The organism is Saccharopolyspora sp. NPDC045839 (assembly GCF_056431645.1).
Genome location: NZ_JBWKKH010000005.1, coordinates 82,677 through 196,155, shown reverse-complemented (window position 1 = coordinate 196,155; position 113,479 = coordinate 82,677). Strand labels below are relative to the sequence as shown.

103 protein-coding genes and 2 pseudogenes (1 of these 105 running past the window's edge) are annotated in these 113,479 nt (G+C 70.4%); 50 read left to right on the top strand and 55 right to left on the bottom strand.

Annotated features, from left to right (window positions below; translation table 11 throughout):
• From AC07EQ_RS09780 to AC07EQ_RS09765, 4 genes are all read left to right on the top strand, one after another.
• Positions 1–730: the end of a sensor histidine kinase gene (locus AC07EQ_RS09780; RefSeq protein ID WP_478387606.1), read on the top strand. It extends 1,784 nt beyond the left edge of the window; only the last 730 of its 2,514 coding nucleotides appear in the window; the start codon falls outside the window, past its left edge; the stop codon is at positions 728–730.
• A gap of 37 nt (positions 731–767) precedes the next feature.
• Positions 768–1,184: a roadblock/LC7 domain-containing protein gene (locus AC07EQ_RS09775; RefSeq protein WP_478387605.1), complete on the top strand. Its 417-nt coding sequence runs from the start codon at positions 768–770 to the stop codon at positions 1,182–1,184.
• Between the two features lie 2 nt (positions 1,185–1,186).
• Positions 1,187–1,546 carry a DUF742 domain-containing protein gene (locus tag AC07EQ_RS09770; protein ID WP_478387604.1) on the top strand — a complete coding sequence of 120 codons (360 nt, stop codon included), beginning with the start codon at positions 1,187–1,189 and terminating at the stop codon, positions 1,544–1,546.
• A gap of 79 nt (positions 1,547–1,625) precedes the next feature.
• Positions 1,626–2,174: a GTP-binding protein gene (locus AC07EQ_RS09765; protein ID WP_397527200.1), complete on the top strand. Its 549-nt coding sequence runs from the start codon at positions 1,626–1,628 to the stop codon at positions 2,172–2,174.
• Positions 2,175–2,236: 62 nt separating this feature from the next.
• Here AC07EQ_RS09765 and AC07EQ_RS09760 read toward each other — a convergent pair whose 3' ends face one another.
• From AC07EQ_RS09760 to AC07EQ_RS09750, 3 genes are all read right to left on the bottom strand, one after another.
• A complete protein-coding gene (locus tag AC07EQ_RS09760; protein ID WP_478387603.1) occupies positions 2,237–3,613 on the bottom strand; it encodes a tryptophanase in 1,377 nt (458 codons plus the stop codon).
• Positions 3,614–3,646: 33 nt separating this feature from the next.
• Positions 3,647–4,723, bottom strand: a complete 1,077-nt coding sequence (locus AC07EQ_RS09755) for a tryptophan dimethylallyltransferase family protein (protein ID WP_478387602.1) — start codon at positions 4,721–4,723, stop codon at positions 3,647–3,649.
• A 554-nt stretch (positions 4,724–5,277) separates the two neighbouring features.
• Entirely contained in the window at positions 5,278–5,859 is a 582-nt protein-coding gene (locus AC07EQ_RS09750; RefSeq protein WP_478387601.1) for a peroxidase-related enzyme, read from the bottom strand.
• Between the two features lie 150 nt (positions 5,860–6,009).
• On the opposite strand from AC07EQ_RS09750, the gene AC07EQ_RS09745 reads away from it, so the two are divergent.
• Positions 6,010–6,399 carry a hypothetical protein gene (locus AC07EQ_RS09745; RefSeq protein ID WP_478387600.1) on the top strand — a complete coding sequence of 130 codons (390 nt, stop codon included), beginning with the start codon at positions 6,010–6,012 and terminating at the stop codon, positions 6,397–6,399.
• A gap of 396 nt (positions 6,400–6,795) precedes the next feature.
• Here AC07EQ_RS09745 and AC07EQ_RS09740 read toward each other — a convergent pair whose 3' ends face one another.
• Complete coding sequence (locus AC07EQ_RS09740; protein WP_478387599.1) at positions 6,796–8,145, bottom strand: HNH endonuclease signature motif containing protein; 1,350 nt, start codon at positions 8,143–8,145, stop codon at positions 6,796–6,798.
• Between the two features lie 649 nt (positions 8,146–8,794).
• Entirely contained in the window at positions 8,795–9,655 is an 861-nt protein-coding gene (locus AC07EQ_RS09735; protein WP_478387598.1) for a MurR/RpiR family transcriptional regulator, read from the bottom strand.
• Between the two features lie 113 nt (positions 9,656–9,768).
• On the opposite strand from AC07EQ_RS09735, the gene AC07EQ_RS09730 reads away from it, so the two are divergent.
• From AC07EQ_RS09730 to AC07EQ_RS09720, 3 genes are all read left to right on the top strand, one after another.
• Entirely contained in the window at positions 9,769–11,187 is a 1,419-nt protein-coding gene (locus tag AC07EQ_RS09730) for an MFS transporter (RefSeq protein WP_478387597.1), read from the top strand.
• Positions 11,184–12,350, top strand: a complete 1,167-nt coding sequence (locus AC07EQ_RS09725; protein WP_478387596.1) for a metal-dependent hydrolase family protein — start codon at positions 11,184–11,186, stop codon at positions 12,348–12,350. The genes AC07EQ_RS09730 and AC07EQ_RS09725 overlap by 4 nt, the downstream gene beginning before the upstream one ends.
• Before the next feature lie 69 nt (positions 12,351–12,419).
• The gene (locus AC07EQ_RS09720; RefSeq protein WP_478387595.1) at positions 12,420–13,679 is read left to right on the top strand and encodes a GNAT family N-acetyltransferase; all 1,260 of its coding nucleotides are present in this window, start codon (positions 12,420–12,422) and stop codon (positions 13,677–13,679) included.
• A gap of 232 nt (positions 13,680–13,911) precedes the next feature.
• On the opposite strand, the gene idi is transcribed toward AC07EQ_RS09720, so the two are convergent.
• The 3 genes from idi to AC07EQ_RS09705 all read right to left on the bottom strand — a co-directional run bounded on the left by idi (position 13,912) and on the right by AC07EQ_RS09705 (position 16,426).
• Positions 13,912–14,490, bottom strand: a complete 579-nt coding sequence (gene idi / locus AC07EQ_RS09715; RefSeq protein WP_397526945.1) for an isopentenyl-diphosphate Delta-isomerase — start codon at positions 14,488–14,490, stop codon at positions 13,912–13,914.
• 93 nt (positions 14,491–14,583) lie between these two features.
• Positions 14,584–15,570 carry a zinc-binding dehydrogenase gene (locus tag AC07EQ_RS09710; RefSeq protein ID WP_478387594.1) on the bottom strand — a complete coding sequence of 329 codons (987 nt, stop codon included), beginning with the start codon at positions 15,568–15,570 and terminating at the stop codon, positions 14,584–14,586.
• A 103-nt stretch (positions 15,571–15,673) separates the two neighbouring features.
• Complete coding sequence (locus AC07EQ_RS09705) at positions 15,674–16,426, bottom strand: IclR family transcriptional regulator (protein ID WP_478387593.1); 753 nt, start codon at positions 16,424–16,426, stop codon at positions 15,674–15,676.
• Positions 16,427–16,628: 202 nt separating this feature from the next.
• On the opposite strand from AC07EQ_RS09705, the gene AC07EQ_RS09700 reads away from it, so the two are divergent.
• Positions 16,629–17,597, top strand: a complete 969-nt coding sequence (locus AC07EQ_RS09700) for a M28 family metallopeptidase (RefSeq protein WP_478387592.1) — start codon at positions 16,629–16,631, stop codon at positions 17,595–17,597.
• A 59-nt stretch (positions 17,598–17,656) separates the two neighbouring features.
• On the opposite strand, the gene eutH is transcribed toward AC07EQ_RS09700, so the two are convergent.
• From eutH to AC07EQ_RS09675, 5 genes are all read right to left on the bottom strand, one after another.
• Positions 17,657–18,862: an ethanolamine utilization protein EutH gene (gene eutH, locus AC07EQ_RS09695; protein ID WP_478387591.1), complete on the bottom strand. Its 1,206-nt coding sequence runs from the start codon at positions 18,860–18,862 to the stop codon at positions 17,657–17,659.
• Positions 18,863–18,880: 18 nt separating this feature from the next.
• A complete protein-coding gene (locus tag AC07EQ_RS09690) occupies positions 18,881–20,134 on the bottom strand; it encodes a D-arabinono-1,4-lactone oxidase (protein ID WP_478387590.1) in 1,254 nt (417 codons plus the stop codon).
• 166 nt (positions 20,135–20,300) lie between these two features.
• Complete coding sequence (locus AC07EQ_RS09685) at positions 20,301–21,590, bottom strand: M20/M25/M40 family metallo-hydrolase (protein ID WP_478387589.1); 1,290 nt, start codon at positions 21,588–21,590, stop codon at positions 20,301–20,303.
• Between the two features lie 136 nt (positions 21,591–21,726).
• The gene (locus AC07EQ_RS09680) at positions 21,727–23,067 is read right to left on the bottom strand and encodes a purine-cytosine permease family protein (RefSeq protein ID WP_478387588.1); all 1,341 of its coding nucleotides are present in this window, start codon (positions 23,065–23,067) and stop codon (positions 21,727–21,729) included.
• The gene (locus tag AC07EQ_RS09675) at positions 23,067–24,020 is read right to left on the bottom strand and encodes a DUF1177 domain-containing protein (RefSeq protein ID WP_478387587.1); all 954 of its coding nucleotides are present in this window, start codon (positions 24,018–24,020) and stop codon (positions 23,067–23,069) included. The genes AC07EQ_RS09680 and AC07EQ_RS09675 overlap by 1 nt, the downstream gene beginning before the upstream one ends.
• Before the next feature lie 282 nt (positions 24,021–24,302).
• Between AC07EQ_RS09675 and AC07EQ_RS09670 the strand changes: the two genes are divergently transcribed.
• From AC07EQ_RS09670 to AC07EQ_RS09635, 8 genes are all read left to right on the top strand, one after another.
• Positions 24,303–24,896: a helix-turn-helix domain-containing protein gene (locus tag AC07EQ_RS09670; RefSeq protein ID WP_478387586.1), complete on the top strand. Its 594-nt coding sequence runs from the start codon at positions 24,303–24,305 to the stop codon at positions 24,894–24,896.
• Positions 24,897–25,189: 293 nt separating this feature from the next.
• The gene (locus tag AC07EQ_RS09665) at positions 25,190–26,368 is read left to right on the top strand and encodes an NAD(P)/FAD-dependent oxidoreductase (RefSeq protein ID WP_478387585.1); all 1,179 of its coding nucleotides are present in this window, start codon (positions 25,190–25,192) and stop codon (positions 26,366–26,368) included.
• Between the two features lie 11 nt (positions 26,369–26,379).
• The gene (locus tag AC07EQ_RS09660; protein ID WP_478387735.1) at positions 26,380–26,694 is read left to right on the top strand and encodes a (2Fe-2S)-binding protein; all 315 of its coding nucleotides are present in this window, start codon (positions 26,380–26,382) and stop codon (positions 26,692–26,694) included.
• Positions 26,691–28,100: an FAD/NAD(P)-dependent oxidoreductase gene (locus AC07EQ_RS09655; RefSeq protein ID WP_478387584.1), complete on the top strand. Its 1,410-nt coding sequence runs from the start codon at positions 26,691–26,693 to the stop codon at positions 28,098–28,100. The genes AC07EQ_RS09660 and AC07EQ_RS09655 overlap by 4 nt, the downstream gene beginning before the upstream one ends.
• On the top strand, positions 28,097–29,017 hold the full coding sequence (locus AC07EQ_RS09650) for a dihydrodipicolinate synthase family protein (protein WP_358573420.1): 921 nt from the start codon (positions 28,097–28,099) through the stop codon (positions 29,015–29,017). Before AC07EQ_RS09655 ends, AC07EQ_RS09650 begins: the two co-directional genes overlap by 4 nt.
• A complete protein-coding gene (locus AC07EQ_RS09645) occupies positions 29,017–30,018 on the top strand; it encodes a proline racemase family protein (protein WP_478387583.1) in 1,002 nt (333 codons plus the stop codon). Before AC07EQ_RS09650 ends, AC07EQ_RS09645 begins: the two co-directional genes overlap by 1 nt.
• Positions 30,019–30,247: 229 nt before the next feature.
• Complete coding sequence (locus AC07EQ_RS09640) at positions 30,248–31,669, top strand: amino acid permease (RefSeq protein WP_478387582.1); 1,422 nt, start codon at positions 30,248–30,250, stop codon at positions 31,667–31,669.
• Between the two features lie 11 nt (positions 31,670–31,680).
• Entirely contained in the window at positions 31,681–32,223 is a 543-nt protein-coding gene (locus tag AC07EQ_RS09635) for a GNAT family N-acetyltransferase (protein ID WP_478387581.1), read from the top strand.
• 195 nt (positions 32,224–32,418) lie between these two features.
• Here the strand turns inward: AC07EQ_RS09635 and AC07EQ_RS09630 are convergent, their stop codons facing one another.
• Positions 32,419–33,243: a helix-turn-helix transcriptional regulator gene (locus AC07EQ_RS09630; protein ID WP_478387580.1), complete on the bottom strand. Its 825-nt coding sequence runs from the start codon at positions 33,241–33,243 to the stop codon at positions 32,419–32,421.
• 94 nt (positions 33,244–33,337) lie between these two features.
• On the opposite strand from AC07EQ_RS09630, the gene AC07EQ_RS09625 reads away from it, so the two are divergent.
• Complete coding sequence (locus tag AC07EQ_RS09625; protein WP_478387579.1) at positions 33,338–34,759, top strand: MFS transporter; 1,422 nt, start codon at positions 33,338–33,340, stop codon at positions 34,757–34,759.
• Positions 34,760–35,023: 264 nt separating this feature from the next.
• Positions 35,024–35,821 carry an SGNH/GDSL hydrolase family protein gene (locus tag AC07EQ_RS09620; RefSeq protein ID WP_478387578.1) on the top strand — a complete coding sequence of 266 codons (798 nt, stop codon included), beginning with the start codon at positions 35,024–35,026 and terminating at the stop codon, positions 35,819–35,821.
• A 62-nt stretch (positions 35,822–35,883) separates the two neighbouring features.
• On the opposite strand, the gene AC07EQ_RS09615 is transcribed toward AC07EQ_RS09620, so the two are convergent.
• Both AC07EQ_RS09615 and AC07EQ_RS09610 read right to left on the bottom strand, forming a co-directional pair.
• Positions 35,884–36,714, bottom strand: a complete 831-nt coding sequence (locus AC07EQ_RS09615; protein ID WP_478387577.1) for a right-handed parallel beta-helix repeat-containing protein — start codon at positions 36,712–36,714, stop codon at positions 35,884–35,886.
• 74 nt (positions 36,715–36,788) lie between these two features.
• Positions 36,789–37,514, bottom strand: a complete 726-nt coding sequence (locus tag AC07EQ_RS09610; protein WP_478387576.1) for a Mut7-C RNAse domain-containing protein — start codon at positions 37,512–37,514, stop codon at positions 36,789–36,791.
• A 188-nt stretch (positions 37,515–37,702) separates the two neighbouring features.
• Here AC07EQ_RS09610 and AC07EQ_RS09605 point away from each other — a divergent pair, with 188 nt between their 5' ends.
• Both AC07EQ_RS09605 and AC07EQ_RS09600 read left to right on the top strand, forming a co-directional pair.
• Positions 37,703–38,980 carry an amidohydrolase family protein gene (locus AC07EQ_RS09605; protein WP_478387734.1) on the top strand — a complete coding sequence of 426 codons (1,278 nt, stop codon included), beginning with the start codon at positions 37,703–37,705 and terminating at the stop codon, positions 38,978–38,980.
• Between the two features lie 79 nt (positions 38,981–39,059).
• Positions 39,060–39,437, top strand: a complete 378-nt coding sequence (locus AC07EQ_RS09600; RefSeq protein WP_478387575.1) for a VOC family protein — start codon at positions 39,060–39,062, stop codon at positions 39,435–39,437.
• On the opposite strand, the gene AC07EQ_RS09595 is transcribed toward AC07EQ_RS09600, so the two are convergent.
• Entirely contained in the window at positions 39,412–40,554 is a 1,143-nt protein-coding gene (locus AC07EQ_RS09595; RefSeq protein ID WP_478387574.1) for a cation:proton antiporter, read from the bottom strand. The genes AC07EQ_RS09600 and AC07EQ_RS09595 overlap by 26 nt on opposite strands.
• A 6-nt stretch (positions 40,555–40,560) precedes the next feature.
• Complete coding sequence (locus tag AC07EQ_RS09590) at positions 40,561–41,040, bottom strand: cation:proton antiporter regulatory subunit (protein ID WP_478387573.1); 480 nt, start codon at positions 41,038–41,040, stop codon at positions 40,561–40,563.
• Positions 41,041–41,793: 753 nt separating this feature from the next.
• Here AC07EQ_RS09590 and AC07EQ_RS09585 point away from each other — a divergent pair.
• From AC07EQ_RS09585 to AC07EQ_RS09560, 6 genes are all read left to right on the top strand, one after another.
• The gene (locus AC07EQ_RS09585) at positions 41,794–42,039 is read left to right on the top strand and encodes a biotin/lipoyl-containing protein (RefSeq protein ID WP_132492511.1); all 246 of its coding nucleotides are present in this window, start codon (positions 41,794–41,796) and stop codon (positions 42,037–42,039) included.
• Between the two features lie 66 nt (positions 42,040–42,105).
• Positions 42,106–43,173 carry a J domain-containing protein gene (locus tag AC07EQ_RS09580; protein ID WP_478387572.1) on the top strand — a complete coding sequence of 356 codons (1,068 nt, stop codon included), beginning with the start codon at positions 42,106–42,108 and terminating at the stop codon, positions 43,171–43,173.
• Between the two features lie 83 nt (positions 43,174–43,256).
• A complete protein-coding gene (locus AC07EQ_RS09575) occupies positions 43,257–44,852 on the top strand; it encodes an MFS transporter (protein WP_478387571.1) in 1,596 nt (531 codons plus the stop codon).
• A 90-nt stretch (positions 44,853–44,942) separates the two neighbouring features.
• Positions 44,943–45,344 carry a DoxX family protein gene (locus tag AC07EQ_RS09570; RefSeq protein ID WP_478387570.1) on the top strand — a complete coding sequence of 134 codons (402 nt, stop codon included), beginning with the start codon at positions 44,943–44,945 and terminating at the stop codon, positions 45,342–45,344.
• A 156-nt stretch (positions 45,345–45,500) separates the two neighbouring features.
• Positions 45,501–46,796 carry a NupC/NupG family nucleoside CNT transporter gene (locus AC07EQ_RS09565; protein WP_478387569.1) on the top strand — a complete coding sequence of 432 codons (1,296 nt, stop codon included), beginning with the start codon at positions 45,501–45,503 and terminating at the stop codon, positions 46,794–46,796.
• A 156-nt stretch (positions 46,797–46,952) separates the two neighbouring features.
• Positions 46,953–47,639, top strand: coding sequence for a dienelactone hydrolase family protein (locus tag AC07EQ_RS09560; protein ID WP_478387568.1), 687 nt, complete (start codon positions 46,953–46,955; stop codon positions 47,637–47,639).
• A 132-nt stretch (positions 47,640–47,771) separates the two neighbouring features.
• Here the strand turns inward: AC07EQ_RS09560 and AC07EQ_RS09555 are convergent, their stop codons facing one another.
• Positions 47,772–50,321: a tetratricopeptide repeat protein gene (locus AC07EQ_RS09555; RefSeq protein ID WP_478387567.1), complete on the bottom strand. Its 2,550-nt coding sequence runs from the start codon at positions 50,319–50,321 to the stop codon at positions 47,772–47,774.
• Positions 50,322–50,509: 188 nt separating this feature from the next.
• On the opposite strand from AC07EQ_RS09555, the gene AC07EQ_RS09550 reads away from it, so the two are divergent.
• On the top strand, positions 50,510–51,664 hold the full coding sequence (locus tag AC07EQ_RS09550; RefSeq protein ID WP_478387566.1) for a CaiB/BaiF CoA transferase family protein: 1,155 nt from the start codon (positions 50,510–50,512) through the stop codon (positions 51,662–51,664).
• Positions 51,665–51,902: 238 nt separating this feature from the next.
• On the opposite strand, the gene fabG is transcribed toward AC07EQ_RS09550, so the two are convergent.
• The 6 genes from fabG to AC07EQ_RS09520 form a co-directional block, all read right to left on the bottom strand.
• Entirely contained in the window at positions 51,903–52,637 is a 735-nt protein-coding gene (fabG, locus tag AC07EQ_RS09545) for a 3-oxoacyl-ACP reductase FabG (protein ID WP_478387565.1), read from the bottom strand.
• Between the two features lie 138 nt (positions 52,638–52,775).
• On the bottom strand, positions 52,776–53,924 hold the full coding sequence (locus AC07EQ_RS09540; RefSeq protein WP_478387564.1) for a thiolase: 1,149 nt from the start codon (positions 53,922–53,924) through the stop codon (positions 52,776–52,778).
• Positions 53,921–54,307: a Zn-ribbon domain-containing OB-fold protein gene (locus AC07EQ_RS09535; protein ID WP_478387563.1), complete on the bottom strand. Its 387-nt coding sequence runs from the start codon at positions 54,305–54,307 to the stop codon at positions 53,921–53,923. Before AC07EQ_RS09535 ends, AC07EQ_RS09540 begins: the two co-directional genes overlap by 4 nt.
• Before the next feature lie 340 nt (positions 54,308–54,647).
• Positions 54,648–56,780 carry an acetate--CoA ligase family protein gene (locus AC07EQ_RS09530; RefSeq protein WP_478387562.1) on the bottom strand — a complete coding sequence of 711 codons (2,133 nt, stop codon included), beginning with the start codon at positions 56,778–56,780 and terminating at the stop codon, positions 54,648–54,650.
• 121 nt (positions 56,781–56,901) lie between these two features.
• A complete protein-coding gene (locus tag AC07EQ_RS09525) occupies positions 56,902–58,047 on the bottom strand; it encodes an acyl-CoA dehydrogenase family protein (protein ID WP_478387561.1) in 1,146 nt (381 codons plus the stop codon).
• Positions 58,048–58,063: 16 nt separating this feature from the next.
• Complete coding sequence (locus AC07EQ_RS09520; protein ID WP_478387560.1) at positions 58,064–59,353, bottom strand: MFS transporter; 1,290 nt, start codon at positions 59,351–59,353, stop codon at positions 58,064–58,066.
• 276 nt (positions 59,354–59,629) lie between these two features.
• Here AC07EQ_RS09520 and AC07EQ_RS09515 point away from each other — a divergent pair, with 276 nt between their 5' ends.
• Together AC07EQ_RS09515 and AC07EQ_RS09510 are read left to right on the top strand one after the other, a co-directional pair.
• Positions 59,630–60,517, top strand: coding sequence for a LysR substrate-binding domain-containing protein (locus AC07EQ_RS09515; protein ID WP_478387559.1), 888 nt, complete (start codon positions 59,630–59,632; stop codon positions 60,515–60,517).
• Between the two features lie 288 nt (positions 60,518–60,805).
• On the top strand, positions 60,806–62,128 hold the full coding sequence (locus tag AC07EQ_RS09510) for an MFS transporter (RefSeq protein WP_478387558.1): 1,323 nt from the start codon (positions 60,806–60,808) through the stop codon (positions 62,126–62,128).
• Between the two features lie 58 nt (positions 62,129–62,186).
• Here the strand turns inward: AC07EQ_RS09510 and AC07EQ_RS09505 are convergent, their stop codons facing one another.
• The 8 genes from AC07EQ_RS09505 to AC07EQ_RS09470 form a co-directional block, all read right to left on the bottom strand.
• Positions 62,187–62,831, bottom strand: a complete 645-nt coding sequence (locus tag AC07EQ_RS09505) for a dihydrofolate reductase family protein (RefSeq protein WP_478387557.1) — start codon at positions 62,829–62,831, stop codon at positions 62,187–62,189.
• A gap of 121 nt (positions 62,832–62,952) precedes the next feature.
• A complete protein-coding gene (locus tag AC07EQ_RS09500; RefSeq protein WP_478387556.1) occupies positions 62,953–65,262 on the bottom strand; it encodes an ATP-binding cassette domain-containing protein in 2,310 nt (769 codons plus the stop codon).
• Positions 65,263–65,459: 197 nt separating this feature from the next.
• Complete coding sequence (locus AC07EQ_RS09495; protein WP_478387555.1) at positions 65,460–66,269, bottom strand: ABC transporter ATP-binding protein; 810 nt, start codon at positions 66,267–66,269, stop codon at positions 65,460–65,462.
• Positions 66,266–67,054: an ABC transporter ATP-binding protein gene (locus tag AC07EQ_RS09490; protein WP_478387554.1), complete on the bottom strand. Its 789-nt coding sequence runs from the start codon at positions 67,052–67,054 to the stop codon at positions 66,266–66,268. The genes AC07EQ_RS09495 and AC07EQ_RS09490 overlap by 4 nt, the downstream gene beginning before the upstream one ends.
• On the bottom strand, positions 67,051–67,914 hold the full coding sequence (locus tag AC07EQ_RS09485; RefSeq protein WP_478387553.1) for an ABC transporter permease: 864 nt from the start codon (positions 67,912–67,914) through the stop codon (positions 67,051–67,053). The genes AC07EQ_RS09490 and AC07EQ_RS09485 overlap by 4 nt, the downstream gene beginning before the upstream one ends.
• Positions 67,911–68,885, bottom strand: coding sequence for an ABC transporter permease (locus AC07EQ_RS09480; protein WP_478387552.1), 975 nt, complete (start codon positions 68,883–68,885; stop codon positions 67,911–67,913). Before AC07EQ_RS09480 ends, AC07EQ_RS09485 begins: the two co-directional genes overlap by 4 nt.
• Positions 68,882–70,477, bottom strand: coding sequence for an ABC transporter substrate-binding protein (locus AC07EQ_RS09475; protein WP_478387551.1), 1,596 nt, complete (start codon positions 70,475–70,477; stop codon positions 68,882–68,884). Before AC07EQ_RS09475 ends, AC07EQ_RS09480 begins: the two co-directional genes overlap by 4 nt.
• Positions 70,477–71,607 carry a C45 family autoproteolytic acyltransferase/hydolase gene (locus AC07EQ_RS09470; RefSeq protein ID WP_478387550.1) on the bottom strand — a complete coding sequence of 377 codons (1,131 nt, stop codon included), beginning with the start codon at positions 71,605–71,607 and terminating at the stop codon, positions 70,477–70,479. Before AC07EQ_RS09470 ends, AC07EQ_RS09475 begins: the two co-directional genes overlap by 1 nt.
• A 79-nt stretch (positions 71,608–71,686) precedes the next feature.
• Here AC07EQ_RS09470 and AC07EQ_RS09465 point away from each other — a divergent pair, with 79 nt between their 5' ends.
• Positions 71,687–72,589, top strand: coding sequence for a MurR/RpiR family transcriptional regulator (locus AC07EQ_RS09465; protein ID WP_478387549.1), 903 nt, complete (start codon positions 71,687–71,689; stop codon positions 72,587–72,589).
• Positions 72,590–72,701: 112 nt separating this feature from the next.
• Here AC07EQ_RS09465 and AC07EQ_RS09460 read toward each other — a convergent pair whose 3' ends face one another.
• Both AC07EQ_RS09460 and AC07EQ_RS09455 read right to left on the bottom strand, forming a co-directional pair.
• Complete coding sequence (locus AC07EQ_RS09460) at positions 72,702–73,976, bottom strand: MFS transporter (protein ID WP_478387548.1); 1,275 nt, start codon at positions 73,974–73,976, stop codon at positions 72,702–72,704.
• A gap of 105 nt (positions 73,977–74,081) precedes the next feature.
• The gene (locus tag AC07EQ_RS09455; RefSeq protein WP_478387547.1) at positions 74,082–75,461 is read right to left on the bottom strand and encodes a M20 family metallopeptidase; all 1,380 of its coding nucleotides are present in this window, start codon (positions 75,459–75,461) and stop codon (positions 74,082–74,084) included.
• 170 nt (positions 75,462–75,631) lie between these two features.
• On the opposite strand from AC07EQ_RS09455, the gene AC07EQ_RS09450 reads away from it, so the two are divergent.
• Complete coding sequence (locus AC07EQ_RS09450; protein ID WP_478387546.1) at positions 75,632–76,780, top strand: FAD-dependent monooxygenase; 1,149 nt, start codon at positions 75,632–75,634, stop codon at positions 76,778–76,780.
• Positions 76,781–76,873: 93 nt separating this feature from the next.
• Here the strand turns inward: AC07EQ_RS09450 and AC07EQ_RS09445 are convergent, their stop codons facing one another.
• Complete coding sequence (locus tag AC07EQ_RS09445; protein WP_478387545.1) at positions 76,874–77,296, bottom strand: AMP-binding enzyme; 423 nt, start codon at positions 77,294–77,296, stop codon at positions 76,874–76,876.
• 34 nt (positions 77,297–77,330) lie between these two features.
• Complete coding sequence (locus tag AC07EQ_RS09440) at positions 77,331–78,410, bottom strand: RNA-guided endonuclease InsQ/TnpB family protein (RefSeq protein ID WP_478387544.1); 1,080 nt, start codon at positions 78,408–78,410, stop codon at positions 77,331–77,333.
• 35 nt (positions 78,411–78,445) lie between these two features.
• Between AC07EQ_RS09440 and AC07EQ_RS09435 the strand changes: the two genes are divergently transcribed.
• The 4 genes from AC07EQ_RS09435 (at position 78,446) to AC07EQ_RS09420 (ending at position 81,717) form a co-directional block, all read left to right on the top strand.
• Complete coding sequence (locus AC07EQ_RS09435; RefSeq protein ID WP_478387543.1) at positions 78,446–78,808, top strand: LysR substrate-binding domain-containing protein; 363 nt, start codon at positions 78,446–78,448, stop codon at positions 78,806–78,808.
• A 242-nt stretch (positions 78,809–79,050) separates the two neighbouring features.
• Positions 79,051–80,316, top strand: coding sequence for an MFS transporter (locus tag AC07EQ_RS09430; RefSeq protein ID WP_478387542.1), 1,266 nt, complete (start codon positions 79,051–79,053; stop codon positions 80,314–80,316).
• 4 nt (positions 80,317–80,320) lie between these two features.
• Complete coding sequence (locus AC07EQ_RS09425; RefSeq protein WP_478387541.1) at positions 80,321–81,274, top strand: ribonucleotide-diphosphate reductase subunit beta; 954 nt, start codon at positions 80,321–80,323, stop codon at positions 81,272–81,274.
• A 2-nt stretch (positions 81,275–81,276) separates the two neighbouring features.
• Complete coding sequence (locus AC07EQ_RS09420) at positions 81,277–81,717, top strand: hypothetical protein (RefSeq protein WP_478387540.1); 441 nt, start codon at positions 81,277–81,279, stop codon at positions 81,715–81,717.
• A gap of 18 nt (positions 81,718–81,735) precedes the next feature.
• Here AC07EQ_RS09420 and AC07EQ_RS09415 read toward each other — a convergent pair whose 3' ends face one another.
• The gene (locus AC07EQ_RS09415) at positions 81,736–82,482 is read right to left on the bottom strand and encodes a helix-turn-helix domain-containing protein (protein ID WP_478387539.1); all 747 of its coding nucleotides are present in this window, start codon (positions 82,480–82,482) and stop codon (positions 81,736–81,738) included.
• A 228-nt stretch (positions 82,483–82,710) separates the two neighbouring features.
• Here AC07EQ_RS09415 and AC07EQ_RS09410 point away from each other — a divergent pair, with 228 nt between their 5' ends.
• The gene (locus AC07EQ_RS09410) at positions 82,711–83,364 is read left to right on the top strand and encodes a DUF3159 domain-containing protein (RefSeq protein ID WP_478387538.1); all 654 of its coding nucleotides are present in this window, start codon (positions 82,711–82,713) and stop codon (positions 83,362–83,364) included.
• A gap of 91 nt (positions 83,365–83,455) precedes the next feature.
• Here the strand turns inward: AC07EQ_RS09410 and AC07EQ_RS09405 are convergent, their stop codons facing one another.
• The 3 genes from AC07EQ_RS09405 to AC07EQ_RS09395 all read right to left on the bottom strand — a co-directional run bounded on the left by AC07EQ_RS09405 (position 83,456) and on the right by AC07EQ_RS09395 (position 86,661).
• Positions 83,456–84,361: a GlxA family transcriptional regulator gene (locus AC07EQ_RS09405; protein ID WP_478387537.1), complete on the bottom strand. Its 906-nt coding sequence runs from the start codon at positions 84,359–84,361 to the stop codon at positions 83,456–83,458.
• Positions 84,362–84,524: 163 nt separating this feature from the next.
• Complete coding sequence (locus AC07EQ_RS09400; RefSeq protein ID WP_478387536.1) at positions 84,525–85,109, bottom strand: cysteine hydrolase family protein; 585 nt, start codon at positions 85,107–85,109, stop codon at positions 84,525–84,527.
• A gap of 70 nt (positions 85,110–85,179) precedes the next feature.
• Complete coding sequence (locus AC07EQ_RS09395) at positions 85,180–86,661, bottom strand: MFS transporter (RefSeq protein WP_478387535.1); 1,482 nt, start codon at positions 86,659–86,661, stop codon at positions 85,180–85,182.
• Positions 86,662–86,818: 157 nt separating this feature from the next.
• Between AC07EQ_RS09395 and AC07EQ_RS09390 the strand changes: the two genes are divergently transcribed.
• Together AC07EQ_RS09390 and AC07EQ_RS09385 are read left to right on the top strand one after the other, a co-directional pair.
• A complete protein-coding gene (locus AC07EQ_RS09390) occupies positions 86,819–87,736 on the top strand; it encodes an SDR family oxidoreductase (RefSeq protein WP_478387534.1) in 918 nt (305 codons plus the stop codon).
• A pseudogene (locus AC07EQ_RS09385) lies at positions 87,733–88,341 on the top strand (PHP-associated domain-containing protein); the annotation flags it as partial. The gene AC07EQ_RS09390 and the pseudogene AC07EQ_RS09385, both read left to right, overlap by 4 nt.
• 84 nt (positions 88,342–88,425) lie before the next feature.
• Here AC07EQ_RS09385 and AC07EQ_RS09380 read toward each other — a convergent pair.
• The 5 genes from AC07EQ_RS09380 to AC07EQ_RS09360 all read right to left on the bottom strand — a co-directional run bounded on the left by AC07EQ_RS09380 (position 88,426) and on the right by AC07EQ_RS09360 (position 91,757).
• Positions 88,426–88,809, bottom strand: a complete 384-nt coding sequence (locus AC07EQ_RS09380) for an Imm1 family immunity protein (RefSeq protein WP_478387733.1) — start codon at positions 88,807–88,809, stop codon at positions 88,426–88,428.
• Positions 88,810–88,937: 128 nt separating this feature from the next.
• On the bottom strand, positions 88,938–89,363 hold the full coding sequence (locus AC07EQ_RS09375) for an Imm1 family immunity protein (RefSeq protein ID WP_478387533.1): 426 nt from the start codon (positions 89,361–89,363) through the stop codon (positions 88,938–88,940).
• A 23-nt stretch (positions 89,364–89,386) separates the two neighbouring features.
• Positions 89,387–90,142, bottom strand: coding sequence for a DddA-like double-stranded DNA deaminase toxin (locus AC07EQ_RS09370; RefSeq protein ID WP_478387532.1), 756 nt, complete (start codon positions 90,140–90,142; stop codon positions 89,387–89,389).
• Between the two features lie 179 nt (positions 90,143–90,321).
• Positions 90,322–91,131, bottom strand: a complete 810-nt coding sequence (locus AC07EQ_RS09365) for an acyl-CoA thioesterase domain-containing protein (RefSeq protein WP_478387531.1) — start codon at positions 91,129–91,131, stop codon at positions 90,322–90,324.
• Positions 91,131–91,757: a TetR/AcrR family transcriptional regulator gene (locus AC07EQ_RS09360; protein ID WP_478387530.1), complete on the bottom strand. Its 627-nt coding sequence runs from the start codon at positions 91,755–91,757 to the stop codon at positions 91,131–91,133. The genes AC07EQ_RS09365 and AC07EQ_RS09360 overlap by 1 nt, the downstream gene beginning before the upstream one ends.
• A 268-nt stretch (positions 91,758–92,025) precedes the next feature.
• On the opposite strand from AC07EQ_RS09360, the gene AC07EQ_RS09355 reads away from it, so the two are divergent.
• From AC07EQ_RS09355 to AC07EQ_RS09335, 5 genes are all read left to right on the top strand, one after another.
• On the top strand, positions 92,026–93,198 hold the full coding sequence (locus AC07EQ_RS09355) for an acyl-CoA dehydrogenase family protein (protein ID WP_478387529.1): 1,173 nt from the start codon (positions 92,026–92,028) through the stop codon (positions 93,196–93,198).
• Positions 93,195–94,340: an acetyl-CoA acetyltransferase gene (locus AC07EQ_RS09350; protein WP_478387528.1), complete on the top strand. Its 1,146-nt coding sequence runs from the start codon at positions 93,195–93,197 to the stop codon at positions 94,338–94,340. The genes AC07EQ_RS09355 and AC07EQ_RS09350 overlap by 4 nt, the downstream gene beginning before the upstream one ends.
• Positions 94,341–94,343: 3 nt before the next feature.
• Positions 94,344–94,781, top strand: coding sequence for a Zn-ribbon domain-containing OB-fold protein (locus AC07EQ_RS09345; RefSeq protein ID WP_478387527.1), 438 nt, complete (start codon positions 94,344–94,346; stop codon positions 94,779–94,781).
• Complete coding sequence (locus tag AC07EQ_RS09340; RefSeq protein WP_478387526.1) at positions 94,778–96,862, top strand: acetate--CoA ligase family protein; 2,085 nt, start codon at positions 94,778–94,780, stop codon at positions 96,860–96,862. The genes AC07EQ_RS09345 and AC07EQ_RS09340 overlap by 4 nt, the downstream gene beginning before the upstream one ends.
• Before the next feature lie 135 nt (positions 96,863–96,997).
• Complete coding sequence (locus tag AC07EQ_RS09335; protein WP_478387525.1) at positions 96,998–98,569, top strand: alkaline phosphatase D family protein; 1,572 nt, start codon at positions 96,998–97,000, stop codon at positions 98,567–98,569.
• Positions 98,570–98,933: 364 nt separating this feature from the next.
• Here AC07EQ_RS09335 and AC07EQ_RS09330 read toward each other — a convergent pair whose 3' ends face one another.
• Positions 98,934–99,422, bottom strand: a complete 489-nt coding sequence (locus tag AC07EQ_RS09330; protein WP_478387524.1) for a SixA phosphatase family protein — start codon at positions 99,420–99,422, stop codon at positions 98,934–98,936.
• A 162-nt stretch (positions 99,423–99,584) separates the two neighbouring features.
• Here AC07EQ_RS09330 and AC07EQ_RS09325 point away from each other — a divergent pair, with 162 nt between their 5' ends.
• Positions 99,585–101,261, top strand: a complete 1,677-nt coding sequence (locus AC07EQ_RS09325) for an acyl-CoA dehydrogenase family protein (protein ID WP_478387523.1) — start codon at positions 99,585–99,587, stop codon at positions 101,259–101,261.
• Here the strand turns inward: AC07EQ_RS09325 and AC07EQ_RS09320 are convergent.
• The 4 genes and pseudogenes from AC07EQ_RS09320 to AC07EQ_RS09305 form a co-directional block, all read right to left on the bottom strand.
• A complete protein-coding gene (locus tag AC07EQ_RS09320; protein ID WP_478387522.1) occupies positions 101,252–103,195 on the bottom strand; it encodes a P-loop NTPase fold protein in 1,944 nt (647 codons plus the stop codon). The two genes, AC07EQ_RS09325 and AC07EQ_RS09320, sit on opposite strands and share 10 nt — an antisense overlap.
• 69 nt (positions 103,196–103,264) lie before the next feature.
• Positions 103,265–103,798, bottom strand: a complete 534-nt coding sequence (locus AC07EQ_RS09315) for a GNAT family N-acetyltransferase (RefSeq protein ID WP_478387521.1) — start codon at positions 103,796–103,798, stop codon at positions 103,265–103,267.
• Positions 103,795–104,262 carry a GNAT family N-acetyltransferase gene (locus AC07EQ_RS09310; protein WP_478387520.1) on the bottom strand — a complete coding sequence of 156 codons (468 nt, stop codon included), beginning with the start codon at positions 104,260–104,262 and terminating at the stop codon, positions 103,795–103,797. The genes AC07EQ_RS09315 and AC07EQ_RS09310 overlap by 4 nt, the downstream gene beginning before the upstream one ends.
• A 95-nt stretch (positions 104,263–104,357) precedes the next feature.
• A pseudogene (locus tag AC07EQ_RS09305) lies at positions 104,358–104,570 on the bottom strand (transposase); the annotation flags it as partial.
• Positions 104,571–104,921: 351 nt separating this feature from the next.
• Here AC07EQ_RS09305 and AC07EQ_RS09300 point away from each other — a divergent pair.
• Positions 104,922–105,176 carry a zinc ribbon domain-containing protein gene (locus tag AC07EQ_RS09300; RefSeq protein WP_478387732.1) on the top strand — a complete coding sequence of 85 codons (255 nt, stop codon included), beginning with the start codon at positions 104,922–104,924 and terminating at the stop codon, positions 105,174–105,176.
• 70 nt (positions 105,177–105,246) lie between these two features.
• On the opposite strand, the gene AC07EQ_RS09295 is transcribed toward AC07EQ_RS09300, so the two are convergent.
• Complete coding sequence (locus AC07EQ_RS09295; RefSeq protein ID WP_478387731.1) at positions 105,247–105,738, bottom strand: GNAT family N-acetyltransferase; 492 nt, start codon at positions 105,736–105,738, stop codon at positions 105,247–105,249.
• A 124-nt stretch (positions 105,739–105,862) separates the two neighbouring features.
• Between AC07EQ_RS09295 and AC07EQ_RS09290 the strand changes: the two genes are divergently transcribed.
• Positions 105,863–106,627, top strand: coding sequence for an SDR family NAD(P)-dependent oxidoreductase (locus AC07EQ_RS09290; protein ID WP_478387519.1), 765 nt, complete (start codon positions 105,863–105,865; stop codon positions 106,625–106,627).
• Between the two features lie 49 nt (positions 106,628–106,676).
• On the opposite strand, the gene AC07EQ_RS09285 is transcribed toward AC07EQ_RS09290, so the two are convergent.
• Positions 106,677–108,077: an Nramp family divalent metal transporter gene (locus tag AC07EQ_RS09285; RefSeq protein WP_478387518.1), complete on the bottom strand. Its 1,401-nt coding sequence runs from the start codon at positions 108,075–108,077 to the stop codon at positions 106,677–106,679.
• Positions 108,078–108,246: 169 nt separating this feature from the next.
• Here AC07EQ_RS09285 and AC07EQ_RS09280 point away from each other — a divergent pair, with 169 nt between their 5' ends.
• The gene (locus AC07EQ_RS09280; protein ID WP_478387517.1) at positions 108,247–108,684 is read left to right on the top strand and encodes a DUF4383 domain-containing protein; all 438 of its coding nucleotides are present in this window, start codon (positions 108,247–108,249) and stop codon (positions 108,682–108,684) included.
• Positions 108,685–108,923: 239 nt separating this feature from the next.
• Complete coding sequence (locus AC07EQ_RS09275) at positions 108,924–111,287, top strand: xanthine dehydrogenase family protein molybdopterin-binding subunit (protein WP_478387516.1); 2,364 nt, start codon at positions 108,924–108,926, stop codon at positions 111,285–111,287.
• Positions 111,288–111,402: 115 nt separating this feature from the next.
• Here AC07EQ_RS09275 and AC07EQ_RS09270 read toward each other — a convergent pair whose 3' ends face one another.
• Together AC07EQ_RS09270 and AC07EQ_RS09265 are read right to left on the bottom strand one after the other, a co-directional pair.
• On the bottom strand, positions 111,403–111,879 hold the full coding sequence (locus AC07EQ_RS09270; protein ID WP_478387515.1) for a hypothetical protein: 477 nt from the start codon (positions 111,877–111,879) through the stop codon (positions 111,403–111,405).
• Positions 111,880–111,915: 36 nt separating this feature from the next.
• Positions 111,916–112,443, bottom strand: a complete 528-nt coding sequence (locus AC07EQ_RS09265; RefSeq protein WP_478387514.1) for a CGNR zinc finger domain-containing protein — start codon at positions 112,441–112,443, stop codon at positions 111,916–111,918.
• Positions 112,444–112,521: 78 nt separating this feature from the next.
• Here AC07EQ_RS09265 and AC07EQ_RS09260 point away from each other — a divergent pair, with 78 nt between their 5' ends.
• Positions 112,522–113,340 (top strand): alpha/beta fold hydrolase, encoded by an 819-nt coding sequence (locus tag AC07EQ_RS09260; protein WP_478387513.1) that lies wholly within the window; start codon positions 112,522–112,524, stop codon positions 113,338–113,340.
• Positions 113,341–113,479 lie beyond the last annotated feature (139 nt).

The following is a 113,479-nucleotide window of genomic DNA, read 5'->3' as shown; positions in this document are numbered from 1 at the left end:
CTCGATGATGTCCGAGCCGCCGGAGTTCGACCGGCTGGTGCTGGAGAACAACAAGGCCGAGCAGCTGGGCCTGTTCACCGCCGCGCGACTGGCGCACCGCCGCGAGATCGCCGTGGAGTTCGGCATCTCGGCCTACGGCGGAACCCGCGCCACGGTGCTGTTCCCGGACCGCATCCTGGAGGCCGACACGGCGGTCACCACCAGCAACGGCGGCGGCGCCTTCCCGCCGCCCAGCAACGGTGGGAACGCCGCGCTGAACGGCAACGGGAGTGGTGTCGGTCACATCAACAGTGGCGGCAAACACCAACTCGCCGAACCGGCAGTGGTGCCGCGACCGCGGGAGTTGAGCTGGAATGGTGTCATGACCGACCAGCCCACCCAAGCGCCCTCGGCACCGGAGCCGAAACCGGCTGAAACCACTTACGAGTGGCCCGCGTCGGAGCCGATCCCGCAAGCGAACCCAGCCACGACGCAGTTCGAGCCCCTGCCGCCGGAGCCGGCTGCGGCTCCGGCTCCGGCTCCGGCCCCGATGCCTTCGTCGGAACGGCGGCGGGCCGCGGGCGGTCGTCCGCCGCTGCCCAAGCGCGTGCCGCAGACCCACCTCGCGGATGGGCTGCGGGAGGACCCGGACCAGGAGGAGCAGGCCATCGTCGCCTCTCCGAGCAAGCTGGCGGGCTTCCGGCGGGCGTTCCGAGGCGGCTTCGGCGACACGCCCGACGACCGCTCGTGAGCAGACCAGACAAAAAGCAAGTGTGTGTGAGGTGGGCATGACCGAAACAGCTTCGAAACTGAGTTGGTTGCTGGACGACTTCGTGCAGGGCGTGCACGGCGCGGACCACGCCGTGGTGTTGTCCAACGACGGCTTGGTGATCGCCAAGTCGGCTGGGCTGGGCCGCGACTCCGCCGACAAGCTGGCGGCCGCGTCGTCGAGCATGCGCAGCATCGGCAAGGGCGTCAGCAAGGACTTCGGCCGCGGTGTGGTGGCGCAGACGCACGTCGAGATGGAGCGCGGCTTCCTGTTCATCTCCGCCGCCGGCAACGGCGCCTGCCTGGCCGTGCTCAGCGCGTCCGAGGCGGACATCGAGCTGGTGGCCTACGAGATGGGCCGGCTGATCACCCGGGTCGGCACCTTCTTGTCGGCCGCTCCGCGGGAACTTCGCGGCGTGGCGGCGGAAAGGTTCTGACCGTGGACGAGGCGTGGTATGACGATGAAGCGGGCCCGATAGTCCGCCCGTACACGATCACGCGCGGTCGCACCCCCGGCAAGCACACGCGGCTCGACACGGCGACGCAGGTGATCACCGCCGAGCCGCGTCCGGAGGCACCGAGGCTGGAGCTGACCCCCGAGCACCGGCTGATCCTGGACACGTGCATGCGTCCGGTTTCGCTGGCGGAGCTGAGCGTCATGCTGACCCAGCCGTTGGGCGTGGTCCGGGTCCTGTGCAGCGACCTGCTCGACCATGGCGCCGTCTTCGTGCGCTCGCCTCGTACAGAAGTCAGCCGAGACATCTTGGAGCAGGTTTACCGTGGGCTTTGCAGACTCTAGATTGGCCGGAGGCCGGTCACCCCAGGACAGAGACGGCGGCTCGTCGTCCGACCGCGGCGGCGAGTCCAACGCGGCGCCGATTCCCGTGAAGCTGGTCGTCGCGGGCGGTTTCGGGGTGGGGAAGACGACCCTCGTCGGTGCGGTGAGCGAGATTCCGCCGCTGACCACCGAAGAAGAGATGACCGTCGCCAGCGAAGGCGTCGACGACCTCACCGGCGTCGAGCGCAAGGAGACCACCACGGTCGCGCTGGACTTCGGGCGCATCACCATCTCGGAAGAGATCGTGCTGTACCTGTTCGGCGCGCCGGGCCAGAACCGGTTCTGGCCACTGTGGAACGACCTGGCGCTCGGTGCGGTCGGCGCCGTCGTGCTGGTCGACACCCGGAAGCTGGAAGAGGCGTTCGCCTCGGTGGACTTCTTCGAGCGGCGCGGCATCCCGTTCGTGGTGGCGGTCAACATCTTCGACGACGCGTACCACTACGAGCCGGAGGAGGTGCGCGAGGCGCTGGTCATCCCGCCGGAGGTGCCCATCGTGATCTGCGACGCCCGGGACCGCGAGCTCGCGAAGAACACGCTGATCACGCTGGTGCGCCACGCGATCGACCGGGCGCCGGCGGACGTCGGCTGAGGTGTGCGGTGAAAGAAGGGGCGTGGCCGGGATCTTCCCGGCCACGCCCCTTTTTCGGTGCCTCAGACCGCGATCGGTTCGGTGCGGCAGCGGAAGTGCCGCAGCACCTGCGGCGCGTGGCTGATCCGGTAGCCCGGCACCCGCTCGGGGTTCTTGGCGATCCCGGCGAGGATTTCGGCCACGTACTCCAGGTGGCTGTGGTCGTAGACGCGGCGCGGCAGCGCCAGCCGGACGAGTTCGAACGGTGCCGGGGTGACCAGCTCGTTGTTCGCGTCCAGCTCGCCGAGGTACAGCGAACCCAGCTCGGCGGCGCGGATCCCGCCCTCCCGGTACAGCGCGCAGGCCAGCGAGTGGCCGGGGAAGTGGCGCGGCTGCAGGTGCGGCAGCAGGCGGCCCGCGTTGAGGTAGATGCCGTGCAGGCCCGACGGGCGCACCGTGTCCACCCCGGCTTCGCGCGCGCGGTCGGCCAGGAACGCGGCCTCCCGCTCGCGGTCGGCGAGGTAGTGCGGGTCCAGCACCTCGCGCAGGCCCTGGGCGAGCTGCTCCAGGGTGTGGCCGGTGAGGCCGCCGTAGGTGCGGAAGCCCTCGGTGGCGATGATGTCGACCTCGCAGCGGTCGGCCAGGTCGGTGTCGTGCAGACCGATGAACGCGCCTTCCGGCGACAGGCCGTCCTTCTTGAGGCTCGCCACCGCGCCGTCGGCGAGCTCGAACGCGCGCCGCGCCACGGCCCGCGGGCTCCACTGCTCGTAGCCGGGCTCCCGCTGGGTGACCAGCCAGGCGTTCTCGGCGAAGCGGGCGGCGTCCAGGATCAGCGGCACGCCGTGCGCGCGGGCGACCGCGCTGATCGCCTCCAGGTTGGCCATCGACACCGGCTGCCCGCCGCCGCCGTTGTTGGTGATGGTGACCAGGATCTGCCCGACGCGGTGGCCGTCCGGTCCGGCGAGGACGTTGCGCACCGCCTCGACGTCGATGTTGCCCTTGAACGGCAGGTCGGCGTCGAGGTCCTGCGCCTCCGGGCAGGGCAGGTCCCAGGCCGCGGCGCCCAGCCGTTCCACGTTGGCCCGGGTGGTGTCGAAGTGGGTGTTGCTGAGGCTGATCCTGCCGGGGCCGAGCAGCGCGGTGAACAGCACCCGCTCGGCGGCCCGGCCCTGGTGCACCGGCAGCACGTGCCGGTACGGCACGATGTCGCGCACCGATTCGCGGAACCGGTAGTACGACTCCGCACCCGCGTACCGCTCGTCCGCCCGCTGCGCCCAGGCCTGCTGGTCGACCGACACCGCGCCGGTGCCGGAGTCGGACAGCAGGTCGATGCTGACCCGGTCGGCCCGGATGTTGAACGGGTTGTGCCCGGCGCGGTCCAGTTCCTGGATCCGCTGTTCCCGAGTGGTGATCGGGATCGGCCGCACGACGGCGGCGACGAATGGGCGGAGGTGCGGCATGTTGGCGTTGCTCCTAAGTGGATTCGGAGTGGGTTACCGGTCCCGCCGGGGCGTCCCGCCGTACGCCTCGGAGGAGACGTACACGGTGGTCCCGGTGCGGTTCGGGCTCAGCCGGAGCGACACGTGCGCGAGCAGGCCCGCGTTGTCCTCCAGCCGCCGATCCGTGACCGCATCGATCACCTCGTCGACCACGGCCGGGTCGATGCGGTGCATGCGGAGATGTTGTTGCACCCGTTCCCGCGCGACGGCGTCGTTGGGCACGTAGTCGCGGATCGGCAGGTAGAGGCTGTAGTTGCTGGGCTTCTCGTGGTCCCCTTCGACGAAGGAGTAGCTGGAGATCAGCGGTCGGCCGGCGAAGACCTCGGTGCCGGGGGCGAGCACCGAGCACAGGGCGCGCGCCAGCCCCGGGTCGATGCAGGGCACGGCGGAGGCGGCGAACTCGGCATCGGCGGGCCGCGCGGCGTGCTGGCTGATGTAGAGCTTCACCCGCGACTGCGGGCTGTGGTCGAGGTCGACGGCGAAGAACGTCAGGCGGTCGAGCTCGCCGCGCCGCAGCGCGTACTTGCTGATCGTCGAGTAGGCCTCGGGCAGCCCGAGGCGGGCGAACGCCTCCTCCACCAGGTGCGGGGCCGACTCCGCGCCGCACACACCGGGGTTGAAGTACACCTTGAACTTCGGCGCGCCGTCGGGGGTGAAGATCAGCGAGAACCACCAGGAGAACTTGCCCTGCGGGGAGGCGCTGGAGAAGAGGTCCTGCACGGAGCGCAGCCGGTCCAGGGACAGGTCGTACCGGACGGCCAGGGAGTCGATCAGGTCGCGGGCGGCCTGCAGGTTCGCGGCGGGGCCGGGGGCGGCGGGGAGGGTCTCGGCGAGGATCCGGAGGTGCCGCGAGCCGTTGTCCTCGAACTGGACGGAGAACTCGACGGGGGTGCCGTCGTCGGCCACATCGGACGGCCACAGGGGAGGCTGGGACAGAGGTCTGGACCGGGTGGCGGAGAGAACGTCCCCGAGTAAGCGCACGGGATCGGTCTCGTCGATGCCCACTATGCGACAGAGGTTCTGCAACTGGTTTCCGGCTACTTCACCCAGCGTGGCATCGACAGCGCGCATTGGAACCCCGATCCGTGCGATTTCGTCATGCGACAAGTTTCGGATTCAAGTGACGGCCGGTCACGATAATACGCCGCTTCCAGGCTCGCCACCCCTCGCAGGGTGATCTTTCGCATCTCCCAATCCACCTGGCGGAACTCGAAGCGAATACGTAGCGTTACGGCAGCTTGCGGACACATCTCCGAGATCAACTTGTAATGAAACCAAGGTTCACTAGGCAGATTGAAACTGCTAAGGACTTCAATTGGAACTACCGTTAATCACGGCCGGTAACTATTCCGAAGTTCATCTCGGCTTGACCGTTCTGGAAGGCCGTGTTCACGCCCGATTGGTTGGCCGAGTCAACAATGAATTTGTTGTAATGTCGACAATCTCGACAATTGCAATCCGGAATCCTGGTCGACGCGGCCGAGTCGAACGTCGGCGGACCGCGAGTCGCGAACGGCTTGGAGGTCGTCCGCGGCTGCTCGCCGGGATGCCCGCGGAGGATCGGCGACAGCTGGATTGGCTGCTGCGCGACCTGCTGGCCCGGATGGGGCGGGACTGGGGCGAGCTCACTTCTCCCGGGGCACGCGACCCATCAGGAAGAACTCGTCGTTCGGGCGCAGCGCCATCAGGTGCGCCAGCCGGTTGGACATGGCGAAGAACGCGGTGATCGCGCCGATGTCCCAGATCTCGTCGTCGGACAATCCCGCGGCGCGGGCCGCAGCCAGCTCGCGCTCGCCGAAGCGCGCCGATTCCTGCGCGACGGACAGGGCGAGGTCGACGATCGCTCGCTGCCGGTCGCTCAGCGCCGCTCCCCACGGGTTCGCGGCCACCAGGTCCGCGAGCTGGTCGTCCTTCGCCCGCACCCGGAGGATCGCGCCGTGCGCAACGACGCAGTAGGTGCAGTGGTTGGCCGCCGAGGTGGCCACCACGACGAGTTCTCGCTCGGCCTTCGACAGGCTGGAGTCGCGTTCCATCAGCGCGTCGTGGTAGTCGCAGAACGCGCGAAGCTCGGCGGGCCGGTGGCCGAGCGCGAGGAACACGTTGGGCACGAACCCGGACTTCTCCGCGATGGCGCCGATCCGGTCCCGGAGGTCCTCGGGGAGGTCTGCCAACCGAACCGACCCGAACCTGCTGATCTCTTTGCCCATGCAGGCACGGTATTACTGCGGCGGCGAGCAGTCGATGGCGTCGGGGCTGATGCCGGACGGGCTCCGGTAGACTTCCCCGGCCAGGGGCGAAGAGTGGAAGCGAGAGTCTTGATGGCACGTGATGGGGACCGCGGCGGTTCTTCGGGGGTCATGAGCCGGATCGATCGGTTCGTCTGGATCCCCGTGGTGCCGATGCTGGTCCTGGCGCTGGTGACGACGCTCATCGGAGTGCCGCTGCTGGGTTTGATGCTGCTGATCGGCGCACTGGTGCTGGTGGGCTTCGACCTGTGGGTGAACAGCCGCCGCAAGTCCTACCGCCCGCGCCGCGAGCCGGAACCGCCCCGCCGCCGCGAGCCCGCCCGGGAGCCTGCTCGCAGGCCGGCGCGTCAGGCCCCGCCCCAGCGTGTGGCAGCCCCGCGCGGAGGCACGGCCCGAAACAGCGCAACGCGTGTCGCCAACCAACCGCGACGCAACCCGGCGGGTCAGGGGTCCAGGCAGCCGCAGCGCCCCGCGGGTGGCCGTCCCGGCCCGCGCCGCTGACCGCCACCCACCCAGCCGCATCGGGGGCGCGGGCGAGCAATGCCCAAGCTCCTGAACATCGGCAGTACGACGGTGCTGCTCGAGGCTCGCAATACAGGTCCCGGACGGTCGTAGAGATCCTCGTTCTATTGCGGTGACGAATGACCGGCCGTTGATCAAGGAGAAGAACACGAGCGACAAGATCGTCACGACAACCAGTGTCGGCCGATCCTGCCTGCAAGAGCGCGACGGTTCGGATTGATCACGACGCCGTTCTGATCCTCTCGCCACTATGTTCGAATTACGGAGCGTTAACGACTGTTGGACGGCCCGTTGTTATTCTCGGCGTCATTGGCTCGAGTGGCGCTCTAGTAAACCTCAAGTGGCACCCGGAACGATCTGAACTGCATTTGGGCGTCATGGTTCGCCCGCCGGGTCCCGTGGTGTGGGGATGAGGTCCCGGAGGTGTTCGCGGTGTTGGGCGGGCAGTGCTTTGCCGCCTGGTCTGGGTGTTCGTTTGGGGTCCACTGTGGGTGGTGGGATGAACTCGGGCCGTCCGTCGCGCATGGTGATGTCCCAGCGTTGGTTGTGGAGGGTGCGGTGGTGGTGTGCGCAGAGCATGACCATGTTGGTGAGGTCGGTGGCGCCGCTGTCGACCCAGTGCTGGACGTGGTGTGCTTCCGGGGTTCCCGGTGGGCGGTCGCACCCTGGGAAGGCGCATGCGCCGTCGCGGCGGAGTAGTGCGGTGCGGATGTGGGTGGGTGCGGTGCGTTTCGTCCTGCCGACGTCGAGTGGGAGGCTGTCGCCGTCGAGGATGATGGGCAGGATTTCGGCGTCGCAGGCGATGCGGCGTGCGTTCTGGGCGGTGATGGCGCGTTCGGTGTTGAGGGTGCCGGGCATGCCGTCCTCGCCGATGACCTCCAAGCCCCGCTTCAAGTCCTCGAAGTCGATAGCGATGGTCATCTGCGGCCGCTGCCCACCGGTACGAGGCATTCCATCATGGTCCAGCGCCAAGTCCAGCAGTGCGGCGAAGCCGTCGGCGTTCCGCTGCCCCACAGTCCGGGGATCTTTCTCTCCATCAACCTCGGGGTGGGGTGCGGCGAGGGGCTCGATCAACGCGGTGAACTTCGCCCCGGTCTCCCGGTCCAGTTTCGCTTTGATGACAATCATCCCGTCTCGGGTGGTCGCGTAGTGCAGTTCGCGTGCGTCGTGCTGGGTTTCTTCGTCGCGGTAGGCGCCGTCTTGGTCGAGGAGGTAGCGGATGCGTTCGGCGAGTTTCTCCAGTTCCCTCGGCGGCATCGTCCGCGCATACCCGGCGAGCGTTGATTCGACTTCGGTGACCTGGTGGCAGCGGGCGTAGTCGGGTAGGCGCCGGATTCCGTTGACGATGACACGCGCGTGGTCGAGCCCGATCGCACCCTCAGCCAGTGCTTGAGCCGTGGTGGGCAGGTCGGGTGGCATTGTTTCGCCGTGGAAGGTTTGCCGGTCTTCGACGTTGCGGGCGACTGTGACGCGGGTTTTCGCGTCGCGTGGGTCGATGTTGAGCAGCCCCTGCAGCCAGACTTGCAGTGATCGGGCGGTGGTGTCGGTGTGGATGGCGCGGTGGTCGGCTTCGGCGATGTATTGCAGTTGTTCCCACAGCAGTACCCGCATCTCGGTTTCGAGTTCTTGGATACGGGTGGCGAGTTCGGCATCGGTGCACGACACCGCCAACTGTGGAGGCATGGCCTGCACAGTCGTGTCCTGGGTGTTCAGTAGCGGTGTCATGCCTCCATTCTCCTGATTCGAACCTGTGTTCGCACTGTTTTTATGGTCGCTTGATCAGGTGAAACATCCGGTCGAAGGCGGCGAAAATCGAGTCGTGTCAAGGGAAACGGTCACGACACGCCGAAGGCGACCCGCATCCACCACCAAACCCACGCCACCATTAGTCATGCACACCCGTGCCTGGCGACCAGGGCTGATTTCCCACGAAATCGCGCCATCCCCACGCAACCCGACCCCTGCGACGGATCAACCCGAAACCGAACCCCACCAGCCCCGGCTGACCCGAAAACGGCCACCCCGCAACGCAAGCCGGCAACGAGCCGGCCCAATCCGGGCCATCCCCGCGATACAAAGCCGCTCTGGTGCTGCGGGTCGGATGTCAAGCCTGAAACCCCGAAGGGGCGGCCGCGAGGCCGGGCTTGACCTCCGGCCCGCAGCACCCACAATCCACCCATCGCGGGGATGGCCCCAAAACACACCAAACCCCTAAAAGCCCCAACCCCAAGCAACACCCCAGCAAAACACCAAAACCCGCCCCACGAAAACCAACCAACACCCCACAAGCCCGAAACCACATCTCAACCCGCCCCCAGAACCCAAAAATCCAGAACCCAAAAACCCAGAACGAGATCAACACTCGTTCTTGCGCTCACTGCCTCGATTCTTCGGCGAACAGCCGCAGCCCGCGCCAGACGGTGTCGACCCGCTGGGCGGCTTCCCGGCTGCCTTCGGGGTCTCCGGCGGCCAGTTCCGCCACCAGCGCGTAGGCGACGCTGGTGGCCGCGGTCATGGACTGGAGGTTCGCGATTCCTTCGGTCGGGATGACGAGCACGTGGTCGGCGGCGTTCGCGGCGGGGGACTGGACGGTGTCGGTGATGACGCACGTCGTGGTCCCGGCGGTGCGCGCCAGCTTGATCGCGTCGACGGTTTCGCGGTAGTGCTGCCAGAAGCTCCACGCCACGAGGCAGTCCTGACCGTCGAGGGAGGCGAGGGCGTTCGCGAGGTGGGGTCCGCCGCGGTCCTCGTGGGCGATGGGCAGGCCGCGGCTGGCCGCCAGCATCGCGAACGCGGCCGCGGCTACGCCGTGGGTTCCGGAGGCGACGACCAGTGTTCGCCGCGCTTCGCGGATGGCCGCGACGACGGCGCGGGCCGCGGCGTAGTCGAAGGAGTGCTCCAGGGACCTGAGGTTCTCGGCGTCGCGGGCGAACACCGACGCCAGCATGCTCCCGTCGCCGGGCGAGGCCGGCTGTTCGTAGCGGTGCGCGAGGTAGACGCCGCGCAGATCCGCCTGGAGTTGTGGCCATCCGGGGTAGCCGAGGGCCTGCGCGAAGCGGACGACCGTGGCGCCGTTGACCTCGGCCCGGTCGGCGACTTCGGCGGCGGTGGCGTAGGAGCAGTACGTCGGCTGCGTGGTGAGCACGTCGCGGACTCGCGCCGCCTTGGGGCCCAGGCGCGTTTCCGAGATCAGCTCGTCGAGCCACTGCGCGACGTTGGCACCTTCACCGGTCATGGCCCCATTCTGCCCTGATGCACAAGATCATGCATTGAGCCTTGTTTGCACAGAAGCGTGCGGCTATGGTTCCAACGCATCGAGGTCCGGTGGGGGCCTCCGGAGGAGGTGCCATGTCGACCAACTCCCCGGCGGGTCCTGCGCTGCTGGCCCGTCTCGAAAGACTTCCGGTCTCCCGGCCGCACTTCCGGCTGATGCTCATGGGCGGCCTGGGCATCGCCTTCGACGGCATGGACGGCTCGCTGGTGTCCTACGTGCTCCCGGCCGTCACCCCGCTCTGGGGGCTCGCGCCGTGGCAGACCGGGCTGCTCGGCAGTTCGCTGCTGATCGGGATCATGATCGGCGCGCTGTCGGCCGGGCTGGCCGGCGACGCGATCGGCCGGCGGCGGATCATGATGTACGCGCTCGCCGTGTACTGCGTCGCCACCGTCGCGGCGGCCTTCGCCCCGGACTGGGGTTTCTTCTTCGTCGCCAGGCTGATCGCGGGGATCGGGGTCGGGGCCGAGGCCGCCATCATCCCGGCGTTCATGTCGGAGTTCGTGCCCGGCCGGATCCGCGGCCTGTTCGTCGGCTCGATCGCCGGGTTCTTCTCGCTCGGCTACATCGCGGCGGCGCTCCTGGGCACCTTCTTCGTCCCGGCGTTCCCGGACGGCTGGCGGGTGGCGCAGCTGGTCACCGCCGCGCCGCTGCTGATGCTGCTGTGGTGGCGCCGCGCGCTGCCCGAATCGCCGCGCTGGCTCATCGACCAGGGGCGCCTGGACGAGGCCGAAACCGTTGTCGCACAGCTGGAGGAGCGGGTCGAGCGGGCCACCGGGAAACCGCTGCCGCCGGTGGAGGAGCAGACCGCACCGGAGCCGGTGCGGGCTGCGGAGCAGAGCGGCACGGGGTCGCGCATCGCCGGGCTGTGGCTGAGCGGGATGGCGCGGCGCACGGCCGTGCTGTGGCTGCTGTGGATCAGCCTCACGTTCGCCTACTACGGGTTCTTCACCTGGATCCCGTCGCTGCTGGTGCAGCAGGGCATGACGATGTCGAAGAGCTTCACCTACTCCCTGCTGATCACCATCGCCCAGGTGCCGGGCTACTACTCGGCCGCGTACCTGAGCGAGCGGCTGGATCGCAAGCGCACCATCGCCGGCTACCTCATCGGTGGTGCGATCGCCGCCTTCCTGCTGTCGCAGGGCAGCGCCGACGCCCAGGTGCTGATCTTCGGCGCGCTGCTGTCGTTCTTCATGAACGGCACCTACGCGGCGCTGTACGCCTACACACCCGAGGTGTACCCGACGCGCATGCGGGCGACCGGTACCGGCGCGGCGTCGGCGTTCGGCCGCATCGGCGGCATCGTCGCGCCGATCATCATCGGCGTGCTCTACGCGTCGATCGGGTTCGGCGGCGTCTTCACGATGGTGACCGCCGCGCTCGTGGCCGGCGCACTGGGCGTGCTGGTGTTCGGCGTCAGCACCAGCGGCCGAACGTTGGAGGAATTGACCGGGACCGCCGCGCGCGGCCCACAGCAGAAGGAGATTCAGGCGTGACCTCGCGAATCGTGTTCCGCAACGCGACGGTGCTGGACCCCCGCGCCGGCGAGTTGCTGCCGGACCGGTCGGTGGTGGTCGCCGACGGCCGGATCGTCGAGGTCACCGACGAGCCGGTGCGCGCGGCGGAGGAGATCGACGTGCGCGGGCGGGTGCTCATGCCGGGCCTGATCGACTCGCACGTCCACGCCACCCAGGCGAGCGCGGACTTCGCCGAGCTGAAGTCGTGGTCGCCGTACTACGCCGCGGCGCGGGTGGGCCAGGTGCTGGACCAGATGCTGATGCGCGGCTTCACCACGGTCCGCGACATGGGAGGCGCCGATCACGGCGTGGCCCGCGCCGTGGCGGAGGGCCTGTTCCGCGGGCCGCGCGTGCTGTTCGGCGGCCCGATCATCGCGCCTACCGGCGGCCACGGCCTGACCCGGATCTGCGACGGCGAGATCGAGCTGCGGCGGGCGATCCGCGAGCAGATGGCGCTCGGCGCGCACCACATCAAGCTGACCGTCAGCGGCGGTGTGGTGTCGTCGATGCGGATCGACGCCCTCGGCTATTCCGAGCCGGAGATCCGGGCGGCGGTCGACGAGGCGAACCTGGCGCACCGCTACGTGGCCGGGCACGCCTACACGGCCGAGGCGGTGAACCGCGCGCTGCGCTGCGGCGTGCGCACCATCGAGCACGGCAACCTGATGGACGAGTCGAGCGTCGAGCTTTTCCAGCAGCACCAAGCGTTCTACGTGCCGACGCTGGCCACCTACCACGCACTGACGCGCGACGATGCGCCGCGCGCGCTGCCGGCGGAGAACAGGCGGAAGCTGCACGACGTGATCGACGCGGGGCTGCACGCGCTGGAGCTGGCCGACCGGGCCGGGCTGAAGATCGGGTACGGCACCGATCTGCACGGCGAGCTGCACGCCTACCAGCTCGCCGAGTTCAGCCTGCGCGCCCAGGTGCAGCGGCCGGTGGAGATCGTCCGCGCGGCCACGATCACCGGCGCCGAGATCGCCGGGATGGTCGGCGAGATCGGCGAGATCGTGCCGGGCGCCTTCGCCGACCTGCTGGTCGTCGACGGCAACCCGCTGGAGGACATCGGCGTGCTCACCGACCCCGAGCGCCGCCTCTCGTTGATCATGCGCGACGGGGTGCTGGTGCGCGACGAGATGTGACATCGGTCCGTTAACCGCGCCGTCATCCCAGGTCAAGCTCCTGCAATACGGCGGGGGAAGCATGGTGGCATGACTTCCCGGCAGCATCGCGGGGACTGGACCCGCGAACTCATCGAGCTGGCCGCGCTGTTCCTGGCGGCGGGGGCGGCGAACCTGTTCGCGACCGGGGCGCAGGGCCGCGGGCCGCTGGCGCTGCTGTCCATCGGCGCCGTCCTGCTGGTGGCTGCCGCCGGGCGGTGGTGGTGGCGCCGGCGGCAGGTGCCCGCCGTGCCCGAGGTGCGGGTTCCGGAGATCGTGAGCGTGCAGCAGACGCTGTGGCGGCTGCGCGCGTCGGTGACCGATACGCCGGGCCGGCTGGCGCACCTGGCCGGTGGCCTGGCCGCGCTCGGCGCGGACATCCGGACCATGCAGGTCCACCCCGTCGCCGGCGGGGTGGTCGACGAGGTGCTGCTGCACGTGCCGTCGCGGGTGAGCGGCCGGGAACTGGTCGCCGCGGTCGAGGCCGCCGGTGGCCGGGACGTGACCGCGGTGCGGGCGGACGTGCGCGAGCTCGACGACGTGCCGACGCGGACCGCGAACCTGGCGATCGATCTGGTCAACGGCCGCACCGACCTGGTCCGGGCGCTGCGCGCGCTGCTCGGGCAGGTGACGGTCCGGTGGCAGGAGGAGGCCGGTTCGCCGGCCGGCGGCGAGATGCGCCTGGCGGATCCGGGCGGCGGGGTCCTGGTGCTGGAGCGGCCCGGCGGGGCGTTCACCCCGGCGGAGTTCGCGCGGGCGCGGGCGATGGTCGAGCTGGCCGCGAGCTGCCGGGCGCGGGTGCGGCCGGTGCCGGACGTCGCGCGCGCCGCGAGCGGGGCGGAGCTGACGATCCGGCCGGCGGACCGGTCGGACGTGGAACTGGTTTCGGGGTTCCACGAGAGGTGTTCCAGCGCGGCCCGCTACCGGCGCTACTTCAGCCCCGGGCCGGGGCAGGGGGAGCGCGGGCTGCTGCGCCTGCTGACCCCGGCGCTGGGCCGGTCGCTGCTCGCGCTGGCGCCGGGCGGCGAGGTGATCGGCATGGGAAACCTGATGTACGACGGCGATTCCGGCGAGCTGGCGCTGCTGGTCCGGGACGACTGGCAGCGGCAGGGCGTCGGCACGGCGCTGGCGCGGAAGCTGGTCGAGCAGGCCGGGGAACTCGGGATCGGCACGCTCACCGCGCAGACCCACGTCGACAACACCGCGATCGCGCGAACGCTGCGGGGCGCCGGCCTGAAGCTGATCGGCGCGCCGGAACCGGGGGAGTGGAGCTGGTCGCGGGAGCTGCGGCCGAAGGCGGCGGCCACCTGACCGCAGCTCCCGCGCGCGTCGTTGCGGGCGTACGGCCAGTAGTCGCCCTTGGGGTTGATCAGCACCACGGCGCCGGTGGCGAACCGGGGGTGCGCCGCGGCGACCTCGTCGATCCGCGCCTGCGTCGCGCGGCGTCGGGCCCGCGACACCAGGTTGAACACGGACCTACCCCCTCTCCGGTCAGGTTAGCTTCGGCTTACTCGACCGGAGAGGGGTAGGTCCGCAATGCGGGTCAGCTCACGTGGGCGGCGGGCGGTAGGCCCGCCGGCGAACCCTTGGGCCACCGGGCCGGTTCCGGTCCCAGCTCGGTCAGCTGGCGGACCTGCAGCGAGCACCACGGCGACACCTCGGACTCACCGGCGAGCACCGCGGAGCTGAACTCCGCCCAGTCCACCCAGCGGGTTTCGGCGACCTCGTCCGGGTTCGGCTCCGGCGTGCTGCCGGTGAAGGCGACGAACACCGGGCACTTCTCGTTCTCCACCACGCCGTTGGGCATCGTGGCGCGGTACTGGAAGCCGGGCAGCACGAGCTCCAGGCCGTGCACGGTGAGCCCGAGCTCTTCGCCGAGCCGCCGGGTGATCGCCGCCTTCATGTCCTCCGCGGGTGCGGGGTGGCCGCAGCAGGTGTTGGTCCACACGCTCGGGAAGGTGCGCTTGTGGTGCGCCCGCTGCGTCAGCAGGAACTCGCCGCGATCGTTGAACACGTAGCAGGAGAAGGCCAGGTGCAGCGGTGTCTGTCGGTGGTGGACGATCGCCTTGTCCTCGACCCCGATCGCGTTGCCGGATTCGTCGAGCAGAACCACCTGTTCCACGGTCCTACCTCCTGGGTGCATGTTGATCTGACCGGATGCGCCCCAGATCCGCACCTTACGGCGAACCGGTTGGTTTCCGCCATACGATCTTGATCACGGGTGGGGTCGCAGCACCACCTTGCCGTAGGTTTCGCGGTTCTCCAACGCGGCATGCGCCTTCGCCGCGTCGGCCAGCGCGAACGGCGTGCCGACCAGCGGCCGCAGGCTGCCCTCGGCGAGCGCGGCCAGCGCCTCGTCCTCCAGCGCCCGCATGCCGCCGGGCACCTTCAGCAGGTTCGGGCCGAGGGCCACGTTCGCGGCCACCGAGCGGGCGATCAGGTCGTCGGAGGTGAACCGGTGCTCGCCGAATTCCCTGCCGTACATCGTGATCCGGCCGCCGACGCCGAGCAGGTCGAAGGCCGCCCGGCCGTACTCGCCGCCGGCGCCGTCGAGCACGAGGCTGACCTCGCGCCCGTCGAGCGCGTGGCGCACCGTCTCCGGCCAGTCCGGCGCGGTGTAGTCGACGGCGACGTCGGCGCCCAGCTCCCGCACCTTGGCGACCTTCGCCGGCCCGCCGGCCGCGCCCACCACCGTCGCGCCGATGTTGCGGGCGTGCTGCACCGCCAGCGCGCCGATGCCCCCGGCGGCCGAGGTGACCAGCACGACGTCGTCGGCGGTCGGCCGCGCGATGCGCAGGATGGACATCGTGGTCCGGCCGGTGCCGATCATCGCGACCGCGGCGTCGAAGCCGACGTCGCCGGGCAGCACCTGCAGCGCCTCGACGTCGCGGACCGCGAGCTCGGCGTAGCCGCCGCTGGCCATGCCGAGGTGGGCGACGACGCGCCGACCCAGCCACTCCGCGTCGACCCCCGCGCCGAGCGCGTCGACGACCCCGGCGACCTCGCGGCCCGGCGTCATCGGCAGCTCGTACCGCGCGAACGGTCCGTGCGGCATGCCCTGCCGGATCGCGGTGTCGATGACGTGCACGCCGGCGGCGGCGACCGCGATTCGCACCTGCCCGGGACCGGGGATCGGGTCGGGCACCTCCTCGTAGCGGAGGACCTCTGCGGGGCCGAACTCGTACTGCCGAATCGCGTGCATTCCTTCTCCCTGCGCCGTTTTCCGGGTTGCGCCCGCAACGCTAGGAGTTCGAGCAAGGTCGAGGTCAATGCCCCGGCGCGGGAATTGTGATCGCGGCCTCCGGTCAGCGGAGCCGGTAGGTGATCTCCTGCACCGCCGTGCGCACCGCGGCGGCCATCTCGTCGAGCCGGTCGGCCACCCGCGTCGTCGGCCCGGCGATCGACACCGCGGCGGTGCCGGCGTCGGCGCGGTGCGACAGCACCGGTCCGGCCACCGCGGACACGTCCGGCACCGTCTCGCCCCGGTTGTAGGCGACGCCGTCGGCGGCGATGTCCGCGAGCTCGCGCTCGACCCGGGCCCGCTCGTCCGGATCGGGGAAGTGTTCGCGCAGGTACGCCTCGCGGGAGGCGCGGTCGAGGTTCGCGAGCAGGCACTTGCCGATGCTGGTCGGGTAGAGCGGGCGCCGTTTGCGCAGCGGCGCCGAATAGCGGATGAGCTGGGTGGACTCGATGGACTCCAGGTACACCACCGAGTCACCCACGAGCGTGCCGATCATGACGGTCTCGTCGAACTCCGCGCGCAGCTTCTGCATCGCCGGCCGCGCCGCGTCCACCAGCGGCGTGCCCGCGGTCGGCAGCAGCGCACCGACCGCCGGTCCCAGCAGGTAGGCGCCGCCCTGCTCCTGCAGGTACCCGGTCGCCACCAGGCCCTTCACCAGGCCGTGCACCGAGGTCTTCGGCGCGTCCAGTGCCCCGGCGAGCACGCTCAGCCGCACCCCGTGCGGGTCGGCGGCCACGGTCTCCAGGATGGTGGTCACCCGGCTGACGGTGCGGTGCTCCTTGGCCGGGCCGCGCACCCGGCCGCCTGACTCGCCCACGGCGCCCCCTCGGCTCGGCCTGCGCCTGAAGGATAGCCAGCCCGGCGGCCGGACCGAAGCCACGCCGCTCACGAGCCGTCGGGCAAAGCCGGGAAAAACGAGTTCCGGACACCGGCGGCGAGTTCACGTCAAACCGCCCACCGCGTCGCGTCGCGTCGTTACGTTCCGCTACGGCGAAGATCGACCGACGGAAGGGCGCAGCATGCCGAAACGACCACTTCTGGCGACCGCGGCGGCACTGGCCGTGGCGTCCGCTCTGGTGTTGCCGGCCACGGCGGCCAGCGCACCGCTGACCGGCGTCACCGCCGTCCAGGACCACCTGCAGGAGCTGCAGAAGATCGCCGAGGCCAACGGCGGCAACCGGGCGGCGGGCCAGCCCGGCTACAAGGCCTCGCTCGACTACGTCAAGGCCCAGCTGGACGCAGCCGGATTCGCCACCACGATCCAGGAATTCGACGCCATCGGCGGCACGACGTACAACCTGCTCGCCGAAACCCCCGGCGGCGACGCCAACAGCGTGGTGATGTTCGGCGCCCACCTGGACAGCGTCAGCAGGGGCGCGGGGATCAACGACAACGGCACCGGCTCGGCCGCGATCCTGCAGGCCGCCCTGGACTACGCGGGCAGCGGCGCGACGCCGAAGAACAAGCTGCGCTTCGCGTTCTGGGGCGCCGAGGAGCAGGGTCTGGTCGGCTCGTCGCACTACGTGCAGAGCCTGTCCGACGCGGAGCGCGGCCAGATCGTCGCGTACCTGAACTTCGACATGGTCGGCTCGCCGAACGCCGGCTACTTCACCTACGACGGCGACGACTCCGACGGCGAGGGCGCCGGCCCCGGCCCGGCGGGCTCGGCGGAGATCGAGAAGCTGCTCAACGACGCGCTCGCGACGTCCGGGGTGGAAACCGAGGGCACGGACTTCGACGGTCGCTCCGACTACGGCCCGTTCATCGAGGTCGGCATCCCGGCGGGCGGCACCTTCACCGGCGCCGAGGGCACGAAGACGCCGGAGCAGGCGCAGAAGTGGGGCGGCCAGGCCGGCGAGGCCTACGACTCCTGCTACCACCAGTCCTGCGACACGGTCGACAACGTCGACCAGCAGGCCCTGGACCGCAACTTCCAGGCGATCTCGACGGCGGTCAAGACCTACGCCGAGCAGTTCCCCCAGCCGTAACCGGCGATACCCCGAAGCGAAGAGCACCTCCGGCCCCACACCGGAGGTGCTCTTCGCTTTCAACCGGCCACCGGCTCGGATTCCGCCGCCCGGATCGCCGGCAGGGCGATCAGGTGGGCCAGCAGGATCGCCAGCACCCCGCCCGCCAGCTTGCCCGCCAGGAGCGGGAGGATCAGGTTCGGCTGGAAGTTCGCCGTGAACGCCAGGTGGTCGCCGACCAGGAAGGCCGCGCACACCGCGTAGGCGATGCACAGCACCTTGTCCTTGGGCGGCATGTGCCCGATCAGGCGGAACAGCGCCAGCACGTTCGCCGACGCCGCGAGCAGGCCCGCGGTTCCTTCCGGGCTCATCCCGATCCGGCGGCCCAGCGCGCCCAGCGGGCGGGTCAAACCCTTGCGCAGCACGTAGACCATCGGGAACGCGCCGGCCAGCATGATCCCGATGTTGCCCGCCACCTCCAGCGCCCGGTACTGGTCGTCGGCGTCGGCGATGATGGGGTCGAAGCCCCAGGTGCCCAGCACCGCCGAGAACAGGCCGGTGAAGTGCTCGATGATCGACAGCGCCAGCACGATCTTGAGCGCCGCGTCCAGGAAGCGGCCGAACCAGATGAACAGCCGGATCATCGCCGCCGGCCAGAATCGCAGGGCCAGCGCCAGCACGACCACGAACACCACCAGCGGCAACAGGTTCAGCAGCATCGCCGAGGTGTCCAAACCGGACAGTGCAGCGTCCGACGGCGCGTCGGCGGAGACCTCGCCGCGCACCGTCGTGCCGGTGGCCAGCAGGATCGAGGTGCTGATCAGGACGCCGACCGGCACCGTGAGGATGCCCGACATGACGCCCAGCGCCAGGAAGCGGTGGTCCCGGCGGTCCAGGACCGCCAGCCCCACCGGGATGGTGAAGATGATCGTCGCCCCGGCCAGGTAGCCGACGATCGCCGCCATGATCCAGCCGCCGGTGGAGCCCGCGGTGGCCTGCGCGAGCTGGTAGCCGCCCATGTCCACCGCGATGAGGCTCGTCGCCGCGATCGCCGGGTCCGCGCCGATCGCGCCGAACAGCGGGCCCGCCGCCGACTCGACGAACGCGGACAGGTAGGGGATCGCGGCCATGATCCCCGCCACCGGGATGAAGATCTGCCCGATGGCGTGCAGGCCCTCCTTGAACTCCCGGCCCATCCCGGTGTCGGCGTCGCGGATCGCCGCCACCGCCCCGATCGCGACGAAGGCCATCATCAGGTAGATGATCGAGTTGCCCACGAGTTCCATCCCGGACCTCCTCGCGGCTCAGGCCAGTAGCGGGCGCAGGTGGTCGTTGAGGAAGGTGCCGTCCGGGTCGAATTCGCGGCGCACGTCCAGGAACGTGCCGAACTCGTCGAACAGCTCGCCCATCCGGTCGCGGGTCATGAAGTGCAACTTCCCCCAGTGCGGCCGGGCGCGGAACTCGCGCAGCCGCTCGTCGACCGCGCGCAGGAACGGCCAGTAGTCGGTGCCGGGGGCGCCGGAGACGGAGATGACGGTCGTCGCGCGCCGGTGGTTCGGCGAGAGGTACGCCTCGTCGGCGGCGGTCCACCGGACCTCGATGGGGTAGCGCTGGTCGGGGTGCTCGGTGCGCATCAGCTCGCGGATCGCCGAGACGGCTTCGAGCCCGTGCCCGGCCGGGACCATGTACTCCATCTCGTGGAACGGCGTGTCGAACCCGCCCGGGTAGATCCGGTAGGCGCGGTCCACGCGGTGGCCCTCGGTGGTGACGATCCCGGCGGGCTCGTCGACCTCGGCCTCGTCGTAGAGCTTCACGTAGCAGTGGTCGGCCATCGGCTGATCCGGCGGGGCGGGCAGCTGGTAGAGGTCGGCGGATTCGTCGGCGGGGCACCAGAAGAACGAGAAGTGGCGGTGCCCGGCGATCAGCTCGTCCCACGACTCGACGATCTGCTGCCACGGCCGGTAGCTGATCTCCTCGGTCAGGTGGTAGGCGGCGGAGACGGCCAGCTCGACCTCCAGCATCACGCCGAGCGAGCCGATGGCCACCTGCGCGGCCCGCAGCCGCCGGGCGTCGCCCTCGTCGATCTCGACGACCTCGCCGCGGCCGTCGACCAGCCGGACTCGCCGCAGCGCGGCGGAGAAGCTCGGCAGGTCGATGCCGGAGCCGTGCGTGCCGGTGGCGATCGCCCCGGCGATGACCTGCTTGTCGATGTCGCCCTGGTTGGTCAGCGACAGCCCGGCTTCCCACAGCGGCGCGCCGAAGTCGCCGACGGTGGTCCCGGCCAGCGCCGTGGCCCGCAGCCGGTCCGGGTCGGTCGCGGTCACCCCGGTCAGCCGCGTCAGGTCGAGCAGCATGCCGCCGGTGGGCACCACCGGGGTGAAGGAGTGCCCGGAGCCGGCGACCCGGACGTTCAGTCCCAGGTCGATCGCGTGCCGGACGGCGGCGACCACTTCGGCCTCGTCGCGGGGGCGGGCGAAAACCGCCGCGGTGCAGGTCTGGTTGCCGCCCCAGTTGGTCCAGATCCGGTCGGTGTCGCTGCCGGGCGGTGCAGAGCTCATGCGGTGCCTCCTGCCTTGTTGACCATCACGTGCTCGTTGCGCGGGTGGTGAAGCGGGAAGACGGCGGCGAGAGCTGGCTGCCGCTGGACCAGTGCAGGTTACGGCGGGTGGATCGTGAGTGGCAATGACCGTTATGGGCGATCATCGCCACTCACGGCCACCCGGATCAGCAGGTGTGCAGGAGGCGTTGCATCACCCGGGTGGAGAAGCGCAGCGACTCCAGCGGGATTCGTTCGTCCACCCCGTGGAACATCCGCGAGTACGGCAGTTCCGGCGGTACCCGGAGGGCCTTGAAGCCGAACCCGTTGATGCCGATCGTGGCGAACGCCTTGTTGTCGGTGCCGCCCGCGTTGCAGTACGGCGCCGGGTGGCCGTCGGGGTCCTCCGCCCGGATCGCCGCGCACATCGCGTCGACCAGGGTGCCGGCGAACTCCGTTTGCATCGCCACGTCGTGGTGGATGAACTCGCGGCGCACCGACGGCAGCAGCAGGGAGTCGATGGTGTCCAGCAGCTCCTGCTCGTGGCCGGGCAGGAACCGCCCGTCCACCGCGGCGGTGGCCCGGCCCGGGATGACGTTGGTCTGGTAGCCGCCCTCGATCATGGTGGGATTCGCCGAGTTGCGCAGGATCACGTCGACCAGGTCGGCCACCGGGCCCATCTTCGTCACGCTACCGTCCACATCGGATGGATCGAAGTCCGTGCCGAGGAGTTCGGCGGCCCGCTCCAGCAGCACCCGCACCGGCTCGATCAGGCGCACCGGGAACCGGTGCCTGCCGATGCGGGCCAGCGACTCCGCCAGGTCGGTGACGGCGTTCTCGTCGTTCGGCGAGGAGCCGTGCCCGGCCCGGCCGGTGGCGATCAGCCGCAGCCATGCCTGGCCGCGCTGGGCGTTCTCGATCGGGTACAGCCGCTGGCCGTTGCCCAGGTCGAACGACACGCCGCCGCCCTCGGTGATCGCCTCGGTGACGCCGTCGAACAGCTCCGGCCGGTTGCGCACCAGCCAGTGCGAGCCGAACTTGCCGCCGTCCTCCTCGTCGGCGAGGAAGCCGAACACGATGTCCCGCGGCGGTTTCCGGCCGGTGCGGCCGAATTCCCGGGCCACCGCGAGGATCACCGCGTCGAAGTCCTTCATGTCGATCGCACCGCGGCCCCACAGGCAGCCGTCGTGGATCTCGCCGCCGAACGGGTCGAAGGTCCACTCGCTCGCATCCGCCGGCACCACGTCGAGGTGGCCGTGCATCAGCAGCGCGCCCCGCGACGGGTCCTCGCCCTCGACGCGGGCGATCACGCTGGCCCGCCCCGGCGCGCTCTCGACCAATGTGGACTCGATGCCGGCCTCGGCCAGCTTCGCCGCGACGTACTCGGCCGCCGCGCGCTCGTTGCTGGTCGGGTTGGAGGTGTCGATGCGGATCAGGTCCCGGCAGAGGTCGACGACCTCGTCCTCGGGCACGCTCATGACCGTTCCGCCTCTCCGCGATTCACAGTGGTGGTTGCGTCCGGCTCGATCTCGCGTTTCGTGGTTTCTTGTGGCTGGTTTGCGTCACGGTCCCCTGGGGTGCGGTTGAGGACGACTGGGGTTGACACAGGGCTACTCATGACTTGCGTCCTTCCAGCGTCGAGGTCCCCACCGGGCGCACCAGCCCGGCGAAGGCGAGCACCGTGTAGAGCAGGAATCCGGTCAGCAGCGAGTTGAGCGCCGGGATGCCCGCGTCGACGAAGTAGCCGACGCCGAAGCCGGCCGCCCACACCACCAACGTCGCGGGCACCCAGGTGGCCACCTTGTCGGGCAGCGTGCCGGTCGGCCGGGTGCGGTCGAGCTCGCCGCGCATCCGGCGGGCCACCCAGTACTCGGCGACGATGATGCCGCCGATCGGCGGGATCGCCACGCCGAGGATCTTCAGGAATTCCGTGAAGTGGTCCAGGAAACCCATCGCGGACAGCACGGTGCCGAGCACGCCGATCACGAGCGTCACCGTCGCGCGGTGCAGGCGCTTGCCGAAGACCGTGTCCGCGAAGTTCACCACGCCCAGCGAGGAGGCGTAGAGGTTCCAATCGTTGATCTTCGCGGTGGACAGGATCACGATGACCAGCCCGGCGAACCCGGACGTGGACAGCACGATCGAGGTGACGTCCTTGCTGCCGACCAGCTGGCCGAGCAGCACGCCCGTCATGCCGACGATGTACTCGCTGAGGATCATCGAGCACGAGCTCTGCAGCAGGACGTGCCAGCCCTTGCGGTTGTAGCGGGTCATGTCGGGGGCCACGACCGCGCCGGACATGAACCCGCCCGCCACGATGGTCGCCGCCGCCGGGATGGACAGCGCCGCCGCGGTCGGCTCCTTGGCGATCAGGTCGCCGATGGAGTGCTGCGAGAGCGTGCTGATCACGCTCCAGGCCACCAGCGCGAAGAACAACGGCACGGCGATCTTGGCCAGCCACATCATGTACTTGAACCCGTAGATCACCAGCGCGGTCAGCACCGCGCCGGAGATCGCGCACCACAGCCAGATCGGGCCGCCGACCAGCGACTGCATGCTCTTGCCGAAGATGCCGTTCTGCACGCCGAACCAGCCGACCATGCTGATCGCGATGACGAGGCTGACCAGCGCCGAGCCGTTGCGGCCGAACCCGGCGAAGCGGGTGAGCATGGTCATCGCCAGGCCCTCGCGCTGACCGGCCAGGCCGACCAGGAAGATCACGATCTCCAGCAGCACCGCGCCGAGGGTGAACGCCCAGAAGGCGTCCCAGAACCCCATCGCGATGCCCAGCGAGGCACCGAGCACGAACTGGGAGAGCGAGCCGGACTGCCCGAGCCACTGCAGCAGCATCGACCCGAACCCGTAGCGCGCGTCCTGGGGGACGCGGCGCAGCGAGTAGTCGTCGTTGCCGATCTGCTTGCCCGGCGCGGCCTCGGCGGACTGCGCCGTGCCCATCATTCCTCCTCGGCGGGCAGGTCGCCCATGGTCTGCAGGTGGGCGAGGGAGCCGTAGCGGGCGACGAGGTGGTCGAACTCCGCCTGGTCGTGGAAGGCCAGCCGGCCCGCGCCGAACTCCTTGGAGACCTCGACGGCGTAGCGCGCGGCCGCCGCGATGTCGGTCTCGTGGCTGGCGCCGGTGGCGCAGCCGGGCACGGCGGTGGCGGCCACGATCGCCAGGCCCACCACCGGCGCGGCGGTCGCGGTGGCCGGCTGCAGGATCGAGTTGATGTGGTAGACGCCGTTGCCGTAGGGCGTGATGTCCTGCGTGGTCACCGGGTAGGTCACCAGCGGTTCGCCGGTCACGGTCTCCAGCAGGGTGCCCAGCCGGTCCGACACCCGCAGCACCCAGCCCTGCTTGACCGTCGGCGACAGCGCCAGGCCCTTGTGGTTGATGATCCGGTTGCCCTTGGTGGTGTCGATGGACAGCACCGCGTCCATGTCGTCGCTGACCTCGTGGGCGTTCATGGTCGCGATCCCCACCGGGGAGTCCATGAACGGCACCGGCTCGTGCGGCCGGGTCGGCGCGTCCGGGCACACGTGGGTGCTGATCAGGACGTCGCCCGGGAGCACGTCGCCGCGGGCACGCATCGACAGCAGCTTCGCCGCGGTCGCGATGGCCGCGGCGGCGCCGTCGCCGTCGGAGACGAACCCGGTCACCTCCGGGCGGGCGCCGATCCCGCCGAGCCGCCCCACGACGCCCAGCGTCGGGGCGTCGCCGCCGGCCGCCTTGCCCCGCGTGCCGGGGATGCGGACCTGCACGAAGTCGGTCGTGCCCTGGTGGCCTTGAACGGTGGTGCTGGTGGCCGGCCCGGACTCGCCGGCCACCTCGTCGAGATGGGCGACCACGCGGGCGCCGGTGACCGACGGATCGTCGAGGAGATCCACCACATCCAGGACGTGTTTGAGCATCTGGGCCCCTTGGAACTCGGCACCGCGAACCGGGTGCGGGCCGCGAACGCCCGGGCAGGACGGGGGAGCTGCCCGGTCTCGCGGCCTGGTAGTTGGAAGGGCGTTCGCCGGAGTTGTTGTCGGGGCACCTCCGGCGACCGCCGTGCCGATTACGGTGCGCTTGCGGCGAACCGTCGGCAAGGAAATCCCGCTATTCGCAAAACCGGACGTCGCGCGGCCCGGTGGCGGCCGGGTACCGGTGGTTAAGCTGCGGGCACGTTCCGGGTCTTGGGGAGGTGCTTGATGGCGCAGGTGGAGGCCGTCCGGGTGCTGGCGGCCAATCTGCGGGCGCTGCGGGCCGAGCAGGCGCTGTCGCTGTCCGAGGTGGCGCGGCGGTCCGGGATCGCCAAGGGCACGCTGTCGCAGCTGGAGTCCGGCGTCGGCAACCCCACCATCCAGACGGTGTTCAGTTTGTCGAACGCTTTGCAGGTGCCGGTGTCGACCTTGCTGACCGAGCAAACCGAGCCGGACGTGGTGCTGGTGCGGTCCGCGGGGCTGGAGGTGCTCAGCAGCAACGCCGTCGACCTGCGGATGCTGCGCCGGCTCGACCTGACGTCGGCGGTGGTGGAGGTCTACGACCAGCGCGTGCGGCCCGGCGAGGTGCAGCGTTCGGACGGGCATCCCGGGCGGGAACACGTCGTTGTCACGGAAGGAAAACTGCGCGTCGGACCGGCCGACGCGCCCTACGAGCTGGGGCCGGGGGACTACGTGTGCTTCCCGGCGCAGCTGCCGCACACCTACGAGACCGTCGGCGGGCCGGTGACCTCGGTGCTGCTGCTGGAGTACCCCAGCGACGCCGACAGCCCGATGCTCCGCCACCACCCAGGTCTCGGCTAGGCGCGTGGGGCCGCAATTTCAATGGAAATCGAAGGTCCGATTTCCATTGAAATTGCGGGAGTTGTCCACAGGCACCGGCGTGTCGTGGTCCGGCACGCCGGAGGTCCGCAGTTTCAATTGAAACTGCGGAACCCTTCGACCCCTGCGGAACCCTTCGAGCCCCTTCCGGCCGGCCCCCTGCGGGACCCTTCGGACCTTGGGTAGTTCGGGGTTGGTGGGGGTCGGGGGTTGACCTGGGTCACATCGGGGTTTAGCGTCGGCATCGTTCATTTTAGTGAACGTTGGTGGTGGCTATGGGGCAGTTTCCCGACATCGTGGTGGTCGGCGCCGGGATCGTCGGCGCGGCCTGCGCCGAGGCGCTGAGCGCGGCCGGGCACGTCGTCGAGGTGCTGGACCGCGGCGCGCCCGCGGCGGGCACGACGGCGTCCGGCGAAGGCAACGTGCTGGTCTCCGACAAGCCGCCGGGCGCGGAGCTCCGGCTCGCCCAGGCCAGCCGGAGGCGGTGGCCGGAGCTGGTGCGCAGCCTGAGCGAGGAGCTCGGCGCGGACTTCGAGTGGGAGCCCAAGGGTGGCGTGGTTGCCGCGACCACTGTGGACGGAGCGGAGGCGCTGACGTCGTTCGCCGCGCAGCAGCGCGACGCGGGCGTGGACGCGCGGGTTCTGCCGCCCGGCGCGGTTTTCGATCTCGAACCGCACCTCACGCGGGACACGGTGCTCGCGGTGCACTACCCCGAGGACGCCCAGGTGCAGCCAGTCCTCGCGGCATCGGCGCTCCTCGCGGCCGTGCGCCGGCGAGGCGGAACCCTCCGATCGGGAACCGCCGCCACCGGGGTGGTGCGTGGCCGGGACGGCCGGGTGACCGGGGTGCGTGCGGGCGGCAGCGTTTTGCCTTGTGGGGCAGTGGTGAACGCGTGTGGCCCGTGGTCCGGTGAGTTCGCGCGGCTGGCCGGCGCGCCGATCACGGTGCTGCCCCGCCGCGGCATGGTCCTGGTCACCGCGCCGGTGCCGCCGGGGACCGTGCGGCACAAGGTCTACGACGCCGACTACGTCGGCGCGGTGGAAAGCGGCGACGCCGAGCTGCAGACTTCGACGGTGGTGGAGAGCACCCGGGCCGGAACCGTGCTGATCGGGTCGAGCCGGGAGCGCATCGGTTTCGACGACACCGTCCGGACTCGCGTGCTGCGCGAGATCGCGGGCAAGGCCGCCGCGCTGTTCCCGGTGCTGGGACGGGTTCCGGTGATGCGCGCCTACGGCGGCTTCCGGCCGTACGCGCCGGACCACCTGCCGGTGATCGGCGCCGATCCCCGGGTTCCGGGCCTGTGGCACGCGACCGGGCACGAGGGCGCCGGCGTCGGGCTGGCCGCCGCGACCGGGCAGCTGCTCGCGGAGTTGTTCGGCGGGCGGCCGCCGCACGTCGACCCGGAGCCGTTCCGCGTGGACCGGCCCGGGCTGATCGAGGAGGTGCGCGCGTGACGGGCCCGTTCCTGACCCCGGACCGGCGGGATCCGGCGCAGCCGAGGTACTCCGGCGAATTCGCCGTCGAGGTGGACGGGGCGCGCGTCGCCGCGCGTGCCGGGCAGACGGTCGCCGCCGTGCTGATGGCGACCGGCCGCACATCCTGGCGCAGTACCAGGGAGAACGGGCGGCCGCGCGGGCTGTTCTGCGGCATCGGCGCGTGCTTCGACTGCCTGCTGGTCGTGAACGACGTGCCGGATGTGCGGGCGTGTCAACGCGTTGTCGAGCCCGGCGACGTCATCCGCACCCAGCACGGGGCCGAACTGCCGGGAGGCGAGGCATGAGCGTCGTGGTCGTCGGCGGCGGGCCCGCAGGCATGAACGCCGCGGTGCAAGCCGCGCGGGCCGGTGCCGAGGTGGTGCTGGTCGACTCCGCCGAGCGGCTCGGCGGGCAGTTCCACCGCCAGCTGCCGGAGCAGTTCGCGGCACGACGACCGGAACGCATCCAGCACGGCGGGCGGTCGTTCCAGGCGCTCCAGGACGAGGTCCTGGCGAACCCGCGGATCCGGTATCTGCCGCGCAGCACGGTGTGGTCGCTCGAACCGGACCGGCGGATCAACATCCAAAGCGGCCCCGCCGATGCTCCGGGCCGGCGGCTGACGGCACTGCGCGCCGATGCGCTGGTGCTGGCCACCGGGGCGCACGACCGGGTTCTCCCGTTCCCGGGCTGGGACCTGCCCGGGGTGTTCAGCGCCGGGGCCGCGCAGGCGATGGCGAAGGGGCAGCGGATCGCGGTCGGGCACCGCGTGCTCGTCGCCGGGACGGGACCGTTCCTGCTGCCGGTGGCGGAGTCGCTGCTCGACGTGGGAGCCGAGGTCGTCGGCGTGCTGGAGGCCGGGAACCCGGCCGCGTGGCTGCGGCAGCCGGCGGCGGCCGCCGGGCAGCTCGGCAAGCTCCGGGAGCTCGCGGCCTACGCAACCCGCTTCGCCGGGCGCGTGCCGTACCGGACCCGCACTGCGGTCATCGCGGCGCACGGCGACGACCGCGTGCAGGAGGTCGTGACGTCCAAAGTGGATGCCGACTGGCGGCCGATTCCCGGTACCCAGCGCCGGTTCGAGGTGGATGCCGTGTGCGTCGGGCACGGCTTCGTGCCGCAGCTGGAGCTGGCGTTGGCCGCGCGCTGCCGGATCGTCGACGGGTTCGTCGAGGTCGATGCGGCGCAGCGGACGTCCGCGCCGGGGGTGTTCGCGGCCGGTGAAGCGACCGGCATCGGCGGTGCCGACCTCGCCGCCGCCGAAGGCGTCGTCGCCGGTCTCGCCGCGGCCGTGCACGTCGGCGCCGCCGGCTGGGTCCAGGTGGAAACCCAAGCACGCCGAGCACTCATGAAAGTCCGGAATGGACGGAAGTTCGCCCGGGCGCTCGCCGGGGCCCATCCGATCGGATCGGCGTGGTCCGAGTGGCTGGAGCCCGACACGCTCGTGTGCCGGTGCGAAGAAGTCCCGTACCGCGAACTGGAAGCGGCCGTGCAGCAGCGCGCCGCGCACAGCGCCCGCTCGCTGAAGCTGCTCTGCCGGGTCGGTCTCGGCCCCTGTCAGGGCCGGATCTGCGGGCAGAACGCGACCGACCTCGCCGCGCGGCTGCTCGGCGGACCGCTTCCGGACCCGGAAACCCCCGCTCGGCGGCCGATCGCAGCGCCGATCCGGCTCGCCGACCTGGCCGGCATCCCAACCCCTGACGAGGAGGAGAAGTGACTTCCAGCAACGATCTCGGTGGTGTCGTCGTCGCGACCGCCCTGCCCTATGCCGAAGACGCGTCGGCCCCGGCCGGCCTGCGGGTCGACTACGACCGCTACGCCGAGCACTGCCGCTGGGTGGTCGACAACGGCTGCCACGGCGTCGGCCCCAACGGCTCCCTCGGCGAGTACTCGTCGCTGACCCACGAGGAGCGGCGCAAGGTCGCCCAGACCGCGATCGCGACCGTCGGCGACCGGGCGACTGTCATCGTCGGCGTGCACGCGCCGAGCGCGCACGAGGCGAGGTACTGGGCGGAGCTCGCCGCCGAGGACGGCGCGGACGGGCTGCTGTGCCTGCCGCCGACGATCTACCGCGCCAACAAGGGCGAACTCCTGCACCACTTCGAGCAGGTCGCGGCCGTCGGCCTGCCCGTGATGGTCTACAACAACCCGATCGACACCAAGGTCGACCTGACCCCCGACGTGGTTCGCGAGATCGCCGGGATCGACAACATCGCGGCGATCAAGGAGTTCTCCGGCGACGTCCGCCGGGTGCTGGAGATCCGCGAGCAGGCGCCCGGGCTGAACGTGGTGTCCGGCGCCGACGACGTGGTGCTGGAATCGCTGCTGATGGGCGCGGGCGGCTGGTTCGCCGGGTTCCCGAACGTCTTCCCGGCCGAATCGGTGCGGCTCTACGAGCTGGCGCGGGCGGGCAAGGTCGAGGAGGCCCGGGCGCTGTACGAGCCGCTGGTGGCCGCGTTCCGGTGGGACTCGCGCACCGAGTTCGTGCAGGCCATCAAGCGCGGCATGGAGATCGTCGGCCGCTTCGGCGGCCCCTGCCGCCCGCCGCGCGGCCCGCTGCCCGAGGCCATGCTCGCGCAGGTCGACGCCGACATGGAGCGCGCCGTGAAGTACTTGCAGAGCAAGGAGAAATGATGCGGTCGCGCCGTTACTTCAGCGCCGTCGACTCGCACACCGAGGGCATGCCGACGCGGGTGATCACCGGCGGCGTCGGCGTCGTCCCGGGCGAGACGATGGCCGACAAGCGCCGGTACTTCGTCGACAACCTCGACCACATCCGGCAGTTGCTGGTGAACGAGCCGCGCGGGCACTCGGCGATGAGCGGCGCGATCCTGCAGCCGCCGACCCGCGCGGACGCCGACTGGGGCGTCATCTACATCGAGGTCTCCGGCTGCCTGCCGATGTGCGGGCACGGCACCATCGGCGTCGCCACGGTGCTGGTGGAGACCGGCATGGTCGAGGTGGTCGAGCCGGTCACCACGGTCCGGCTGGACACCCCGGCCGGGCTGGTGGTGGCCGAGGTGGCGGTCCGCGACGGGCAGGCGGAGTCGGTGACCATCCGCAACGTGCCGTCGTTCGCCGTGGAGCTGGACGCGTCGGTGCAGGTGCCGGGGATCGGCGAGGTGCGCTACGACCTGGCCTTCGGCGGCAACCTCTACGCGATCACCCCGCTGGCCGACCTCGGAATTCCCTTCGACAAGGCCGAGAAGGACCGGATGCTGGGCGCCGGACTGGCGATCATGGCGGCCATCAACGAGCAACGCCGCCCGCAGCACCCGCTCGACGCGAACATCGCAGGCTGCAAGCACGTCTACCTCGAAGCGCCCGGCAGCGACGCCGAGCACTCCCGGCACGCGATGGCGATCCACCCCGGCTGGTTCGACAGATCTCCTTGCGGCACCGGCACTTCCGCGCGCATGGCGCAACTCCACGCGCGCGGGAAGCTGGCACTGGACACCGATTTCGTCAACGAATCCCTGATCGGCACCCGGTTCGTCGGGCGGCTCGTGGACACCGCGCTGGTCGGCGACCGACCGGCGGTGGTGCCGACGATCACCGGCCGGGCCTGGATCACCGGCATGGCCCAGTACCTGCTGGACCCGACCGACCCGTTCCCGACCGGCTTCACGTTGTAATTCCGCGCGACCGCGCCGGGAGGATTCCAATTTTAGGCAAAATCGGGATCCTCCCCGACGCAACGCGGTAGACGGTTGCCCGGCGCGGAGAGTTCCCAATTTTAGGCAAAATCGGTTTCACCTGGTCAATCCCGCGTGAGCTCGCAGGTGGCGCGCGGCGGTGGAGTGTGTCCAGTTTTAGGCAAAATTGGAACCGCTCCGGCGCGCCCTCGTTCCCGGAGGTGCCCCAATGATCGATGCGAACGGCCGCGGCGTGCTGCGGCGCAAACCGGTGGACGACATCGACGATCCGCCGCAGGGCGCCGGCCTGAAACGGGTGATGGGCACCTGGCAGCTGACCGCGCTGAGCCTCGGCGGCCTGGTCGGCGCCGGGGTGTTCTCCCTCAGCGGCGTGGTCGCCAACGAGCTCGCCGGGCCCGGGGTGCTGCTGTCGTTCCTGATCGCGGTCCTCGCCAGCGCGGCCGCGGCGCTGTGCTACGCGGAATTCACCAGCATGATCCCGAAAGCGGGCTCGGCCTACACCTACGCCTACGCGGTGCTCGGCGAGCTGGCCGGCTGGCTGATCGGCTGGGACCTGCTGCTGGAGTACACCGCGATCGTCGCGGTCGTCGCCATCGGGGTCTCCGGCTACCTGTCCTACCTGGTCGGCCAGCTCGGGCTGGACCTGCCCGCCTGGATGCTGGGCGCGCCCGGCACCGGCGACGGCCACGTCGTCGACCTGTTCGCGATGCTGCTGTGCCTGCTGCTGGCGTGGCTGCTCAACCGCGGCGCGAAGTCCTCGGCGCGGGTCGAGACCGCGCTGGTGGTGATGAAGATCGTGCTGGTCCTGGTCGTCGTGGTGGCCGGTGCGTTCCACATCAACGCGGGCAACTACACGCCGTTCCTGCCCTACGGGCTCGGCGGCGCGATCACCGGTGCGGCCACGGCCTTCTTCGCCGTCTACGGCTACGACGCGATGAGCGCGGCGGCGGAGGAATCGGCCGACGCCCGGCGGGCGATGCCGCGCGCGATCATCTACTCGCTGGGCACCGCCACCGTGATCTACGTGCTGGTGTGCGTGGTGCTGCTCGGAATGCAGCATTACAGCGAGATCGACGTCCGCAGCCCGTTCTCCGGCGCGTTGGCGGCGGTCGGCCTGCCGGGGCTCGCGCTGATCGTCGCGGTCGGCGCGGTGTTCGGCATCGTGACCTCGATGTTCGCGAACATGCTCGCGGTGACGCGGGTGTGGTTCGCGATGAGCCGCGACGGGCTGCTGCCCGCCTGGTTCGCCAAGACCCACGAGGTGCGCAAGGTGCCGCACCGGGTCACCTGGGTGGTCGGGGTGGTGTCGGCGCTGATCGCGGGCCTGCTGCCGATCCGGGAGGCGGCCGAGCTGACCAACATCGGCATCCTGGTGGCGTTCATCGTCGTCGCGGTGTCGGTGGTGGTGCTGCGCCGCCAACGCCCCGAACTGGAGCGGGGTTTCCGCTGCCCGTGGGTGCCGGTGGTGCCGGGGATCGGCGTGGTGTTCTCGCTGTGGCTGATCAGCCAGCTCGACTGGGTCACCTGGGCGCGCTTCGTCGGCTGGATGGCCGTCGGGCTGCTGGTCTACGCGTTCTACGGCTACCGGCGGTCGGCGCTGGCGGACAAATCGGTCGCGGGAATGCGCTGACCGCTGCCAGGATGGGTGGTATGACCGAAGTGCGTACCGCGCATACCGCCGACCTCGACGAAGCGACGCTCAAGGCCGCCCGGGCGCTGCTCTGGGACGTGTTCGAAGACGACATGACGGAGCACGACTGGGAGCACTGCCTGGGCGGCATCCACGCCCTGGTCTGGGAAGGCGACGAGCTGATCGGCCATGCGGCGGTGATCCAGCGGCGCCTCCTGCACGACGGCCGGGCTCTGCGCGCGGGCTACGTCGAGGGCGTCGCGGTGCGAGCGGACCGGCGACGCCGGGGCATCGCGGCAGCGATGATGGCGGAGCTGGAGGGCGTGATCCGCCGCGCCTACGACCTCGGAGCGCTGGGAGCCAGCGACGAAGGAGCGGCGCTGTACGAGGCGCGCGGTTGGCAGCGCTGGCAAGGCCCGACTTTCGCCCTGGCGCCAACGGGAATCCAGCGCACGGCGGACGAGGACGGCTTCATCTTCGTCTTCCCGGCGGAAGCCCCGCTGGACCTGACCGGAGACCTCACCTGCGACTGGCGCGACGGCGACGCCTGGTAGCGGCTCCAGTCCTCGTGGGTGTTCGTTCCGGTTCTTACCGGAGCGAACACCCACGAGGCTGCGGGGCCCGGTAGCCTGGTCCGCGTCTGGACGTCGACGTCGCTGCCTTCCTGCGGGCTGTCAAGGATGGGCGTTTCGAGCTGTGAGTGGGTGGGTCTCGTGAGTGTTGAAACCGGTTCTTACCGGTCTTAGCACTCACGCCCCCGTTCGGGGCTCTTCGATGAGCTGGGGCAGCTTTTCCGCCGTGGTCTGGTCGGCGGGCATGCAGGCGAAGAGCTTGGTGCCAGTGGTGTCCATTGTGGAGAGCTTGGCGTAGTCGAAGGTCAGCCTGCCGACCCTCGGGTGGTCGAAGACCCTGCGGTTGGAGCTGAACTCCGCGATGTCCTGATCCGCCCACCACTCGTCGAATTCCGGGCTGGTCCGTCGCAATTCCGCGATCAGCGCCTCGATGTCCGGCTCGCCGAGGCGGGACGCGACGTCCGCGCGGTACTGCGCGAGCAGGTTGCGGGCCTGGCCCGGCCAGTCGGCCAGCAGGGCGCGGATGCGCGGTTCGGTGAACACCAGGCGGATCAGGTTCCGGTCCGCCGGTTCGCCGATCAACGCCGCCTCGGCGCGGTTCCAGGCCACCAGGTCCCAGTTCGCGTCCAGCAGGTACGCCGGGTTGGGGTCGAGAGCGTCCACCATGCGCTGCAACGCGGCGGGAAGGCCTGAGTCTTCCGCGACCGAATCCGGCGGCGCGGCGTCGGCCAGCGCGAACAGGTGCCGCCGCTCGGCAGGGGACAGCCGCAATTCCCGCGCCAGGCTCTCCAGGACTTGGCGGCTCACCGAGATGTCCCTGGCCTGCTCCAGCCACGTGTACCAGGTGACGCTGACGCCGGAGAGCTGCGCGATCTCCTCGCGGCGCAGGCCCGGCGCCCTTCGTCGCGGTCCGGCCGGGAGGCCGACCTCGGTCGGGGTGAGCCGATCCCGGCGGGAGCGGAGGAAATCCGCGAGGGCGCGGCGGCGCAGCTGGGGCAACATCGATCTTCGTTCCGGGCCGAGAAGTCCTGGTAGTGGCGATACCAGCATAATCGCCCGCTACCCGGCCGCGGCCGCGGCTGACGACGCTGGCGGCATGGCACAGACAGATTCCTCCGGCTTCGCCCCTTCGTCGCCGCCGGGCGAGCCGTGGCGAGCGCTGTCGATCCTGCTGGTCGGGGTGTTCATGGCCGTTCTGGACACGTTCATCGTGCTCGTCGCCGCCCCGGCGATCCAGGCGGACCTCGGCGCGACCGGCGCGGAACTGCAGCTGGTCTTCGCCGGGTACCAGCTCACCTACGCCGTCGCCCTGATCACCTGCGCGAGGCTCGGCGATCTCCTCGGCCGCAAGCCGATGTTCCTGGGCGGGATGCTCCTGTTCACGCTGTCCTCCGCGGCCTGCGCCGCCGCGCCGGACGCCGGCCTGCTGATCGCCGCTCGGTTCGTCCAAGGGCTCGCCGCGGCGGCGATGTTCCCGCAGGTGCTCGCGATGATCCACGTCGTGGTGCCCGAGGCGCAGCGGCCCAAGGCTTTCAGCGTGCTCGGGGCGGTCATCGGCATGTCGGGGATCGTCGGGCAGCTGCTCGGCGGCGTCCTGGTGGGCGCGAACCTCTTCGGCAGTTCGTGGCGGCCGATCTTCTGGGTCAACGTGCCCATCGGCCTGATCACCATAGGGCTCGCCTTGGCGTTCGTGCCGCGGTCGCGGCCCGCCGAGGCCCGCCGCCTCGACCTGCCGGGCGCAGCGGTGCTGACCGTCGCATTGTGCCTGCTGGTGGTGCCGCTGATCGTGGGGCGCGAGGCGGGTTGGCCGCTGTGGACGTGGTTCAGCCTGTTCGGCAGCGTGCTCGCGTTCGGAGTTTTCGGTTTCGTCGAAAGGCAGATCGCGCAGGACGGTGGCACCCCGCTGATCCGGCTGCGGATGTTCCGGCAGCGCCCCTTCGCCGTCGGCATGGCGCTCGTGCTGCTCGCCTACGCCGGCATCAACTCCTTCTTCCTCGTGCTGTCGCTCACCGCGCAGGACGGCCTGGGCATGAACGCGCTGGAAGCCGGTCTGATCTACCTGCCGTTCGCCGCCGCGTTCTTCGCCGCCAGCGTCCTCGGCGGCCGCCTGTCCGCGAAAGGCAAGAACGTGCTGCTGACCGGGGCGGTTCTCGGCGGCTGCGGATACGCCTGCACGATCGCCGTGGTCGTGCTCCTCGGTGACGGCCTGACCGGCTGGTGGCTGGCCCCGCCGCTGATCCTCGTCGGCGCGGGCAACGGCCTGTTCGTTCCGCCGCTGCTCAACGCCGTGCTCTCGCGGATTCCGCACGCGGAAGCGGGCATGGCCTCGGGCGTCCTCTCCACCGGGCAGCAGGTCGGCGGCGCGCTCGGCGTCGCCGTTCTCGGGGCCGTCTACTACGGAGCCCTCGGCGCACCGGCCGGTTCCTACGGGCACGCCTTCGTCCTCGCCGTCGTGGTCAACCTGGTCCTGGCCATCGCGATCTCGTTGCTGCTGCCCGGCCTTTCGAAGCGGGCCTGACCAACGCAGCGGTGAAGGCGCTATCGAGGTGCCTTCACCGCGTGTACCTGCGCTGTTCGGGCGAACGCTGCCGACACTGCTCGGCTCAACGGGAACGGGTCCACTGTGGTGTCCGGTGGGCCCGGGAATCACCCGTACAGCGGCTGTCGCGAGCGGGCGTTCTGTGCCGTTTCGGCTGCTACTGGCGGGTACTCGCCAATTTCTTCGATGTGCTGCGGAATTCTCCTTGAATGGTGGCGATTTCGAACTCCGATCGGAGGAAGAATGCGTCACTTACGGCACATCATCGGTGCTGCTGCCGCCGTGGCGGCGGCGAGCACCGTGCTGGCCACCCCGGCGTTCGCCGCGCCCGCCGCCGAGAACTACGCGGCGCTGGGCGACTCCTACGCCTCCGGGGTCGGCACCCGCGAGTACACCGACGACAGCGGGGACTGCCTGCGCAGCCCCAAGGCCTACGCGCAGCTGTGGGCCGACTCGCACGACGTCTCGAACTTCGCGTTCGAGGCATGTTCGGGCGCGGTCACCGATGACGTCAACGCCAACCAGCTCGACCAGCTCAGCGCGGACACCACGCTGGTCACCATCTCCATCGGCGGCAACGACATCGGCTTCAGCAGCGTCATCCAGGACTGCCTGCTCGGCGACGACAACGGCTGCGACTCGGCGGTCAGCAAGGGGGAGGAGCGGGCCCGCAACGAGCTGCCCGCCAAGCTCGACGCCACCTACGCCAACATCAGCGAGGCCGCCCCGAACGCCAAGGTCGTGGTGCTCGGCTACCCGCGCCTCACCGAGCAGGGTGACTGCGGCATCCCGTTCTTCTCCGACGCCAAGCGGCAGCGGATCAACGACGGTGCCGACGTGCTGGCCGAGGTGATCTCCGCCCGGGCCGACGCGGCCGGGTTCACCTTCGCCGACACCCGTGACGCATTCGCCGGACACGGCGTGTGCTCCTCCGACGAGTGGATCAACGGCCCGAGCAACCCGCTGGTGGAGTCCTTCCACCCGGACATCGACGGCCACGCCAAGGCGTACCTCCCGGTGCTCGACGCCGTCACCGGCTGACGGCCCCGCTCCTGGATGGGTGGCGATTCGCGCGGAATCGCCACCCATTTTCGCGCGTGGGTTCACTTCCGGAAGTGGCGCGCCGTCAAGCGGAGCCGCCCCTGCCACAGGCCCTCTCGCAGAACCCCGGGCGCTGCGGTGTTCTCCACCAGGTAGGACGCCAGAACGCCGCTGGCCCGCTCTCCCCAGACGATGCCGAATCCGTCCAAGTCGTGCACCCAGCACTCGTCGATCGAGACCTGGTTGGAGCGGACTTCGATTCCGGAACCCGAGCAATGCGCGATCTCGCACTGCTCGACGGACACGTTGAAAGCGCCGTCGAGGTGGATTCCCCGGCCACCTGCCTGCGCGATGGTGCAGAGGCGAAACTTCGCACTCGCGCCCTTGCGCACGGTGATCGCATCCTCGGTGACGTCCCGGATCGAGCAGTCCTCCACCTCGACAGCGGGGCGCTCCCGGACGAACTCATCCCCGGTGATCAGGAGCCCGTTGCGCGAGTCCGAGATATCGGTGCCGCGGATGGTCGCCTCGGCGGCGTGGCGGACCACCACCCCGGTGCCGGTCTCTGCCGATGCGGAGCAGTCGAGGATTCGCGCCCTGCCGCCGGAGATTTCGATGGCCGGCTTCCCGGCCGAGCGCACCGCCAGTCCGTGGAGCTCCACTGTGGAATCCTCCGCCGATATCCCGGCGTCTTTGCGTTGGGGATCGGCGATCGTGACGGTGCCGGGTTCGAGCGCGGCGAGGGTGACGTGCCGCCGCCGGATGGTGATCGACTCCTGGTAGTCGCCGGGGGCGATGGAGATGACCGCATCCCGTCCGGCGGCCGCCAGGGCTTCGCGGATGGTCGGGAACGCGCCGCGACCTTCGGGCGCTACCTGGAGTTTCCGGGGCATGGATCCTCACTGCTCGGGACGGCAGACCTGGCCGGCACAAACTAGCGCGAGCGGTACGTCCGCGAAACGCGTTTTCATGCGCCGGTCCCGGGATGCGCGAGGCGTGCCGCCCGGATGATCGCGTTGATCCGCCGGGCGTGCGCGCCCCGCCAGTACACCTGGCCGCAGTCGCCGCAGCGCGCGTATTCGTCGTAGTGGCGGCGGGTTCCCGATTCGATCTCCGCCAGAACATCCTTTTTGGACACTGCGATCAGCGGGCCGTTGCACGACGTGCAGCGGGTCCACGGCGCGAGCGGCGGCGCGAACCGGCTGATGACGTCCGCCAGCTGCCGCGCGGGATCGGCCCCACGCACGTAAGCGCCCGCCCACAGCGCCCGGCGGCGCAGGATGCCCCGGTCCTGGGTCAGCAGCACCCGCCGCTCTCGTTCGGCCTGCGCGATCAGTTCGTCGTCGGCGGAATCGTTGCGGTAGGCGGTGTCCACGCCGAGCAGCCGCAGCCGCCGCGCCAGCTTGCCCAGGTGCACGTCCAGCACGAACCGCGCCGCAACGGGCTGCGGACGCTCGACCGGACCGATCTCGATCGTCGCGCCAGGCCGCGGCTGGCGCGACGGACCTGCGGAAATGCCGTCGACCAGCAGCGACCCCACCTCGGTGAGCGGCACCCCGACGGATTCGGCGAGGTGCCCCAGCGTGGCGGTGCCGTCGTAGCGCAGCTGGAACTGCTCGACCCGGCGCCGCGGAGCGGCGAAGAACCACAGATCCGGGTCGATGCGCACCAGCACCGTCGCCTCCGGCGTCACCGCCCCATTGTCCCTTGCCTCCGAACGGCGGCATGTCAGCGTGTGGTCGAGCCGCTACGGTGATCATCCCGGCCGGTGTCGAGGGAGCCCCCGCGAAAGCTCCCGAGGGTGCTTGGCGCCCGCCGACGGTTGGGGTCGAATTGGCAGGCTTCGCTGCTCAGAACACGCAGGTATCCCGGCGCGCCGTGATGGTCGGCGCCCTGGTCGCGACCGGTGCCGCCGCATGCACCGGCGGGTCCGCCACGGGTTCGGCGGGTGGGCGCTTGTTGTTGCGCGGCACCACTTTGCCCGACGGCCGCCGCGCCGACGTGCTGCTGGACCAGGGCAAGATCGCCGCGATCGGCGGGGACGCCGGGGGAGCGGACGAGCTCGACCTCGCCGGTTACCTGCTGCTGCCGTCCGGGGTGGAAACGCACGCGCACCTGGACAAGGCGTTCCTGGGGCGGCGGGTGCCGAACCCGGCCGGCGACCTGGCCGGGGCGATCGAGGTCATGTCGGCGATCGCGCCCACGATGACCGACGAAGACGTGCGGGAGCGGGCGAGCCGGGGCATCGAACTGGCCGTTCGGCACGGCTACACCGCGATCCGCACGCACGTGGACGTCAACGCGAGAAACGGCACGCGCCCGCTGAAGGTGCTGCTGGACCTGCGGCAGCAGTACGCCGACATCGTCGACCTCCAGGTGGTGGCGTTCGTCGGCCCGGTCTCCGGCACGGCTGGTGCCCGGGCCCGCGCGCTGCTGGACGAGGGCCTTCGGCTGGGTGCCGACGTGGTGGGCGGCCTGCCCTACGCCGACCCCGACCCGGCCCAGGCGGTGCGCGAATACCTCGCCGCCGCAAAGGAATACGGTCGGCTGGTCGACCTGCACACCGACGAGACCACCGATGCGAGCGTGCTCTCGCTGCGGGAGCTGATCGCCGAGACCGCCCGCGCAGGCATGGGCGGCAAGGTCGCCGCCTCGCACTGCGTCAGCCTCGGCCGACAGGACCCGGAGACCGCGAACCTGGTCGCGAAGGACGCGGCGGCCGCGGGCGTCGCGGTGATCACGCTGCCGCAGACCAACCTGTACCTGCAGGGGCGCGAGGGAGGTGTCCTCGTGCCGCGCGGACTGACGGCCATCGACGCACTGCGCCGCGCGGGCGCCGTGCTGGCCGGCGGGGGCGACAACTGGCGGGATCCGTTCAACGCCGTGGGCCGGGCGGATCCGTTCGAGATCGCCTCGCTGCTGGTCGCCGCGGGTCACCTGGACACCGCGGCCGCCTACGCGGCGGTGTCCGACCAGGCCAGGACGGTGCTGAACCTGCCGCCGGTGGGCCTGCGCCCGGGCGACCCGGCGGAGCTCCTCGCGATCCGCGCGGCGGACCTGGACGAGGCGGTGGCGGGCGCGACCGAGGACCGCGCGGTCTTCCACCGCGGCCGCCTCGTCGCCCGGACCCAGGTGACCACGGCGCTGCACCGCGCGTGATCGGCACCGATGAGTTCCCGCCTCGCGGGCGGTCTACCCCTGCGGAAACCGTGTTCACCCGACGAGGAAGGCACCCGCCGTGACGATCCAGCCGATCATCAACACGCCCGACCTGGACCGGCTGCTGAACTTCTACACAACGCTGTTCGGCGCGGTGGAGAAGTTCCGCATCCCGGACGACGGGCCGACGTTCTTCATCGGCCTGCAGGTCGGCGACGCCGAGCTCGGCCTGGTCACCGGCCGCGACGCCGAGGCGGGCACGACGGGGCGGGTGCTGCTGAGCTTCGACGTGGAGAACGTCGACGCCCTCCTCGACCAGGTGGAGGAGCTCGGCGGCCGGGTCCAGGGCCCGCCGAACGACATGCCGTGGGGCCAGCGAGTCGCCCACGTCTTCGACCCCGACGGCAACGCCGTGAACCTCACGCAGCCGGTCACACCTGGCGGAGGGGTGGGCTGAACCACCAGGTGAGCAGCGGGCCCGCGATCGCCAGCACCAGCACGTAGCCCGTGGCCAGGGCGCCGATGCTGTCGCCCTGGATCGCCACCAGGCTGGCGATGATGATCGAGAACTCGCCGCGCACGATCAGCACGCTGCCCGCGCGCAGCCGGCCCTTCCGCCCCGCCCCGGCGCGGGCCGCCGCGAACCAGCCGGTGCCGATCTTGGTCAGCGCCGTCACCACGGCCAGCGCGAGCGCCACCGGCAGCAGCGGAACCAGCGTCGCCGGGGACACGGAAATGCCGATCGCCAGGAAGAACGCCGCGGCGAACAGGTCCCGCAGCGGCGCGACAAGCGCCCGCACCCTTTCGGCCAGCGGGCCGGTCAACGCCAGCCCCACCAGGAACGCGCCGACCGCCGCCGACGCCCCGGCCAGCTCCGCGATCGCGGCCACCACCAGCGACAACCCGACGATCCGCAGCAGCAGCTGCTCGGTGTCGCCGTCCTCGACCAGGTGGCCGACGCGATGCCCCCAGCGCCGCGATGCCCCCAGCGCCAGCAGCAGCACGCCCACCGCCACCGACACGCTCGCCAGGCCGTGCAGCACCGTGCCGCCGGTGGCCAGCACCGCCAGGATCGGCAGGTACACGGCCATCGCGAAGTCCTCCAGCAGCAGGATCGACAGCACCGCCGGCGTCTCCCGGTTGCCCAGCCGGTGCAGGTCGTCCAGCAGCCGGGACACGATCGTCGACGACGACACCCAGGTGATCCCGGCGAGCGCCACGATCCCGGTCGCGTCCAGCCCGAGCAGCCAGCCGGCCAGTGCGCCCGGCGCCGCGTTGACCACCATGTCCAGCAGCCCGGACGGGACGTGCCGGCGCAGCGTCACGGTGAACTCCTCGATGGAGAACTCCAGGCCGAGCGTGAGCAGCAGGAGCACCACGCCGATCGACGCGCCGATCTCCACGAAGTCGCGGGCGGCGGGCAGCGGCGCGATGCCGCCCTCGCCCACCGCCAGCCCCACCAGCAGGTACAGCGGGATGGGGGACACCCCGAAGCGCCGGGTGACCGTGCCGACCGCGCCGAGCACGATCAGGACGATCCCCAGTTCCAGCAGCAGCGCGATCGAGGTGTGCACGGCAGCTCACCCCGCCAGGATGCGTTCCACCCCGGTGATGCCCTGCTGCGTGCCGATCACCACGAGGATGTCCCCGGCCTGCAGGCCCTGGCCGGGTGCTGGCGAGGCGATGACGTCCTCGCCGCGCACGATCGCCACGATCGACGCGCCGGTGCGGGTACGGGCGCGGGTCTCGCCGAGGGTGCGGCCGTCGAACGGCGAGCCGGCGGTCACCTCGACCTGACCGGCGTTGAGCCCCGGCACCTCGCGCGTCAGGTCGGCGAACCGCTCGGCGATGCGCGGGGCGCCGAGGATCTCGGTGACCGCGTCGGCCTCCTCCTCGCTGAGCCGGAACAGCAGCCGGACCTCGTCGGGATCGTCGCCGGGGTAGGCGACGAACTCGAAGTCGCCGCGCCGTCGAGCCACCACGCCGATGCGCTGGCCGGCGGTGGTGGTGAACTCGTACCGCAGCCCGACCCCGGGGAGCAGAACTTCGGTGACGTCCATGCGCCAATCATCGCGCCGCCCCGCCGCACCCGCTGGTCGTCACACGGCGCCCGGATCGCGGTGCGGCGCGGCGGAGTCCACTGTGGAGCAGTTCGCGCGGGGCACGCGCTGCGGACCGCTCGCGCGGCCGTGGCCTCGCTGCAGACGACCGCCGAAGAGGCGGAATGATGAGGTTCCGCGCGCTGATCCCCCTCACCGGCGGCAGCCGAACCAAGATCGAGTCGCTGCCGACCGGGGGCGTCGACCTGATCCCGGACCGCAATTTCCATTGAAATCGAAGGTTCGACTTCCATTGAAATTGCGGACCCCTGGAGGCGGTGGCCTGCCCCGCTTCGGCGGCACCAGCTGAAACCTGCTCGCGTGTGCCGCACGCGTCGGGTGTGCGGAATGTGGCGCGTGAGGAGCGCTGGGTCACCTTTCGCCCCGCGCAGCCGGGAACATCGGTTAAAGTGGCAGCGGCATCGGTGGGCCCCAGCGCCCGCCGGCGAACGACCTGGCGGTGCCGGGTGGGTCGCCGGAGCATCCCCGCTCCACGGCCCGGCGCCCCGGAGTACGTACCGCAGAACTAGCCGTGCCGGTCCAAGGCGCCACCTCAGGCCGCACGGCTGTCCCGGGTGGTCAAAAGGGAGGGACGGCGCCAGCCGTCTCGGCCGCCCGCGTGGAAGAGCCCGCTGACCGGGAGGTCAGCGGGTTTTTTCGCTTCCCGGGCCGCGCGACTGGCGACCCGGCCGGGGAAGGCGCACGGTACCGGGTATGTCCACTGTCAAGGCACAGCAGTCCGGCGTGTTCTTCCGGCGCCCGGCCCCGGAAGCCGACCCGTACGTGCGCGAGGGCGGCCACGTCGACCCCGGTCAGACCATCGCGGTGATCGAAGCGGTGAAGACCTTCAACCCCGTCAAGTCGGCCGCCGCCGGGACCGTGACCCGGTTCCTGCTCGCCGACGGCACCGAAGTCGCCCAGGGGCAGGAAATCGCCGAACTCGCCGACGAGAACACCTGACGCGGGTGATCTTGAATTCCGCGCAAGCCCTATCATGACCGCGCAGTGGTGGGAGGCGGGAGGGCCGTGCGCGGGGTCGACTATTACGAGCTGCTGGGCGTGAACCGCGACGCGACGGCAGCCGAGATCAAGTCCGCCTACCGGTCGCTGGCACGCAGCATGCACCCCGATGTCGGCGGCACCGCGGGAACCTTCCGGTTGCTGCAGGAAGCCTACGAGACGCTCAACGATCCGGTGCGCCGCGCCGACTACGACCGCGTCGACGAGCCCGCGCCCCGGCCGCAGCGGCGCCGGCGGCGGGATTTCGGCGAAGACCCGGACTACGTGCCCAAGGTCCCGCGGCTGCGCCTGGACGACATCCCGTGGTGGGACACCGTCGACCCGGGCACCCGGGTCCGCTACCTGCCGGTCACCGGCCCGGAGCGGGCGCCGACGCTGGCGCTGGTCGGCGGCTGGTCGATGCTGCTGCTGGCCGGGCTCGCCATCGAGCTGACCGCGATGCTGCTGGCCGCCTGGCTGTCCCTGCTGGTGGCCTCCGGCGTGGTGATCGTGCTGCTGCTGCGGAGGCACATCCGGGCCCACCGGATCGACCGGTCGTTCGTCTCCGAGTTCGGCGGCAGCCGGATCTTCGGCCTGCCCGACGCGCAGCACGAGCGCGCGCAGCAGCTGACCGCCGAGCTGTGCGCGAAGTACCTGACCCGGCTGCCGGGCGTGCGCGTGTTCCACGGCCTGGCCTGGCCCGACTCGGTGTTCGAGGACGTGCACCACGCGGTGCTGTGCGGGCGCCGGCTGGTACTCGTGGAGTCCAAGAGCTGGCTGCCCGGCCACTACACGGCCGACGAGGACGGCGCGTTGTGGCGCAACGGCCACCTCTTCCGCGGCGGCGCGACCCGGCTGCCGGAAGGCGTCGAGGCCTTCGCCGAGCTGCTGCCCGACGTCGAGGTGCGCGGCGTGGTCCTGATCTACCCGAGCCGCGCCGGTGACGTCACGACCGTCGAGCAGGACGGCGATCCGGTGTCGCCGATGACCCCGGCGCAGTTCGTGCGGGAGATCGGGCGATGGCTCGCGCAGGATCCGGCGAGCGTGGACCGCGATGCGTTCACCACCGTGCTGGAGCAGGTCGTCGCCGACTGATCCGGCGCGAACTCCCTTGCGGCCCTTGATCATTCGAACGAGGCCGCGCTGCCGCGCCGTCGTCCTCCGCAGATGATGGCCGTATGCAGGCGAGGCGGGGGACCGGCGGCGGGACGGTGCTGGGAACTCTGGCGGTCGGGCAGTTCCTGATGACGCTGGACACCTCGGTCATGAACGTGTCCATCGCGACGGTCGCCGAGGACGTCGGCACGACGGTGAGCGGCATCCAGGCCGCCATCACGCTCTACGCCCTGGTGATGGCGATGTTCATGATCACCGGCGGCAAGATCGGCACTCTGATCGGCCGACGCCGCGCGTTCACCGTCGGCTGCGTGATCTACGGCTGCGGCTCCCTGACCACTTCGCTCGCCCCCGGGCTGGGAGTGCTGATCCTCGGTTGGTCCTTGCTGGAAGGGCTGGGCGCCGCGCTCATCATGCCGGCGATCGTCGCGCTCGTGGCCGCGAACTTCCAGCAGGCCCAGCGGCCGCGGGCGTACGGGCTCGTGGCGTCCGCCGGCGCGATAGCCGTCGCCGTGGGGCCGCTCGTCGGTGGCCTCGTGACCACGTACTTCTCGTGGCGGTGGGTCTTCGCGGGTGAGGTCGTGATCGTGGTCGTGATCGTCCTTCTCGCACGCCGCGTAGCGGACGCGCCGCCGCACCGCCGCCCGGATTTCGATCTCGTCGGCACCGCGCTGTCGGCCGTGGGTCTCGGGCTGGTCGTCTACGCGGTGCTGCGTTCGGGCAGCTGGGGATGGGTGGCGCCCAAGCCGGGCGCACCGGCTCTGCTGGGCGTCTCCGCCACCATCTGGCTGATCTTCGCCGGCGGGATCGTGCTCCAGGTGTTCCTCGCGTGGGAGCGCAGGCGCGTGGCACACGGCCTCGAGCCGCTCGTCGACCCCGCGATGCTGCGCAATCGGCAGCTCGGCGGGGGACTGACGATCTTCTTCTTCCAGTTCCTCTTGCAGGCCGGATTGTTCTTCATCGTGCCCCTGTTCCTGTCCGTTTCCCTCGGACTCACCGCCCTGCAGACCGGCGTGCGCCTGCTGCCGCTGTCCATCACCCTGCTCCTCGCCGCGGTCGGCATCCCGAAGGTGTGGCCGGATGCATCACCGCGTCGCGTGGTGCAGTGGGGTCTGGTCGCCCTCTTCGGCGGGCTGGTGGCATTGCTGGCGGCACTCGAGCTCGGTGCGGGCCCCGAAGTCACGACCGTGCCCATGCTCCTGGCCGGGCTCGGCATCGGCGCGCTGGCCTCGCAATTGGGCAGCGTGACCGTCTCCGCGGTCCCGGACGAACGGACCGGCGAGGTCGGTGGTCTCCAGAACACCGCCACGAACCTCGGCGTGTCGGTCGGCACCGCGCTGGCCGGTTCGGTGCTCATCGCTGCCCTGACCACATCGTTCCTGCAGGGCATCAGCCAGGACCCGAGCGTGCCGCCCCAGGTGACCTCCCAAGCCGAGGTCGAGCTCGTCAGCGGTGCTCCCTTCCTGTCCGACGCCGCCCTGGAACAGGCCCTCGCCGCGACCGGATTGCCGTCGGCTACCGCTTCCGCGATCGTGCAGGAGAACGCCGCCGCGCGGCTGCAGGCTCTGCGTGCCGCCGACGCAGTGCTCGCGCTCATCGCTGGGTTCGCGCTCTTCTTCACGCGGCTCATCCCGAACGAACAACCGGGGCGCTCCTGAGCCGGGTCCGGCACCGATGAGTTCTCGTCGCGCCCCCGGTCTACGGGAGTAGCGAACACTTCCATCCGGTGCGGAGAGGGTGTGCCAGTCATGACGATCGGTTCGAATGCGGCGGTTTCCCAGCGGCGGGGCGCGAACGTGGCGCTCTGGGTGCTCCAGATCCTCCTGGCGGCGTTCTTCGTGTTCGCCTCGGCCCCGAAGCTCCTCGGCGAGCCGACGGCGGTGCAGATGTTCGACCTGATCGGGCTCGGGCAGTGGTTCCGGTACCTGACCGGCGGTCTCGAACTGCTGGGCGCCATCGGCCTGCTCGTGCCCCGGCTGGCCGGGCTGGCGGCGCTCGGCCTCGCCGGTGTCATGGTCGGCGCGACGATCACCCAGGTGTTCGTGCTCGACGGGCCGGTCGCCGCGCTCATGCCGTTCGCCCTGGTGCTGCTGTTCCTGGTGATCGCCTGGGGACGCCGCCGAACGATTCCGCTGCTCGCCGACCGCTGACCGGCCGGCCGGCCGTGACGGTCCGTGATCGGCCGGTTGCGCGCCCGGCCCGGAGCGGCCGCCCGCCTCGTCGATCGAATTCGCGGGAAGCGAGAATCCCCGCGTTCGAGTACTCCGCCGCGGATACCCGCGGCGGCACCGGGAGGGGCGGTTCAAGTGCAGGTCTTGTGGGGAATCGGCGGCATGCTGGTGGTGCTGCTGCTCGCGTTCGCGTTGTCGACCGACCGGCGCGCGATCAACCCCCGCACCGTGATCGGTGCGCTGCTGATCCAGATCGCCTTCGCGGTGATCGTGCTGCGCTGGGACCTGGGCAAGCAGGTGCTCAGCGCCGCCGCCGACGGCGTCCAGAAGGTGATCGGCTCCTCGACCGAGGGCATCGAGTTCATGGTCGGGCCGATCCTGCCGTCGCAGGGCACCGTCGTCGCCTTCCAGGTGCTGCCGATCATCATCTTCATCTCGGCGCTGACCGCGGTGCTCTACCACCTGAACGTCCTGCAGTGGGTGGTGCGGATCATCGGCGGCGGCCTGCAGAAGGTGCTGGGCACCACCCGGCCGGAGTCGCTGAACTCGACCGCGAACATCTTCCTCGGCCTGACCGAGGCGCCGCTGACCATCCGGCCGTACCTGAAGAGCATGAGCCGATCGGAGTTCTTCGCGGTGATGGTCGGCGGGCTGGCCACCGTGGCGGGGACCGTGATGGTCGGCTACGCGCTGCTCGGCGCGAAGCTGGAGAACCTGATCGCGGCGAGCTTCATGGCGGCGCCCGCCGGTCTGCTGATGGCGAAGATCGTCATGCCCGCGGCGAAGGAGCAGCCTGCCCCTGCCGGGGCCGGTTCGGCCGAGTCCGCCCCGGTCGAGGCCGGTTCCGGCGAGGACGAAGGCCAGCCGGAGGCGGCCGTCGCGACGAAGACCGCCGTGGAGGCCGAGGCGGAGGAGAAGCCGCGCAACATCATCGATGCCGCCGCCGGCGGCGCCGCCGACGGCCTCAAGCTGGCGCTGAACGTCGGCGCGATGCTGTTCGCGTTCGTCTCGCTGATCGCGCTGGTCAACCTGATCGTGGGCGGCGTCGGCGGGCTGTTCGGGCTGCCCGACCTCACGCTCCAGCAGATCCTCGGCTACGTGTTCTCGCCGTTGATGTGGGTGATCGGCGTGCCGTGGCACGAGGCGGTCGCCGCCGGCGGGTTCGTCGGCGAGAAGCTGGTGATCAACGAGTTCGTCGCGTTCGCCGACTTCGGCCCGCAGATCGGGCAGTTCAGCGAGAAGAGCGCCACCATCATCACCTTCGCGCTGACCGGGTTCGCCAACTTCGGTTCGCTGGCGATCCTGCTGGGCGGCCTGGGCAGCCTGGTTCCCAGCCGCCGCGGCTGGATCGCGAAGGACGGTGTCCGGGCGATCATGGCGGCGACCCTGGCGAACCTGCTCAGCGCCACCATCGCGGGCGTCCTCGTCTGACCCCGTCGCGGATCACCGGGCCGGGCCTTGGCAGGTGCCGCCGGTCCTCGGTACGTTGTCGATCTTCGCCCGGCGGCGCGGTGTGACCGTGTGCGATCAGCCCGGCCGGGCGCGACGATGGGCCGATCGGGGTCGGCCGGATGAAGGAGTACCAGCGTGACGAATCCGCACCAGAACGTCAGTTTCGCCAGCAACGGGCGCACGGCGCACGGTTACCTGGCGACACCGTCCGGTTCGGGCCCCGGCGTGGTGGTGATCCAGGAGTGGTGGGGGCTCACCGACCACGTCGCCGACATCGCGAACCGGCTGGCGGCCGAGGGATTCGTCGCGCTGGCCCCGGATCTCTACGGCGGGCACACCACGCACGACTCGCAGGAGGCGGCGCGGCTGATGCAGGAGCTGCCCGTCGACCAGGCGGCGCGGGATCTCTCCGGCGCGGTCGACTACCTGCTGGCGCACGACTCGGTGACGGGTTCGGCGGTCGGGGCGGTCGGGTTCTGCATGGGCGGCAAGTTCGCGATCGTGCTCGCCGCCCAGCAGGGCGACCGGGTCGGCGCGGTGGTGCCGTTCTACGGCCTGCCGTCGGTGACGGACACGGACTTCGCGGGACTGACGGCGCCGATGCTGTGCCACTTCGGCGAATACGACCGAACCATCAGCATGGACGCGGTCGCGGAACTGCGCGACAAGATCCAGCAGCAGTCCGAAGTCCGCCCGCAGATCCACGTCTACCCGGCGGGCCACGCGTTCTTCAACGACCAGAACCCGGCGGCGTACCACGAAGATTCGGCCCGAACGGCCTGGCCGAGAACTCTCGACTTCCTCCGCCGCCACCTCACCTGACGGGCTCACGCGGACCCGATCGAGCGAACGGCCTGTTCGCCTCGTCTATCGAGGCGAACGGGCCGTTGACCGCAACCCGCAGCTCCGTCATCGCCCGACGGCCCTGAATGCGGGAATCGGGCACTTGCGATCTCAGGCGTCGTCGGCGGTCGAGCCGTCGGTGTTCAGGCCGTGCCGCAGCAGGCGCGGGGCATCGGGGACGGCCGCTTGCTGGGCCAGCACCACCAGCTGTTGGGAGCTGTGGCGGTCGCCTCTTGCGGCACGGTCCCGGAGCTCGGTGAGCTTGCCGCGACCGGCGAGCAGGCGGGCGAGCTTCTGCGCTGTCACGTCTCCTGAAATGGTGGTGTTGCGGAGGAGCTTCATCGCTTCGCGATCGTTGCCGCCGTCGAGCAGCAGGCGGATCAGCTCGTAGCGTGCGGTGCCGTTGCCCGTATCGGCGAGCCGGCGCAGCAGGTCGAGGTTGCCGTTGCGGGCGAAGTGCTCGGGCAGCCAGTTCCGCGCCCACGGCTCACCTTCGCGCAGCAGTTCCCGGGTTTCCTGCCACCGCCCCAGGCTCGCCAACTGGTCCGCGAGCAGAGCTTTGGCCGTCGACGCGTTGAACCTCGTGGGTCCGTGGTCGGTGGCGAGCAACCGCTGCACGTGGGCGATCGCCGATTCGGTACCGCGGCTCTCAGCGATCGCGGCGACGAGTTTCCGGAATGCCTCGTCGTCGAGGAAGACGTGCGACGCGGTGCTCAGCTCGATGGCCTGGTCGAGGAGATCTCGCTCGACCAGGAGGCTCACCAGCCGGCTCGCCGCGTGCGGCGGCACGCGGAACAGGACCGGATCTTCCATCAGTTCAAGGGCTTCTGCCGTCCGGCCTCGCGCGAATTCCAGCTCCACCAGCAGCCACTCCGCTTCGGTGGAGCCTGCAGCCGCGAGTCGGCGCAACTGGTCCGCCTTCTCCGCCTTCGCGAACTGCCTGGCGAGCCAGCCCTTCGTCCAGCCGTAGTCGGCATGCTCGAGCTGCAGTGCCCGCTCCCAGCGGCCGTCGGACGCGAGCAGATCCGCCAACTGCGCTATCAGGGGATCGGTATTCGCGAAGCGACCTTGATTTGCAGCGAACTCGTGTGCGACTTGCTGTTCGAGGATCGCGATCGCGTCGTCGACCCGGCCGAGGTCGGCGAGCACGCGGGCCAAGAACCGGTATGCCCAGGCGGAAGTCGACCGAGCATCGACGAGTCCCTGCAAGAAGGAGGCGGCATCTGCCTTGCGTCCTTGTTCGAGCAGCGCTTCGACCGTCGTCTGGTGCCGGTTCGGCCGGAACGGCGTGCTGTCTTCCGGGAGATCTCGACCGATCTCGGGCATGAGTTCGACGGCGTCGTTGACGCGGCCGTGTTCCGCCAGGAGATCGACGATCCACTCCCGCGCCGAGGGGGACGCGCTGTTCCAGTACCGGCGGTAGAGAGGTCGGCCGTAGCGGTACAGCAGGCGTTCGTATGCACTCGTCGTGAGGCGTTCCAGGTCCTCCTGCTCCGTCGTGTGGGCCAGCAGGGCTTGCCAGAGCGAGTCCGGGACCAGCGCCGCTCGGCGCACGGCCTGGCCGTGCTGCTTGATGTAGTCGTGGAGCTCGTAGCCGTCCGCCGCGCCGGTGCCCGCTTGGCGACGCCTGGGGATGAGTGCCGTGACGCCGTGCAGGCTTTCTTCCGCGGCGCACCGGATTCCGCGTTCGAACCAATCCGCGGGCGCATCGATGCGATCTTGCTCGTCGAGGTAGCCGGGAGCGGCTTCGGCGAGGAGGGTGCGGGACAACAGGCTGCGGTGGCCGAGGTGCTGGGCGTCGATCACGGCCGTGACGATGGCCGCCGCGTAGCGGTCCTCCGCCGTGTCCGGGTGCTCGTGGCGGTCGACCAGCGCGGGGCCGCCCGCGAGGGTTTGGATGACCTGGCGGGCCTTGCCCGCCGAACTGACCGCCAGCGAGAGCCTGGGATCGACCGAACCGCTGCTGCGCAGGGCTTCCAGATCTTCGTCGCCGAACCTCTCCGCCACCCGTATTCGCCGCACCGAGTGCAGCAGCAGGGACCGGGCGTGCGGGTTTTCGTTCGTCGTGGCGTCCACCAGGTCCGACCAGTACTGCGGCCACAGCGTCCCCAGGACGATGACGGGGCCGGGGATCGACCCGTCCAGCAGGGTCAGCAGCCACGCAGTGGCTTCTGCGCCGCCGGGGCCGGTCAGGAAGTTCTGAGTTTCGTTGAGCCACAACACGGATCGGGGTTCGACCTGCCCGCCGAGCAACCGGTCGACCAGTTTGCCGGCGGTGCGCGGATGGTGAAGTTCCCAGCTCCGGAGCACCGCGTGGCCGGTGATCGCTTCGTAGAGCGCGCGGGTCTTCCCGGTGGAGGATCCGCCGGTCAGCACCACCATCCGGCTGCGGCCGGGTTCGCGGAGCTCGGCGTCGAGTTCGTCGTCATGGGCGCGGCGCAGGTAGCTCGGAAGTTCTGACAACGCCTCTTCAGCCGACGGCGCCTCGATGGCTCGGTGGACGTCCAGGTCGAACGGGACCCACTCGGTGACCGGTCTCGGCGGCCGGCCGGGTCGCGTGCTGTGCGGTGCGTGGAAGTGCACCTCGCCGTTGACCGTGCCCGCTTGCAGGAGATGGGTGAACTCGCCCGTGGCCTCGTTGCGCGCGATCTCGTCCGGCATGGGCCCATTGTCGCCACTCGGGCGCGGTTGTCCGGGATTCTCGTCGAAACCGGTACGTCACCGGGCCGGCTGGTGCATATGTACGGCCATTGTTCTCGCGTGTCGTGGTCTTGGGCATTGACAACATTTGGTCGGGCGGGGCAATGTTGGCGAGCAATTGGCCGTACAAATACTCGCCTGGAGGGTCGATGCTTCCGCTGGAAGGCGTGACCGTGGTGTCGCTGGAGCAGGCCGTCGCCGCCCCGTTCGCGACCCGGCAACTGGCCGACCTGGGCGCCCGGGTGATCAAGGTCGAGCGCCCGACGGGCGACTTCGCCCGCGGCTACGACGCCTCGGTGAAGGGCCTGGCCAGCCACTTCGTCTGGCTCAACCGGAACAAGGAGAGCATCGCGCTCGACCTGAAGGAACTGGCCGACCGGCTGATCATGGACAAGCTCCTGGCGACCGCGGACGTGTTCGTGCAGAACCTCGCGCCCGGTGCGGCGGCGCGGCTCGGGCTCGGGGCGGCCGAGCTGACGGCGAAGCATCCGCGGCTGATCGTCTGCGACCTCTCCGGCTACGGCAGCTCCGGTCCCTACCGCGACAAGAAGGCCTACGACCTGCTGATCCAGTGCGAGACGGGGCTCGTTTCCATCACCGGCAGCGAGGCCGAACCGGCCAAGACGGGGATCTCCACGGCGGACATCGCCGGCGGCATGTACGCCTACAGCGGCGTGCTCACCGCGCTGTACGAGCGCGAACGCACCGGGAAGGGAACGGCGTTCGAGGTCTCGCTGTTCGACGCGCTGGGCGAGTGGATGGGTTTTCCGTACTACTACGCGGCATACGGCGGCACCGCGCCGAAGCGGGCCGGCGCGCGGCACGCGGCCATCGCGCCGTACGGCCCGTTCGCGGCCGGTGACGGGGCGCAGGTGTTCCTCGGCGTGCAGAACGAGCGGGAGTGGGTGAAGTTCTGCGAGCAGGTGCTCGACCGGCCGGAACTGGCCGCCGATCCCCGGTTCGACGCCAACCCCAAGCGCGTCGAGAACGTCGCCGAGCTGAAGGCGGTCATCGAGGCCGTGTTCGCGAAGCTGAGCAGCGCGGACATCGAAGCCCGCCTGGAGGAGGTCGGCATCGCCAACGCGCGGATGCGCACGATGGCGGAGTTCGCCGACCACCCGCAGCTGGCCGCCCGCGACCGGTGGCGCGAGGTCGACTCGCCCGCCGGGCCGCTGCGCACCCTGCTGCCGCCGGTGACCGTCGCGGGCCGGGAGCCGCGCATGGATCCGATCCCCGAGGTCGGCCAGCACACCAGCGCGATCCTCGCCGAACTCGCCGACGTCGACGAAGCGCCCCGCGACTGACCCGCGACTACTCCGCCGCGTCCGGCAGTTCGCCCATCGTGGCGCACAGCTGGTCGAGGAAGCTCTCGAACTGTTCCAGCTGCTCCGCTGGGTACTGCGCGACCAGGGCGTTGAAGCGCTCGCTGAAGGGGCCGAAGAACTCGCGCGCGGGCTCCTCGATTCGCGGCCGCGCTGCGCGGCTGAGCAGCGAAAGGCGCCGCCTCGCGCAGGAGGCGGCGCCTTTCGTCGGTGTGCGGCGTCAGATGTGGCGGCCGCCGGTGATCTCCAGGACGCAGCCGGTCATGTACGACGACATGTCGGAGGCCAGGAACAGCACCACGTCGGCGACCTCTTCCGGCTCGCCCGCGCGCTGCATCGGGATCTCCTTGAGCTTGGCGTTCCACACGTCCTCGCGCAACGCCGCCGTCATGTCGGTGCGGATCAGGCCCGGCTGGACCGCGTTGACCCGCACGCCCAGGTGCGCGACCTCCTTGGCGGCGGCCTTGGTCAGACCGACGATGCCCGCTTTGGCGGCGCTGTAGTTGGTCTGGCCGATCATGCCGACCTTGCCGGAGATCGACGAGATGTTCACGATCGAGCCGCTGCCCTGCTCGCGCATGACCGCGGCCGCGGCGCGGGTGCCCAGCCAGGCGCCCTTGACGTGCACGTCGAGGACCGCCTCGAAGTCGTCGAGGGTCATCTTGCGCATGGTCGCGTCGCGGGTGATGCCGGCGTTGTTCACCATGACGTCCAGCGAGCCGAACTCGCCGGTGGCCGCCTCGATCGCCGCCCGCACGGCGTCCGGGTCGGTGACGTCGCAGGCCACGCCGAGCGCGGTGCCCTTGCCGCCGAGCTTGTCCGCGGATTCCTGGGCGTGGTCGGCGTTGATGTCGGCGAGCACGACCTTCGCGCCCCGGGCGACGAAGTTCTCCGCGATGGCGAACCCGATGCCCTTGGCGCCGCCGGTGATGACGGCCACCTTGTCCTGCAACATCTGCAAATCCTCCTAATGCTGTCCCATACCGGTGGGGCACGTCCGGGCGTCCCCCCGATACGCCCGGACGTGCCGTGCACCCGCACAGTTTCAATTGAAACTGCGGGAAGTCCCGGACCGTCTACTGTGGCCGGTTGTTCACAGGGTGTGTTCGGTGCCGAAGATCGCCGTGACCTGGCTGGAGAGCACGCCGCCGTTGCCGTGGGCCAGCGCGACGTCGGCGCCTTCGATCTGCCGGGCTCCGCATCCGCCGCGCAGCTGCCGCACCGCCTCGATGATGGTGAAGATGCCGTACATGCCGGGGTGGCAGTACGACAGCCCGCCGCCGTTGGTGTTCACCGGCAGCTTTCCGCCCGGCGCGATCCGGCCCTCGGCGACGAACGCGCCGCCTTCGCCCTTCTCGCAGAACCCGAGGTCTTCCAGGAACAGGACCGGGTTGATGGTGAACGCGTCGTAGAGCTCGACCACGTCGACGTCCTGCGGGGACAGCCCGGCCATCGCGAAGGCGCGGCCGCCCGATTCGGCGGCCGCGGTGACCGTCAGGTCGGGCATCGCCGAGATGCTGCGGTGCGAGGTCGCCTCGCCCGCGCCGAGCAGGAACACCGGCTTGCCGGGCAGCTGCCGGGCGCGTTCGGCGCTGGTGAGCACCACCGCGCCGCCGCCGTCGGTGACCAGGCAGCAGTCCAGCTTGGTCAGCGGGTCGCTGATCATCCGCGCGGCCAGCACGTCCTCGCGGGTCAGCGGGTCGCGGGCGAACGCCACCGGGTTCAGCTGCGCCCACTGCCGCGCCGCGACCGCCACGTCCGCCAGCTGCTCGCGGGTGGTGCCGTACTGGTGCATGTGCCGCGCCGTCGCCATCGCGTACATGCTGATGGGGTGCCGCGCGCGGTACGGCGCCTCGAACGGGTTCGCCTTCGACGGCGACACCAACCGGCCGCCATCGGAACGCTGGGTGCTGCCGTACACGATCAGCGCGGTCGAGATCACCCCGGCGTTGATCGCCGCCGCGGCGTGCAGCAGGTGCGAGACGAACGAGCTGCCGCCGATCGTCGACCCGTCGACGTACTTCGGCCGGATGCCGAGGTATTCGGCGGTGTCCATGCCCGACATCGGGTAGTAGGACGACGCGGTGAACAGTCCGTCCACTTCGGACTTCTGGATGCCCGCGTCGGCCAGCGCCCGCACTGTCGCCTGCCCGACCAGGTCCAGCGGGGTCAGGCCCGGCGCGACCTGGCCGAGGTCCGACTCGGCAACGCCGACGACCGCCGTGGTGCCGCGCAACGTCATGACAGCAACTCCTTCCGGAACACCGCGACCGGCGCCCCGTCCTGCTCGACCGTGGTGAACCCGACGCGGGTGCCGATGACGACCTGATCGGCGTCGACGTCGTCGACGCGCGACATCATCCGGAAGCCCTCGTCGAGGTCGATCAACGAGACGTTGTGCATCCCCTCCCGCCCGCGCACCGCGGTCGTCGAGTAGACGGTCCCGAGGCCGTTGCTGCGCTGCCAGCCCAGGTCATCGCTGCCGCACGCCGGGCACAGCACGCGCGGCTGGAACACCGCCGCCGCGCACTTGCGGCAGCGCTGGAACCGCAGCTCACCGGCCGTCAGGCCGTCGCGGAACACCGCCTCGGGCGCCGCCCCGGCCGGGGGCGTCACTTCACTCATCTCCATACCTTCCTTGGTTCTCCGCGCCGTTCCGGTCCGCAATTTCCATTGAAATCAGAGGTTCGATTTCCATTGAGCCTTTTTCATCCTGGTCGGTCCGCAGCCGCGGGTCGCAACGCCGCACGTAGATGGGTGTCGCATGCGCCGCAGGCGCATAGCCCACCTACGACGCTTGCACCGCCGCGGGTTCTCAGCGTTCGCCTGGCGAGGACGGCCCCTCCGCCGTGTATTGGCATACATCAGGAGGGGCACCCACAGTCCAGGCGGACGCTGAGGTTCCGCCACCCGCACCGCCACCCAAAACGAGGTTGGAAAAACCTCATTGAAATTGCGGCACCACTCACGCCTCGGGTCGGGTCAGCACCGCCAGGCAGTCCACCGCGACGACGCCCTTGCCCACCTGGTCCAGCAGCAGCGGGTTCACGTCGAGCTCCGCGATGTCATCCGCCAGGTCGTGGGCCAGCCAGGACACCCGGGCGACCACGTCCGCCGCGGCGTCGAGGTCCCGCGCGGGTTTGCCGCGGACCTCGCCGAAGAGGCGGCTGCCGCGCAGGGAGGTCAGCAGGCGCTTCGACGCGGCGGCGTCCAGGGGGGCCACGCCGATCTGGCTGTCGGCGAGGACCTCCACCAGCACGCCGCCGAACCCGACGACCACCACCGGCCCGAACGCCGGGTCGCGCTTGATGCCCACGATGAGCTCGGTGTCGCCGCCGGCCATCCGCTGCACCAGCAGCCGCGCCGCCGGATCGCCGGCCTCCCGCGCGATGTCCAGCAGTTCCGCGGCGGCGGTGCGGATCGTCGCGTCACCGGTCAGGCCCAGCCGCACCCCGCCGATGTCGGACTTGTGCCCGATGTGGTCGGACAGCAACTTGACCGCCACTGGACCGCCCAGGTCCCGCGCGGCGGCCACCGCCGCGTCCGGGTCATCGGCCGGGAACGCCCCCGAGCACGGCACGCCGTAGGCGGCGATCAGCCGGCTCGACTCGTACTCGTTGAGCTGGGCTCGGCACTGCCGCCGGGCGTCCCGGAGGATCCCGCGGACCACCTGGTCGTCGATGTCGGCCGGGCGCTCGGCCGCCGGCAGCGGCGGCCGCAGGCTGAAGTCGGCCAGCTTCCCCAGCGCCGCCGCCGCCCGGCCGGGGTCGGTGAAGCACGGGATGCCCAGGTCCTGCAGCCGCCGGCGCGGCCGCCCGCTGCCGCCGGTCCACACCACCACCAGCGGCCGGTCGGTGGAGCGGTAGGCCTGCTCGATCGCGTCGATCAGCGGCCCGGACGCGTTGTCGGAGTTGCCCAGCAGCACCGCGATCATGTCGGTGCCGGGGTGTTCGACGGTGATCTCCAGGGCGCGGCGCAGCATGCCCGGGTCGCTGATCAGCGTGGCGGTCAGGTCGACCGGGTTGCGCGGCGAACCGAACGGCGGGATGACCTCGGCCATCCGCCGCTGCCACGCCTCGTCCCACGGCTGCACCTGGAGGCCGTTGCTGCTGGCCTGGTCTGCCATCAGCACCCCGGCGCCGCCGGAGAGCGACAGCGTGCTCAGCCGCCTGCCGCGGGTGCGCCTGCCGTCGGCGAACACCAGGCCGGCGTCCAGCAGCTGTTCCATCCCGTCCAGCCGGACGATGCCGTGCTGGCGGGTCGCGCCGTCGAACACGGCGTCCTCGCCGGCCAGCGACGCGGTGTGCGACTGCGCGGCGCGCGCACCGGCCTCCGAGCGGCCGACCTTCACCGCCAGGATCGGCTTGTCCAGCTCGTGCGCCCGGCGGGCCACCTGCAGCAGCTCGCTGCCGTGGTGCACGCCTTCGAGGTAGGCCATCAGCACCTTGGTCTCGTCGGTCTCCACCAGCCCGCCGAGCACCTCGGCCACCGACAGGTCGGCCTCGTTGCCGGTGTTCAGGAAGTGCGAGATGCCCAGCCCGGCGGCCTGCGCCGCGCTGAAGATGAAGGTGCCGAACGCGCCGCTCTGGCTGACGAAGGACACCGGGCCCTCCCGCAGCTCGCCGCCGTCGTCCATCGCCGAGGTGAACGTGGGCAGCGCGCGGTCCCGCAGGCTGAACATGCCCAGGCAGTTCGGGCCCAGCACGCGGATGCCGGTCTCGGCGATGACGTCCTGCAGCTGCTGCTGCAGCGCCTCGCCGCGCCCGCCGACTTCCGCGAAGCCGGAGGCGCCGACGATGGCCGCCGGGATGCCGCGCTTGGCGCAGTCCCGCACCCCGTCGACGACCTTGTCGGCGGGCAGCATCACCATCGCCAGGTCGATGTCGCCGTCGATGTCGTCGAGGCTGCGGAAGGCCGGCAGGCCCTGCACCTCGGAGCGCCGCGCGTTGATCGGCAGCAACCGGCCGGTGTAGCCGAACCGCTTCATCAGCTCGATGGGCCGGCCGGACAACTTGATCGGGTTGTCCGAGGCGCCCAGGATGGCGATCGATCGGGGATGCAGCAGTCGCTGGATGGCCGTGTTGTCGACGGCGCCCACAGAGTCCTCCTAGCAAAGAGAAACGAATGGCGTTCGCGTTCGGCCGGATCCGTGACCGGTGGTGCCGCAATTTCAATGGAAATCGGACCTTCGATTTCCATTGAAATTGCGGGGAACCGGGTCAGGAGATCTGGCGGAGCAGTTGCTTCGCGATGATCAGCTTCTGGATCTCGCTGGTGCCCTCGTAGATCCGGAACACCCGCGAGTCGCGGTAGAAGCGCTCCACCGGGACGCCGCGCATGTAGCCGGAGCCGCCGTGCACCTGCACCGCGCGGTCGGCGACGCGGGAGACCATCTCGCTGCAGAACAACTTCGCGCACGACGGCGCCAGCCGGGTGTCCGCGCCCGAGTCGTACTCCCGGGCGGCCTCCAGGACCATCGACCGGCCCGCGTACAGCTCGGCCTGCGACTCGGCCAGCAGCGCCTGCACCAGCTGGAACCGGCTGATCGGCTTGCCGCCCTGCTCGGCTTCGGCGGCGTAGCGCACCGACTCCTCGACGATCCGGCCCGCCAGCCCCACGCAGATCGCCGCGATGTGCAGGCGGCCGCGGGTCAGCGATGACATCGCCGCGGCGAACCCGGTGCCCTCCTGGCCGCCGACGATCGCCTCGGCCGGCACGCGCACGTCGTCGAAGAACACCTCGGCGGTGTGCGCCCCGGCCTGGCCCATCTTCGCGTTCGGCGGCCCGATCCGGACCCCGTCCAGGCCGGTCTCGACGAGGAACACCGAAATGCCCTTGTGCGCCTCGGCTTCCTGGTCGGTGCGGGCGAACACGACGAGCAGGTCGGCCTGCGGCGCGTTGGTGATGAACCGCTTGGCACCCGAGATCACGTACTGGTCGCCGTCGCGCACGGCCTTGGTGCGCACCGAGCTCGGGTCCGAACCCGCGCCGTCCTCGGTCAGCACGAACGACGCGATCGCCTCCCCGGCGGCCAGCCGCGGCAGCCACGCCTGCTTCTGCTTCTCCGTGCCGTACTTGACGATCACCTGCCCGGCGATGCCGTTGTTGGTGCCGAACATCGAGCGGAACGCCGGAACCGTGTAGCCCAGCTCCATCGCCAGCCGGACGTCCTCGCTCATCGACAGGCCCAGCCCGCCGTACTCCTCGGGCAGCGCGAAGCCGAAGAGCCCCATCTCGGCGGCGGTCTCGCGCACCCGCTGCGGAATCGCGTTCGTCTCGTCGATCTCGTCCTCGGCGGGCACCACCTCGTTGCGGACGAAGTCGCGCACCGTGCGCAGCACGTCGTCGAACACGTTCGGGTCCATCGTTCTCCTCACCTCGTCACGAGCCGGCCACGGCGGGCTCGGCGGCTTCTTGGTCCGCGCGCTGCGCGGACCGGGTCAACAGGATTCGGACGCCGATCAGCGACATCAGCACGGTCACCAGCGCCCAGCCGATTACCGGCAGGATCGAGCCGGAGGCGGTCAGCAGCAGCTGGCCGATCATCGGGGTGGTGCCGCCCAGCAGCGTCCCGGCCAGGCCGTAGGACAGCGAGATGGCGGTGTAGCGCACGCGGGCCGGGAACGCGTCGGCCAGCACGCCGGCGAGGATCGAGTAGAACATCACGTGCGGGAGGGTCGCCAGCATCATGCCGACCACCGACCAGGCGAAGCTGCCGGTGCTGATCAGCAGGAACATCAGCGGCATCACCGGCAGCTCGGCGACGAGCAGGATGGTGACGATCTTGCGGACGCCGTACTTGCTGGCCAGCACCGCCCCGAAGGGCTGCACGAAGAACTGGGTGATGCTGGCGATGAGCACCACGGTCATGAACGTCTCGCGCTGGAAGCCGAGCTCGTTGGTCGCCCACGACACCGCGAAGGTGTTCTTGAAGTACGAGGCGGAGAAGACGATCGCGCAGGCGAAGACGCCGAGGACCACCAGCCCGGTGTGGTGCCGGAAGGTGTCCAGCAGCGGGAACTTCGCGGTCTGCCCGGTCTCCTTGAGCTTGGCGAGCTGCGGCGACTCCTCGATGCTCAGCCGGATCACCAGCCCCAGCGCCACCAGCACCGCCGAGGCCAGGAACGGGACCCGCCAGCCCCAGCTGTAGAACGACTCGTCGGGCAGCTGCGAGACGAGGGTGAAGGCCAGCGAGGAGAGGATCTGCCCGGACGGCGAGCCCTGCTGCGCCCACGAGCCGGAGATGATGCTGCGGCCCTTGGGCGCGTGCTCGGTCGCGATCAGCACCGCGCCGCCCCACTCGCCGCCGACCGCCAGGCCCTGCACGACGCGCAGCAGCACCAGCAGGATCGGCGCCGCGATGCCGATGGTGGCGTAGGTGGGCAGCAGGCCGATCCCGACGGTGGTGAAACCCATCAGCAGCAGCGTGATGATCAGGGCCTTCTTGCGGCCGACCCGGTCACCGAGGTGGCCGAAGATGATGCCGCCCAGCGGCCGGGCCAGGAACCCGACCCAGAACGTCGCGAACGAGACCAGGACGCCGATCGCGGGCGTCACGACCGGGAAGAACAGCTTGCCGAACACCAGCGCGGACGCGGTGCCGTAGATGTAGAAGTCGTACCACTCGATGCTGGTGCCGACGAACGAGGCGATCCCGGCCTTGCGCCCCATTCTTTCTTGCTCTGAAAGCCGTCTCATCGCACTTGGCTCCGTCTCGACGCGGGCACCCGCCGCGCTGCTCGGCGAGTCGAAACCCGTTGGGACACCGCAGGATTCGCCGATGCGGCGGCCGGGGCCCGGCGCCCGCCGCATCGCGAACGCGGTTCCTCGACGCTAGGTCAGCGGGTGTGTTCCGTCTAACACCAAATTCGGGTAGGTTTGATTCGGTCGCGCGACATAATCCGCGCTGACCTGGGCAAAGGTGCTCGTGGTCGGGAGGTTGGAGCGGTGGAGCTACGCCACCTGCAGGCATTCGTCGCCGTGGCGGAGGAGCTGAACTTCCGGCGGGCCGCGGTGCGGCTGCACATGTCCCAGCCACCGCTGTCGCAACAGATCAAGCGCCTGGAGCACGAGGTCGGGGTGGCGCTGCTGCGCCGCACCACGCGGCAGGTGGCGCTGACCGCGGCGGGGGAGGCGTTCCTGCGCGAGGCGCGCAAGACGCTGCAGTCCGCCGAGGCCGCGCCCCGGCTGGCGCGGCAGGCGGCCGCGGGCGAGATCGGCGTGGTGCGGCTGGGCTTCAGCGGCCAGACGTCGTACCGGGTGATGCTGCTGATCGTGCGGAAGTTCCGCGAGCGCTACCCGAACGTGCGCTTCGACATCCTCAGCCCGCTCTACGGCGGCGAGCTGGTGGACCAGATCAACCAGCACGAGGTCGACGCCGGGCTGCTGCGGCTGCCGGTGCCGACCGAGGGTCTGTGCGTGCGGGAGCTGGAGCAGCACCCGCTGGCGGTGGCGCTGCCGGACGGGCACCGGCTGGCCGGCGAGTGGCGGGTGGGACTGGACGACCTGCGGGGCGAGTCGTTCATCAGCTACCCGACCAACCGCGGTTCGGTGGTCAACCAGCTGGTGCAGGCGGCGTGCCTGCAGCGCGGCTACAGCCCGAACTTCGTGCAGGAAGCGCCGGACACCCACACGATCCTGTCCTTGGTGGGCGCCGGTTCGGGCGTCAGCCTGGTCCCGATGACCGCCGGGCACCTGAAGGTTCCCGGCGTGGTGCTGGTGCCGGTGCACGACGCCCCGTCGGTCCCGCTGGCGCTGGTGTGGCGCGAGGACGACCAGAACCCCGCGCTGGCGGGCCTGGTCGGGCTGCTCGACGAAGTCGCCGCCGAGCTCTGACCCGATCTCTCGTGCGGTTTCAATTGAAACCGCGCACGGGGCCCCGTGGGGTGGTCCGCAAGTTTCAATTGAAACTGGGGGACACTCCACGACGTCCGTCCATAGTGGATGGATGTTCGGGTTTCCGGTCGTGGCGGGGAAAACGGACGCGGGCGCGAAGTGTGGTGCAGTGCACGTGCGTTTCCCGTAACTCCGCGTCGGCCCGCGACGACAAACCCGGTGAACGATCGATCATCGATGATCTTGGTTTCGACTTTCGCTGCACAGAACTGAACAAGGAGGTCTTTCGTGGCTGCCGACCGACCGGAGAGTCGGGCATGGTGGATCTGGAGCGCGGCGGTGATCGCCTATCTCGCCGCGGTATTTCACAGGGGCAGCTTGGGGGTCGCCGGAACGCAGGCGCTCGACCGGTTCGACGTCGGTCCGGCCGCGCTGAGCGCGTTCACGGTCCTGCAGGTCGGCATCTACGCCGGCATGCAGATTCCCACCGGATTGCTGGTGGACCGCTTCGGTTCCCGGAAGGTGATCACCGTAGCGGTGTTGTTGTTGGGCACGGGGCAGATGCTCTTCGCCCTCGCCGATTCCTACTCGATGGGCCTGCTCGCCCGCGCGGTGCTGGGCCTCGGCGACGCGCTGATGTGGGTCAGCATCCTGCGGCTGGTGGCGGCGCACTTCTCCGCCCGCCGCTACGCACTGGTCGCAACGGTGTCCAGCGCGCTGGGGGCGCTGGGTGGCGTTGCGGCCACGTTCCCGCTCGCGCTGGCGTTGCAGAACATGGGCTGGACGGCGACGTTCCTGCTGGTGGGCGCGTTGACGCTGGCTTACGCGGCGGTGACCTCGACGGTCGTGCGGGACGCTTCGCTCGGCGGTGCGCAGGCGCGCAGCGGCGGTGCGGTGTTCCAGCAGGTGCGCGAGGCCTGGTCGGTGCCGGGCACGCGGCTGGCGTTCTGGGCGCACTTCTGCACGATGTTCGTCTCGGGCGCGCTGACCCTGCTGTGGGGCTTCCCGTACCTGGTCAACGGGCTGGGCGTGCCGGCGGCGACGGCGAGCGTGATGCTCAGCCTGCTGATCATCGGGCAGGTCGTCGGCGGTCCCGTGGTGGGCGCGCTGATCGGCAGCCGCCCGGAGTGCCGGATGTGGATCGTGCTGGGCTACCTGGTGCTCAACGCCCTGTCCTGGGTGGTGCTGCTGGGCTGGCCGGAAGGCCGCCCGCCGCTGGTGGTGATCGCGACGGCGTTCCTGGTCTTCGCCCTGGGCGGCCCGGTTTCGGCGGTGGCGTTCGCCCTGGTGCGGGACTACAACCCGGTGTCCCGGGTCGGCACCGCGACCGGCGTGGCGAACGCGGGAGGCCACTCCGCGACGGCGCTCGGCGTGCTGTTCGTGGGCCTGGTGCTGGACCTGGCGCAGGACATGCCGGGTGGCTCGGAGTACCGGGTGGCGATGCTGGCGCTGGTGGCGATGCTGCTGTTCGGCGCGTTCCGGACGGTGGTCTGGTGGCGCCGGGCGCGGGCGGAGGTGTTCGCGGCGGAGGCCCGCGGCGAAGGCGTGCCGGTGGTGCTGACCCGGCACCGCTGGGACCTCACCAAGCCCCGTCAGGTCGTCACGGCCTGATCCGCCGCAGAGCGAGCCGGGCCCGGTGGTGATCGTTCACCACCGGGCCCGGCTCGCGTCACTTCCGCCAGAACAGGTGGTGGGTTACGCCGCTCGGGCTGGGCACGATCTCCAGGTGGAACCGGTCGCGCAGCTCGTCGGGCGACTCCCAGAGCTTCGACCCGGATCCCAGCTCCACCTGCGAGACCGCCACGTGCATGGTGTCGACGAGGTCGGCGTCGAGGAACTGCCGGATGGTGGTGGCTCCGCCGCCGAGCCGGACGTCCTTGCCCTGTGCCGCTTCCCGCGCCTGTTCGAGGACCGTGGCCGGATCGCCGTTCACGAAGTGGAACGTGGTGTCGGACAGGGTGAACGACGGGCGCACGTGGTGGGTCAGCACGAAAACCGGGGTGTGGAACGGGGGTTCGTCGCCCCACCAGCCCAGCCAGTCGTGGTTCTCCCAGGGGCCGCGCTGCGGGCCGAACTTGCCGCGGCCCATGATCTCGGCGCCGATGTTGCGGGCGAAGTCCCGCGTGAAGTAGTCGTCGAGCCCGCGGCTGCCACCGGGATCGGTCCGGGTGGGCCAGCTGGCCGTGGCACCGCCCCAGCTGAACATGGCCGTGGGGTCGGCATGGCCGAACGGCTTCTCGAGGCTCTGGCCTTCACCGGCACCGAATCCGTCGAGCGAAACGTTGAAGTTCTGCACTCTCAGCAGCTGGGTCACGCGGGTTCCTCCTGAACTCTTGGTGCTGGGGACGACCACGCGCGCCGCAGAAACTCATCGGTGACGACGACCACACCGGGGGGAGGGGCGCCGAGCCGTTCACGGTGCCCCTCCCGCGGTTCTAGTTCGCGCCGACGTACTTGCGGAGGTGCTGGGCCGTCAGGGAATCGCCGGTCGCCACCAGCTCGGCCGGGGTGCCGGTGAAGACGATCCGGCCGCCGTCGTGGCCCGCGCCGGGACCGAGGTCGATCAGGTGGTCCGCGTGCGCCATCACCGCCTGGTGGTGCTCGATGGCGATCACCGTGCCGCCGTCGTCCACCAGCCGGTCCAGGAGCGCGAGCAGCTGGTCCACGTCGGCCAGGTGCAGGCCCGTGGTCGGTTCGTCGAGGACGTAGACCGACGCCTTCTCCGCCATGTGGATCGCGAGCTTCAGGCGCTGCCGCTCGCCGCCGGACAGCGTGGTCAGCGGCTGGCCGAGGCGGACGTATCCCAGGCCGACGTCCACGAGCCGGCCGAGGATCGCGCGCGCCGAGCCCGCGGTGAAGAACTCGTGCGCCTGCGCCACCGACATGCCCAGGACCTCGCTGATGTCCTTGCCGCGCAGCTTGTGGGCCAGCACCTCGGCGGTGAACCGCTTGCCCTCGCACTTCTCGCAGACCGTCGCGACGCCGGCCATCATCGCCAGGTCCGTGTAGACCAGCCCGATGCCCTTGCAGTTCGGGCAGGCGCCCTCGGAGTTCGCGCTGAACAGGCTCGCCTTGACGCCGTTGGCCTTGGCGAAGGCCGTGCGGATCGGGTCGAGCAGGCCGGTGTAGGTGGCCGGGTTGCTGCGCCGCGAACCGCGGATCGGGGCCTGGTCCACCACGACCACGCCGTCGCGGCGGGGCAGCGAACCGTGGATCAGCGAGCTCTTGCCCGACCCGGCGACGCCGGTGACCACGGTCAGCACGCCCAGCGGGATGTCCACGTCGACGTTCTTCAGGTTGTGCGCGTCGGCGCCGGTGATCGACAGGTGGCCGGTCGGCTTGCGGACCTCCTCGCGCAGCCGGGCCCGGTGGTCCAGGTGCCGTCCCGTCAGGGTGTCCGAGCGCCGCAGGCCCGCCAGGTCGCCGGCGAAGCACACCTGCCCGCCGGCGGTGCCCGCGCCCGGCCCGAGATCCACCACGTGGTCGGCGATCTCGATCGTCTCCGGTTTGTGCTCCACGACGAGCACCGTGTTCCCCTTGTCCCGCAAGCGGATCAGCAGGTCGTTCATCCGCTGGATGTCGTGCGGGTGCAGGCCCACCGTCGGCTCGTCGAAGACGTAGGTCACGTCGGTGAGGCTCGAACCGAGGTGCCGCACCATCTTCACCCGCTGCGCCTCGCCGCCGGAGAGCGTCCCGGACTCGCGGTCCAGGCTCAGGTAGCCCAGGCCGATCTCGACCAGCGAATCCAGCGTGTCGCGCAGCGCCTCCAGCAGCGGCGCCACCGATTCGTCGCTGATGCCGCGGACGAACTCGGCCAGGTCGTTGATCTGCATCGCCGAGCAGTCGGCGATGCTGCGTCCGTCGATCTTGGCCCCCAGCGCGGCCGGGTTCAGCCGGGCACCGCCGCAGGCCGGGCAGTCGGCGAACACCACCGCGCGGTCCACGAACGCCCGGATGTGCGGCTGCATCGCCTCGCGGTCCTTGGCGAGGTAGACCCGCTGCACCTTGACCAGCAGGCCCTCGTAGGTGGTGTTGATGGTGGCGTGCTTGATCTTGGTGGCCGGTTTGTGGAGGAAGTCCTCCCACTGCTGGGGCGTGAAGTCCCGCAGCTTGACGTCGGGGTCGAACAGCCCGGAGCCGGCGATCACCTGCCAGTACCAGGAGTCCACCGCGAAACCGGGGGCGGTGATCGCGCCTTCGTTGAGCGAGCGGTCCTTGTCGACGAGCTCGTCGACGTCGATCGTCGAGACGTGCCCCAGTCCCTCGCACTCCGGGCACATGCCTTCCGGGCTGTTGAAGCTGAACGCCGTCGCGGTGCCGACGTGCGGGGTGCCGAGGCGGCTGAACAGGAGGCGCAGCATCGTGTGCGTGTCGGTGGCGGTGCCGACCGTGGAGCGGGAATTGGCGCCCATCCGCTCCTGGTCGACGACGATCGCGGTGCTCAGGTTGCGCAGCGAGTCCACGTCCGGCCGGCCGAGGCTGGGCATGAACGACTGGATGAACGCCGTGTAGGTCTCGTTGATCAGCCGCCGGGACTCGGCCGCGATGGTGCCGAACACCAGCGAGGACTTGCCGGAACCGGAGACACCGGTGAACACCGTGAGCCGCCGCTTGGGGATGTCCAGCGAGACGTCGCGGAGGTTGTTCTCCCGCGCCCCGCGGACTTCGATCAGGTCGTGGCTGTCGGCGGCCCGCCGGGGCTCGGCGGTTTCGGAGTTGATGCGTTCGGACGGATCCGGGCTCATGCTGCGCTGCTTCTCCAACCGTGCGAAAGGCATTGGTTCCGGATGCCCCGCGGCACCGCTTCCGCAGGCACGCGCCCGTGAGCGTTCCGGGGCGTCATGGCACCCCGGAACGCTCACGGCATTTGATCTGCGGAATCGGCGACTCGCGGAGCACCGGCCATCCTTTATACCGGCCGGGACCGACAGCCGCCGCGAAATCAGCCAGCCAGCTCCGGGAGTTCGGCGCGGCGTGCGGCGATGGCCGCCGGGTTCCAGCCCGGCCTGGGCACCGAGTCCTTGAGCAGCTGCACGTACGGATGCTCCGGCGCGCGCAGGACATCGCGGGTGGTGCCGCTTTCCACGAGGCGGCCGCGCAGCAGCACGGCGATCGTGTCGGTGACCTCGTTGACGACGGCCAGGTCGTGGCTGATGAACAGCTGGGCCGTGCCGGTCTCGCGCCGCAGCTCGGCCAGCAGCCGCAGGATCTGCGCCTGCACCGAAACGTCCAGCGCGGACACCGCTTCGTCGAGGATCAGCAGCTTCGGCCGCACCGCGACGGCCCGCGCGATCGCCACGCGTTGTCGCTGGCCGCCGCTGAGTTCCCGCGGCAGCGCATGCCTTTTCGATGCGTCCAGGCCGACCTGGTCGAGCAGCTCGCCGACGCGGGCGTGCCGGGCGGCCCGGTCCGACCAGCCGTGCAGGCGGAGCACCGCGTCGAGGCAGCGGCCGATGGGGACGGCCGGGTCGAGCGAGAGGTACGGGTCCTGGAACACCAGCTGGATGGCCTTCGCCCTGGCCAGCCGAGCCCGGCGGGTGCGCGGGCGCGTGGCGACCGGCGCGCCGTCCAAGGTGATCTCGCCGCCGTCGGGTCGTTCCAGGCCGGCCAGGATGCGGGCGATCGTGCTCTTGCCGGAACCGGATTCGCCCACCAGGCCCAGCGATCCGCCATCGGGCACGGCCAGCGACACGTCGTCGACCGCGCGGGTCGGGCCGAACGACTTGCGCAGACCGGTCACTTCGAGCGTCATGCGTCGACTCCGTCCTCGTCCAGCACCGGGACGGCGGCGAGCAGTTCCGCGGCGTAGGCGGATTTGGGCGCGGCGAACAGCTCGCGCGCGCCCTGCTCCTCGACCACCTCGCCGGAGCGCAGGACCACCACGCGATCGCAGAACGCCGCCGCCAGCGGCAGGTCGTGGGTGATGAAGAGGATCCCGAGCCCCCGATCGGCGCGTGCCCGGCTCAGGATCCCGATGATCTCGGCCTGCGTGGTGACGTCCAGGGCGCTGGTCGCCTCGTCCGCGACCAGCAGCTCCGGCTCCGGTGCGAGGGCCGCGGCGATGACCAGCCGCTGCAGCATGCCGCCGGAGAACTCGTGGGGGTACCGCGCAAGCATGGCGCCGGGTTCCCGCAGCCCGCACTCGCGCATCAGGCCCACCACCCGGTCGCGGGCATCCTGCCCGGACCAGCCGAGATTCGTGCGCAGCTGCTCGGTCAGGAAGTGCCCGACGGGGCGCACCGGGTTGAAGGCCGCGCGCGGTTCCTGCTGCACCACGCCGACCTTGCGGGTCCGCAGCTCCCGCAGCTCCGCCGGGGACATGCCCAGCACGTCCCGGCCGTCCACTGTGATCTGTCCGGACACCGCGGCCGAGGCCGGCAGCGCGCCCGCGATGCTCATCGCGGCGGTGGACTTGCCGGAACCGGACTCGCCGACCAGCCCGACGACCTCGCCCGCCTCGACGCGCAGGTCGATGCCGCGCAGGATCGGCCTGCCGGGGAACCCGACGGTCAGATCCCGCAGTTCTGCCAGGCTCATGAGTGCTCCACCCTGCCGAGCCGGTCGGCGATCCGCACGCCGACGATGTTGAACGCCACCACCGCGATCGCGATCATCGCGCCGGGCACCAGCGTCGGGGCCATCGCGCCTTCGAGCATCGCGAACTGGCCCTCGGCGACCATCAGGCCCCAGTCCGACGACGGCGGCTGCGAGCCGAAGCCGAGGTAGCTCAGGCTCGCCAGCGCCATCAGCACGTCGCCGAAGAGCACCACCGCGTAGCCGAGCACGATCGGCATCACCCGGGGCAGCAGCCGGGTCAGGCAGATCGCCGCGCCGCCCATGCCCTGCACCCGGTACGCCTCGATGTACGGGCGCTGCCGCTCGGCCCGCGCGGCGCTGCGGGTGATCTTGGCGACCGCGGGGAAGTACGCCAGGCCCAGGGCCAGCACCGACGCGGCGACACCGGTGCCGAGCACCGCGATGGTCAGCACCGCGAACAGCAGGCCGGGGAAGGCGATCAGCGCATCGGTCGCGCGGGAGACCACCGCGTCCAGCCAGCCGCCGCGCCACGCCGCGACGACGCCCAGCACCGGGCCGAGGAGCAGCGCGATGGCCAGGACGCCCAGCGGTGCGATCAGGCTGGTGCGGGCGCCGTGCAGGATGCGGGACAGGATGTCGCGGCCGAGCTGGTCGGTGCCCAGCAGGTGCTCGAGGCCCGGCGGGGCGAGGATCGAGTCGAAATCGGTGGCCGTCGGGTCGTAGGGCGCGATCAGCGGCGCGGCCAGCGCGGCCAGCCCGAGGACCGCGAGAACGCTTGCGGCGCCCCAGAACAGCGGGCCGTTGCGCCGCCGCCCGGACGCGACCGCGGCGTCGGCGACGAGTGATCCGGACAGTGTCATGCCGCCGCTCCTGCCTGTCGTGGGACACCCGCGCGCCGGGCCCGCCGCAGCCGCGGGTCGGCGAGGTGCTGCACCAGTTCGGTCAGCCCGGTCGTCACCACGTACGCCAGCACCATGCACAGCAGGACCGCCTGCGTGACCGGGAAGTCCTTCGTGTTGATGGCGTTGACCAGCAGCGATCCCACGCCGCTGAGCCCGAACACGGACTCCACCACCACCGTTCCCGCCAGCAGGCTCGCGGTGATCATGCCCGCCATCGTGGCGATCGGGCCGACCGCGTTGCGCAGCACGTGCCTGCCGATCACCAGCCGCTCCGGGATGCCGCGGGTGCGGGCGACCCGGACGTGGTCCTGCACCAGGATGTCCACCATGGACTGCCGGGTGACCCGGGTGATGGTCGCCAGCGACACCACCGCCAGGGAAACGGCGGGCAGCGTCAGGTGGTGCAGCCTGCCGAGGACGCCCTCGCCGGCGCCGGTCACCGGGAACCAGGCCAGCCCGACGCCGAACGCGGCGATCAGCCCGACGGCCGCGACGAACGGCGGGATCCCGGCCAGCATGGCCGTCGCGGCCGACACCACCGAGTCCAGCGGCCCGCGGCGCACCGCCGACAGCGAGCCGAGCAGCACGCCGATCGCGATGGTCAGCACCGCCGCGTACAGCGCCAGCCACACCGTGGTCTCCAGCCGGGTGGCGATCAGGAAGCCGACGTCCTGCCCGTAGACGAACGACCGGCCGAGGTCGCCGCGCACCACGCCGCCGAGCCACAGCACGTACTGCACCAGGAACGGCTGGTCCAGGTGGTACTCCGCGCGGATCGCGGCCAGCGTCTCCTCGCCGGCGTTCTCCGCGCCGCCGGCCAGCACCGTCGCCGGGTCACCGGGCGCCAGGTACATCGCGGCGAAGATCAGGAACGACGCGACCAGCAGCGTGATCACCACCTGGCCGAGCCAACGCAACAGCGCGATCAAGACCGCCTCCCGAGATCGGCCGCCCACGGATAGGTCAGGTAGGCGCTGGAGACCGGCGCGCCGGTGAGCCGGTTGCTCATCGCCAGCGTCGTCGGGGCCATCACCAGTGGGATGGACAGCATGTGCCCGAGGTACTCGTCCTGCAGCCGGATGACCTGCCGGGCGCGTTGCAGGTCGTCGTAGGTGGCCGCGGCCGAGGCGAAGGTGCTCTCGTACTGCTCGTCGCGGAAGCCGAGGTAGTTGTTGACGCTGTCGGGCAGCACGTTGTCGTACATGCCCAGCCCGTCGGGCTTGGACAGGTACCAGTCGTTGACGATCAGATCGACGCCCGCCCGCGCCTCCGGCGACGCGAACAGCTCCGAGAACTGGGCGGGCGGCACGGTGCGGATCTCCACCGGCAGCCCCAGCTTCAGCCCGGCGTCGCGGACACCGTTGGCCAGCACGTTGCCCACCGCGGTGCCGTCGTTGGCCACCACGATCGGCTCCGCAGGCGGCCCCGCCTCCCGCACGAGCTCGCGGGCGCGCGCCAGGTCCTGCTCGCCGGGGCGGACCGGGACGTCGCGGATCTGCTGGTAGGCCTGCTCGAACAGCTCCTTCCCGGTGCCGAACGTGCCCGCGCCGACCGGCAGCTTCCACGGCTCGGCGGCGCCGCGGAACGCCGCCTCGGCCATGCCCTGGCGGTCCAGCGACAGCGACAGCGCGGTGCGCAGCCGGACGTCCGCCATCGGCCCGCGGCCGGTCGGGATGAGCTGCCACGCCGACGTGGTGAGTCCGAAGTGGAGGGACAGCTCCGGGCTGGTGCTCAGCGCCGGTGCCATGCTCGGGTCGTCGAGGTAGGCGCCGTCGGCGGCGCCGGTGCGCAGGCTGTTGACGGCCGCCCACTCGTCGCCCCAGACGAACCGGATGCTCTCGGTCAGCGGCCGGAGCTCGGGGTGCCAGTAGTCCGGGAACCGCTTGATCGTCAGGCCCGCCCCGGCGTCCCAGCGGTCCAGGTAGTACGGGCCGCTGCACGCGTCGGGCCGGCCCGGGCTGCCGAAGTCCTGACCGAGCCGGTTCACCACGTCGGCGTTGAGGACGATCCCGGCGTCGCCGGCCATCCGGTACTTGAACTGCGCGTCCGGTTCTTCCAGCCGCACGGTCACTTCCATCGGGCCGGTGACGTCGATGGACTCGACGTCGCCGAACTCGTCGGACTCGTCGTTGCCGTCTTCGGCGTGCCGCCGCAGGCTGAACGCGACGTCCTCGGCGGTGACCGTGCTGCCGTCGTGGAACCGGACCCCGTCGCGGACCCGGTAGACGAACGTCGCCGGGTCCGGCATCGCCGGTTCCTCGACCAGCCACGGGCGGACGGTGAGGTCCGGTTGCAGCTGGTAGAGGCGGTCGCAGAGGTTGGCCACCACGGTGTCCTCGGTGGTGGAGCCGTGGTAGTCGGTGTCGAGGGTGAGCGGCTCGGCGTCCAGGAACCAGGTGATGTCGCCGGCCGGCGCGACCGCCGGCGGCGTGTTCGGCACCAGCCGGACCGCGCCGAGCTGCGCCGAACTTCCGCAGCCGGCCAGCAGCCCGACGGAGAGCAGGGCGAGGCATCTTCGCATCAGCCGTCACCGCCCGGTCCGTCGTAGAGGTTCCACGGCAGCAGCTGGTACTCCTCGGTGCACGGGTTGCCCGCCGCCACGTAGTACTCGCCCGCGGTGAGGTCGATGCAGTTGTGCAGCACGGTCGACCACTGGCGGATCTCGTCGGTGCGCTCGTCGGGATGGGTGCACACCGATTCCGGGTAGCCGAAGTGATCGGAGAAGGCGTCCTTGATGGCCTTGCGCACGGCATCGCCGCCGGACGCGGTGCGCGCCTGGCGCAGCCCGGTGCGGATGCGGGGCACGCGGAACAGGGAGTCCACCGGCCGGGGCCGGTAGTCGGCGGCCAGCTGCGGCGGGATGAATGCCTGGTAGTGGTTGCCGTGCACCAGGACCCCGTCCTCGGGGTACATCCAGCCGTGCGCCTTGGGTGTCGTCTCGACGTCGATGGCGAAGTCGTCGCGGTGCGTCAGCAGCGCGTTGCTGGCGATCTGCTGGTCGGCCTTGCTGAGCACCTCCAGCGCCTCGTGCATGCTCGACGAGTCGAGCACCTTGCGGCGGATGAGGGTCTGCGGGACGCCGCGGGTGGCGCCGAAGTTCCCGCCCAGACCGTTGGCGTTGAGCGCGAGGCCGGCGGAGTTGGCGCCCTGGCGGCCGACCTGCCCGGCCTCCAGGTGCATCACCACGGTCGGCTTCGGCGGCTGCACGATGCGGGCCACCACGATGGTGTCCTTGATGCCGTGCCGCCAGTCCCAGTTCTGTCCACAATAGACGTGGCCGTCGCCGCTGGCCTCGGACAGCAGCGCGAACGACGAGCAGCCGTCGGCTTCCTCGTCGGTGGCGGGCAGGCTGTCCCGGATGAGCTCGCCGCGCGCGTTGAGCGCCAGGACGTCGGTGAAGCCGACCCCGGCGCCTTCGGCGATGCCGGTCATCTCCTCGACCAGGTCGGGGGCGAATCGTTCGCAGCCGGGGCGGAGCTCGTCGACGCGGGCGGTGACCTGCTGCCAGGTCAGGCCGGTCGACTTGCCGAACGCGTCGGAGTAGTAGGCGAGGGCGCGGTCGATCTGGGCCCGGGCGAACTCGCCGTACTGGCGGCCCCGTTCCCGTGCGGTGCCGCGGAGTTCCACGGTGGGAAGTGTCAAGTTGTTCATCCGGTCTCTCACCAAGCGCTGTAGTATTCGCTACAGGAAACATGTGACGGGCGTGACTGCTACAAGAAATGTAGTGAGGATGACGGATAAGTCAAGACTTGAAGCGAACACTTCAGGAGAGGTAGCGGCCGAAGACCTCCGCGCGAGGGTGCAGGAGCGCCTCGACGGGTTGTCCCGCGCGGAGCAGAAGGTGGCGCGCTACCTGCTGAACATGCCGCAGGAGCAACTGGTCTTCGCCACCGCCGAAGAACTGGGCCAGCACACCGGCACCAGCGACGCGACGGTGGTCCGCACCGCGCGCAAGCTCGGCTACAGCGGGCTGCCGGAGCTCAAGCGCGAAGCCGGGCGAGCGCTGGTGACCACGGTGGCGCCGGCGACCCGGCTGGAGCAGCGGCTGGCCAGCATCGGCCCGGACCTGGAGCGGGCGATGGCCACGGTGTTCACCGAGGCCCGCGACGAGCTGGAGAACACCCTGGCTGCGCTGAAGCTCGAAGACGTGCGGACGGCGGTGAGCCTGCTGTCCCACGCGCGCGAGGTGATGGCGTTCGGGGTCGGCGGCTCGGAACTCGGCGCGCGGCACCTGGCGCTGCGGCTGAACCGGCTCGGGCGGCGGGCCCGGTTCGTCGGCAGCACCGGCTTCCGGCTGGCCGACGACCTGCTGCCGCTGGGCCGCGACGACGTCGTCGTGATCTACCTGCCGGGGCGCGCCCTGCCGGAGCTGGAGGTGCTGCTCGACCACGCCCAGGTGGTCGGCGCGCGCCGGATCCTGATCTCGGAACGCCGCCTGGCCAAGCAGTTCGCCCCGCAACTGGACGTGGCGCTCTACGCGGCGGGCGGAGCGGGCCGGGTCGCGGCCGAATCGACCTCGGCGCTGACCCTGACGGACCTCCTCGTCCACGGGGTGGCGACCCTCCACGAAACCCAAGCCGTGGAAACCCGGAACACCCTGACAACCCTCCGAGAACGCCTCCTGCGCAAATGACCTCGCGAGCGGCCGCTCCAGCAGCTCAGGCTGCGGGTCCGGGGCCGTGCGCACTTTGTGCTGCTATAGCAACACAAAGTACGCACGGCTCGACGGCCACACGCAACGCGCGTCAGCGGAGGCCGAGGCGGCGGCGGATCACCAGCAGGCTGAGGAGGCTCGCCGCTGCCGCGAACATCAGGTAGAAGCTCGGGGCCAGGCTGGTGCCGGTGAGGCCGATCAGCCACGTGCTGATGAACGGCGTGAACCCGCCGAACACGCTCACCCCGATGTTGTAGCCGATCGACATGCCGGTCGCCCGGGTCTCGGTGGGGAACAGCTCGGACATCAGCGCCGGCAGCGCCCCGAAGTAGCAGGCCTTCAGCAGCCCGATCAGCAGCATCATGCCGACCATCACGCCGAATCCGGGGAACGCCACCAGCGTCGCGAAGATCGGGTAGATCAGCAGCAGGATCAGCGCGGCGAACACGCCCATCAGCTTCACCCGGCCGATCTTGTCCGACAGGTGCCCGGCCAGCGGCGTCACCACGGTCAGCACGACGCCGGTGACCAGGGTGGCCGCGAAGCTGGTCGACGCGGGCAGGCCTAGCTGCTTGATCGCGTAGGTCGGCATGTAGGTGATCGTGTAGTTGAGCACCGTGGAGACCAGCAGCGCGCCGACGACCAGCAGGATCCGGACCTTCTGGGTGCGCAGCACGGTGCGCACCGGCGAATGCGGTTCGGCGGTCCGCGTAGCGGTGAACTCCGGCGCCTCGTCGACGAACCGCCGGATGTAGTAGCCCACCGGGCCGACCAGCAGGCCGACCGCGAACGGGATCCGCCAGCCCCACGACTCCAGCTGCTCCGGGCTCAGCGTGGCGGTCAGCAGCACGCCCATCCCGGCCGACACCAGCGTGCTCAGGCCCTGGCTGGCGAACTGCCAGCTGGCCACGAACCCGCGCCGGCCCGGCATATGCTCGACCATGAAGGCGGTGGCGCTGCCGAACTCGCCGCCCGCCGAGAAGCCCTGGATCAGCCGGGCCAGCAGGATGCCGATCGGCGCGACCAGGCCGACCGTCTCGTACGAGGGCATCAGGCAGATGATCGCGGTGCCCAGCACCATCAGCCGGATCGACAGCGTCAGCGATGCCTTGCGCCCGGCGCGGTCGGCGTAGGCGCCGAGCACCACCGCGCCGATCGGCCGGATCAGGAACGAGACGCCGAAGGTGCCCAGCGTCAGCAGCAGCGACACCGTCTCGTCCTGCGCCGGGAAGAACACCTTCGACAGGACCGTCGCGAAGATCGCGTAGACCGCGATGTCGTACCACTCGAGCGCGTTGCCGATCGAGGCGGCCGCGATCACCCGGAACGGTTTGTGCGGCGTCGCCGCCGCGGTGGAAGTGGCCATCACGGTCTCCAGGTCTTCAGGCAGGAGCGCGATTTCGCGCGAAATCAGCGGTATCCGTGCGGGGCGGTGGGCGATTTCGCGCGAAATCGCCACGAGCCGAGCGGGTCAGCGGTCGAGCCCGCCGAGGTCCCAGAACAGGCCGGCCATGATCGCCAGCGCCTCGCGTGCGACGGTGCCCAGCAGGTGCTCGTTCGGGGCGTGCTGGGCGCAGGCGGGATAGGAGTGCGGGACCCAGATCGTGGGGAGCCCGAGCACGTCGGCGAAGGCGTCGTTGGGCAGGGTGCCGCCCAGGTTCGGCAACAGCGCCGGTTTGGCGTCGGTGGTGCGCCGCAGCGACTCCAGCGCCCAGCGGACCCATTCGTCCGCCGGGTCCAGCCGGGTGGCGGCGACGCTGCTGGTGACCTCGACGTCGATCATCGAGAAGCCGTGGTCGTCGAGGTGGGCGCGCACGATCCGCTCGACGTCCTGCCAGTCGGTGCCGACGACGAACCGGAGCTGGCAGTGCGCCTCGGCGCTGCCGGGGATGGCGTTGACCGGCGCCTGCGGGGTGCCCGCGGTGAACGCCAGCACCTCCAGGGTGTTCCAGCCGAAGACGCGTTCGCTCGGCGTCAGCCCCGGCTCGCCCCAGTCGGCGTCGATCTCGGGGGAGCCCGGGCCGCCGTCTACGGTGATGTCGGCCAGTGCGGCCCGCACCGATTCCGGGATCGGCGCGGGCCGCAGGCCCTCCACCCGCACGGCCCCCCGGGGGTCGATCATGCTGGCCAGCGCGTTGGCCAGGATGCTGGCGGGGTTGCTCAGCAGGCCGCCCCAGTTGCCGGAGTGGTAGGCGCTGTCGCGCAGGTTCACGCGCAGCGAGAAGTTGACGGCGCCGCGCGAACCGAGGAACAGCGTCGGACGCTGCGCCGAGAGCCGGCAGCCGTCCGAGGCGATGAGCAGGTCGGCGGCGAGATCGTCGGCGAGGTCCGCGCAGACCTCGCTCAGACCCGGCGATCCGGTCTCCTCGCCCATGTCGAGCAGGATCTTGAGGTTGAAGCCGAGCCTGCCGCCGCGGGCTTCGAGCACCTGCTCCAGCGCGGCGAGGTTGATGGTGTGCTGGCCCTTGTTGTCCGCGGTGCCGCGGCCGTACCAGCGGTCGCCCTCGACGGTGATCCGCCACGGGTCCAGCCCGTCGCGCCACTGCGCGTCGTGCCCCAGCACGACGTCGCCGTGACCGTAGGTGAGCAGCGTGGGCAGGGCGTCGTCCTCGTGCCGGTGGGCGATCAGGAACGGTCCGCCGCCGGGCACCGGGTTGTCGACGATGCGCACGGTGCAGCCGAGCCGTTCGACGGCGGGCGTGATCTCCTCGGCGAGGTACTGCCGCAGCACGTCGGCGCGCTGCGGGTCCTGGCTCTCGGTGCGGAAGGCGACCCGGCGCGCGAGGTCCGTGCGGAACGCGCCGGAGTCGTAGTACTGCGTCGCCCGCTCGACCGCCACTTCCCGGCTCACCGCGATGTCCTCCCCGAATTCACTTGCGCACCAAGGGTTTTCCGTGCCGGATGCGCTATCTGGATTCGCAAACTCAACCACGCGGGACGCCGCATGACCAGCAGCGAAAAGACAAGGCAGCGTTGCCGGATCGGCAACGGCCGCGCGGGTGCGTGGCGTAGCGTGAGGTGGTGCGAAGCGCGACTGTGATCGGTGCGGGGATCGGCGGGCTGGCCGCGGCGGTCGGCCTGCACCGGATCGGCTGGCGGGTGGCGGTGGTCGAGCAGGCCGCCGAGATCGGCGCGATCGGGGCGGGGATCACGCTGTGGCCCAACGCATTGCGCGCGTTGGAGGCGCTCGGGTTCGGCGAGCGGGTCCGGGAGCTGGGGAAGCCGCAGGAGTCCGCCGGGATGCGCTCCAGCGACGGCCGGTGGCTGAGCCGGCTGGACGGCGCGGAGATCGAGCGGGAGCTCGGCAGGCCGATGCTCGGGGTGCACCGGGCCCAGCTGCACCGGATGCTGCTGGACGAGCTCCCGGCGGATTGCCTGCACACCGGCGTCCACGTGACCGCCGTCGGCCGGGACGGCGCGGTGCCGGGACTGGACCTGCCGCCCGCCGATCTCGTCGTCGGCGCCGACGGCATCAACAGCCAGGTCCGGGCGCGGTACTGGCCGGACGCGCCGCGCCCCCGCTACACCGGCTTCGCCGCGTGGCGCGCCATCTGCGAGCGCCGGGACCTGACCGAGATCGGGGTGAGCTGGGGGCGGGGCCGGGAGTTCGGCATCGTGCCGTTGGTGGACGGCCGGATGTACTGGTACGTCGCGATGCCCGCACCAGAAGGCGCCCGCAACCCCGACGAGCGCGCGTACCTCCGGGAGCAGTTCGCGTCCTGGCACCCGCCGATCCCGGAGCTGATCGACGGCACCCCGGCGGAAGCGGTGCTGCGCAACGACATCCGGCACCTGGGCGGCCGGCTTAAGTCGTACGCGAACGGGAGCGTGGTGCTGCTCGGCGACGCCGCGCACGCCATGACCCCGCACCTCGGCCAAGGCGGCTGCCAGGCGCTCGAAGACGCCGTCGTGCTGGTCGCCGCCTGCGCGCGGTTCGACGACGTGGCCGAGGCCCTGACGCACTACGACACCGAGCGCCGCCCCCGCACCCAGCAGATCGCGCGGGCCTCGTACTGGGCCGGGCGTTTCGGCCCGTTCCTGGCCCATCCGGTCGCGGTCGCGCTGCGCGACACCGCCGCGCGGCTCGCCCCGAGCAGCGCGGCGATCAAGACGTTCATGCGGGTCAGCGGCTGGACCCCGCCGCAGATCGAGGGGCTGCGCGCGGAGTAGGGACTGGGCGGGTCGATTCGGGAGGCCTTCGAAGAACCGAATGCGTGGTATCCCGTTGTGGCCCAACGCTTCGCGAGCGTTGGGCCGCAAACGTCAGGCGCCCTCCGCGAATGTCTGAGCCCGCTCCAGCAAGTCGCCCTTCTTGATCTTCCCGGTAGCCGTCATCGGCAGCTCCGGCACCAGCATGAAGCGCGGCACCTTGTACGAGGCCATGTTCTGCCGCGCCCATCCGGTCAACGCTTCCACCGCCAAACCGGCGCCCGGGACCGGCTGCACGAACGCCAGCGGCAGTTGGCCCTTGTCGCGGTGCGGCATCGGCACGACCGCCACCCCCAGCGCGTCCGGGTGGCGCGCCAGCAGCGCCTCGACCTCTGACGGGAAGACGCTCATGCGGTAGCGCTCCACGGCGCTGAGCACGGCGGTGGCGTCCCACCGGGCGAGAAGCACGACCGTGGCGCCGTGCACGAGCGGCACCAGGATTCCCATGTCCTCGCCAGCGATCCAGAAGATCGGCACTTGACTTCCTCCCTGGGGTAAGCCCCGGGGATTCCTACTGCGCCTGTCGGTGCGGGCTTCGCGCTGACAGGTCACCTCGGTGGGTTCCTGCTTCACAGCGCTCCGCCCCCGAGCTGGGTGGCCTTACGTGCGCTCCACAGGCTGTTACCGCCAGTCCAGCGGCCTGTGCGACGTTCACCGCCGCGTTGATGTCTCGATCCAGCCATACCCTGCACGCCCGGCACTGCCAGACGCGCACGCCCAGTGGCTTGGGCCCGTCCTTCACGCCACAGTTCGAACACACCTGGCTGGTGGGTTCGAACCGGCCGATCCGGACTAGCGTTCGCCCGTACAAGACGGCCTTGTATTCCAGCATCGCCACGAACGCTGACCACCCAGCGTCGTGGACAGACTTCGCCAGACGAGTTCGCGCCAGCCCGTTTACCGCCAAATCTTCCACTGCGATTGCTTGGTTCTCGCGAATCAGTCGTGTGGAGAGCTGGTGTTGGAACTCGCGGCGCGCGTCCGCTACCCGAGCATGGGCGTGGGCAAGACGACGTCTGGCTTTGTCCCTGTTCTTCGAACCTTGGTTCTTGCGAGACAGGGCTTGTTGTGCCCGCTTAAGCTTCTTCTCCGCCTTACGCAGGAACTTCGGCGCGGTGACCTTCGTGCCGTCCGAGAGCACCGCGAAGTGCTTCAGCCCGAGGTCGATCCCCACGTCCGGTGCGGCGTCGCGGATGGCGTCCGGATCGGTGTCGATCACGAATGATGCGAAGTATCGCCCGGCAGAGTCTTTGATCACGGTCACGCTCGATGGCTTCGTGGGAAGCTCGCGGGACCACTTGACCGATACGTCGCCGATCTTCGGCAACCTGAGTTTTCCTCCCGGAGTGATCGACCAGCGCGCGTTGGTGGTGAACCGGATCGACTGACGACGATCCCGGCGGGTCTTGAACCTCGGTGCTCCCATCCGGAGGCCAGCACGCTTACCGCTAATGGAGTCGAAGAAGTTCCTAAACGCCTGCTCAGCGTCCCGCAGGGCTTGCTGCAGTACGACGGCCGACACTTCACCGAGCCACGAGCGTTCCTGGGTCTTCTTGGCGTCCGTGATCAGCGTCTTGGACAGCTCAGCCACTTTCGGGAACGGCAGACCCGCAAGTGCGGTTGGCGATGCTCCGATCAGCGTGCTGCGCCATCGTCGGCGACTTCCCGCTGATGGAGGAGGGCACCACGCTGCGGCAGCTGTTCGACATCTGCTGCAGCATGGAGGGCCTGGAGTTCGACCCGGTCTTCGTCAGCAACCACACGATCGCCCTGCACAGCTTCGCGCGGCTCTCCGGCAGCGTGACCCTCACCGGGCGGCTGAGCGTGCGCCGCCGCCTCGACGCGGAGGGCCTGGTGGCGATCCCGCTGACGAACCCGGAGCTGCTGGAGCGCAACCTCCAGATCCAGACGATGGCCCAGCGTCGCCTCCCGGCCCCGGTCCGGCTCTTCGTCGACCACCTGATCGCCACCATCCGCGACGGCGGCTGACGGCCGGTCGTTCGCCGCGTTCCTCCTCGACGTTCGGGGGGAATGTGCCCGAAACCCTTGACACTGGGGGAAGATCGCTCCGACCCTGTTGATCGGTCGACGAATTTTAGAGCGAAGTTCTAGGGTTGCGGCTCGAGCCGAGCCGGATGTGGGGGTAGGCCGACAGCCGGTCGTGGAAGGGCGGAGCGATGGGGCTCTCGTACGTTCGTGAACTCTCGGAGTATCCGACCGGATCCCGCCGGATGCGCATCCTGTCCATGGCGGTGCTGGCCAGCCTCATCGGCTCCTACGAGGGGCAGATCGCCCCCGTGGTGCCGTTGCTGCTGGAAGACCTGCACATGAGCCTGATCACCTACGGCTCGGTGTCGGCCCTGGCGCTGATCGCCGGGGCGATCGCGGCGATGGTCGGCGGGCGGCTGACCGACCAGTTCGGCCGGGTGCGGGTGCTGGTCCCGCTGATGCTGCTGACCGCGCTGATGTGCTTCGCGATGACGCTCGTCAGCACGCCCGGCGAACTGCTCGTCGCCCGCGCGTTCCTGTCCATGCTCGACGGCGTGGTGATGGCCGCGACCGCGCCGCTGGTGCGGGACTTCTCGCCGCGGATGGGCCGGGCGCAGGCCTTCGGCTTCTGGACCTGGGGGCCGGTGGGCGCGAACTTCCTGGCCGCCGTGATCGCCGGTTTCACGCTGCCGCTGTTCGACAACTCGTGGCGCTCGCAGTTCGTCGTCATGGGTGCGATCTCGCTGGTGATCTCGCTGGTGATCGCGTTCAACATCGCCGACCTGTCGCCGCGGTTGCGGGCGCAGATCCAGCAGACCGAGCAGCGCGCGCTGGCCGCGGCCGACACCGACCGGCCGGTCCGGATGCGGGACCTGTTCGGCCACACCACGATGTGGGCGCACGTCGTCGGCATCTCGGTGTGGCTGGTGCTCTACCTGACGCTGTCGCTGTTCGGGCAGACGATGCTGGCGCAGAGCTTCGGGCTCAGCGCGGCCTCGGCATCGGCCGTGATGAGCGGGTTCTGGGTGCTCAACCTCGGCACGCTGATCGCCGTCGGCCGGCTCTCCGACCGGCTTCAGCTGCGCAAGCCGATCACCGCCGTGGGCACCGTCGTCGCGGTGGTGATGACCGGCTACCTGGTGGTGCTGATGGGCGGCGAGACGATCTCGATCGTGCAGCTGCTGATCACCGGGGCGCTGCTGGGCGCGGGCATGGGCGCCGCGTACGCGCCGTGGATGGCGAACTACTCGGAGAACACCGAGGACATCGATCCGCGGCTGCAGGGCAGCGCGTGGGGCGTGTTCTCGTTCCTGACCAGGGTGATGGCGGTGCTGGTGCTGTTCCTGATGCCGCGCGTCGTGGCCGCCACCAGCTGGTCTGCGTGGTTGTCGATCGCGCTGGTCTGCATGGTGCTGTTCCTGCCGGTGATGCTGCTGTTCCGCGGGCCGTGGCGGCGTTCGCCGGCCCGCGCGGACGTCGCGCCCGGCGTCGAGAAAGCCGAGAGGTGAGCAGATGACCGACCTTTCCCAGGACGCGGTGGACCGGGTCGACCTGGCCGGCCTCGGCCGCGTCGACATCGACGACGTGCTGGCCTACCTGCACCGCGACCTGAAACGACTACCCGGCTACCTGGACCTCTACCGCCGCTACCTGCGGCAGCGCTGGGACGTCTACGAGCTGGACTTCACCCGCGACGCGGTGGACTGGGCCGAGCGGATGACCGAGGTCGAGCGGGAGGCGTTCGTCGCGATCTCGTCGGGATTCCACCACGGCGAGCGGCAGGTCGAGGTGGAGCTGCCGGTGTTCATGCTGGGCGGCAGCGAGGAATCGAAGATCTACATGTCCAGCCAGATCGAGGACGAGGCCCGCCACACGGTGTTCTTCGACCGCTTCTACCGCGAGGTGGTCGGGCTGCCCGGCGAGTCGATCCAGGACGTGCTGGACGCGTCCTTCCACCACGTGGCCGAAACGTTCGTCGGACCGTTCGGGCTGCTCGCCTACCAGGCCGACGAGCTGCGCGCGGACCCGGAGAACCCGGCGCTGCGGGTGCGCTACGGCACAAACTACTTCCTGTGGATCGAGGGCGTGCTGGCGCTGTCGGTCATGAAGATCACCCTGACCTACTGCCGCAACAGGGGCTTCCTGCCCGGCTACTACGCGGGTTTCACCGCCACCTGCCGCGACGAGGCCCGCCACGTGCAGGCCGGGATGCGGTTCCTGCGCGACTCGGTGCGCGAGGATCCCCGCCTGCTGCTGGAGATCCACGAAACGCTGCGCACCATCCTGGCGATCAACGGCGCGACGAGCCGCCGGGTGGCGCTGGAGTCGCTGGGCTGGTCGCCGGAGGACGTGCGGCGGCTGATGATCCGCCAGCTGAACATGAAGCTCTCCGACGTCGGCATCGGCCTGGCGCCGGACATCGAGCGGATGATCGAGAGGATCGAGCCCGAACTGGCGGGAGGATGAGCATGCGGCTGTTCAGTCCACAGTGGGCGGAGGCGGCGCGCGAGGTGGTCGATCGCGGGCCCGACGAGGCGATCCGGGCGACGAAGCTGGAGAGCTACTGGGAGTGGATCGACCGGGCGCGCGGGTCGTACTCGTCGTCCTGGGCGCTCGGCCTCGCGGAAACGGGGCAGTACCTGCGGTTGCGGTGGGCCGACGGCGACTGCGTCGAGGCGTCGATCCGCGAGGAGCCGGACGCGGACTACGTGCTGACCGCCGACGCCGCCGCCTGGCGGGACATCATCACCGGCGAAGACGCCGGACGGCTGCTGATGTACCGCCGGATGAGGCTGGTGCACGGCGACGTCCTGCTGTTCTTCCGCGGCATCTACTTCGTGGTGGAGTCCATCGCGGCGATCGGCCGGATCCCCGCCTCGATGCCGCCCGAGGCGGCGCCCGCCGGGTGAACGGCCCGTTCACCTCGCTCAGCCGGCCGCGTCGGGTCCGCGGGTCGACCTGAACAGCTCTCCGACGCGGTGGAGGACATCGGCCTGGGCGGGGTTGTAGACATCCTCGATGGCCGCGTTGATCGTGTGCGCGGCGAGGCGCTCGGCGGACGGTGTGCTGGCCTTCAGGTCGTACATCCCCGGGTTCTGGGTGAAGATTTCGCGCACGTGGGGGAGCAGGCGCACGGCCAGGTCGCGGCGGGTCTGCTCGTCGGCGTCGGGCGGCAGGTCGTCGAATTCGGCCATGGTGGGGTGCGCGCCGTAGTTCTCCAGCATCTCCTTGTAGGCGGTGATCGCGGAGGGGCTGAGCAGTCGGCTCATCACGACGACGAACGAGCGGTCGGCGTCGGACAGGTTCGCGTCGGTGGTGGCCAGGGCCAGCTCGGGCGGCAGGTCGGTCGGCGCGGCCTGCCGCAGGATCAGGGCGAGCTCGACGCGCACCCGCTGCAGCCGCTCGATGGTCGCGGCCACCTCTGCGTCCAGCATCCGGAGCGCTTGCTCGGGGTGTTCGTCCGCGTCGCCCATCTCGGCGATCTGCGGCAGCGAGAACCCGAGATCGGTCAGGCGCTTGATCCGCAGCAGGCGCACCAGGTGCGCGACGCCGTAGCTCTTGTAGCCGTTGGCCCGCCGTTCGGGCTCGGGCAGCAGGCCGACCTCGTGGTAGTGCCGCACCGTCCGCAGGCTCGTGCCGGCGAGTTCGGCGAGCTGGCGGGTGCTCCAGGACACGACTGCTCCTCCTCGGGAACCGCTTCCGCCGACGCGGTCGCGTCGGCATCGGTGTCAGTAGAAACCGTGCCGCTGCGGCATGGTCAACCGCCGTCGGCGACAGCTACCCGGCGCTGGGGTGAACCGGGTCATATCGCGCTTGAGTGTGCCGCAACGGCCGGGTGTCTCCTTACCCCGGATCACCGGCAGGCCGCCGGGCACACCGAACCGACTGAGGGGACGCACATCATGACGGAATCCGGCCGAACAAGCGGCGAAGCGACCGCCGCAGAGCAGAAGCCGGCGCCGACGCTGCTCGACCAGCTGGGCGGGCCGTCCGGACTGGCGTACACGGGGCTGCCGGTCGTGGTCTTCGTCGTGGCCAACAGCGTGTTCGGGCTGCAGGGCGGCATCTTGAGCGCCATCGGCGCGGCGGTGGCGATTAGCGCGCTGCGGCTGGTGCGCAAGGAGCCGGTCCGGCCGGCGATCTCCGGGCTGTTCGGCGTCGGAGTCGCCGCGTTCATCGCCTACCAGACCGGATCGGCCAAGGGGTTCTTCCTGGTGGGCATCTGGGTGAGCCTCCTCATGGGAAGCGTCCTGCTGGCGTCGGTCCTCGTGCGGCGGCCGCTGATCGGGGTCGCGGTGAACCTGTTCAACGGCAAGGGGAGCGCGTGGCGCAGCGACCGGCCCTCGCTGCACGGCTACGACATCGCGACCCTCACTCTGGTGGCCGTCTTCGCTGCCAGGTTCATCGTGCAGCAGTGGCTCTACAACGAGGACAGCGCCGGCTGGCTGGCCTTCGCGAGGATCGCGATGGGCTACCCGCTCCTCGCGCTGGCGCTGCTGGTGGTCGCCTGGGCGGTCCGGCGGTCGACCAAGCGGCTCAAGGCGCTGGGGATCTGACCTGACCGCGCGCGGATTCCTGGATTCTCGCGCGCGTCATTTCGCCGCTGACCTGATCTGGTCCATTGTGGATAGATTTGCTGCCTGGGCGCTAAGCGCGGGAACGCAGGCGGCGGAGCATGCGCGCGTCGGCGAAGCCGACCGCGTGCGCCGCGGCCTCCACCGTCGCACCCTGGCTGAGCAGGTGCTCGGCGCGCTCCGCGCGGAGCACCTGCTGGTAGCGCAGGGGCGTCAGCCCCGTTGCGCGCGCGAAGGAGCGGGTGAGGGTGCGCTCGCTGCAGCCCGCGGCGGCGGCGAGCGCGGCGAGCGGGAGCGGCTCGGTGAAGCGGGCATCGATGAGGTCCTGGACGCGGTGCACCGCGTCGTTGAGGTGCGAGCGGTGCCGCAGCATCGCGCTGGCCTGCTGGTCGTCGCCGTTGCGGCGGGCGTAGACGACCATGCCGCGCGCGACCCGCGCCGCCGCGCCGGGGCCGTGCCTGGTCGCGACCAGGTGCAGCGCCAGGTCGATGCCGCTGGCGATCCCGGCGGAGGTGATGATCCGGTCGTCCTCGACGAACAGCACGTCGCGCACCACGCTCGCGGCCGGATGCCGGCGGGCGAGCTCGTCCTGCAGGTCGTGGTGCGTCGTGCAGCGACGCCCCCGCAGGAGCCCGGCCTGCCCCAATGCGTCCGCGCCCGAGCACACGCTGGCCACCGTTCCGCCGGCGGCGTGATGCGCGCGCAGCCGCTCGGCGGACGCGGCGTGCAGCTTCGGCCAGCGCGGCGGATCGGCCACGTGCGAACCGGGGACGAGGACGAGGTCGTCCTCGGTCAGCGCGGGCCAGCTGGTGTCGGCGTGCAGCGGCAAGCCCTGCGCGCTCACCACCTCGCCGCCCTGCGCGACGTACGACAGCTGGTAGCGGTGCCCGAGGTCCGCGGCGGTGGAGAACACCTGCGCGGGCCCGGCCAGGTCCAGCAGGTGCAGTCCGGGCAGCAGCAAGAACACAACGCGGCTCACGATCCGGTCATCCTACGCCCAGGCCCGCGGGGGGAACGAGCGAACGGCCTCTTCGCGCCGCCTATCGAGGTGAACGGGCCGTTCACCTCGCGGGCTCGGTCGCGGGTGGGGCGGAGTGAACGGCCCGTTCACCTCGTCTTGTGCGGCGAACGGGCCGTTCACCTCAGCTTCCGGTGAGTTCCGCGACGGTGCGGATGGTCGCGAAGCGGCCAGACAGGGCGTACTCGGTGCGGGCGATGATGTCCTCGGAGTGCAGGGTCCGCGGGTCCGCCAGGAGCTCCTCGATCGTCTGGTCCGCCGGGGCGTCCCGGTGCGCGATCGGGTTCGTCGCCGTCGCGTCGGTCACGAACGTGACGTCGTAGCCGAGGTCCGAGGCGACCCGCGTAGTCGTCTCGCAGCACTGCTCCGTGCGGATCCCGGACACCGACAGCTCCCGGATTCCGCGCTGCGTGAGGGTCTGGTGCAGGTTCGTGGTGGTGAACGCGTTGTGCGAGGTCTTGGTCAGCTGCGGTTCGCCGGGCGCCGGGGCGAGCCCGTCCTGCAGCCGGACGTGACCGTTGACCGGGTCGAACACGTTGCCGGTGCCCGGTTCGCTGTGCAGGACCCAGACGACGAGGTCGCCTTCGGCGCGGGCCAGCGCCACCAGCCGGTTGACCTGCTCGACTATGCCGGGATTGGAGATGGCCCGCCACAACGGGCGCTGGCGGAAGGACTCTTGGACGTCGACGACGAGAAGTGCTTTGTTCACGCTTGAGGAGTCTGGTCGGCCTCCCGTCCGGGCGGGAGGCACGATCGCGCCGCATGCCGGACCGATCTGGTCACCGCGACCGCTGCGCCGGCTCGTCGGTGCGCGCGGGTTCCGGAGCCGGCGCCTGCCGCTCGGGGGCACGGCCGCGGACCGCCGCCGCGACGACTCCGAGCGCGGCGATCGCGGTCATGGTCAGCAGTGCCATCCGGTAGCCGAGCACGAGCTGGTCGACCGCCTGCCCGGATACCCCGGAGATCGTCCCGGCGAACACGTCGGCCCGCAGCTCCACCGGCAGCGGGCCGGTGATCAGCGCCAGCGCCAGCGCGGTGCTGACCATCACCCCGACGTTCTGCGCGGTCAGCCGCATCGCGTTGCCGATGCCGACCCGGTTGCGGGGCAGGCCGTTCATCACCGCGGTGGCGTTGGCGGGCATGAACAGCCCCGATCCGGTGCCGAGCAGCACGAGCCCGACGGCGATCGGTCCATAGGGGACGGTCGGGGAGACCGAGACCGCCAGCACCACCAGGCCGACGGCGGTCAGCACGCCGCCGGTGATCGCGATCGAGCGCGTCGACATCCGCCCCTGCAGCAGGCCCGAGCCCGTCGAGGCGATCATGGTGGTCAACGGCAGCAGCAGGACCTTCAGCCCGGCCGCCACCGGGTCGTCGCCCTGCACCGCCTGGTAGAACAGCGCGATCAGCAGCAGCACGGCCATCCGCGCGATGGTGTTGAGCAGGCCTGCGGCGAGCCCGAACGAATAGCCGGGATCGCGGAACAGGCCGATGTCCACGGCGGGATTGCGGCGGCGCCGCTCGACGGCCAGGAACACCGGCGCGAGCACGATGGACAGCGCGAACGAGCCGAGCACCAGCGGATCGATGAAGCCGCGCTCGCTGATCTGCGAGAGCCCGAGCAGGAAGCTGCCCAGGCAGAGCAGGATCAGGATGTTGCCCGGCACGTCGACGCCGCGTTCGCCGGTCCGGCCCTTGTCGGGGCGCAGCACCACCGCGCCCCAGAGCAGGCACGCCAGGCCCATCGGGACGTTGCTCCAGAACACCCACTCCCAGCCGAACCGGTGGCTGAGGAAGCCGCCCAGCGTCGGGCCGAGCAGCTGCGCCACGGAGAACGACGCGATGTAGATGCCCATGCCGCGGCCGAGGTGCTGGCGCGGGAAGGCGGTGGTCAGCAGCGCGGCGCTGTTGGCGAGCAGCATCGTGCCGCCGGCGGCCTGCACGACGCGCAGGCCGACCAAGGTCCAGGCGGTCGGCGCGAAGCCCAGCGCGAGACTCGCGGCGGTGTAGACGGCCAGGCCGGTCAGGTACATCGTGCGGCGGCCGAACAGGTCGGCCAGCCGGCCGAAGAAGACCATCAGCGTGGTGGTGGCGAGCATGAACGACAGCAGCATCCAGCTCGCGGCGGTCGAACTCGCCTGGAAGTGCCGGGAAACCTCGGGCAGCGCCACGTTGAGCGAGCTGGTACCCAGGCCGGTCAGCACGCTGGCGATGCTGACCACGGACAACACGCGCCACGCGTAGCGCAGCTGATCGTCCACGGCCGGGCCTCCTCCTCGATCGGGCAATACTAGAACGGTATTCTCATCCGGGTCCGCCTAGGAAGCGTCCATCTGTGCAAAAGGCATTGACAGTGGCAGGAATCACTCGTCAGTGTTTCTAGAAGGTGGCTCTAAAACCTGCTTCCGGGAGGACCGCATGGGCGGCATCGTCGACGGGCGGATCGTCATCGTGACCGGCGCGGCGCGCGGCATCGGCCGCGGCCACGCCCTGGAGTTCGCCAGGCAGGGCGCGAAGGTCGTGGTGAACGACATCGGTGCGGAGGTCGACGGCACCGGCTCCTCCACGGGGCCGGCGGGTGAGGTCGTCGACGAGATCCGCGCGGCCGGTGGCGAGGCCATCGCCAACGGTGACGACGTCGCCGACTTCGAGGGGGCCAAGCGGCTCGTCGAGTCGGCCGTCGAGCACTACGGCGACCTGCACGTGCTGGTCAACAACGCGGGCATCCTCCGCGACCGGATGCTGTTCAACATGACCGAGCAGGAGTGGGACGCGGTGATCCGCGTGCACCTGAAGGGCACGTTCGCCCCGCTGCGGCACGCCGCGGCGTACTGGCGCGCCAAGGTCAAGGCGGGCGAGGAGGTCGACGCCCGGGTGATCAACACGACCTCGTCCTCCGGCATCTACGGCAATCCGGGCCAGGGCAACTACGGCGCGGCGAAGGCGGGCATCGCCGGGCTGACCGTCATCGCGGCCCGCGAGATGGAGCGCTACGGCATCGCGGTCAACGCCGTCGCCCCGGCCGCGCTGACCCGCATGACCGACGGCCTGGGGCGCCAGGTCCGGGCGCCGGAGGGCCGGTTCGACGTCTCGAACGCGGAGAACATCGCGCCGCTGGTGGTGTGGCTGGCGGGCGAGAAGGCCAAGGGCATCACCGGCCGGGTGTTCAACGTGCGCGGCGGCTCGATCAGCGTCGCGGAGGGCTGGATCGCCGGGCCGGGCGTCGACAGGGGCGAGCGCTGGGACCCGGCGGAACTCGACGACGTGATCCCGGGCCTGGTGGCCGGGGCGCGGGAGAACGCGCTGACCAACGGCAAGGTCCCGGACGCGGAGTGACCTGGCGGCTGCCCGACCCCGGACCCGTCCCGCCGGGCTGGGTCCGGGTCGACTGCCACGTCCACACGGTGCACTCCGGCGACGCGGTGTCCACAGTGGAGCAGCTCGCGCAGCGGGTGGCGGCGGAGCGGATCGATGTGCTGTGCGTGACGGACCACCACACCCTCGATGGCGCGTGGGAGGCCGTGGAACGCGACATCGGCGCGCGGGTCGTAGTCGGGGAGGAGATCCGCACCCGCGTGGGCGAGGTGATCGGCCTGTTCCTGGCGGAGCGAATCCCGTACGTCCTGCCGCTGCCCGAGGTGGTGCGCCGAATCCGCGACCAGCAGGGCGTGATCTACGCGCCCCACCCCCTCGACCCGAACCGAACCAGCCTCGGCGCCGAAGGCCTGCGAGAACTCCACGAACACGGAGCGCTCGACGTGGTGGAGGTCTGCAACGCCAAGATCAGCGACCCGGAGCACAACGCGGCGGCGGCGAACTTCGCCGCCCGGAACGACATCCCCGCGGCAGCGGGCTCGGACGCCCACGATCCCCAGGGAATAGGAGCGGCCTACCTCCACATGCCGGACTTCGACGGCCCCACCGACTTCCTCGAAAAACTCCCGGAAGCCCGGATCTGGGGAGAATACCGAGACCACGTCGGCTGGCAGCCGGGACAGGCCCCAGCGACCATGCCTGCTAAGACCTCAAAACCATCGTCCCTGCTGCCAGCGAACACAAGTCGGCCGCTTTCCGGTCCGGCAAAACTCCGTGACAGCGCCACGAACGTGATCAAGCGGTATGGCCGCTGTGGCCGGGTACTGGAGCTGGCCGTCCGGGTCGAACCAAAGCTGAGGAATGTTCGGTGGATTGTCGGGGTTGTACGAATCAACGACTTCGTCGTTGTCTGCGTCCACGTAGTTGAGCGCGCCCCATCCGGATTCTGGCAGCGTGTACACGGCCAACCGGAACTTGGGGAACGCTGGCCCGTCAGCGGCACGCCAAGATCGGCAAGGTTGATCCCACACGTAGACCTGTGATGAGTTCAAGTGGTGCGGTTCGTCCACCACAGTGCGAACCAAATCATCCATTGCCGCAGGCGGGGAGTAGCGGAACCGCTTGTCGACGATCGCGGTCACCACGGTTTGCGTTGCTGCGGTCAAGATGTTGCTGCTCCTTCAGAGTGACTGGCCTGGCGCGATCGCGCTCATCCGCGACCTCAGAACCACCGAGCGCCCTGCCACTGCAGGCACTCGGGGCGCCGCCCGGTACGGCAGAACTCTGCAACGGCGTCGTGGATCGCATCGATCGGCAGGATTGCGGACCGCTCGAACGGGGTCGGAGTAGTCGCGTCGAACCACACGGTTGGCACATTGGCAGGTGGTTCAGGATTGTGTGTGTCCCAAATCCCGCCTCCGTCGCCTTCCTGCACGAAGTTGAGCGCGCCCCAGGCCGCTGATTCGTCGACGTTCACGCGTAGTTGATGCCCGGGGCGGTCGCCGGTGGACCTGTCGTGCGGACGATCCCAAACGTAGAAGCACACGCCACGAACCCGCTCCTGTCCCAGGCCGTCGCGTATCAACTCACGGACGCCAATCGCGTCGGAGGCGAAACGGCGCTCCTTCCCGAACAGAGCAGTGACCACCGTCCGCGTCCTCGTAGCCATGTCTACGCCTCTCCTCTGAAAACGATCGGTTGCTCTGCTCCCGGTTCCCAAACTGCCAGCGTGAACCCTCGTGGCAGTATCGCGGGCACCGCTGCTCGACAACCATATTCCTCTTCGCACACGGCATTGTTGATCGCAATCACCCCATAGGGGATCCCTTGTTCCCGCATGCGCTGTGCAGCCTTGACTTCCACGTGTTTTGCCACCTCGGGGCTGGCATGCGACGACAGGGGATGTCTCGGGTACCGGGTTGAGTTGAGAAGCACCAACCCGGCCCGGGCCGCTGCGTCATCCCGCTGCTCGTCTCGGCCGCTGGTGATCTCAACCTCATGGCCGTCTGGATCGAGGAACAAGCCTTTAGTCGGGTTGCCCATGGTCCACTTGGGCAGACGCTGTTGCGCGGATCTCGCCCACCTGGAGTTTGTAGCGGGATCAGCCGCGAGCTTGGGCGTCGTTGATGGGTGGGGGATGCTTGGTGGGGTGCTGGCGGATTCCTCGACTGCGAGGTTGTGGCGATAGGTCTCGACGGTGGTTCGGACGCTTTTGACGCGATCCCATTGCTCGAACAACTGGTCGCTGATCGTTTGGTGTGCGGTCAGGACTTCCAGGGCTTCAGGGGCGTTCGTGCCGTGCAGGACCGTAAGGCCCGTTTCGGCTTCGTCCAGCACGTCCAGCGCCGTGTTGAGGGTTTCGAGCGCCTTGGTGAGCTTGGCGATGATGTGGCCGAGGAGTTGGTCGAGGTCGCCGACTGCTGACACGCCGATCTCCTTCGCTGCTGCCTGGCAGTGCGCGGAGATCGTTTCGGGGTGGTCTGACAGTTCTTCGTGCTGCGAAGCCTGATTTGCCACGATCGTGTCGGCCGGAAGCGCGGGGCCGTGAGTCTTTTGGGTTGCTATTGCCGCCCAAAGGACTCACGGCCGGGGACGGGCCGCGTCGGTTACTTCGCCGCTGGGTTGGCCACTGCTGTCACGGTGCAGTAGCCGATCGGGCCGCTGGTGTCGTGGAACGTGCAGTTCGCCGCCGAGATGCCGTCCTCGCTGAGGTGGCCCGTGGCCTCGATGCCGATCGCGTCGCTCAGCGGGAGGCGGCTGAGCGTCAGCGTGTAGTCCGCGTTGATGAACTCCAGCTTGCCGTGGGTGCCGAAGTTCGCCAGCGGGCTGGCGAAGTCGCCCGCCAGCGCGACCCGCACGAACGGCGACGGGGATTCGCCCGCCACCAGCTCGTTGTTGTCCCGCAGCCAGGCGCGGCGCCAGCTGTCGGCGCTCCAGGAGTCGGTGGGCTCGCCGTCGGCGTCGAGCATCCAGATGTCGAACGGCGGCGGCCAGCCCGACGACTGGGTGCGCGGCGTCCCGATCTCCGCCGGGTTCGGGACGTCCCAGGCCGGTGTCTGCGCCACGGTCTCGGTCGGCTGCTCGCCGCGGCGCAGCAGCACCGCGCTCGCCCGCGCCACCGGGGTGTCCCCGGCGTACACCGTCGCGTCCGCGATGCGGATGCGACGGCCGTCGCGGACCCGCTGGGTCTCCACCCGCACCGGCACCAGCTTGGTGTTGCGGAACAGGTCGACGGTCAGCCGGGTGAAGTGGAAGTCCGGTTCGGCGTGCTCCCGCTCCAGCGCGCGGGCGAGCAGCCCGCCGAACAGCCGGCCGTGCATCATGTCCGGCGCCCACGGGCTGCCCGCGTGCGGGCCGGGCACCAGCCCGTCCCCGTCGATGGTGAAGAACGGTTCCGCGCCGTTGGTCTCGGCCATCAATCCTCCTCGTCTTCGTCGCGGAGCGGGTCCAGGCGGCGGATCAGCCGCAGCGTCGCCTCCAGGACCTTGTTCGCCTCCCGCTTGCTGGAGCACGTCGCGATCTCGCGGCCCGCCTCGCCGATGATCGTGGTCAGCACGGCGACGGTCACCCGGTCCACCGGGTCGGTGCCGGCGCCCAGCAGCACCGCGTTCTGCCGCACCCACTCGCGGCCGCGGGTCCGGCGGATCAGCTCGAACCCGGGCGGCCCGTCGCCGTCCATGAACAGCCGCACCAGGTCGCGGCGCGCCCACGAGCCCTCCAGGAAGGCTCGCGCGCCGACGTTGAACAGCGTCAGCGGGTCTTCCTCGCCGTCGGCGCGGGCTTTGGCGACGGAGCTGATCGCGTTCTGCTCGTGGGTGGCCTGGTGGTCCTCCCACAGCGCCAGGAACAGCTCGGTCTTGCCGCCGAAGTGGTGGTAGAGGCTGCCGACGCTGGATCCGGCGCGTTCGACGACCTCCGCGACGCTGGCCTCGGCGAACCCCTTCTCGGTGAACACCTCGCGCGCGGCCTGCAGCAGGACGCGGCGGGTCTCCGCGGTTCGGCTCCACTGCCAGGCGTTGGAGCGGCTCGTCTTCCGTGCCATGACCACCTTCCCGTCGTGCTGATCGGCCCTGGCCGGGGCCGTGCGTGCTTCCTGTCGCTATGGCAGCACAAAGTACTCACGGGCCCGGCCTGGGGAAACGTCCGCCCCACCGGTGTTCGAGTAGTGGGATCACATTCTAGAACGTGCCCGCCGCCGGCGTGGCTACCTCGGACGGACGCTAGGCGCGGGCCGTCCAAGTATTTAGAGTGCGGTTCTAGAAAGTCTTCGCACCGCCGGGCAACGGGGCCCGAGTCGAAAGGACTTCGCGATGGTCGACTTCGCACTCGGCGAAGAGGAACGGCAGATCCGCGACACCGTCCGCAGCTTCATCACCAGGGAAGTGCGGCCGCTGGAGGAAGAGGTGCTGCGCAATGAGCGCGCCGGCAAGCCGTCGGTGGACCCGGACGTGCTGCGCGAGCTCCAGCAGAAGGCGAAGAAGGCCGGTTTCTGGGGCGTCAACACGCCCGAGGAGTACGGCGGGATGAACCTCGGCGCGGTGATGTCCGCGATCCTGGCGATGGAAACCGGCCGGACGTTCGTGCCGTTCACCTTCGGCGGCAGCGCCGACAACATCCTCTACGCCGGCGACGACGAGCAGCGCAAGCGCTACCTCGTCCCGACCATCGAGGGCGAGCGGAAGTCCTGCTTCGCCATCACCGAACCCGGCGCGGGCTCCGACGCCCGCAACATCCGCACCCGCGCGGTCCGCGACGGCGGCGACTGGGTGATCAACGGCGAGAAGACCTTCATCACCGGCGGCAACGAGGCCGACTTCGTGATGGTCTTCGCCGTCACCGACCCCGACGCGAGCGCCGACAACGGGGTGACGTGCTTCCTGGCCGACCGGGACATGGGCTGGAAGTCCGAACCCATCCCGACCATGGGCCAGTGGGGCCCGGCGTCGCTGGTGTTCGAGGACGTGCGGGTGCCGGCCGAGAACGTGCTCGGCGAGGTCGGCCGGGGCTTCCCGCTGGCGCTGCGCTGGATCGGCCAGGGCCGGTACATGATCCCGGCGCGGGCGATCGGCGCGGCGGAGCGGATGCTGCAGATGGCCATCGACCACGCCAAGATCCGCGAATCGATGGGCAGCCCGATCGCCGAGTACCAGGCGATCCAGTGGCAGATCGCGGACTCCCAGGTCGAGATCGAGTCCACCAAGTGGCTCACGCTGCACGCCGCGTGGCGGGTGCAGCAGGGCATGGACGCGCGGCACTGGTCGTCGATCGCCAAGCTGCACGGCGCGGGGATGGCCAACCAGGTCGTCGACCGGGTGCTGCAGATCCACGGCGGCATGGGCTACACCCGCGAGCTGCCGATCGAACGCTGGTACCGGGAGCTGCGGTTGCTGCGGATCTACGAGGGCACCGACGAGATCCAGCGCCGCACCATCGCCCGCAACCTGCTCAAGGGCCACGTCAAGCTGGGAGGGATCGCGGAGTGACACGCCGTCGCGCGGCCATCGTCGGGGTGGCCGAATCCGAGTTGGGCAAGACCCCGCACCTCACCGTGCTGTCCCAGCAGGCGCAGGCGACGAAGGCCGCGCTGACCGAGGCCGGCCTGCGGCGCGACGACGTCGACGCGCTGTTCGTCGCCGGCGGCTGGTCCTGGGCGCCGGCGCTGGCCCTGGCCGAATACCTCGGCATGCGCCCGCGGTACCTGGACGGCACCAACATCGGCGGCTCGTCGTTCGAGGCGCACCTCGGCCACGCCACCGCGGCGATCGAGGCGGGCGTCATCGACGTCGCGGTGATCGCCTACGGCAGCACGCAGCGCAGCGACCGGTCCCGCAACCAGCCGCGCCCGGCGACGCTGACCGAGCAGTTCGAGCGGCCGTACGGGCTGCCCACGCCGGTCGGCGCCTACGCGCTGGCGGCCAACCGGTACATGCACGAGCACGGCGTGACCAGCGAGCAGCTCGCCGAGGTCGCGGTGTCCACGAGGGAGTGGGCGCGGCTGAATCCCCAGGCATACCACCGGGATCCGCTCACCGTGGACGAGGTGCTGGCGTCGCCGATGATCTGCGAGCCGCTGCGCAAGCTGGACTGCTGCCTGGTCACCGACGGCGGCGGCGCGCTGGTCGTCGCGGCCGAGGACCGGTGGCCGGACCTGGCCACGCGGCCGGTGATCGTGCTCGGGCACGGCGAGGCGACCACGCACAACACCATCGCCAACATGCCGGACCTGACCGTCACCGGCGCCGCCCGGTCCGGCCCGGCGGCACTGGAGATGGCCGGGGTCGGGCACGACGACATCGACGTGCTGGAGATCTACGACTCGTTCACCATCACCGCGCTGCTGACGCTGGAATCGCTCGGGTTCTGCAAGCCCGGCGAGGCGGGCGCGTTCGTCGCGGACGGGCGCACCGCGCCCGGCGGCGAGGCGCCGATGAACACCAACGGCGGCGGCCTGTCCTGCACGCATCCCGGCATGTACGGGATCTTCCTGCTGATCGAGGCGACCCGGCAGCTGCGCCACGACTTCGCCGGCACGCCGCGGCAGGTGGACGGCGCCGAGCTGGCGCTGGCCCACGGCACCGGCGGGGTGCTGTCGTCGACGTCGACCATCGTGCTGGGAAGGGGCTGACCGATGGTGCAGATCATCCCGGACGCCGAGACGCGTCCGTTCTGGGACGGCATCGCCGCGGGCGAACTCCGCATCCAGCGGTGCGCGGACTGCGAAGCCGCCGTCTTCTACCCGCGCTCGGTGTGCCCGGGCTGCTTCGGCGACCGGCTCGACTGGTTCACCGCGAGCGGCCGCGGCACGATCTACTCCTGGACGGTCGCGCACAAGGCGTTCGGCGAGTTCGCCGACCAGGCGCCGTTCACCGTCGCGCTCGTCGACCTGGACGAGGGCCCGCGGATGCTGTCCCGGATCGTCGGCCCGCAGTTTCAATTGAAACTGGGGTCCCACGAGCCGGGCGCGGATGCGGGCCGGGTGCGCATCGGGGACCGGGTGGAGCTGGTGATCACCAGCCTCGGCGCGGACGGGCCCGAGCTGCCGTGCTTCCGGGTGGTGGCGCGATGAGCGCGGAAGCGGTGCGGGCGCTGTTCAACCCGCGGTCCATCGCCCTGGTCGGCGCCACCGACAAGTCCGGCTGGTCGCTGGCCACCTTCGACAACCTGCGCAACAACGGCTTCCCCGGCCCGGTGCACCTGGTCAACCCCCGCACCGAGGTCGTGCACGGCGTGCGCGCCCACCCGAGCCTGTCGGCGATTCCGGACAAGGTCGACCTGGCGTACGTGATGGTTCCGACGCACGCGCTGCTGGACGTGCTGCGCGAGGGCGCGGAACTGGGCATCCGCAGCTACGTGGTGCTCACCGCAGGATTCGGCGAGACCGGCGCCGAGGGCCGCAGGCTGGAACGCGAGGTGGCCGACTTCGCCCGCGAGCACGGCCTGATCCTGTTGGGGCCCAACGGGAACGGCTACATCAACGCGGCCGCCGGCAGCACCCCGTACGGCCTGCCGATCCCGGCGCCGCTGGTCAGCGGCCCGATCGGGGTGGTGCTGCAGAGCGGGGCGCTGGCCAGCGCGGTGCTGAACTTCGCGCAGGCCCGCAACGTCGGCATCAGCCTGCTCACCGCGATGGGCAACGAGACGGTGCTGTCGGTGACCGACGTGATCGACTACCTCGTCGACGACCCGGCGACCAAGGTCATCGCGCTGTTCCTGGAGCAGGTGCGCCACCCGGCCGAGTTCGCGCGGGTCGCCCGCCGGGCCGCGCAGGCGGGCAAGCCCATCGTGGCGCTGAAGATCGGGTCCAGCGAGATCGCCTCGCACACCGCGCAGGCGCACACCGGCGCGCTGGTCGGCGACGACGCGGTGGTCGACGCGGCGTTCCGGCAGCTCGGCGTGATCCGCGTGCGCTCGCTGGAGGACCTGCTCATCACGGCGGGGCTGCTGGCCGAGGTCGGGCGGTTGCCGGGGCGCCGCATCGGCGTGGTCACGCCGTCGGGCGGTGCGTCGGAGATCATCGCCGACCGCGCGGCGGAGGAAGGGCTCGAACTCCCCGAGTACGCCCCGGAGACCGTGGCGCGGCTGAAGGAGATCGTGCCGGAGTTCGCCACCGTGCAGAACCCGCTGGACGTGACCGGGTACGTGGTGGTCGACCGGACGCTGCTGGGCCGGGCGCTGGAGGTGGTGGCCGAGGACCCGGGCATCGACGCGGTCCTGCTGCTCGCCGACCTGCCGCGGGTGCCGCCGCCGAACCCGGAGCTGAGCATCGCGGCGTTCCGGGAGAACGCGCGCCGGATCCGCGAGTCGCCGCGCCCGGTGGCGGTGATCGGCAACGTGTGCGCCGACGTCAGCGAGTTCGGCCGGATGATCCAGGAGAAGTCGGGCTTTCCCTACGTGGCGGGCGGAATCGAGCACGGCATGACCGCGCTGGGCGCCGCGGCGCGCTGGTCCGAGGCCGCGGTGTCCCATGTGGACGATCCGGAGCCACTGGGCGTGCGCGGTTCCGGGATCTGGACCGAGCACCAGGCGGCGGCCCTGTTGTCCGCCAACGGGATCCCGGTGGTTCCCTCGGAGCCGGCGGCAGATGCGGAAGCCGCGGTCGCGGCCGCCGAGCGGTTCGGCTACCCGGTGGTGCTCAAGGCGGTCGCCGACGGGTTGGGGCACAAGAGTGACATCGGCGGCGTCCGGCTCGGCCTGTCCGGCCCCGAGGACGTGCGCCGCGCGCATGAGGAAGTGTGCGCGACGCTGCGGGAATCCGGTGCGAGCGGGATCGGCGCGCTCGTGCAGCCGCAGCGCAGCGGCGGCGTGGAGCTGCTGGTCGGCGTCGTCCGCGACGCGTCGTGGGGCCTGACGATGGCCATCGGCCTCGGCGGGGTGTGGGTCGAGGTGCTGCGCGATTCGGCGCTGCGCCTGCTCCCGGTCGACCACGCCCAGGTCCGGCAGGCCCTCGGCGAACTGCGCGGCGCTGCGCTGCTGCAGGGCGCCCGCGGCTCGGCTCCGGCCGACCTGGACGCGGTGGCCGACGTCGTGGTGCGCATCGGACGCCTCGCCCAAGCGCTCGGCGACGGCCTGGAATCCCTGGAGGTCAACCCGCTCCTGGTCGACGGCGACCGCGTCGAAGCCCTGGACGCGCTGGTGACCTGGCACTGATCCGGGCGGGCTGGCGGCCATATCCGGCTGCAGCTCGCCCGGCGTTCACCTCCGCGACGCCTGCTCGCGGCCTACCGGACGCTCCCGGTGCGCAAGATCGCTGCGTTGTCCAGTTTGCGACAGATGGAGTGACGCATGTCAGGAAAGTTGAATCGCCGCACGTTGTTGGGGCTCGGTGGTGCGAGCGCGGCCGCGGTGCTGCTCGGCACGGGAGCGTGGAGCAGCGCGGCGGCCGACACCCGGCTGCGGGGCGGATACCCGTTCTCGCTGGGCGTCGCCTCCGGCGATCCGATGCCCGACGGCGTGGTGCTCTGGACGAGGCTGGCGCCGCAGCCGCTGGCCGCCGACGGCTCCGGCGGCATGCCGGACAAACCGGTGAAGGTGCGCTACGAGGTGGCCACCGACGAGCGGTTCCGCGACGTCGTGCGGCGCGGCGAGACCACCGCGACACCGGAGCTCGGCCACTCGGTGCACGCCGAGGTCGCCGGCCTGCGGCCGGGCCGCGAGTACTTCTACCGCTTCCGCGCCGGTGGCGAGCTCAGCCCGGTCGGCCGGACCAGGACCGCGCCCGCGAAGAGCGCCGCGCTGGCCTCGTTGTCGTTCGCCTTCGCCTCCTGCCAGCACTGGAAGGACGGTTTCTTCACCGCCTACCAGCACATGGCCGCCGAAGACCTGGACTTCGTCGTGCACCTCGGCGACTACCTCTACGAGTACGACCAGACGGACAACAAGCGCGGCGTCGTGCTCGGCGACGAGTTCAAGTCGGAGACCGAGCGGCTGGAGCGCTACCGGCTGCAGTACGCGCTGTTCAAGTCCGATCCGCACCTGCAGGCCGCGCACGCGGCATTCCCGTGGATCGTCACGATGGACGACCACGAGGTGGACAACAACTGGGCCGACGAGATCTCCCAGGACAACACCGATCCCGCGGTGTTCCTGCAGCGCCGGGCCGCGGCCTTCCAGGCGATGTACGAGAACCTGCCGCTGCGCCGCACCGCGATGCCCAGCGGCCCGGACGTGCGCCTGCACCGCAGGCTGAAGTTCGGCGACCTGGCCGACCTGACCATGATCGACACCCGCCAGTACCGCGACGACCAGCCCTGCGGCGACGGCTCGAAGTACGACTGCACCGAGCGGCTGGACCCGCGCCGCACGATCCTCGGGGAGCAGCAGCGGGAATGGCTGCTGGACGGGTTCTCCGGGAACCGGTCGCGGTGGCAGATCCTCGGCAACCAGGCGCCGATGGGCGAGACCGACCTCGACGCCGGCCCGGCGAAGAAGCTGTTCATGGACCCGTGGGACGGCTACGTGGCGGAGCGCAACGCGCTGCTGGCGGGCGCGGCCCACCGCGGGGTGCGCAACCTGGTGGTGATCACCGGCGACCGGCACCAGAACTACGCCTGGGACCTCAAGCGCGACTTCGAGGACCCGGGTTCGCCCACGGTGGCCAGCGAGTTCGTCGGCACCTCGATCAGCAGCGGCGGCGACGGTGCGGACATCACCGACGAGGGCCGCACGATGCTCGCGGCGAACCCGCACATGAAGTTCTTCAACGCCCAGCGCGGCTACGTCCGCTGCACGCTGACACCGGAGCTGTGGCGCAGCGACTACCGGGTGGTCCCGTTCATCTCGCGACCCGACGCCCCGATCTCGACCCGGGCCAGCTACGTCGTCGAGGACACCCGCCCCGGGGTGCAGCCCGCCTGACGCCGCGCCGCAAGCCGGCTGCCTGGAGCTTCGCGGATCAACGTTTCCGCTGGTCACTCCGGCCGTGAGTCTTTTGGGTCGCTACGAGGCTGTTTTGGATGTCGTGGTGTGAGGTGTGGTAGCGCGGGGTTTGTCCTTGAAGCGGCGCAGCCGCTTAGCCTACCTGCGGAGCTTGCACCGCTGCGGGTTCTCAGGTGTTTTCTCGCGAGGACAGCCCCGACGTGGTGAATTGGCATTCATGATGTCGGGGATCCCACAGCGAGAAGGCGCCTGAGGTTCCGCCACCCGCACCGCCACGCAGGATGAGTTCGGAAACAGGCTCTATCGCAGCCCGAAAGACTCACGGCCTTGTTCCCTAGCCGGATCAGCCGCGGGGCTTGGCGTAGGTCGCGGCGCTCGCCCAGGACTCCGCGACCTCCGACCACGGCGCGGCGCTGGACAGCAGCGCGATCGCCGCGGTCTTGAGCTCCGCCGGTTCGCCGGTGAGCAGCGCCGTCAGGTCTTCCAGGCCCGGGTTGTGGCCGACGACCACCGCGGTCATGACCGAGGGCGGGATCTCGCGGATGACGGCCAGCAGCTCGCGGGCCGAGGCCGCGTAGATCCGGTCGTCGTGCTTGAGCATCGGCTCCGCCGGGATCTCCGGGGCCGCCAGATCCCACGTCCGCCGGGCGCGCACGGCGGGGGAGCAGATCGCGATCTCGACCGCCGCGGCGTGCTGGCGCAGCCACCGGCCGACGGCCGGCGCGTCGCGGAGGCCCCGCTCGGTCAGCGGCCGGTCGACGTCGTCGACGTCGTCCGGCCAGGCCGACTTCGCGTGCCGGATCAGCACCAGTTTCCGTTCCGCCTCGGTCATGTCGCGCCGCCCACCTGCTCGCCGGGATTCCTGCTCCCACGGTAGAGGCCGAGCCGACCCGGCGCGCTTCCGCATCGCGGAACGCATTGAGTCGCCGGGAGTCTCAGCGCGGCGTCGATTCCGTATTGGACAGCCCCGCGACCCGGTGGAAACGTGCTGGGCATGAACTTCGCCGACCTCGATCCCGCCCTGCGCCCGCTGCTGGCCCGCTACGTCGACCAGATGGACCGCGTCGAGCCACTCCTGCGCGACGTCGGCGAGGTTGCCGCCGGCGAGCTGGACCGGCTGGCCGCGGTCGCCGAGGTCAACCCGCCGCGGCTGCGCCAGTACGACGCCGCGGGCGACCGCGTCGACGAGGTCGTCTACCACCCGGCGTACGCCGAGATGTCGCGGCTGGCGTTCGAGCGGTTCGGCTTCGCCGCGATGTCGCACCGCCCGGGCGTGCACGGCTGGGCGACCAAGATCCCGCACGTGGTCAAGTACGCCCTGTCGTACGTGTTCGTGCAGTCCGAGTTCGGGCTGTTCTGCCCGGTTTCGATGACCGACTCGGCGGCCCGGGTGCTGCGCAGGTTCGGCGACGCGGAGGTCTTCGAGCGCGAGATCGACGGGCTGAGCTCGCCCCGGTTCGACTCGCTGCTGACCGGCGCGATGTTCATGACCGAGAAGCAGGGCGGCAGCGACGTCGGCCAGACCGCGACGGAGGCCACCCCGAACGGGTCGCACTGGACGCTGCGCGGCCAGAAGTGGTTCGCCTCCAACGTGAACGCGGACGTGATCCTGACGCTGGCCCGGGTTCCCGGCGGGCCGGCGGGCACCAAGGGGCTCGGGTTGTTCATGGTCCCGAGGCTGCGGCCGGACGGCAGCCGGAACACCTACCGGATCGACCGGCTCAAGGACAAGCTCGGCACCCGCTCGATGGCCAGCGGCGAGGTGACGCTGGAGGACTGCTACGCGCTGCCGGTCGGCGATCTCTCGCGCGGCTTCGTGCAGATGGCGGAGATGGTCAACGTGTCGCGGCTGTCCAACGCGATGCGCGCGGTGGCGCTGATGCGGCGCGCGCTGCACGAGTCGATCGTCCACACGCGACAGCGGGTGGCGTTCGGCAAGCCGCTGTTCGACCAGCCGCTGATGCGGCGAACGCTGCTGCCGATGATGCTGCACACCGAGGCGGGCCTCGGTTTCGTGATGGAGGCGGCGGCGACGCTGGACCGGGCGGACGCGGGGAACCCCGAGGCGAGCCGGCTGATCCGGGTGCTGACGCCGCTGGGCAAGCACCACCTGTGCAAGCTGGCGCGCGAGGTGACCGGTGAGGCGATGGAGATCCGGGGCGGCAACGGCTACATCGAGGACTGGGTCAACCCGCGCCTGCTGCGAGACGCGCACCTGGGCTCGATCTGGGAAGGCTCCAGCAACGTGATCGCGCTGGACGTCCTGCGCTGCATCCGCAAGGACAACGCCCACGAGCTCCTGGCGGACACGGCCCAGCAGCGCCTGGACCGGATCGTGGACGCGGACGTCAAAGCAGCGGCCGAGCAACTCCTCACCGAGGTGGAGGGGCTGCGAACCCTGGGCAAGTCCCTGCTGTCGGAATCCGACGAGTACGCCCAGGCGATGTGCGGCGACTTCACGACCCTGGCGGCGTGCACGACGATGGCGTCCCTGCTGTTCGAGCAGGCGGACCACGAAGCCAGGAGCGGCCGAGGGTACCGGAAGTTGTTGGTGGCGAAGACATATCTCCACCACGCGATGCGCGGCACGGACCCGGTGCCGGAGGCCCTGCGCTGGCTCCCGGAACTCGCCGACGGAGGCGACGTCCCGGCCGAAGCGGCTCAGTCCTGAGCGGTGTCGCGGTCGGCCACGACACGCTCGATCCAGGACATGAGCTCGCGGGGATCGGCGGTGACGCCCAGCGCTCCGAGCTCCTCGGCGCGCTTGACGCGGGACGGGGTGACCCTGCTGGTGTAGAAGATGACGGGGCCGTCGTAGATCCCGTCGGATCGCAGCGCGGCGAGGTCGTCCAGTCCCGCGTTCGGGTCGCCGTCGCGGGTGATGTCGGAGATGAACAGGTCGGGTTCGAGCCGGCGGAAGGTGTCCTTCAAGGATTCCGGGTCGTTCGTCCGGAGGACCCGGATGCCTCGGCGGTCCGCGTCGGCGATCAGGTCGAGCTTCGCGTCGCCCAGCAGGTCGGGTTTGAAGGAGTCATCGATCCACAGCACTCGGAGACCGGGGGAGGCGTCGGTCTCTTCCGGTGCGGGGACTCGCAAGAGGTCGATGCCCTGGCCGAGCAGTTCGTGCAGGCTTCGCGGGTCGTGGTGGTGCCGCAGTTCGTCCACCGAGCGCCACAGGTCGTGCCGCGAAGCCCAGGACTCCGGCGAGCTGAGGGCATCGAGCCTTTCCGCCGGCCGGTTCAGCAGGAATTCCTGCGGGAACTCGTCGTCGGTGAGCAGGCTGGGCAACGAGAAGCTGCCGCGGCGACCGTGCTGCAGGTACCTCTGCAGTTCGTCGAAGTCCGCCTCCTGGGCGAGCTCGCCGATCAGCGACGCGAAGTCCGGGTTCGCCGCCAGTTCGGGGAAGAAGACGGGCAGTTCCTGCTCGACCCGGTCCAATGAGGACAGAAGCACGTCGTGGTCCGCGCCGGCGGGTGGCGGCGCCACCTGGTGGTTGGTGAAGAACTCGTCGTCACCTGGGTGGTTGCCCGCCTTGCAGTGCTCGCGAACCGAGGTGTAGGCCAGGAATTCCGAAACGATGTCCCGGTCATCGGTGCTCGTCAGGCTCCGGTAGAACTCGGGGTAGAAGTGCTGCAGCAGGATGATGCGGACCAGCGCGGACGCGCCGAAGCGCTGCCAGTCCCGGTTCAGGTGGTATTCGAGGACGAAGCTGTTGATCAGCCGTTTGATCCGGCGCGGATTCCGCCTGGTGCGCTGGGCGATCAGCGCGGTCACGCCGTCGCCGAACAGCTCCCTCGTGCCGGACCGGCCGGCGAAGCCGTCGATGAGCCGCCGCACGCTCTCCTGGTCGGGTGCGGGTGTGCGGTAGTAGACCTGCACGATCTTCTCCAGATGTTCCAGCGCGCGCCCAGCCGAGCCGCCGGATTCCTGTACGTTGCGGGCCAGCACCGCTTGGTCGCAGCCGATGACGAACACCAGTCCCGGCACGTCCAGGTACAGCTTGATCGCCTCGCACACCGCCAGCACCACGTCGCCGGAGCAGCGGTCGAGGTCGTCGATGAACACCACGAGCTGACGGCCGTCCGAGCCGCCGCCGTCGGCCCAGTCCTTGGCCATGTCGTGCACGACGTCGCGGATTTCGTTGCGCGACTTGGCATCGACCGACAGCTGCCGCCACAGCTCGTCCACCATCCGGTGCACCCCGAAGAACTTGAGCACGACCTTGAGCAGCAGCCGGACCACCCGCACGGCCCGGCGCCGCTTCGCCAGCCGGTGGTAGGCCCGCCGCACGATGTTGCGGTCGAAGGTCAGCAGCACCGACTTGATCAGCACTTCCAGCGCGTCGGCGCCGGAGGTCCAGGCGTTGAACCAGGCGGTCGGGGTGCCCCGCTCCTCCAACCGCGCCAGCATCAGCCGCATCAGGCTGCTCTTGCCCATGCCCCACCCGGCGTCGATGGCGACCGTGAACGGGGTGGAGACGTGGGAGTCGGAGATGAGGTCGACCAGCGCGCGTGCCGTGGCCGCGGCGTCGAGCAGGTCGTCCTCCCCGGTTTCCACCGGTTGGTCGTTGAGCACCACGAACCGCGTGGTCACCGCCTCGGTCAAAGCCACCTCCGGTTCCGCGGGACGCCGAGGAGTATCGCAGCACGTCGGCGCGCGGATGCGGGAAACGATCTAGGTCGTCCGGTCGAGGGTCAGGCGCCAGGTGAGTTCTCCGTCGTGCCACTGGTCCGTTGGCCGCAGGCCCGCCGCCGTTGCCACCGCCGCCGATGCGTGGTGGTCCGGGTGGATGTGGGCGAGGACCGCGCGCACCGGTTTCCGGCGGAGCCAGCCCACCAGGCCTCGTGCCGCTTCCGTCGCGATGCCCCGCTGCTGCCAGTCCGCGCCCACGATCCAGGCGATCTCGGCGATCGGTCCCGGGTGGGCGGGGCTCAGCGTCGCCTGCACCGTGCCGACGAGGCTCGCCTCGCCGGACAGCCGGATCACCCAGTTGCACCAGGACACCTCGGGATCCGGCGGGCCGGCGAGCATCCGCTCGTAGCGGGTCCGCAGTTCATCCGGTGTGAGCGGGGCGCCGCCGATGAAGGCGTACAGCTCCGGGTCTCCCAGCACGCTCGACATCTCCGCGGCGTGGTCGATGCGCAGCGGCATCAGGTCGAGCCGCTCGGTCCGGATCACCTGCGGACTGATGCCGCCCGCCGAGCTCATCGCAGGCTCTTGCGGAAGTGGATCAGCTCGTAGTGCCCCGCCGGGCTCCGGTGGGTCTCCGCGTAGCCCATGCGCCGGTAGAGCCGCAGGTTCGAGGTGCTGTGCTCGCCGGTGAACAGCTCGATCGCCTCGACCTGCGCCGGGAGGTTCCGCTCGACGTGCAGCAGCATGCCGGTGCCGAGGCCGCGGCCCTGCCGGTCGGGCGCGACCATCAGCCGACCCAGCTCCGCCGTCGCCCCGTTGAGCTCCACGCGAACCGACGCGACCAGCCGTCCCGCCTCGCGGCAGCCCCACGCCAGGCACGACGGCCGGGCGAGGTCGGCGCGCACGTCGTCGAGGGTCTGCATCAGCGGCGGCATCCGGACGTCGTCGTGGGCCTGCGCCTCGGTCACGTACGCCGCGCGTTGCAGCGTCAGGACTTCGCCGGCGTCCGCGGCCGTCAGGCGCTCCACTTGCCCGCTCACCCGGAGGAGCGTAGCGCGGATGCCCCGTCCTTCAGGGTGGGAGGAAGCGCATCAACTTCACGCCTTGCGTGCCCAGCGGTGGCCTGCATGACCGGTCATGCTTGGCGTTCGATGTACTGGCGCACCGCGCTGGGGCTGCTCCACCGACTGATCTGGCGAAGTAGGACCTGGACCACAGCCGTACGCCGTTCCAGTAGGCGAATCGCAGGTCTTCGAACTCTTGCGTAGCAGGCGGGGAACACGCCTTTGAGGGAGTTGATCAGCTTTGAGACCGCGATCTTGGGCGGGAAGTTGACCAGTAGGTGTACGTGGTTGGCTTCGTCCTTGAACTACGGTGATCTTCATGGGGGCGGACACGCAGGCGAAAGACGCCGGGCATGCTCGGTACACCTATCGTGTGCGTGTCCGCCGCGCCGCCCGCCGCGCTCTTGTCTCGGAATGGGATCGGTGTCGGTGGGTCTGGAACCAGTGCGTAGCCGAGTCCCGGCGCGCGCACCAAGCGAGCGAGAAGTGTGGTCCGGGATACCTGGACAAGTTGCTGACCTGCTGGCGAGGCGAGCACGAGTGGCTACGGCAAGGTGGGTCGGTACCGCAGCAGCAGATCATTGTCCCGTAAAGCCGCTGATGCCGCGATAGCGGCCACGAAGAACGAACTACTGATGATGGGGCGCAAGCACGGCCGCGTGGTGGTGCTCGTGGACCCGAAACACACGACGATGGACTGCGGTCGGTGCGGAGCAAGAACCAAGCACGCGCTCCCGCTGTCGGAACGTACCTACACCTGCATGGCGTGCGGACACGTCTGTCCGAGAGACAAGAACTCCGCGCACGTGATGCTGGTCCGGGCTGGGCTGTACCCGGCTGGTGCTGAGAGCGCAAGACCTGACCGCCCGAAGGGCGATCAGGCAGCTTGAACCAGGAATCCCCACTAGTGCCTGAAGACGAGGGACGAAGAATCTCCCCCCGCCTTCACGCGGGGAGCAGTCAAGACAGCTTCTTCTCGAACCAGTGCTCGGCGTACGGGCCGTTGTTGTAGGCCGGGATCTCGTCGAAGCCGTTCTTGGCGTAGAGGTTGCGGGCCTCCACGAGATCGTTGCGGGTGTCCAGGCGGATCGAGCGGAACCCCAGCTCCTTCGCGTGTTGTTCGACGGCGGCCAGCAGCCCGGTGCCGACGCCGAGGCCGCGGGCCTGCGGCCGGACGTACATCCGCTTGAGCTCCGCGATGCCGGGTTCCATCGGGCGGATCCCGACGCAGCCGAACGGTTCCGCGCCGCGAGCCACCAGGAACACGCCTTCCGGCGGGTGCAGGCCGTCGTTGGGATCTTCCGCGATCGCCTCGTCGACCTCGACCGCGGTGGCGGGGCGCCCGTAGTAGCGGCTGGCGATCTCGTCGATGTACTCGCGCAGCAGCTCGACGACCACGGGTTCGTCCACGCCGACCGGCTCGACGGTCCAGTGCTGGTTCACGTCATGCATTCTCACCGGCCTGTCCACCGGATATAGGCCGGGCCTTCGGTTCCGTTCGCGAACCGGACTTTGACCGGCGTCGAGGGGCGTGCTTTGAATGGGCCGAGCACACCGGTGTGGAAAGGATCTGCGCATGCGCCTGGAAGGTATTTCGGCGGCGGTGACCGGCGGGGCGTCCGGTCTCGGCCTTGCCACCACCCAGAAGCTGGTCAAGGCGGGGGCCAAGGTCACCATCATCGACCTGCCGACGTCGCAGGGCGCGGAGGTCGCCAAGGAACTCGGCGACGCCGTGCGCTTCGCGGCCGCCGACATCACCGACGAGCAGCAGTTCGCCGCCGCACTCGATGTCGCGGACGAGGTCGGGCCGCTGCGCGCGCTGGTGCACTGCGCCGGGCGCGGGGCCCGCATCCGGCTGGTGGAGAAGGACGGCCAGCCCGGCGCGCTGGAGCCCTTCGAGGACGTCATCCAGCTGAACCTGGTCGGCTCCTACAACGCGCTGCGGCTCGGCGCGGCGCGGATGGCGAAGCACGACGCCGTCGACGACGAGCGCGGTGCGATCGTGCTGACCGCGTCGGTGGCGGCGTTCGACGGGCAGATCGGGCAGATCGCCTACACCGCGTCGAAGGCGGCGATCGTCGGCATGACGCTGTGCTCGGCGCGCGACCTGGCGAGCAAGGCGATCCGGGTGTGCACCATCGCGCCGGGCATCATGGACACCCCGCTGCTGGGGCGGCTGCGCGAGGACGTGCGCCAGTCCCTGGAGGCCTCGGTGCCGAACCCGAAGCGCCTGGGCGAGCCCGCCGAGTTCGGCGCGCTGGCCTGCCACATCGTGGAGAACCCGTACCTCAACGGCGAGACGATCCGCCTGGACGGCGCCATCCGCATGGCCCCCCGCTGATCCGCGACATGCTGAAGAGCACCTCCCGGGAGGTGCTCTTCAGCATTCGTCAGTCGAAGGAGACGCCGAAGACGCTGAGGAGGCTGTAGACGCCCAGCAGGCTGATCGCGATGCTGCTGATCACCAGGAGGGCGTTGAAGGCCTTCGAGCCGTGCAGGCGCTTGTCGACCTGGGTGTTGCGCAGGTACCAGGTCGCGGCCACCACCGCCGGCAGGAAGATGCCGGTCATGATGCCGCCGATCTGCACCATCACCACCGGCGAGTTGACGAACAGGTAGGCCGTGCCCCACAGGATCGGCAGCGCCACCGTGAACCCGCGGATCCACTTCTGCCGGGAGCGGGCGTTCTGCCAGTCCATCACGCCCAGCTCCGCCAGGACGTTGACGTACATCCGCGACCAGCTCGGGATCGAGGCCCACAGGGTGGACCCGAGCACCGCGACCGCGCCGACGAGGAACGCCACGGCCGCCCACTCGCCGATGACGTCGGTGTACATCTGCGACAGCGTCGTGATCATCTCGTTGCCCTTGAGCACCAGGCCCTGCGGGTTGAGCACCGCTGCGCCCATCACGTAGAACGCCAGGGTGCTGAAGGTGTAGATGACCCAGGACAGGAAGACGTCCTTGTACATCACCTTGATCCAGCCCTGGGCGCGGTTCTGCCACGCCTCGCTGCCGTCGTTCGGGCCGACCCAGCGCGCGTAGCCCTTCTCCACGCACCAGTAGGTGTAGAAGGTGATCTCGTCCGCGCCGACGCCGGTGATGCCGAACATCGCCACCGCGGCGCCGATGGCTCCGGCCGGGATGGTGAAGGTGAGGCCGCTGAGCAGGTCGCCGCCGCTGTAGCCGAACGGCGTGAACGGCAGGCCGAGCGCGATCACCACGGTGGCCACCGAGAACACCGCCACCAGCGCGAAGGCGCCGCGTTCGATCAGGTTGTAGTTGCTGGAGTACAGCAGCGCGATGCTGCCGGCGACGATGATGATCGTCCACACCGTGAGCGAGGTGGAGCCGAGCGGTTCGCCGCCGATCGGGATCAGCATGCTCATCGCGACCGCGGTGCCGCCGACGATGCCGCCGACCTGCAGCAGCTTCGACAGCGCCATGAGCATCCACAGCAGGTTGATCCAGCCGACCCGGCCGATCCTCGGCGGCACCTGGTTGAACCCGGTGAGCGCGGGCTTGCCGGTGATGATCGTCCAGCGGGCGAGCTCGGCCTGCACCGCCACCTTGACGGCGGTGGACAGGATCACCATCCACAGCAGGGCGAAACCTACTTCCGCGCCGAGCGCGGTGGTGGCGATGAGCTCGCCGGAACCGACGATCGAGGCGCTGACGATCAGGCCGGGGCCGAGGTATCGGAGGCTGGACTTCCAGCCCTTGGGGGGTTCCTTGATGCCGTCCGCGGTGAGAACGTACGGATCGTCGCTGCTCGCGACCGATGTTCCCATCGGGCACTCCCTTGTGCTCGGAATTTCACATTTGTGAAGCTGAATTTGTGAATGTGAAAACTACAGTTGCGAACGGGGTCGGTCAACGGACTGGGAAGCACGGTTCGCCGCAGGTTTTCGATCGCCGCGCGACGGGCATTCGGGAGGCGAGCGCGTCCGGAGGTGCTCGATGGTTTCCCGTTCGCGATGGCAGCGCCCGGAGGTGCGCTGGCAGTTGCTGCTGGGCGCGGAAGGCCTGTTCCTGATCCTGCTCGGTGCGCTGGGACTGGCCGGCGGGCAGGCGGAAGACGTTGCGGTGCTGGTGGTCTTCCAGCTCAACACCGCGCACAGCGTCCTGCTGCTGATCGCCGGCGTGCTGGCGCTGGTCGCCGCGCCGTGGCGGCGCGGGGTGGCGCTGTTCGCGGCGGTGCAGATGGTCGGCGGCGTGATGCTGTTCGTCTACGGCACCGCGGAAAGCACTGTCGGGGAAGGAAGAACGCCGTTCCTGTTGCATCCGGCCGAGAACTTCCTGCACGCGGGCCTGGCCGTGCTCGGCTTCATCATCCTGTGCGGAGTGGAGTCGACACCGCGCCCGGCCCGGCCGCCGCGCATGGTCCCCAGGCATTGAAGCGGAACGGCTGCGCCCGGGATGCCGCCCGATCGCCGGTCAGGGCTCGTGAGTACTTTGGATCGCTATGGCGGACCAAACCGCTCACGAGGCCTCACCAGGCCGAACGACCGGCCCGGTCGGTTCCGGAGCCCCGGTCCCGGGCGGAGCGGGAATTTCCGGCGGGTGTTCGGCGTTGGGCCCCGACCGCAACCGGATTTCCGGTGCTTACCGGCGACGGGACGGATAGGGTTTCGAACATGGTGGGTTCATTGCTGGGGACCGAAGTCCAACGGGTCGAGGACCCGGAACTGCTCCGCGGTCGGGGCACCTACGTCGGCAACCTCGAACTGACGGGCATGCTGCACCTCGGGTTCGTCCGCTCGCCGCTCGCGCACGCACGGCTGGGCAATGTGGACGTCACCGCGGCCGCCGCCGCGCCGGGCGTCGTCGCGGCGTTCACGGCGGCCGACCTGGACGTGCCGATTCCGCCGCCGTTCATCGAGCTCAACGCGCAGTGCGCGCGGCCGTCGCTGGCCACCGACCGGGTCCGCTTCGTCGGCGAGGCCGTCGCCGTGGTCGTCGGTGAGAGCGCCGCGGCGGTCGCCGACGCGATCGAGCTGGTCGACGTCGACTACGACCCGCTGCCCGCCGTCGCCGACCCGGAGCAGGCCCTGGACCCCGAGGCGGAGCAGCAGTTCCCGGAGCTGGGTTCGAACGTGGCCGCCGGATATCGCGACGCGGTCGGGGCGGACGCGCTGGCCGAGGCGGACGTCGTGGTCCGGGCCCGCATCGAGAACCAGCGCGTCGCGGTGGTTCCGTTGGAGGGCAACGCGATCGCGGTGCAGCCGGGCGGCCCGGACGAGGAGTACGACGCCACGGTGCACGTCTCGACGCAGATGCCGCACGGCCTGCGGGACGGGGTGGCCAAGGCGTTCGGCTGGGAGCCGGAGCGGGTGCGGGTGATCTCCCCGCACGTCGGCGGCGGGTTCGGCGGCAAGGCCGGGGTGATCCCCGAGCACGCGGTGGCGGTCGCGGTCGCCAACCGACTGGGGCGGCCGGTCCGGTGGATCGAGACGCGTTCGGAGAACATGCAGGCGATGCCGCACGGCCGGGCGCAGGTGCAGTTCGCGGAGCTGGGCCTCAAGCGCGACGGCACCATCGTCGGGCTGCGCTGCCGCGTGATCGGCGACTCCGGTGCCTACGCGGGCTGGGGTGGCATCCTGGCCATGGGCTCGACGCGCATGATGGCGCAGGGCGTCTACCAGATCCCGAAGATCAGCTACGACGCCGTCGCCGCGATGACCAACACCACGCCGACCGGCGCGTTCCGCGGCGCGGGGCGGCCGGAGGCCGCGGCGATGCTGGAGCGGATGATGGACCTGGCCGCGGCCGAGCTGGACGTGGACCCGGTCGCGTTGCGGCGCAAGAACTTCCTCGTGCCGGAGTCCTTCCCGTACAAGACGGTGGTCGGCGCCAACTACGACAGCGGCGACTACGCGCTGCCCTTCGACGAGGCCCTGCGGCTGGCCGACTACGACGCGCTGCGCGCCGAGCAGGCCCGGCGCGTCGCGGCCGGCGAGAAGGTGCTGCTGGGCATCGGCGTGGCCGCGTACGTGGAGATCACCGGCGGCGGCTCGGGCGAGTACGCCGAGGTCGAGGTGCACGAGAACGGCGCCCGGATCAAGGTCGGCACGTCCGCGCACGGGCAGGGGCACGCGACCTCGTTCGCCATGATCGTCTCCGACGCGCTGGGCATCCCGATGGAGTCGATCGAGTTCGTGCAGTCCGACACGGCGCAGGTGCCGCGCGGCGGCGGCACGGGCGGGTCCCGGTCGCTGCAGATCGCGGGCAGCGCGGTGCAGGACGCCGGCACCACCGTGCTGCAGAAGGCCAAGGAGCTCGCGGCGTCCCGGCTGGAGGCGTCCGTCGACGACATCCAGGTGACCGACGGCGGCGAGCTCGGCGTGGCCGGGGTGCCGAGCGCGACGATCGCGTGGGCGGAGCTCGCCCGCGCTGCCGCCGACGACGGCGACCGGCTGGCCGCGAACGTCGACTTCGCACCCGGCGGTGCGACGTTCCCGTTCGGCGCGCACGTGTCGGTGGTCGAGGTGGACACCGAGACCGGGTTCGTCCGGCCGCTGCGGCACGTCGCGGTGGACGACTGCGGCCGGGTGCTCAACCCGATGATCGTGCGCGGTCAGCAGCACGGCGGCGCGGCGCAGGGCATCGCGCAGGCGCTGTGGGAGCAGGTGACCTTCGACGCCGAGGGCAACCCGGAGACCGGCACCCTCGCCGACTACACGATCCCGTCGGCGGCGGACCTGCCGTCCTTCGAGGTGTCGAACACCGAGACCCCGAGCCCGCACAACCCGTTGGGCGCCAAGGGAATCGGCGAGTCCGCCACCATCGGCTCGACCCCGGCGGTGCAGAACGCCGTGGTGGACGCGCTCAAGCACCTCGGGGTCCGGCACATCGACATGCCGACCACCCCGGAGCGGGTGTGGCGGGCGATCGAGGCCGGCGCGTCCGCGACGCACTGGCAGGAGCCGCCGGCGGCGTTCGAGGCGCTGCCGCTGCGTCCGGACGACGCCCCGGACGACGCCGACGAGGCCGTCGCCTGATCAGGTTCGAGTCTCACGCGAAGGGCGTCCCCCACCGAGCAGCGGGTGACGCCCTTCGTCGTCGTCCGGGGTCGTGAGTGGCTATGCCGGTAAGAACCGGAGCGAGCGTTCGGGGTCAGGCGCGGCGGGCGCCCGGCGGCCAGATGACGGTGACCGGGAGCCCGCGGTCGCGGGCGGCCGCGACGATGTCGGCGGTGCCGCCGGGTCCGGCGGGCGGGCGGCCGTCCCAGACCGCGATCAGGTGGTTCGCCGTGTCGAGCATGCGCAGGCCGGCCGCCAGGTAGGCCTGCGGCTCCGCGGCGACGTAGTCGAGCTCGACGGTCTCGGACGCCGCCGCGCGGAGCGCGTCGAAGGTCGCGAGGTGCGATTCGGGAAGTGAGTCGCGGTATTCGCTGGCCGGGAGGATCACGGCGAGCCGGCCGCCGTGGTCGAGCACGAGCCGCGCGAAGATGCTGTCCGCGCCGTCGGCGAGGCAGGTGAGCCCGACGAGTTCGGCGGCCTGGTAGCCGCCGATCTCCGCGCGCAGCACGTCGGCCACCATTCGGGCGGTTTCCGCGGACAAGCCCCGGTGCCCGGTGATCGCAACCCGCATCGAACGTCCTCTTCCTCGTGGTGAACGCCGGTCGGATCAGGCCTTGCGGCGCGTTCGGTAGGCGCGCATCTTGTGGCGTGCTCCGCAGATGTCCATGCTGCACCAGATGCTGTTGTTGCCCGGTGACCTGTCGTAGTACAGCCAGCGGCAGTCGTCGGCCCGGCAGACCTTGAGCCGGCCCTGCCTGCCGGCCAGCCCGTCGACCACCAGGGTCGCGATGAGCCGGCCGACGAGCCGCTCGACGGCGGACCCGTGCGCGGTCGGGATCACCACCTGGCCGTCCTGCCACCGAGGTGCCTCGAGCAGGCGGCTCGCGTGGTCGTTCAGCTCCGCGGAGCCGGTCCCGGCGAGATGATCGCGGATCGCCTCCCGGGCCCGCACCAGTTCCTGACGCCCGGGTTCGTCCAGCTCGTCGGCAGCCTGGGGCCAGTCGTGCGCGCGCAGCCAGGCCTGGGCGCCTGCCATGTCCGCGAAGGCGTCCTCGTCGTGCAGGAAGCGCGCGGAGTTGCCGAACGCTTCGACTGCTTCCAGCTCGCCCGGTGCGGCCGGTCGGTCGTATGCCACGACATCAGATTACCGGTATGGCGAATCTGATGGTAACGTTACCGGCATAGGCTTTGAGCTAGTAACGAGGAGGCCGGGATGAACTGGGAGCTGCCGGAGCGGCACGAGTCGCCGCACGGAACGGTGCGCTGGGCGAGCCTGGGGCAGGGCGATCCGGTGGTGCTGATGCACGGGACGCCGTTCTCCTCGTACGTCTGGCGCGATGTAGCCGGGGCGCTCAGCGCCCGGCACCAGGTGTTCGTCTGGGACATGCCGGGCTACGGGCAGTCCGAGAAGCGCGACGGCCAGAACGTCTCGCTGGCCGCCCAGCAGGAGGTGTTCACGGGCCTGCTGCGGCACTGGGGCCTGCGTGCCCCATCGGTGATCGCCCACGACTTCGGCGGCGCGGTGGCGCTGCGGACGGCACTGCTGGACGGTGTCCAATATGGACGGCTGGCGCTGATCGACGCGGTGAGCGTGCGCCCGTGGGGTTCGGAGTTCTTCCGCCTGGTGCACGACGACCACGAGGTCTTCGAGGCGCTGCCGCCGAACCTGCACGAGGCGCTGGTCCGCCGCTACATCACGACGGCGGCGCACCGCGAGCTGCGCGGCGAGGTGCTCGACGCGCTGGTCGCGCCCTGGCTCGGCGAGGCGGGCCGGCCGGCGTTCTACCGGCAGATCGCCCAGGCCGACGAACGTTTCACCCGCGAGGTCGAGGACCGCTACGGGGAACTCGACTGCCCGGTCCTGATCGCCTGGGGCGACCAGGACGCGTGGCTGCCGCCGGAGCGCGCGAAGGACCTGGCGAAGCGGATCCCGCACGCCGAGCTGGCCTGGATCGGCGAGGCCGGTCACCTGGTGCAGGAGGACAACCCGGCGAAGGTGACCGCGCTCGTCACCGGCTTCCTCGCCCGGTGAGCGCAAGGCGCCCCGCGGCTTGCGTGCGTGAAGGAGGGTTTCGAGGAGCTGCGGCCGGACCGGGGGCGGGGGGGGGGGGGGGGGGGGGGGGGAAGGCCCAAGAACCCACTACCACCCGCTTCAAGGGAGCCCCTAGGTG

Coding starts and splice junctions, on each gene's coding strand:
- AC07EQ_RS09775 (WP_478387605.1), top strand. CDS start 768: ATGACCGAAACAGCTTCGAAACTGAGTTGGTTGCTGGACGACTTCGTG.
- AC07EQ_RS09760 (WP_478387603.1), bottom strand. CDS start 3,613: ATGCCGCACCTCCGCCCATTCGTCGCCGCCGTCGTGCGGCCGATCCCG.
- AC07EQ_RS09755 (WP_478387602.1), bottom strand. CDS start 4,723: ATGCGCGCTGTCGATGCCACGCTGGGTGAAGTAGCCGGAAACCAGTTG.
- AC07EQ_RS09750 (WP_478387601.1), bottom strand. CDS start 5,859: ATGGGCAAAGAGATCAGCAGGTTCGGGTCGGTTCGGTTGGCAGACCTC.
- AC07EQ_RS09745 (WP_478387600.1), top strand. CDS start 6,010: ATGAGCCGGATCGATCGGTTCGTCTGGATCCCCGTGGTGCCGATGCTG.
- AC07EQ_RS09740 (WP_478387599.1), bottom strand. CDS start 8,145: ATGACACCGCTACTGAACACCCAGGACACGACTGTGCAGGCCATGCCT.
- AC07EQ_RS09735 (WP_478387598.1), bottom strand. CDS start 9,655: ATGACCGGTGAAGGTGCCAACGTCGCGCAGTGGCTCGACGAGCTGATC.
- AC07EQ_RS09730 (WP_478387597.1), top strand. CDS start 9,769: ATGTCGACCAACTCCCCGGCGGGTCCTGCGCTGCTGGCCCGTCTCGAA.
- AC07EQ_RS09720 (WP_478387595.1), top strand. CDS start 12,420: ATGACTTCCCGGCAGCATCGCGGGGACTGGACCCGCGAACTCATCGAG.
- AC07EQ_RS09710 (WP_478387594.1), bottom strand. CDS start 15,570: ATGCACGCGATTCGGCAGTACGAGTTCGGCCCCGCAGAGGTCCTCCGC.
- AC07EQ_RS09700 (WP_478387592.1), top strand. CDS start 16,629: ATGCCGAAACGACCACTTCTGGCGACCGCGGCGGCACTGGCCGTGGCG.
- eutH (WP_478387591.1), bottom strand. CDS start 18,862: ATGGAACTCGTGGGCAACTCGATCATCTACCTGATGATGGCCTTCGTC.
- AC07EQ_RS09690 (WP_478387590.1), bottom strand. CDS start 20,134: ATGAGCTCTGCACCGCCCGGCAGCGACACCGACCGGATCTGGACCAAC.
- AC07EQ_RS09685 (WP_478387589.1), bottom strand. CDS start 21,590: ATGAGCGTGCCCGAGGACGAGGTCGTCGACCTCTGCCGGGACCTGATC.
- AC07EQ_RS09680 (WP_478387588.1), bottom strand. CDS start 23,067: ATGGGCACGGCGCAGTCCGCCGAGGCCGCGCCGGGCAAGCAGATCGGC.
- AC07EQ_RS09675 (WP_478387587.1), bottom strand. CDS start 24,020: ATGCTCAAACACGTCCTGGATGTGGTGGATCTCCTCGACGATCCGTCG.
- AC07EQ_RS09670 (WP_478387586.1), top strand. CDS start 24,303: ATGGCGCAGGTGGAGGCCGTCCGGGTGCTGGCGGCCAATCTGCGGGCG.
- AC07EQ_RS09665 (WP_478387585.1), top strand. CDS start 25,190: ATGGGGCAGTTTCCCGACATCGTGGTGGTCGGCGCCGGGATCGTCGGC.
- AC07EQ_RS09655 (WP_478387584.1), top strand. CDS start 26,691: ATGAGCGTCGTGGTCGTCGGCGGCGGGCCCGCAGGCATGAACGCCGCG.
- AC07EQ_RS09645 (WP_478387583.1), top strand. CDS start 29,017: ATGCGGTCGCGCCGTTACTTCAGCGCCGTCGACTCGCACACCGAGGGC.
- AC07EQ_RS09640 (WP_478387582.1), top strand. CDS start 30,248: ATGATCGATGCGAACGGCCGCGGCGTGCTGCGGCGCAAACCGGTGGAC.
- AC07EQ_RS09635 (WP_478387581.1), top strand. CDS start 31,681: ATGGGTGGTATGACCGAAGTGCGTACCGCGCATACCGCCGACCTCGAC.
- AC07EQ_RS09630 (WP_478387580.1), bottom strand. CDS start 33,243: ATGTTGCCCCAGCTGCGCCGCCGCGCCCTCGCGGATTTCCTCCGCTCC.
- AC07EQ_RS09625 (WP_478387579.1), top strand. CDS start 33,338: ATGGCACAGACAGATTCCTCCGGCTTCGCCCCTTCGTCGCCGCCGGGC.
- AC07EQ_RS09620 (WP_478387578.1), top strand. CDS start 35,024: ATGCGTCACTTACGGCACATCATCGGTGCTGCTGCCGCCGTGGCGGCG.
- AC07EQ_RS09615 (WP_478387577.1), bottom strand. CDS start 36,714: ATGCCCCGGAAACTCCAGGTAGCGCCCGAAGGTCGCGGCGCGTTCCCG.
- AC07EQ_RS09605 (WP_478387734.1), top strand. CDS start 37,703: ATGGTCGGCGCCCTGGTCGCGACCGGTGCCGCCGCATGCACCGGCGGG.
- AC07EQ_RS09590 (WP_478387573.1), bottom strand. CDS start 41,040: ATGGACGTCACCGAAGTTCTGCTCCCCGGGGTCGGGCTGCGGTACGAG.
- AC07EQ_RS09585 (WP_132492511.1), top strand. CDS start 41,794: ATGTCCACTGTCAAGGCACAGCAGTCCGGCGTGTTCTTCCGGCGCCCG.
- AC07EQ_RS09575 (WP_478387571.1), top strand. CDS start 43,257: ATGCAGGCGAGGCGGGGGACCGGCGGCGGGACGGTGCTGGGAACTCTG.
- AC07EQ_RS09570 (WP_478387570.1), top strand. CDS start 44,943: ATGACGATCGGTTCGAATGCGGCGGTTTCCCAGCGGCGGGGCGCGAAC.
- AC07EQ_RS09555 (WP_478387567.1), bottom strand. CDS start 50,321: ATGCCGGACGAGATCGCGCGCAACGAGGCCACGGGCGAGTTCACCCAT.
- AC07EQ_RS09550 (WP_478387566.1), top strand. CDS start 50,510: ATGCTTCCGCTGGAAGGCGTGACCGTGGTGTCGCTGGAGCAGGCCGTC.
- fabG (WP_478387565.1), bottom strand. CDS start 52,637: ATGTTGCAGGACAAGGTGGCCGTCATCACCGGCGGCGCCAAGGGCATC.
- AC07EQ_RS09540 (WP_478387564.1), bottom strand. CDS start 53,924: ATGACGTTGCGCGGCACCACGGCGGTCGTCGGCGTTGCCGAGTCGGAC.
- AC07EQ_RS09535 (WP_478387563.1), bottom strand. CDS start 54,307: ATGAGTGAAGTGACGCCCCCGGCCGGGGCGGCGCCCGAGGCGGTGTTC.
- AC07EQ_RS09525 (WP_478387561.1), bottom strand. CDS start 58,047: ATGGACCCGAACGTGTTCGACGACGTGCTGCGCACGGTGCGCGACTTC.
- AC07EQ_RS09520 (WP_478387560.1), bottom strand. CDS start 59,353: ATGGGGCGCAAGGCCGGGATCGCCTCGTTCGTCGGCACCAGCATCGAG.
- AC07EQ_RS09500 (WP_478387556.1), bottom strand. CDS start 65,262: ATGAGCCCGGATCCGTCCGAACGCATCAACTCCGAAACCGCCGAGCCC.
- AC07EQ_RS09495 (WP_478387555.1), bottom strand. CDS start 66,269: ATGACGCTCGAAGTGACCGGTCTGCGCAAGTCGTTCGGCCCGACCCGC.
- AC07EQ_RS09490 (WP_478387554.1), bottom strand. CDS start 67,054: ATGAGCCTGGCAGAACTGCGGGATCTGACCGTCGGGTTCCCCGGCAGG.
- AC07EQ_RS09485 (WP_478387553.1), bottom strand. CDS start 67,914: ATGACACTGTCCGGATCACTCGTCGCCGACGCCGCGGTCGCGTCCGGG.
- AC07EQ_RS09475 (WP_478387551.1), bottom strand. CDS start 70,477: ATGCGAAGATGCCTCGCCCTGCTCTCCGTCGGGCTGCTGGCCGGCTGC.
- AC07EQ_RS09470 (WP_478387550.1), bottom strand. CDS start 71,607: ATGAACAACTTGACACTTCCCACCGTGGAACTCCGCGGCACCGCACGG.
- AC07EQ_RS09465 (WP_478387549.1), top strand. CDS start 71,687: ATGACGGATAAGTCAAGACTTGAAGCGAACACTTCAGGAGAGGTAGCG.
- AC07EQ_RS09460 (WP_478387548.1), bottom strand. CDS start 73,976: ATGGCCACTTCCACCGCGGCGGCGACGCCGCACAAACCGTTCCGGGTG.
- AC07EQ_RS09435 (WP_478387543.1), top strand. CDS start 78,446: ATGCTCCGATCAGCGTGCTGCGCCATCGTCGGCGACTTCCCGCTGATG.
- AC07EQ_RS09430 (WP_478387542.1), top strand. CDS start 79,051: ATGCGCATCCTGTCCATGGCGGTGCTGGCCAGCCTCATCGGCTCCTAC.
- AC07EQ_RS09425 (WP_478387541.1), top strand. CDS start 80,321: ATGACCGACCTTTCCCAGGACGCGGTGGACCGGGTCGACCTGGCCGGC.
- AC07EQ_RS09420 (WP_478387540.1), top strand. CDS start 81,277: ATGCGGCTGTTCAGTCCACAGTGGGCGGAGGCGGCGCGCGAGGTGGTC.
- AC07EQ_RS09410 (WP_478387538.1), top strand. CDS start 82,711: ATGACGGAATCCGGCCGAACAAGCGGCGAAGCGACCGCCGCAGAGCAG.
- AC07EQ_RS09390 (WP_478387534.1), top strand. CDS start 86,819: ATGGGCGGCATCGTCGACGGGCGGATCGTCATCGTGACCGGCGCGGCG.
- AC07EQ_RS09380 (WP_478387733.1), bottom strand. CDS start 88,809: ATGGATGATTTGGTTCGCACTGTGGTGGACGAACCGCACCACTTGAAC.
- AC07EQ_RS09365 (WP_478387531.1), bottom strand. CDS start 91,131: ATGGCCGAGACCAACGGCGCGGAACCGTTCTTCACCATCGACGGGGAC.
- AC07EQ_RS09360 (WP_478387530.1), bottom strand. CDS start 91,757: ATGGCACGGAAGACGAGCCGCTCCAACGCCTGGCAGTGGAGCCGAACC.
- AC07EQ_RS09355 (WP_478387529.1), top strand. CDS start 92,026: ATGGTCGACTTCGCACTCGGCGAAGAGGAACGGCAGATCCGCGACACC.
- AC07EQ_RS09345 (WP_478387527.1), top strand. CDS start 94,344: ATGGTGCAGATCATCCCGGACGCCGAGACGCGTCCGTTCTGGGACGGC.
- AC07EQ_RS09340 (WP_478387526.1), top strand. CDS start 94,778: ATGAGCGCGGAAGCGGTGCGGGCGCTGTTCAACCCGCGGTCCATCGCC.
- AC07EQ_RS09335 (WP_478387525.1), top strand. CDS start 96,998: ATGTCAGGAAAGTTGAATCGCCGCACGTTGTTGGGGCTCGGTGGTGCG.
- AC07EQ_RS09330 (WP_478387524.1), bottom strand. CDS start 99,422: ATGACCGAGGCGGAACGGAAACTGGTGCTGATCCGGCACGCGAAGTCG.
- AC07EQ_RS09325 (WP_478387523.1), top strand. CDS start 99,585: ATGAACTTCGCCGACCTCGATCCCGCCCTGCGCCCGCTGCTGGCCCGC.
- AC07EQ_RS09315 (WP_478387521.1), bottom strand. CDS start 103,798: ATGAGCTCGGCGGGCGGCATCAGTCCGCAGGTGATCCGGACCGAGCGG.
- AC07EQ_RS09300 (WP_478387732.1), top strand. CDS start 104,922: ATGATGGGGCGCAAGCACGGCCGCGTGGTGGTGCTCGTGGACCCGAAA.
- AC07EQ_RS09295 (WP_478387731.1), bottom strand. CDS start 105,738: ATGCATGACGTGAACCAGCACTGGACCGTCGAGCCGGTCGGCGTGGAC.
- AC07EQ_RS09290 (WP_478387519.1), top strand. CDS start 105,863: ATGCGCCTGGAAGGTATTTCGGCGGCGGTGACCGGCGGGGCGTCCGGT.
- AC07EQ_RS09285 (WP_478387518.1), bottom strand. CDS start 108,077: ATGGGAACATCGGTCGCGAGCAGCGACGATCCGTACGTTCTCACCGCG.
- AC07EQ_RS09280 (WP_478387517.1), top strand. CDS start 108,247: ATGGTTTCCCGTTCGCGATGGCAGCGCCCGGAGGTGCGCTGGCAGTTG.
- AC07EQ_RS09275 (WP_478387516.1), top strand. CDS start 108,924: ATGGTGGGTTCATTGCTGGGGACCGAAGTCCAACGGGTCGAGGACCCG.
- AC07EQ_RS09270 (WP_478387515.1), bottom strand. CDS start 111,879: ATGCGGGTTGCGATCACCGGGCACCGGGGCTTGTCCGCGGAAACCGCC.
- AC07EQ_RS09260 (WP_478387513.1), top strand. CDS start 112,522: ATGAACTGGGAGCTGCCGGAGCGGCACGAGTCGCCGCACGGAACGGTG.